67 protein-coding genes (2 of these 67 only partly in view) are annotated in these 115,343 nt (G+C 36.4%); 37 read left to right on the top strand and 30 right to left on the bottom strand.

From position 1 onward, the window contains the following. A protein-coding gene (locus tag QP953_RS18245) for a hypothetical protein (RefSeq protein WP_309552261.1) crosses the window boundary here: on the top strand, positions 1-489 show its 3' portion. Its footprint begins 603 nt before the window's first position; 489 of the gene's 1,092 nt are visible here — the last part of the coding sequence; its start codon lies off the left edge, out of view; the stop codon is at positions 487-489. Between the two features lie 64 nt (positions 490-553). Here QP953_RS18245 and QP953_RS18240 read toward each other — a convergent pair whose 3' ends face one another. After that, entirely contained in the window at positions 554-2,056 is a 1,503-nt protein-coding gene (locus tag QP953_RS18240) for a toxin-antitoxin system YwqK family antitoxin (protein WP_052594325.1), read from the bottom strand. Between the two features lie 310 nt (positions 2,057-2,366). Here QP953_RS18240 and QP953_RS18235 point away from each other — a divergent pair, with 310 nt between their 5' ends. The 4 genes from QP953_RS18235 to QP953_RS18220 all read left to right on the top strand — a co-directional run bounded on the left by QP953_RS18235 (position 2,367) and on the right by QP953_RS18220 (position 14,920). Beyond that, positions 2,367-2,879, top strand: a complete 513-nt coding sequence (locus QP953_RS18235) for an RNA 2'-phosphotransferase (RefSeq protein ID WP_309552260.1) — start codon at positions 2,367-2,369, stop codon at positions 2,877-2,879. A gap of 309 nt (positions 2,880-3,188) precedes the next feature. Continuing rightward, entirely contained in the window at positions 3,189-5,843 is a 2,655-nt protein-coding gene (locus QP953_RS18230; protein WP_309552258.1) for a TonB-dependent receptor plug domain-containing protein, read from the top strand. Between the two features lie 170 nt (positions 5,844-6,013). Continuing rightward, positions 6,014-9,709 carry a T9SS type A sorting domain-containing protein gene (locus tag QP953_RS18225; RefSeq protein WP_309552257.1) on the top strand — a complete coding sequence of 1,232 codons (3,696 nt, stop codon included), beginning with the start codon at positions 6,014-6,016 and terminating at the stop codon, positions 9,707-9,709. Between the two features lie 432 nt (positions 9,710-10,141). Continuing rightward, positions 10,142-14,920 carry a S8 family serine peptidase gene (locus QP953_RS18220; RefSeq protein ID WP_309552256.1) on the top strand — a complete coding sequence of 1,593 codons (4,779 nt, stop codon included), beginning with the start codon at positions 10,142-10,144 and terminating at the stop codon, positions 14,918-14,920. A 64-nt stretch (positions 14,921-14,984) separates the two neighbouring features. Here QP953_RS18220 and QP953_RS18215 read toward each other — a convergent pair whose 3' ends face one another. The 3 genes from QP953_RS18215 to QP953_RS18205 form a co-directional block, all read right to left on the bottom strand. Continuing rightward, complete coding sequence (locus QP953_RS18215) at positions 14,985-15,626, bottom strand: hypothetical protein (RefSeq protein ID WP_156039681.1); 642 nt, start codon at positions 15,624-15,626, stop codon at positions 14,985-14,987. A 182-nt stretch (positions 15,627-15,808) separates the two neighbouring features. Continuing rightward, a complete protein-coding gene (locus tag QP953_RS18210; RefSeq protein WP_309552255.1) occupies positions 15,809-17,950 on the bottom strand; it encodes a thioredoxin domain-containing protein in 2,142 nt (713 codons plus the stop codon). A gap of 117 nt (positions 17,951-18,067) precedes the next feature. Beyond that, positions 18,068-18,451, bottom strand: a complete 384-nt coding sequence (locus tag QP953_RS18205; RefSeq protein WP_309552253.1) for a hypothetical protein — start codon at positions 18,449-18,451, stop codon at positions 18,068-18,070. A gap of 518 nt (positions 18,452-18,969) precedes the next feature. Here QP953_RS18205 and QP953_RS18200 point away from each other — a divergent pair. From QP953_RS18200 to QP953_RS18155, 10 genes are all read left to right on the top strand, one after another. After that, a complete protein-coding gene (locus QP953_RS18200; RefSeq protein ID WP_052594310.1) occupies positions 18,970-19,479 on the top strand; it encodes a DUF1761 domain-containing protein in 510 nt (169 codons plus the stop codon). 194 nt (positions 19,480-19,673) lie between these two features. Next, positions 19,674-20,582 (top strand): hypothetical protein, encoded by a 909-nt coding sequence (locus tag QP953_RS18195; protein ID WP_052594308.1) that lies wholly within the window; start codon positions 19,674-19,676, stop codon positions 20,580-20,582. Between the two features lie 143 nt (positions 20,583-20,725). Further along, a complete protein-coding gene (locus tag QP953_RS18190; RefSeq protein ID WP_309552251.1) occupies positions 20,726-21,856 on the top strand; it encodes a metallophosphoesterase in 1,131 nt (376 codons plus the stop codon). Between the two features lie 226 nt (positions 21,857-22,082). Continuing rightward, positions 22,083-22,436, top strand: coding sequence for an HAD family hydrolase (locus QP953_RS18185; protein ID WP_309552249.1), 354 nt, complete (start codon positions 22,083-22,085; stop codon positions 22,434-22,436). Positions 22,437-22,441: 5 nt separating this feature from the next. Then, a complete protein-coding gene (locus QP953_RS18180) occupies positions 22,442-22,678 on the top strand; it encodes an NIF family HAD-type phosphatase (protein WP_309552247.1) in 237 nt (78 codons plus the stop codon). A gap of 402 nt (positions 22,679-23,080) precedes the next feature. After that, on the top strand, positions 23,081-24,268 hold the full coding sequence (locus QP953_RS18175; protein WP_063833036.1) for an LVIVD repeat-containing protein: 1,188 nt from the start codon (positions 23,081-23,083) through the stop codon (positions 24,266-24,268). A 329-nt stretch (positions 24,269-24,597) separates the two neighbouring features. Further along, on the top strand, positions 24,598-25,890 hold the full coding sequence (locus QP953_RS18170; protein ID WP_063833035.1) for an LVIVD repeat-containing protein: 1,293 nt from the start codon (positions 24,598-24,600) through the stop codon (positions 25,888-25,890). Positions 25,891-26,253: 363 nt separating this feature from the next. Beyond that, on the top strand, positions 26,254-27,036 hold the full coding sequence (locus QP953_RS18165) for a hypothetical protein (protein WP_052594301.1): 783 nt from the start codon (positions 26,254-26,256) through the stop codon (positions 27,034-27,036). A gap of 68 nt (positions 27,037-27,104) precedes the next feature. Next, positions 27,105-27,830 carry a hypothetical protein gene (locus tag QP953_RS18160; RefSeq protein WP_309552245.1) on the top strand — a complete coding sequence of 242 codons (726 nt, stop codon included), beginning with the start codon at positions 27,105-27,107 and terminating at the stop codon, positions 27,828-27,830. Positions 27,831-27,882: 52 nt separating this feature from the next. Continuing rightward, a complete protein-coding gene (locus QP953_RS18155; protein ID WP_052594297.1) occupies positions 27,883-28,641 on the top strand; it encodes a hypothetical protein in 759 nt (252 codons plus the stop codon). Between the two features lie 872 nt (positions 28,642-29,513). Here QP953_RS18155 and QP953_RS18150 read toward each other — a convergent pair. From QP953_RS18150 to QP953_RS18130, 5 genes are all read right to left on the bottom strand, one after another. Beyond that, complete coding sequence (locus QP953_RS18150) at positions 29,514-32,132, bottom strand: T9SS type A sorting domain-containing protein (RefSeq protein WP_309552243.1); 2,619 nt, start codon at positions 32,130-32,132, stop codon at positions 29,514-29,516. Positions 32,133-32,739: 607 nt separating this feature from the next. Then, positions 32,740-37,572 (bottom strand): fibronectin type III domain-containing protein, encoded by a 4,833-nt coding sequence (locus QP953_RS18145; protein WP_309552242.1) that lies wholly within the window; start codon positions 37,570-37,572, stop codon positions 32,740-32,742. 473 nt (positions 37,573-38,045) lie between these two features. Further along, positions 38,046-38,951: a glycosyltransferase family 2 protein gene (locus QP953_RS18140; protein WP_309552241.1), complete on the bottom strand. Its 906-nt coding sequence runs from the start codon at positions 38,949-38,951 to the stop codon at positions 38,046-38,048. 19 nt (positions 38,952-38,970) lie between these two features. Further along, complete coding sequence (locus QP953_RS18135; protein WP_052594289.1) at positions 38,971-40,515, bottom strand: hypothetical protein; 1,545 nt, start codon at positions 40,513-40,515, stop codon at positions 38,971-38,973. A 348-nt stretch (positions 40,516-40,863) separates the two neighbouring features. Further along, on the bottom strand, positions 40,864-41,055 hold the full coding sequence (locus QP953_RS18130; RefSeq protein ID WP_052594287.1) for a hypothetical protein: 192 nt from the start codon (positions 41,053-41,055) through the stop codon (positions 40,864-40,866). A 523-nt stretch (positions 41,056-41,578) separates the two neighbouring features. Between QP953_RS18130 and QP953_RS18125 the strand changes: the two genes are divergently transcribed. From QP953_RS18125 to QP953_RS18085, 9 genes are all read left to right on the top strand, one after another. Further along, positions 41,579-42,460 (top strand): hypothetical protein, encoded by an 882-nt coding sequence (locus QP953_RS18125; protein ID WP_309552240.1) that lies wholly within the window; start codon positions 41,579-41,581, stop codon positions 42,458-42,460. A 248-nt stretch (positions 42,461-42,708) separates the two neighbouring features. Then, positions 42,709-43,293, top strand: coding sequence for a DUF6935 domain-containing protein (locus tag QP953_RS18120; protein ID WP_052594283.1), 585 nt, complete (start codon positions 42,709-42,711; stop codon positions 43,291-43,293). Between the two features lie 73 nt (positions 43,294-43,366). Beyond that, a complete protein-coding gene (locus QP953_RS18115) occupies positions 43,367-44,038 on the top strand; it encodes an alpha/beta hydrolase (protein WP_052594280.1) in 672 nt (223 codons plus the stop codon). A gap of 14 nt (positions 44,039-44,052) precedes the next feature. Next, entirely contained in the window at positions 44,053-44,583 is a 531-nt protein-coding gene (locus QP953_RS18110) for a hypothetical protein (protein ID WP_309552238.1), read from the top strand. 348 nt (positions 44,584-44,931) lie between these two features. Further along, entirely contained in the window at positions 44,932-45,510 is a 579-nt protein-coding gene (locus QP953_RS18105; RefSeq protein WP_052594276.1) for an adenylate kinase, read from the top strand. Between the two features lie 144 nt (positions 45,511-45,654). Continuing rightward, positions 45,655-46,863 carry a glycosyltransferase gene (locus QP953_RS18100; protein WP_052594274.1) on the top strand — a complete coding sequence of 403 codons (1,209 nt, stop codon included), beginning with the start codon at positions 45,655-45,657 and terminating at the stop codon, positions 46,861-46,863. Beyond that, positions 46,829-48,061: a 3,4-dihydroxy-2-butanone-4-phosphate synthase gene (ribB, locus tag QP953_RS18095; protein WP_063833034.1), complete on the top strand. Its 1,233-nt coding sequence runs from the start codon at positions 46,829-46,831 to the stop codon at positions 48,059-48,061. Before QP953_RS18100 ends, ribB begins: the two co-directional genes overlap by 35 nt. Before the next feature lie 209 nt (positions 48,062-48,270). Then, positions 48,271-48,903, top strand: a complete 633-nt coding sequence (gene ribA, locus QP953_RS18090) for a GTP cyclohydrolase II (RefSeq protein ID WP_052594270.1) — start codon at positions 48,271-48,273, stop codon at positions 48,901-48,903. Positions 48,904-49,343: 440 nt separating this feature from the next. Beyond that, on the top strand, positions 49,344-49,817 hold the full coding sequence (locus tag QP953_RS18085; RefSeq protein ID WP_052594268.1) for an SRPBCC family protein: 474 nt from the start codon (positions 49,344-49,346) through the stop codon (positions 49,815-49,817). 84 nt (positions 49,818-49,901) lie between these two features. Here the strand turns inward: QP953_RS18085 and QP953_RS18080 are convergent, their stop codons facing one another. Further along, complete coding sequence (locus QP953_RS18080; protein WP_052594266.1) at positions 49,902-51,854, bottom strand: ABC-F family ATP-binding cassette domain-containing protein; 1,953 nt, start codon at positions 51,852-51,854, stop codon at positions 49,902-49,904. Between the two features lie 762 nt (positions 51,855-52,616). Between QP953_RS18080 and QP953_RS18075 the strand changes: the two genes are divergently transcribed. Next, entirely contained in the window at positions 52,617-54,065 is a 1,449-nt protein-coding gene (locus QP953_RS18075) for a WG repeat-containing protein (RefSeq protein ID WP_309552236.1), read from the top strand. Between the two features lie 103 nt (positions 54,066-54,168). Here QP953_RS18075 and QP953_RS18070 read toward each other — a convergent pair whose 3' ends face one another. The 3 genes from QP953_RS18070 to aspS all read right to left on the bottom strand — a co-directional run bounded on the left by QP953_RS18070 (position 54,169) and on the right by aspS (position 60,370). Next, positions 54,169-55,929: a hypothetical protein gene (locus QP953_RS18070; protein ID WP_052594261.1), complete on the bottom strand. Its 1,761-nt coding sequence runs from the start codon at positions 55,927-55,929 to the stop codon at positions 54,169-54,171. 875 nt (positions 55,930-56,804) lie between these two features. Then, a complete protein-coding gene (locus QP953_RS18065; RefSeq protein ID WP_309552234.1) occupies positions 56,805-58,298 on the bottom strand; it encodes a T9SS type A sorting domain-containing protein in 1,494 nt (497 codons plus the stop codon). Between the two features lie 299 nt (positions 58,299-58,597). After that, entirely contained in the window at positions 58,598-60,370 is a 1,773-nt protein-coding gene (aspS, locus tag QP953_RS18060; protein WP_309552232.1) for an aspartate--tRNA ligase, read from the bottom strand. Between the two features lie 348 nt (positions 60,371-60,718). Between aspS and QP953_RS18055 the strand changes: the two genes are divergently transcribed. After that, positions 60,719-61,357 carry a hypothetical protein gene (locus QP953_RS18055; RefSeq protein ID WP_309552230.1) on the top strand — a complete coding sequence of 213 codons (639 nt, stop codon included), beginning with the start codon at positions 60,719-60,721 and terminating at the stop codon, positions 61,355-61,357. A 78-nt stretch (positions 61,358-61,435) separates the two neighbouring features. Here QP953_RS18055 and QP953_RS18050 read toward each other — a convergent pair whose 3' ends face one another. After that, positions 61,436-63,103, bottom strand: coding sequence for a S8 family serine peptidase (locus QP953_RS18050; protein WP_309552228.1), 1,668 nt, complete (start codon positions 63,101-63,103; stop codon positions 61,436-61,438). A 396-nt stretch (positions 63,104-63,499) separates the two neighbouring features. Between QP953_RS18050 and QP953_RS18045 the strand changes: the two genes are divergently transcribed. Continuing rightward, complete coding sequence (locus QP953_RS18045) at positions 63,500-66,493, top strand: histidine kinase (protein WP_309552226.1); 2,994 nt, start codon at positions 63,500-63,502, stop codon at positions 66,491-66,493. A gap of 53 nt (positions 66,494-66,546) precedes the next feature. On the opposite strand, the gene QP953_RS18040 is transcribed toward QP953_RS18045, so the two are convergent. After that, positions 66,547-67,299: a LytTR family DNA-binding domain-containing protein gene (locus QP953_RS18040; protein WP_052594247.1), complete on the bottom strand. Its 753-nt coding sequence runs from the start codon at positions 67,297-67,299 to the stop codon at positions 66,547-66,549. Positions 67,300-67,577: 278 nt separating this feature from the next. Between QP953_RS18040 and QP953_RS18035 the strand changes: the two genes are divergently transcribed. Beyond that, a complete protein-coding gene (locus QP953_RS18035; RefSeq protein ID WP_309552224.1) occupies positions 67,578-69,197 on the top strand; it encodes a LamG-like jellyroll fold domain-containing protein in 1,620 nt (539 codons plus the stop codon). Between the two features lie 62 nt (positions 69,198-69,259). Here the strand turns inward: QP953_RS18035 and QP953_RS18030 are convergent, their stop codons facing one another. Then, positions 69,260-70,072: a lysophospholipid acyltransferase family protein gene (locus tag QP953_RS18030; RefSeq protein ID WP_052594243.1), complete on the bottom strand. Its 813-nt coding sequence runs from the start codon at positions 70,070-70,072 to the stop codon at positions 69,260-69,262. Positions 70,073-70,208: 136 nt separating this feature from the next. Then, a complete protein-coding gene (tcmP, locus tag QP953_RS18025) occupies positions 70,209-71,354 on the bottom strand; it encodes a three-Cys-motif partner protein TcmP (protein ID WP_309552222.1) in 1,146 nt (381 codons plus the stop codon). Positions 71,355-71,914: 560 nt separating this feature from the next. Between tcmP and QP953_RS18020 the strand changes: the two genes are divergently transcribed. Then, the gene (locus QP953_RS18020; protein ID WP_309552220.1) at positions 71,915-81,703 is read left to right on the top strand and encodes a T9SS type A sorting domain-containing protein; all 9,789 of its coding nucleotides are present in this window, start codon (positions 71,915-71,917) and stop codon (positions 81,701-81,703) included. A gap of 102 nt (positions 81,704-81,805) precedes the next feature. Here QP953_RS18020 and QP953_RS18015 read toward each other — a convergent pair whose 3' ends face one another. Next, the gene (locus QP953_RS18015; protein ID WP_309552219.1) at positions 81,806-83,374 is read right to left on the bottom strand and encodes a tail fiber domain-containing protein; all 1,569 of its coding nucleotides are present in this window, start codon (positions 83,372-83,374) and stop codon (positions 81,806-81,808) included. 207 nt (positions 83,375-83,581) lie between these two features. Here QP953_RS18015 and QP953_RS18010 point away from each other — a divergent pair, with 207 nt between their 5' ends. The 4 genes from QP953_RS18010 (at position 83,582) to QP953_RS17995 (ending at position 88,749) form a co-directional block, all read left to right on the top strand. Further along, on the top strand, positions 83,582-84,715 hold the full coding sequence (locus QP953_RS18010; protein WP_309552218.1) for an ABC transporter substrate-binding protein: 1,134 nt from the start codon (positions 83,582-83,584) through the stop codon (positions 84,713-84,715). Between the two features lie 171 nt (positions 84,716-84,886). Then, on the top strand, positions 84,887-85,849 hold the full coding sequence (locus tag QP953_RS18005; RefSeq protein WP_081909558.1) for an iron ABC transporter permease: 963 nt from the start codon (positions 84,887-84,889) through the stop codon (positions 85,847-85,849). A 98-nt stretch (positions 85,850-85,947) separates the two neighbouring features. Beyond that, positions 85,948-87,759 (top strand): apolipoprotein N-acyltransferase, encoded by a 1,812-nt coding sequence (gene lnt, locus QP953_RS18000; protein ID WP_309552216.1) that lies wholly within the window; start codon positions 85,948-85,950, stop codon positions 87,757-87,759. 231 nt (positions 87,760-87,990) lie between these two features. Then, positions 87,991-88,749: a hypothetical protein gene (locus tag QP953_RS17995; RefSeq protein WP_309552214.1), complete on the top strand. Its 759-nt coding sequence runs from the start codon at positions 87,991-87,993 to the stop codon at positions 88,747-88,749. Between the two features lie 83 nt (positions 88,750-88,832). On the opposite strand, the gene QP953_RS17990 is transcribed toward QP953_RS17995, so the two are convergent. The 4 genes from QP953_RS17990 to QP953_RS17975 all read right to left on the bottom strand — a co-directional run bounded on the left by QP953_RS17990 (position 88,833) and on the right by QP953_RS17975 (position 94,570). Beyond that, positions 88,833-90,167: a cytochrome P450 gene (locus QP953_RS17990; RefSeq protein WP_309552212.1), complete on the bottom strand. Its 1,335-nt coding sequence runs from the start codon at positions 90,165-90,167 to the stop codon at positions 88,833-88,835. Between the two features lie 140 nt (positions 90,168-90,307). Next, positions 90,308-90,841, bottom strand: a complete 534-nt coding sequence (locus tag QP953_RS17985) for a DUF255 domain-containing protein (RefSeq protein ID WP_309552211.1) — start codon at positions 90,839-90,841, stop codon at positions 90,308-90,310. Positions 90,842-90,937: 96 nt separating this feature from the next. Continuing rightward, the gene (locus QP953_RS17980; RefSeq protein WP_309552209.1) at positions 90,938-92,599 is read right to left on the bottom strand and encodes a S8 family serine peptidase; all 1,662 of its coding nucleotides are present in this window, start codon (positions 92,597-92,599) and stop codon (positions 90,938-90,940) included. Between the two features lie 321 nt (positions 92,600-92,920). Continuing rightward, on the bottom strand, positions 92,921-94,570 hold the full coding sequence (locus QP953_RS17975) for a S8 family serine peptidase (RefSeq protein WP_052597428.1): 1,650 nt from the start codon (positions 94,568-94,570) through the stop codon (positions 92,921-92,923). 366 nt (positions 94,571-94,936) lie between these two features. Between QP953_RS17975 and QP953_RS17970 the strand changes: the two genes are divergently transcribed. Continuing rightward, positions 94,937-96,553: a carboxylesterase family protein gene (locus QP953_RS17970; RefSeq protein ID WP_309552208.1), complete on the top strand. Its 1,617-nt coding sequence runs from the start codon at positions 94,937-94,939 to the stop codon at positions 96,551-96,553. On the opposite strand, the gene QP953_RS17965 is transcribed toward QP953_RS17970, so the two are convergent. The 4 genes from QP953_RS17965 to QP953_RS17950 form a co-directional block, all read right to left on the bottom strand. Beyond that, positions 96,550-97,302: a LytTR family DNA-binding domain-containing protein gene (locus QP953_RS17965; RefSeq protein WP_309552206.1), complete on the bottom strand. Its 753-nt coding sequence runs from the start codon at positions 97,300-97,302 to the stop codon at positions 96,550-96,552. The genes QP953_RS17970 and QP953_RS17965 overlap by 4 nt on opposite strands. Positions 97,303-97,345: 43 nt before the next feature. After that, positions 97,346-100,348 carry a histidine kinase gene (locus tag QP953_RS17960; RefSeq protein ID WP_309552204.1) on the bottom strand — a complete coding sequence of 1,001 codons (3,003 nt, stop codon included), beginning with the start codon at positions 100,346-100,348 and terminating at the stop codon, positions 97,346-97,348. Between the two features lie 160 nt (positions 100,349-100,508). Next, positions 100,509-101,609 carry a glycosyltransferase gene (locus QP953_RS17955; protein ID WP_309552202.1) on the bottom strand — a complete coding sequence of 367 codons (1,101 nt, stop codon included), beginning with the start codon at positions 101,607-101,609 and terminating at the stop codon, positions 100,509-100,511. A 113-nt stretch (positions 101,610-101,722) separates the two neighbouring features. Then, positions 101,723-103,399 carry a DUF4836 family protein gene (locus tag QP953_RS17950; RefSeq protein WP_309552201.1) on the bottom strand — a complete coding sequence of 559 codons (1,677 nt, stop codon included), beginning with the start codon at positions 103,397-103,399 and terminating at the stop codon, positions 101,723-101,725. Between the two features lie 644 nt (positions 103,400-104,043). Here QP953_RS17950 and QP953_RS17945 point away from each other — a divergent pair. After that, positions 104,044-105,075, top strand: coding sequence for a WG repeat-containing protein (locus QP953_RS17945; RefSeq protein WP_309552199.1), 1,032 nt, complete (start codon positions 104,044-104,046; stop codon positions 105,073-105,075). Between the two features lie 206 nt (positions 105,076-105,281). Next, the gene (locus QP953_RS17940; protein WP_052597416.1) at positions 105,282-106,490 is read left to right on the top strand and encodes an OmpA family protein; all 1,209 of its coding nucleotides are present in this window, start codon (positions 105,282-105,284) and stop codon (positions 106,488-106,490) included. A 134-nt stretch (positions 106,491-106,624) separates the two neighbouring features. Here the strand turns inward: QP953_RS17940 and QP953_RS17935 are convergent, their stop codons facing one another. From QP953_RS17935 to QP953_RS17925, 3 genes are all read right to left on the bottom strand, one after another. Further along, complete coding sequence (locus tag QP953_RS17935) at positions 106,625-108,745, bottom strand: DPP IV N-terminal domain-containing protein (RefSeq protein WP_309552197.1); 2,121 nt, start codon at positions 108,743-108,745, stop codon at positions 106,625-106,627. 301 nt (positions 108,746-109,046) lie between these two features. Then, complete coding sequence (locus QP953_RS17930; protein WP_309552196.1) at positions 109,047-109,805, bottom strand: DUF1295 domain-containing protein; 759 nt, start codon at positions 109,803-109,805, stop codon at positions 109,047-109,049. Between the two features lie 164 nt (positions 109,806-109,969). Next, entirely contained in the window at positions 109,970-113,425 is a 3,456-nt protein-coding gene (locus tag QP953_RS17925; RefSeq protein WP_309552195.1) for a pyruvate carboxylase, read from the bottom strand. Between the two features lie 596 nt (positions 113,426-114,021). On the opposite strand from QP953_RS17925, the gene QP953_RS17920 reads away from it, so the two are divergent. Continuing rightward, positions 114,022-115,188 (top strand): hypothetical protein, encoded by a 1,167-nt coding sequence (locus tag QP953_RS17920; RefSeq protein ID WP_052597408.1) that lies wholly within the window; start codon positions 114,022-114,024, stop codon positions 115,186-115,188. An 86-nt stretch (positions 115,189-115,274) separates the two neighbouring features. On the opposite strand, the gene QP953_RS17915 is transcribed toward QP953_RS17920, so the two are convergent. Next, on the bottom strand, positions 115,275-115,343 hold the 3' end of the coding sequence (locus QP953_RS17915) for a DUF2795 domain-containing protein (RefSeq protein ID WP_052597406.1). The gene runs 153 nt beyond the window's last position; 69 of the gene's 222 nt are visible here — the last part of the coding sequence; its start codon lies beyond the right edge, outside the window — the gene reads right to left on this strand; its stop codon occupies positions 115,275-115,277.

Below are 115,343 nucleotides of genomic sequence, written 5' to 3'. Positions count from 1 at the left end.
TCTTTGGAGCAGCAAGTCGTAGGTTGGGCGTATTGGGTTGGAGTAGGACAGGAAGGGACTGAAAGTTATAACAAAGAACTAAAAAAGTTTCTTCAAACTGCGGCAACAAAAATTGTTACTAAAAACATCTTAGCAGGATTAGCTCTAGGAGTTTATGCTGTTTCTGTCAATCCTCCGCAGGGAGAAAATATTCAATACGAATTGTTTGTTGAGAATAAGGGGCAAAAAACTCGGATTGCTTCAGGAGATGTAACAACTGCTTTTGGTCGAGAAACGAAGGAACTGCAAGGAAAAGTACACCTAATCTTGAATAATGATAATTTTTTGAATGGATTAAATGTTGGGTTTAAAATAGCTGCTGTTGTTGAACGACGTATTTATAGGATGGAAGGGTATCAAGAACGAAAAATTGCAGCGTTGGAACTAAAAGATATTAAAGGGCGGGTAATTCTTAGAAAACGTGAGGTGCCTGTTATTAATGCGTGGTGATTGAACCAACAAAAAAAGCCCTGTATGGTATTTGACCATGCAGGGCTTGCAAAATATTGTTGCTTTAGTTGTTTTTGATTACTTCAACGCGTTTGTTTTCTTCTTCAGGTGCTGGCTCGGATTTGGTTTCTTCGGTAGAGGTGGCTTTTGCTCCGACACCAACTTCATTACCTTTATCATCCAACATTTTTAAAAGTTTTCCTTTGTCGTAAAACATTGTCCGCATGACGTAGCCATTGTCATCGTATTCTTTCCATTCACCATCACGAGCATAGTCGCGGATATAGGTATTGGTTTCAGGATCGAAAACTTCAGTTACCTTAGGATGATAACTTCCCTCTAGTTTTAGTTTCTGATTTCTGAAAAATGCCTGATATTCGCCTGTACGGACAGCCTTTCTTCCTGTTATTTTGGTTGATTCAATACGTTTTTTAGGTTCCAAACCATAGTCCTTGTAAATATCAAAACGGCGATCCAACTCAGCAGGCTCAATGGAATAACTAGGATCTGTAATCCAAGTAGCAAAATTGTAATTCATACGATAAAAATTAGGCAATTCTACCAATTGAAAATGATACTCATAAGGAAGCTTTAAAGTGTAATAAATCGTATCGATAGTAACATCAGAAGGGTTGGGAGAAAAAACAGTGGTTCCTTTTTCTTCGATATTCCCATTATTGTAATAACGCACAAAAGGACCTGTCGGCAAACCATCTTTATAAGTCGTTTCATATTTTAATTTGCCATTATCATGGTATTGCATAAATTTGCCATTTAAAACCCCATTTTCGTAAATAGCTGCTTGATAATTTTTACGTTCTATGGTAGATTTCCAAAAACCATGACGTTTGCCATTGCGATTATAATTCCCTGTTTCTACAAACTCGCCTTTTAGGCCTTGGTTGTATTCAATCCATCGACCTATTTTTTTTCCATTGGAGTAGGTTCCAATACCAGAAAGCAGTTCTTCTGTGCCAAATTTGGGGTGATAATCAACCCGGTAGTATTCTAATTTTCCACTTTTGTTGCCGTCGTCAAAGTTAAACATCCCTTTGACGTGCATGGTTGGTTCTGGGTAGTAATCATAGGTCCAGTTACCTATTTTGATGCCATTTTGATAAAAACCATCCGTCATTTTTTTACCACTATTATAAAATACCCATTGACCATGACGAATACCAGTGCTCATTAACCCTGTTGCTAGAATTTTTCCAGTAGGACTATAATAACTACAAGTGCCATCCATCAAGCCATCCACAAAATTTGCATCTACTCTAATTTTCGTTTGTGTACTAATAAAAGTCCAAGTGCCCGTTTTTTGTCCAGCAGCATTATAGTCTCCTTTTACATCAGGCACTCCTGTATATCGACTGACGGGAGAAACATAATAAAGCCATCTTCCTTCTTTGACTCCATCGTTATAATTTCCTTCTGCATAAACCAAATCTCGGTCATCTTTATGTACCCATCGCCCAACTTTGACACCATTTTCTTTACGATTCTCTTGCGCAATCAGTTGACTAGTCAAAGCTATTAGTAGTACAACAACAAGTAGTTTGTTAATCATGTTTATATTAGATTGTGATAATTCGTGAAACTCTTTATGTAAAAATAGGGTTTTTATTTGAAAGTTAGAATATCGTTCAAAATTTAAAGTGGCTTTATCAAAATAGAACTTTAATTCGAGATTGTTCTTACTCTAGTAGAGGTCTTTCAAAGCCAAAAAATTGTACTATCTCTGCCTAACAGATGATATTACAGTCATTGTAGCTGTAGTGATTGATGGCGATTTTCTAACAAATTATTAAACTTAAACCCAACATAATATAACAATAATGAAACCGAATCATAAGAAAATTAGTAAATTCTTAAGCCTAGTGTTAAGACATAAACCTGAAATTATACAACTAAATTTAGATGAAAATGGCTGGGCTAAAACCGAAGAATTACTGCATCAATTAGCAAAACATAATAGAAAAATAAGCTTTCCTATTCTGGAAGAAGTTGTTGCTAATAATGATAAGCAACGTTTTGCTTTTAATACAGATAAAACAAAAATTCGAGCAAGCCAAGGGCATTCTATAGATATTAGTTTAGGTTATCAATCTGTTAGACCACCTCGCATATTATATCACGGTACAGCAACTCGGTTTTTAGATTCCATTCTAGAAAAAGGTCTGCTAAAAAGAAATCGACACCACGTTCACTTATCTAAAGATATACATACGGCTAGCAATGTGGGGAGCCGACACGGCAAAGTGGTTATATTGGAAATCCGAGCTAAAGAAATGCATGAGGCAGGATTTGAATTTTTTGTATCAGAAAATCAAGTCTGGTTAACGGATCATGTACCTGTTGAATATTTGTCTTTAGTAGAAACTTTGGACTAGTATTTATGCATATAAAAAAGGCGTTAGCCATCGTTTTGAGTAAAACTTACGTTTTATAGGGGGAGTAGACGAGATGTTTAAATTGTTGTTGTGTAATAACCTGCATAGTATCAGTTGCTTAGTGATTGAGATCTGTTAAAAAATAGACTTGAATACCTTATTTTTAACGAAGATTTAAAGAACTATTTTCCAATTTTAACACATAAAAAGCCTACTACATCACTAATATATTCTTAACGAAAGCCAATTTATGACAAAAAACTTTACATTTATGCATTAAGCAATTCTTTAGAAATAATCATAACCCTTATGCGTTGTATTTTTTTGTTGGCTTTTGTGACAACCCTTTTGTACACCAACTTTTCCTTTGCCCAAGACGAGCAATTGATGGGAACCATTATAGGAACGGTTCTATTAGATGATGGTACACCAGGTACTGGCGTTTTAATTTTGGTAGAAGGTACAGATATTAACACCGTAACCAGTGTAAATGGCGAATATAAATTGTTGGTGCCTGCCAACAAACGAATAAACATTAGCTATAGCTACCTTGCTTATAAAACATATAAAGAACTGGGGGTAAAAGTAGCTCCCAAAAAGCCCATAAGATTAGATGTAACATTGCTCTCGGATGCTGTTAGTGGTCCTGAGGCAATTGTGGAATCTTTCGAAAAACGAGAGATAGACGCCTTGCATGTTGAGAAAGCAGATATTGAGCGCATTCCGACCACAGATGGGAACTTAACCTCTCTTATCAAGTATTTGGCACCAGGGGTAACCGCAGGAACGGGGGGAGAGTTGACGTCTCAGTACTCTGTTCGAGGAGGAAACTACGACGAAAACTTGGTGTATGTCAATGATTTTGAAATATACCGTCCATTGTTGGTTCGATCTGGACAGCAGGAAGGGTTAATTTTTCCAAATGGAGATATGTTGGATTATTTATCGTTTTCTTCAGGAGGATTTAAAGCTCAATATGGAGATAAAATGGCTTCGGTTTTGGACGTGCATTATCGCCGCCCCTACGAGTTTGAAGCTTCTGTTGGCGGTTCTTTATTAGGAGGGAGTGTCTATGTAGGAGGTGCTGTTTATAAAGATTCTATTTCTAAACAACGAAAAGTCCCCAATCGTTTTACTTATACCTTAGGGGCTCGTTACAAAACAACTTCTTATTTGTTATCTTCTTTAGATGTCAAAGGAGAGTATGTGCCTCAATTTGTAGATATACAAGGCGATTTTATTTATGATATTAATGAAAAATGGCAAGTAGAAGCTATTGGACATTATTCTAATTCCATCTATTCTTTGATTCCTAGAGAGAGTTCTACCACAACAGGGTTATTCAACCAAGCCTTGCGCTTGACCACTTTGTTTGAAGGGCAAGAAATTTCTAATTTTGAGAATTTTACAGCGGGAACAGCGATTACCTTTTTGCCTTGGGGAGGCGGAAGAGATAAAGAAATTGATACAACAGCTACAGTAGCAACTAATCTAAAGCTAAAATTGTTGGCATCTCATTATCAATCGAATGAAAACGAACGAATTGATATTATCAACTTTTACAAATTAGACGAAATAGAAACTGGTCTGGGGGAAGATAATTTTGGAGAAGTAATTGGAACGCTGGCTTATGGTGAAACGCATCACTTTGCTCGAAATTTTTTACAAGCAAACGTAACCAATGTTCAGTTAAAAGGGACTTGGTTGTACGACCGTTACGAAAGAACAGGGATTGAGAATCATCATTGGTTGAAGTGGGGAATTGGCTACAAAAATGAAATTATCAACGATAAGTTGAAGGAATGGCGTCGATTGGACTCGTTGGGTTATACTTTGCCTGTTGATACAAACCAAGTGTATATTCCCAATTATATTCGTACTACTGTTAATTTGAATTCTCATCGTCTAAATGCCTACGTTCAAAATACATGGGAACACAAATCAATGAAGCATTTGTTTCGGATGACGGCAGGTGTACGTGCTAGTTATTGGACACTCAACAAAGAGCTAATTGTTTCTCCTCGTTTGCAGATGTATTACACGCCTAGACGTTATCAAAATTCAATTGCAGATACCACTAAGAAAACAAAAGATTTAACCTTTAAATTAGCCACAGGCTTATACTATCAATCGCCTTTCTATAGAGAGTTGCGTGACTTGAGAGGTGAGGTAAACACGGGCGTAAGGGCACAAAAATCCGTGCATGTGTTGGGAGGAATTGTCTGGGATTTTATTATGTTTAAGCGTCGTTTTAAATTTATAACAGAGGCTTATTATAAACATCAATGGGACTTGATACCATACGATATAGAAAATGTTCGCATTCGATACTATGGAGACAATTTAGCAACAGGATATGTAGCAGGATTGGATTTGAGGCTAAATGGAGAGCTGGTAGACGGTTTGGAATCTTGGATTAATCTATCATTTTTAAGAGCAAGAGAATCTTTTAATGGCGTTAATCATGGTGTCAGAACGTTGAATGGAACGACTATTGATACCACATACTTGTCTGATGCCCCCAAAGCAACCGACCAGTTGGTGATTTTTTCTATGTACTTTCAAGATGATTTTCCGAAAGCTCCTTGGGCACGACTAAATTTTGCGTTTACAGTAGGAACAGGCTTGCCATTTGGTATTCCTGAAAACAATGTACAATTTAGAAATTCTTATCGTTTTGCAGCTTATCATAGAATTGACATTGGGGCTTCTTTTGGGCTTTGGGATCGCAAGATTCATATTGACAAAAAATATGATGGAAACAAAGCACTATTTAAAAAAACGTCCAAACACGCACTAAGAGGAATTCGAGGAATTTGGGTTAGTTTTGAGGTGTTTAATCTAATGGATGTTAAAAATGTGGCTTCGAATACTTGGATTAAAGATTTTTCGAATCGCAGCTATGCTATTCCTAATGTATTAACCTCTAGACGCTTTAATGTACGATTCAAGATTGATTTTTAAAAAGTTGATAAAAGTTTTTTGATTGTTATTTAATTGGTTTATAGGTTTTTATAAAATTATTTTAATTTAATTATAGAAAGTTCTATCGATAATTGTATGTGAAGTTTTGAGTCATGTGTTTTATTTTAGATGCATAACTTATTTGAAAACCAAAAACTTCACTTACAATTATGCAAAACAATAAATTACTTTTACTCCTAATTACCTGTTTTTGGTGCGTAGGAGGAATTGTGTGGGGGCAATGTCCGAACAGCTACACAATTAACACACAAGGGCGACCGACTTGTGCAACGGCTAATAACGGCTCCATCAATGCGTCAGGTACGACCTATTATTCAGGGTCTACTTATATTTGGAATACAGGGGCGACCAATCGTTACTTATACAATCTTCCATCAGGACATTATTCTGTAACAGTAACTGACCCAACAAATTGTACCTACACAGCAACAACTTATTTAGCCCCTTCACCAACAGGCATAACCGTCAACCCTTCCTTCTCACCTTGTAATGGTATACTATATGCCAATCCATCTTGGCCTGCTAGCCATCCTTTTACTTATGTATGGAGTGATGGGAGCACACAAGAGTCTATTCAGAATCCAGCACCAGGGGTGTATACGGTGACAGTGACGGATGCGAATGGCTGTACTGGTGTTGGTACTAAAACAGTCACTACTTATCCTCCGCCAATGTCTGCTAGCCATACAACGACTCCTGCTACATGCAATGCAAATGATGGTTCTATAGATTTGACAGTAACAGGTGGAGTTGCTCCTTATACGTTTTATTGGAATGGAGTTGCTCAAGGGCAAACAGTAGAAGACCCGATTAATGTACCAGTTGGGGCGGCAGGAGTTAGTATTCGAGATGCTAATAACTGTTACTTGTATTATACCCTAAATGTTGATGGTCCTCAAATAGAAATGGAGGTTTCTAATATGAGTTGTGGCCAAATAAATGGCTCCATTACTGTAAATACTCAAAATTTGAGTAATCCAACATTTTTGTGGAGCACAGGAGCAACAACGCCAACGATCAGCAATTTATCGACTGGAGGATATAGTGTTACCGTAACCGATGGATCATGTGTATTGACAGGTAGTGGTACCATATCAGACGGAGGGAATGTTACAGCTTATATCGTAGATTCTACTCAAAACCCTTGTGTATCGGACATCTTGACTGCATATGGAAATGGTGGCGCCTCTACAGGATGGAATCCACCCTATAATGGATATACTTACTTATGGAATACAGGAGAAACAACGCCTGTTATTAATGTACAGTCAGGTGTAGCCTTGTATATTGTAACGATAACAGACGTGAATGGTTGTTCTGGTATAGATAGTCTTTGGGCAAACAGCTTGTCAAATGGGCTTAGCTTATCTTCTGTGGTGACGGATGCTACTTGTGGCAATAGCGATGGAGCAATTGATTTAACTGTATCGAATGGAACAGCTCAATCTTTTTATTGGTCTCCAACAGGAGCTACAACAGAAGACCTCACAGGCATTGCCGCAGGGTTTCATATTGTAGAAGTCAGAAACTGGTCGGGTTGTGTATATTCAGACACTATTCCAGTAGGAGAGTTTATCGAATTTTCTTCTACCAATGCTAGTTGTGGTCAAAACAATGGCTCTGCCACAGTGCATGATTATGGAATGACTAGCCCTACTTTTTCATGGAGCAATGGAGCAACAACACCTACCATTAATAATTTGTCGGCAGGAATGTATATTGTTACAGTGACCAATGGATCTTGTGTGATTATGGATACCGTAGATATTTTGGATGCGGGGCAAATTGTAGCGGGAATCACGGCAGAGTCTGCTTGTCAGCCTGATTATTTAACCGCAGCACCAACAGACGGAGCTGCGCCATATACCTACCTTTGGGGGAATGGAGCAACGGATCAAAGTATTTTGAATGTTGTTCCTGGTAATACATACGATGTTACGATTACAGATTCTAATGGATGTGCCGATGCTACTAGTTATACTGTGCCCAATCCTCCAGCAGTAACAGCAACTTATACCATTATAGATGCTACTTGTAATAATAAGAATGGTGGAATTGATTTGACCATGACAGGAGGTGCCTTACCCTATAATTATCAGTGGTCTTATGGCAATGCCAATGTAAAAGATTTGTTTGGCATTTATCCTGGACAATATTCTGTTAGCATAACTGATAATAACGGATGTGAATTAGAAATTAATAATATGGTTGTTGGAGGTCAAACGAATATAACCGTGTCAAGAACAATTACACAGCCCAATGCATCGAATACAGGTGGAGCAATTGACATTACAGTATCAGGAGTCAACAACCCAACCTTCTTATGGAGTAACGGAGCCACAACAGAGGATATTAGCAATCTATCTGCTGGATGGTATACGGTTTCTATAACAGATCCTGTAACTGGTTGCGTGTTTGATAGAGATTATCACTTATCAGTAACTAGTACCAACATTGTTATTAGAGGGTATGTATACGATGTGTCGGGTACAGGAACTTGTCAAACTGGTTTGCCTCTGCCTTATGAAATGGTTCGTCTGCAACCGTTGGGTCTAACAACGTTTACCAATGCCCAAGGTCGTTATACCTTTAATATATCAACTCCTGGTACATATACTGTCGAATATATCAACACTTCACCATTGACAACCACTGTTATTTGTCCAACGGGGGGAACAGCAACAGTAAATGCAACAGCAAGTGGTTACTTCTTTAATAATTTCTATTTAACGAATCCACCTGTTCAGGATTTGGAAGTTGACTTGTGGGATTATAGCAATGCAACGCCAGGATTTAGTTATTATACTAGAATTGACTATTGTAACAAAGGTAATATTATTATGAATGGTACCTTAGAGTACGATTACAATAGTTTGCTAGGTTTTGAATCTATTACAGGATGGGGTTCTACCTTGACTTTTCATGATATTCCTGGACATAAATTTTACTGGTCATTTAGCAACTTGAACCCAGGTGCTTGTCGTTCTGTGGATGTTAAATTTACAGTGCCTACAAATATGACATTAGGAACATTGCTACAAGGAACAGCGGATGTTTTACCATTAGTTGGAGATGCGACGCCTGCCAACAATACCGATGGATTATCAACAACAGTAGTTGGTTCTTGGGATCCGAATGACAAGCAGGTAGCTCCTTACCATAGTGGAGATGCTTGGAATGGCGGAATCATTTACACAACAGATGAAGAATTAGAATATAATATTCGTTTCCAAAATACAGGAACAGCACCAGCTCACTTTGTCATTATTCGTGATACCTTGGATGTGAATTTATTGCCAGAAACAATTCGAGATATTAAGACAAAACATAATGCAGAAGTGAGTCTAGAGAATGGCAATATACTTGTATTTACATTTAATAATATTTATTTGCCTGATTCAGCAACTGACTTTGATGCAAGTATGGGATTTGTAAAGTTCAAAATCAAGCGAATTGCAGGTCTACCAGTTGGAACACAAATAGAAAACACAGCCGCTATTTATTTTGACTATAACGAGCCTGTGATTACCAATACTCCAATCAGTATTATTGATCAATTTTCTTCTGTGGTCGATATAGATAATAAAGCATTAAAAGTAGAAACAATGCCGAATCCATTTGAGCGTGGAATTACTTTGAAATATACGTTAGAAGAAACCTCAGAGGTAACCATTCGAGTTATGAATAGTATTGGTCAGTGTGTGCATACTCATATTGTAGGTGCGAGACAAGCCGAAGGAGTATATATTGAACAGTTGAATATGGAAGATTTACCAAGTGGAATGTATTTGTTAAATGTAGAAACTAGCAAGGCGATAACGACAACTAAAATTGTGAAGCGTTAGTATAAGTTATTCATTTGCCAATAGTATTTATAGCCCCCAATCAAGCAATCCTATATGAACTTTAGTTCGTATAGGATTTGCTTTTGAATGCATTGCTTCTACTGTTCGAGAATGTTAAATTTAGATTTTGTATAATCTGATTAATGGCATCTTTATTTTGATTTTGAATTATCTTGAGAATAGTTTTTGAAGTTTTAAGTTGTTGTAATTTAGTATTTTATGTTTTTGTTTTGGGTTGGCGTACCCTGAAAAGCTACGAGTAAATGATGATAAAGTATAAATAATGTTTTTGCTGCTATTAAGTACGGAGTTTATTTTTACAGCTGAGTGCAGAATTCCAATAATAGATCCGATATTGGGTATTTGAAGAGAAGAGATCAACTGCCAACTTAAAATTGGCACTTATTATATTAATTATGTTAAACTAATCCAATGAATTACATTTTTGTTTTAATAACATTTGTCCTACTGTTGTTCAACAGCGATTTATTTGGGCAAAATAATGTTGTTAATTTTTACAAAGGCGAAAAAGAATTTGAGTCCAATATTTTGGAGTTTACTTCAAAAAAACTCAGTTCTTATGAAATTTTCCAAAATCGATTTTATCGTTTTGTACAATTTAATGAGATACCAAATGTTGCTCAACAAGAGCAAATCAGAGCAATTGGTATTCAATTGTTAGAATACATTCCTAATAAACTATATGTTGCTTCTATTCCTGTTGGAATAGATATAGCTGTATTAAAGAATCTTAATATTAGAAGTATTGTACCAATAGAAAGAACGTATAAAATAAGCCAACGATTAGAGGATGAGGATTATCCAAATTGGGCAAAAGAAGGAGAATTTGTCAAAGTCATCATTCGTTATCATCAAGATATTTCACCTTCTTTAGCAAAGGCTGAAATGAAAAGAATGGGTATCAATGTTCAACACGCAATGGACCATGCTCAAATGATTGTTGCTCAATTATTACCTCAAGAAATAGAAAAGATAGCAGGAACAGCGTTGGTCCGGTATATAGATCTTATCTCAGAACCAGGAAAGCCAGAATCAGATGTTGGGCGCCATTTGCACCGAGCGAATGCTATAGATGGTGAATTTTATGGTGCTCGAAATTATGATGGAACAGGCGTTTCCATAGCCATCAACGACGATGGATTTGTAGGACCACATATTGATTTTAAAGGACGTGCCAACCAGCAAGAAGTAGCGGGCGATTTTACGGGAAGTCACGGAGATATGGTCGCTGGTATTGCAGGAGGGGCAGGAAATTTAAATCCATTGATGCGAGGAATGGCAACGGGGTCTTATCTCCATATTCGCCAATACGATGCAGCTATGCCTGGAACAATTCCATTACACCAAGATAGTGCGGTGTTGGTTTTTTGTTCTTCTTATAGCAATGGTTGTAATGCTGGGTATACCAACACGACAGCCTTGGTTGACCAAGAAATTTACAACAATCCAACCCTAATACAAGTATTCTCCGCAGGAAATAGCAACAACCAAAATTGCGGTTATGGAGCCGGAAACCAATGGGGGAATATTACTGGCGGTCATAAAATGGGAAAGAATGTTATTGCAACGGCGAATTTAGATGCTAATGATACGATTGTCAATAGTAGCAGCCGCGGACCTGCATCAGATGGACGGATTAAGCCTGATATTGCAGCACATGGAGCAGGTCAAATGTCTACGGATCCCAACAATGTTTATTCACCAGGAGGAGGAACTTCTGCTGCTGCGCCTGGAATTACTGGCGTAATGGCTCAATTGCACCATGCGTATCGCAATTTGAATGGAGGAGCAACAGCTCCTTCTGCCTTATTAAAAGCAGCCTTGCTAAATACCGCCACTGATTTGGGGAACGATGGACCTGATTTTATATATGGTTGGGGAAAAGTAAATGGTTTGAGAGCGGTTCAATTGTTGGAAGACAACCGCTATTTGAGTGGGACATTGGTTCATGGTGACAGTAATAGTCATTCTATTAGTATTCCCGTAGGAGTACAGCGGGCTAAAATTATGGTCTATTGGGCAGATAGAGAAGCTTCGACAGCAGCAGCAACGGCATTGGTAAATGACTTGGATGCGACCGTAGTTGCTCCCAATACAGGAGTACATTTACCTTGGTTATTAAACCATACTCCAAACCCAACTACGTTAGCTTTGCCAGCTACCAAAGGAGTTGATCATTTGAATAACGTAGAAGAAATTGCAATTGATAACCCAACAGCAGGTACTTATACTTTGAAGGTAAAAGGAACGACAATTCCAATGGGGACACAAGATTACTTTGTCGTGTATGAGTTTTTGATGGAGGACATTACCGTCGTTTATCCAATGGGAGGCGAGGGGCTAATTCCTGGATCTAACAATAGGATTTATTGGGATGCTTATGGTAATTCTGGAACTTTCTTGATTGAATATACTGTAGACAACGGAAATTCATGGATAACAATTGAAGCGGCTGAACCAGGAGCAAGTCGTTTTATAGACTGGACAGTACCTACTACCGTTACAGGAGCTGCTAAAGTACGTGTTTCTAGAGCTGGAATAAGTGGTGAAAGTGTTGCTAATTTTAATATTATAGATCAAGTACCTAACTTGCGAGTTAATTTAGTTTGTCCAACAACAAATACAATTGGTCTAGTTTGGGATAGTGTCCCTGGAGCAATTGAGTACGACGTTTTTATGCTGGGAAGCCAATACATGGACTCAATCGGTACTACTACCACATTAAATTTTGATTTAACAGTTGCCGATATCAATAATGAGGCATGGTTTTCTGTACGTGCTAGAGGACAGAATGGTCTTGTTGGTTTAAGAGCCAATGCTATTTTATACGAAGGTTTTGGCGTTGATCAAGGATGTTATATCGCCTGTGGTGGCATACATGATGTTGGGATAAAACAATTTAACATGCTTGATTCTGTTTGGGGGTATTGTGATTTGAGCCCTAAAACATTGTCTGTTGAGCTCTTTAATGAAGGGTATGCTACAGAAACTACCATACCCATCTATTATCAGTTAGGAAGCAATCCTATCGTTACAGAAACATATACAGGAACATTGTCTTCGCAGAATAGTACTACTTTTTCTTTTATCAATTCAATTAACATCCCTACACCAGGCACTTACGAGTTGAAAGTATGGACAGGCTTGACGACAGATGCTAGAGACTGTAATGATACGCTTCGACAAATGATTATAGCCATAGATACATTACCATCTATTTTTCCGATAGAAGAGAATTTTGATAATGGCGTTTTTCCAGAATCTTTTGCTTATGTAATTGATGTAAATAACGATGTGACATGGGACACAATCAATGTAATCGGTGCTTCGGGTAGTGTGACTACTGTAATGAAAATGAACAATGAGTTTTTTAATTATGGTTATGAAGAGAGGAGCGATATTTTTGGTTTAAGTGCTATAGATTTGACATCAGGAATAGCAGGCGCTGCTGCTCAATTAATTTTTGATGTTTCTTACCGCCCTCAGGCTTTTGGTACCGAAGCATCTGATGACTTAAGGATTGATTATTCCATAGATTGTGGGCAGACATTTCACCAACTCTATTTCAAGGATGGTTTAGATTTAAGTACAAGTTCTTCTAGAACTCAATTTTGGATGCCTAGTAGCGCAAGTGATTGGAGGCGAGAGTATGTCGATCTAACGCCTTTGATTGGTAATGATGTTCTTTTGAGATTTGTTAATATTCCAGGGCATTTTGGAACAGGGAATGACTTGTATATAGACAATATAAATATAGAGTTTGGTACGTTGTCTCCTATAGCTGACTTTTCTTCTGATGTTGTCTATTCTTGTGATGGTCAAGTCTCATTTAAAGATGAATCAGGGAATCAACCCACGCAATGGTTGTGGAATTTTGGGGATGGAAATACATCAACACAAGCGAATCCAAGACATACTTATACCTCAGAAGGAGTTTATAGCGTCTCTTTGGAGGTTACGAATGGAGGAGGAACCAATACTGTTACGAGAAATGGATATGTAGAAGTGAAATACCCTGAAGTGCTTTCTACACAGGGGAATACCGTGTGTCAAGATGAATCAGCTCGTTTGAGAGCTTATGGAAATTGGCAGACTAACTTGCATTGGTATGATAGTGGGAATAACTTATTATATGTAGGAACAGACTTTAATACCCCATTGCTAGATACAACAACGACTTACCAAGTCAAGAGTGTTTATCAATCACCTATTATAAGAATGGGACCTACCGATCCTACGACTGTAGGAGCAACAAGTACTACTATCAATGGTGGATATGCGGCACTCAACTTTACTGCTGAAACAGATTTTTATCTAGTTTCTGTTTGGGTAGAGGCTAATAGTGCAGGTCCTCGAACAATTGAATTGTGGGATGGTTTTAATGGAAATACAGCAACCAATACTTTATTGGAATCTAAAACCATTAATTTAGTAGGTGGAGGGCAACGAGTTGCTTTAGCATTTGAAGTGCCGGCTGCTGGCAATTATAGTTTGGTAGGCGCCAATATGGATTTGGTGAGCAATACGGCGGGAGTAAGTTATCCATATACCATAACCGACGTTGTTTCTATTGTTAGTGCTTATGGTGGTGGTGCAGTTGCGCCTACAACGAACACAAGTTCTTATAACTACTTTTACGATTGGGAAATTAGATTAGATTTTTGCGAAAGTGCTCCGACAAGCGTTACCGCAGATGTAATAGCATCTTTTTCAACTTCTGTTAGTGGAAATACAGCAACTTTTTCAAGTAATCCTAATGCAAGCCTTTGGTTTTGGGTTTTTGGAGATGGTAGCATTTCTACCCAACCCAATCCCGTCCATGTTTATTCTGCTTTGGGCACTTACGAAGTGACATTAAGTATGAATATCAATGGAATTAGTTGTAGTTTTAGAGATACGGTTATTGTTACAACTATAGTGGATGTTCCTAAAATTGAGAATACAATAGGTTGGAACATACAACCAAATCCAACAACAGAAACAACGGTATTGAAGTTTAACGCTCCACTAAAAGAAGATTACCAAGTAGAAGTCGTTGGCGTAGGAGGGAATGTTTTGATCAACGAATCAATACCAGAAGGAAAAATACAAATTTCCCTTGATGTTAGTAGGTTAAATCCTGCTGTGTATTTTGTTCGATTGATTAGTAATAAAGGAATTGAAGTTAAAAAATTGCTGATACAGCACTAAATTTTTAAAGTGTATATCGTATGTTCGTTTGTTTACATACGATATACATTTGTTTTTAGCAAATTCATCCAAACACAAATTGCCCATTTTTAAGTAAGGTATAGCGATGTGTATTTATGGAGTTGGCTTTTGGTGCAACACCTTTTTTAAAGGCAGAATAAAACCGTTTAATTTGACTTTTTAAAATCAAAACTAAGTCGTCAGATTGTATAAATTCCATGTCTGAGCGGCAAGAGAAACCTAAGTTATATCCTTTGGTTTCTTGAAAATTGAAAGTAGAACTTCCAAAAACCATTTTAGAATCAATAAACTCTTGCGTATTGGGGTTATAACTAGCAATAAAAGAAGCTGCAAGAAGGTTTTTATCTTCAATAGCTTTGTAATAAAATGTAAAGGCAACCATAGCGGAGTCTTCGTGCAAGACTTGCCCATAGCTATAGGTAGCATCGGGCGTATCAATATAAGGATGCAAGGTTTGAGTCGTAAGGGCTGGTTGTATAAATTGTTGGCATAAGTCAGAAGGTATTGGTGTGCCAGATTCAACGACCTTGGTTTGTTCTATAAGGTGCGCTAAATTTTTGACAGAACCTTTTTCTTCTTTGGCTGCGGTTGGTGCAGAATCGTTAGAAGATTCAGAAGAACTACAAGATAGACCAACGGACAGCATCAATGCAAGAATAGTAATGTGATAAACAGAGATTTTCATTATGTAGGCAAAATGTGAATAAAGAAATTGATAAAAAAATTCAAAGTAACTAAAAATAATTAGAATTATTACAAAGGTACTTATTGGTATTAACGGTGCTAAAAAGACACAAAAGTATATCTTTAGATGAATAAACAAGTTGATGTGATTCTATGCCATATATTGTCGACAAGTAACCGATATTAGTTTGTCAATTGCAATTCATCAATATTCATTAATTTTAAGGCAGCCTTTGTTTGGTTGACAGGACGTTTGCATGTCCTGTTTTGACAAACATAAATTGTTGTTTCTCCAGAGATTAATTTGTCTTTTAATAAACTTAGAGAGCCTTCTTCTTTTCCTCCCATTAAGAGCACATTGGGGAGATAGTATTGATCCAACTCTTTGCGTTTGACAGAATAGTCAGCTCCCATAATAGCTACCTCATAGGGTGGTTGAATAATGGACAACATTAAATTAGCCCAATTAGAAAAGTACCCAGGGTTATCCAATACATTAGCACTAACATTAGCCAGCATTTGCTTTGCTTTTTGATCGTAATCTTTATTATGAAAGTACAAACCTAGTTGATACAAATTATTAGCCATTTCAGAGTTAGAAGCAGGAATAACATTATCTGTTACCTCCATTTTTCGGGCAACCAAATTGGCATTATAATCTGGAGTATAATTAAACATACCCGAAGCTTCGTCAAAAAAATGCTCTAAAGTATGATCAGTTAATGCTTTTGCTCGCTGCAACCACTGTTCGTCAAATGTCACTTGGTACAGTTCGATAAAAGCACTAATTAGAAAAGCATAATCATCCAAGAAACCTGTAATTGAAGCTTTTCCATCCTTGTAATTTCTGGTAATTTTATATCCCTTTTGAATGCTTTTTTGTACAAGAAAATTGGCATTTTTTAGAGCTGCTTTTAAAAATTTAGGTTCATCAAAAGCTCGATAGGCTTTTACATATCCTTTTAGCATTAGAGCATTCCACGATGTCAGAATTTTGTCGTCTAGCCCAGGACGAATGCGTTGGTTTCTAGCTTGAAGCATTTTAGAATTGAGATGGGTGATTTTTTTCTGAAAGGCCTCCTCACTCAACTGGTATCTTGCGGCAATTTGCTCGGTACTTTTTTTGCGGAATAGAATATTGGTTTTGTGTTCCCAATTGCCAGCCAAAGTAGCATTATAATAATCCATAAACAAACCTGCTTCTTTGCCTAGGATACTTTTGATTTCTTCGGCTGTCCACACATAAAATTTCCCTTCTTCCCCCTCGCTATCAGCATCTAACGAAGCATAAAAACCACCTTCGGGACTTGTCATTTCTTGGTTAATCCACTCTAAGGTTTCGTAAACGACTTTTTTATACAGTGGTTTTTTAGTTTGTTGATAGGCTTGAGCATACAATGCTACCAACTGACCATTGTCATAAAGCATTTTTTCAAAATGGGGTGCTTTCCAGATAGCATCAGTAGAGTAACGGGCAAAACCGCCCCTCAATTGGTCATAAATACCACCTAAAGCCATTTTGTCTAGTGTTGTTAACGTAGCCTCTAGGGCTTGAGAGTTGCTATCAAGCACTGCGTAACGTAGTAAGTAATTCCAAGTAGAAGGCAACGGAAATTTATTACTACTTCTATTAAAACCACCCTCTTTAAAATCAATTGTTGCTTTCCATTTTTCAAAAGAAACCGATACTTTGTCCATCGTATAAGAAGGAGGAGTTGGGTTGAGGTTGACCGCCCCCGATTGGGCAAGCCCTTCTGTAACTTGTTGAGCAGCTTCTTGCAATTTGTTTGGACTATCTTTGTAAAGGCGTATAAAGTGCTTAAGTACTTTGGTCCAATCCGATTTAGGATAGTAGGTGCCCGCAAAAAATGGTTTTCCATCTGGCAATGCAATAGCATTTAGTGGCCAACCTCCACGTTGATTGATTAGCTGACAGGCAGTCATGTAAATTTGGTCAACATCGGGACGTTCTTCTCGATCTACTTTTATACACACAAAATGATCGTTCATAAGCTGAGCAACAGTCGAATCTTCAAAACTCTCATGCTCCATAACATGACACCAATGGCAAGCAGCATAACCAATACTAATTAAAAGCATTTTATGTTCATTTTTGGCTTTTTCTAAAGCCTCGGTACCCCAAGGATACCAATTGACAGGATTGTGAGCGTGTTGCAGTAAATAAGGACTGCTTTCGTGAATCAACGCATTTGTGTATAAGGGAGGATCTTCTGAATGAGTTGCATTTTTTTTGTCAGGATGTTTTTGGGCACAACTGATGATGTTAAAACTTAGGAGAAAAAGAAGTAGGTGAATATAGTTCATTGAATGGTGCATGTTTTACGTACAATAGACCGTTAAAACACACTAGCAGCAAGTTAGCTAAATAAAGTGAGCCAGTGGCAAGTAGGGACTATTAGCTCAACTATAAAAAGAATAATATTACTTACTTTGGGCTAAGAGAGAGTGTATTATTTTAATAGTTGATTCGTGGTTAAAAATTTCTTTTAAATCGGACAACAAATCTTCCTGATCCACGCATTCATAGGTGATTTCAGGAGTATGAAAATCAAGTTCTAATGGATATAGAGTTATCTTGTGCATAATGCTAAGCAACAAATACCTGTAGTTGTTCATGTTAGGGGCAACAATGTAAAAGTGTAGGACGGTATCGCCATTAGTTTGCGTTACAGTTGAAACATCAACATGGAGTACATTTTTAGTTTTTTCATTAAGAAAATTTCCTTGTTCTAATAAAATAGCTTTGGGAGTAACAACTGGATTCATGTCAAAATCAGGCCAAAGATTTTTGTTCTCGTTTGCCATACAGTAGGTATTATTTTTAAGCAAATGCTGTATTTAAAAAACAGATTCGTGTTTTGATACTCTGAATTAATAGTTTTGATATCAAGGGTGTGTGTTTGGTTTTATGGAGCATAGTTGAATGATTACAGTAATTGACGGTTGAAGAGTGAGATAATGGTTTAATACGATTTTCTAATGGATTAGGCTATTGAAACTATGAAAATAATCATATTTTCTTCTTCAAGCAACTCTTTTTTATGTTTTGTCATTTGAAAACCTATGATCATGAGTTAATTTATACAGATAATTTTGTGAATATCGACCGTGGGCATTCTTTTTTGTTGAAATTATGGATCAAGGATGATAGGTCTAGTCCATTGGTTTAGGCTTGGAAACAAGTCAGTTAGAATGCAAGGTAGTAAATAAAAAAAAGCATAAACATTTTTGTTTTTGCCTATGAATATTTTTGTTTCTATACATAAAATGTATAACTTGCTTAAGTAAGGAATTTTATTCACTCAAATTAAAATTAATGAATTATGGGACCTAACTTTATAATTCTCCCGGCAGTTGCTTTAATCCCTCTTATCGTGGGCTTCATATGGTATAATCCTAAAGTAATGGGAAATGCTTGGATGCAAGAAACGGGGATGACAGAGGAAAAAGCACAACAAGGGAATATGTTGGTTATTTTTGGAAGTACGTATATTTTTTCTTTGTTTCTTTCGTTTGCTTTACTAGGAGCGGTTGTGCACCAATTTGGAATTTTTCAGCTATTTGCAAGCCAGGAAGGTTTTGGAGAGGCAGGCTCTGAGGTAATGAAATCATTTGAGAGCATTATGGCTATTGTTGGCGATCGGCACCTAACATTTAGCCATGGAGCTTTTCATGGTCTATTTTATGGGATTGTGGTCGCATTACCTATTTTAGGAATTAATGCCTTGTTTGAGCAAAAAACTTGGAAATATATATTTATCAATGTAGGATACTGGACACTTTCTCTAGCTTTGATGGGAGGTGTCATCGGACAATGGGGCTATAATGTATAGTTAAATAGCAATGCTAATTTTTTTTAGCTTTAAATTAGCATTGCTACTTTTTTAAAACCAAGTTTTCTATTATTAAAGGTAGAAAGCTTACATTTGATGCTATGTTACTAGCACTAAGCTAACGTTTTGTATAAAAATTAGTAAAGGACTAGTGTTTTAACGCCAGATTCTCACTCGAAAATTACGACCATCAAATGAAAATATTGATATTTCTTTTTCTTCTTCCTACTTTTATTTATGCTCAAGATGCTTATACTAGATGGATAGCAATACAAGAAGGCTCAGGAATACATTTGCTTGAAACTTGCAAAGAAAAAAGGGTGTATGGGAGTGAATCAGGAAAAAGTAGTGACTTAAAACTTCGGCAATATCAGAAATACGAACAGGGAAGATTGGTTAAAGATATGATGTACGTTGATTATCCCCAACTAATGTATAATATTGAGATCAATTACCAACAAGATGGAACCGCAACAGGAATCAATTTAGAAGATTCGAGTATTGTGACTTATGCATTTACTCCAGAACAAAAACTCCGTTATTATGTCGTAGATCGACAAAATGATATGCACGTAGTGTATACCTATGATGATGATGGAGATTTGATTCGGTGCAAAGATTGTTTAGCTCCTTTTAACAATCATGATTGGTGTGCTTATTATAATTATTTTTATAATGATAAAAAACAACTTATTAAAACGGCATCGCATAATCTGGAAAAGGGAGCAGCTGTAACAACCAAAGTAGTGTTTGAAACAGATTCTCTAGTCTACAAAAACAATCGTTTAACTACTCGTTGGACAATTAACGCTGCTGGAGAAGAAATAAAAAAAGCGACATATACTTATAATAAAAAAGGTCTTCTAGTCGAAGAGTACTCCACTCAATTAGCCCCTTATCAAAATCCAAGAAGCTATTTAAAAACGTATGTTTATCACTGCAATGGTCAATTGAGGAAAGTAGAGGAAGTTTACTATACCAATAAGCATATCAATGGAAAACAAGTTTCTAAGTATAATAATAAAGGGCAAAAAATACGGCAAGAGTCTTATAAGGGAACGGATAATCGAACCAAATTGTATTTGATTAAATATAAAAGGTAAAGAAAATAAGCATTGGTAAATAACTAAAACGGCAGACTTTGTTTTTAGTCATAGGGTAGATTTTATATATTTATAAGATATAGTTGTGTAGTAGGTTATCATACTTGCACTTCGGTATTTTTTCTAATTAAAAAAGTTGTCCTATGAAAAACGTACTCTATTTATGTTTATTAGCTTGTATAATAAGTTGCAATCAAGTAGACAATCCAACTGAAAACCGTGTGGTCGCACCAACAGAGACAAAGGAAGATACATTGTCAACAACCATTGTTTCTAGTTTTGTATTTGTAGGGTGCAATCGAGTAAACCGTTCAGATGAAAAAAATCCCAATGCCACGGATGCGTCAACCGCAAATTTAGCCGCTTTGCAACGAATTTATGATGATATTTTAGAATTAGAACATCAACCAGACTTATTCTTTTTTTTGGGAGACTTAGTTCTAGGCGAATCGACAACAGAAAAGCTAGACAATCAATTGGAAGCTTGGGTTCAGCTGTTTAAGGATACTACATTTAGTAAAATTAGTGAATCAGGTATTGAACTGGTTGCAGTACCTGGCAACCATGAAATGTTAACGTATGCCGATCATGGAGATCCTGAACACGATGAGTGGCCTTTGAAAGGAGCAACAGAGTTATGGATGAAGCATATGAGCCCATTTATACCACTGGATTGTGAGCATGTAACAGGAACGGATAGCATCAATAATCAAGCAACCTTCTCTTTTGTTCGAAATAATTTAGGTTTTGTTGTCATGAATACCGACACCTATAATGCTCCAACTGAGCAAGCTCCATATGGTTTAGAGGGGATGATTCCATTAGATTGGATAGAAAAAAAGATAAAGGCACTCCAAGCAGATCCTACCATTGAACATGTTTTTGTTTTAGGTCACAAGCCTTATTATGTTGATGGCAAACCGCAAACAGGACACAAAGGATTTCCAGATGGACCTAAATTATGGCCTTTGTTATATCAATCGCGTGTGGTTGCGATGTTATCTGCTCATGTACATGATTATAATAGAGAACAACCCAATGGAGATGGAACTTATCAAATTATTGCTGGCAATGGTGGGAGCCCAGGACCAGCTCAATTTTTTGGTTATACCATCATTAATGTCTTAAGTGATGGTACTTTGGAGTTAGAATCGAGGGGATTTAATGTAGGAGAGCCTTATTATAAAGCTGTTCCAGAGCATCCTATGTTGGTACGAGATAGTACAATTCTTACTTGGGATAAAAATAAGAATCCTTATCAATTAAATCAATAAGAGTTGTTTTTAGTTAGAGGGGGTGAAAGTTGTATTAAAGTGAACTTAAGAAGGAAGCAATCTGTTTTCTAAAGGTTCAAAGGAACGATATCAGAATGATTAACCTAGTAATTTTAGCGATTGGCGTAATGTAAATAATCGCCTTGATAGGAAATTGCTTGAGAAACTTCTCAAAGTACTATTGATCTGTTTATAAGCTTGATCAAATTGAAACACACTTGTCAACATGGAGGCTAGAAATAAAAACAAAACCTTATTAATATTAGATTTAGATGAAACCTTAATTCATGCTAGAGAAACACCTTTAGAGCGTAAAGAAGCATTTAAAGCATTCCATTTCTATGTTTATTTGCGTCCTTATTTGAATGATTTTTTGAAGCAGATTAGAGATGATTTTTTAATAGCAGTTTGGTCATCTGCTTCGGAGGATTATGTGCAAAAAATCGTTGATCATATTTTTCCTAAAGATTATCCTTTGGAGTTTGTTTGGGGGCGGAAGCGGTGTGTCTACCGATCAAAACGATTTTCCAAAGATTATGGTCGATATTTGTCGGATTATGAAACGCCTTTTTTTATCTAAAACCGTTGCAAAAAGTAAAGCGGCAGGGCTTTAGATTGGAGCGTATATTGATTGTAGATGACTCTCCAGAAAAAGTACAAAATAGTTATGGGAATGCAATTTATCCAACTGAATACACAGGCAATAGTGAAGATGATGAACTCTTGCATCTAGCTACTTATTTGCAAACATTAAAAAACAAAACAAATGTTAGAACAATCGAAAAAAGAGGCTGGAAAACAGAAGTGCAGCAAGGGCTTTAGTGTTAAAGTCTGTAAAAAGGAAACTTTTAGTAGGTAGATAGAGTTGTACTGTTAATCTAAAAGCTCTACTTTGTAAGTGTTTTTGTAGTTTGATCTTCTAACAACTTAAAAAAGATGAAGTTAGCAAAAAATGTTAATAGAATATCTTAAGTAAAAGAGAATCCTTTTGGATAAAAATGCGTATATTTATAGTATGGTTTGTACACAAAACTATTTTTGAGAGCATAAAAGGCAATTCTTCAAAAGATTAACTAACTATTCAATAAAAGAAAGCTATACTCAATAGTAGTGTTTGTTAAAAATCACTGAAGAAAAAATAAATCAAGCTTTAATCATCATATTAGCTTGTATTAAAATAAACAAAATTTTGTTTACTAACAAATAATAAAACTCAGCATGAACATGAATAGAATGTTTATATTTGGAGCAGCATTGATTGCAAGTTCCTTATTAATTGGTTGCAATGACACCAATTCAGAAGATACACTAAGTTATCAATCATCGGCAGAGATGCGTGAGCAATCTATTGAATTGCAATCTGCTCAAAAATTGACCAACCCCGGCAAAATTTATGTCAAAGATGATATGATTTTGATTAATGAAATGGGTAAAGGGATTCATATGGTTTATAATGAAAATCCAGCAGAACCTAAAAAAGTTGGTTTTATTAAAATTCCTGGTAATATTGACGTAGCTGTAAAAGGAGATGTAATTTATGCTGATAATTACATGGACTTAGTTGCTTTAAATACCAAAACTGGTGAAATTAAACGTGTAAAAAATGCTTTTAAAGTATTTGAAAAACAACGTAGAGAACAGCTTTTGGCGATGAACAATGGAGTAGAGCCAATGAGTGGAATGAGAGCAACTCAATTTCAAGCAGTCTCTAATGGAACACCATCAAGCGCTGGAAACCCAGTAGGTACTGGGGGGTCTATGGCGCGTTTTACAATTGTTGATAACAATTTGTATGTTTTGGATGGCAACAATATGGTTGTCTACGATATTACAACGGTTGACAATCCTAAGAAAGTGAACGAAATTGCAATGGATTTTAATGTAGAAACGATTTTCCCACATGAAGGTCAATTGTTTATTGGTGGAACAGAAGGAATGTATATTTATGACAATTCTGATCCTTCGGCTCCTCGCTTCTTGAGTAAGTTTGAGCATGCTGTAGCTTGTGATCCTGTTGTTGTTGCTGGCAACCATGCTTATGTAACTTTGCGTAGTGGAGGTCCTTGTGATCGTGCGATTAATCAGTTGGATGTTGTAGATATTTCTGACATTAAAAACCCAACTTTGGTGAAAAATTTCCAAATGCACAACCCACATGGATTGAGTGTTCAAGAAAATACATTGTATTTGTGTGATGGAAACCAAGGATTAAAAGTGTATGATGTGACAGATAAAACTAATATCTTGGACAATTTGAAAGATGCGGATAGAAATATTCGCAAAGCATACGATGTTATTCCAAATCCTGACAATGGCACTCTTATCGTTGTTGGCAAAGATGGAATCTTCCAATATGATGCAATGGATCCAAGCAATATAGAACGTATTAGCGAAATTACAATAGAAGCTTAAGATAGCAACTGTTTGTGTAATTTGTTGTTAAATAGTAAATTATGAAAACCTTGTGGCAATAGCTGCAAGGTTTTTTTTATTTATATAAAGAAAAATAAGAAAAAAAGGAGGGTAGTCTTTTTTTCATACGGTTAAGTAAATGATGTTAGAGTTATGTTAGATTTTAACAAAATTTTTATGTTAAAATTTAATATTTAGTAAGCAGATATTCCTTGAGTTCCGTTTGTTAGGACGAACCAAATATTGAAGTTACTGAATTATTTTTAGGAAGATGCACCCAATTTTACTTTATAATTTATTTTCATAACCACACAAAACTTAGTTAAATTATGTACAAAAGAAATGTGTTTTTTGCAGCAGTAGCGATGCTATTTTTAATGGCTAGCTGCGTCAAGGACGACTGCACCAGAGTTATGACATACACTAAACATACACCAGTGTATAAAACTTTGGAAGAAATTCGTGTCGATCCGACCGTAGAACCTGCAAGAGATTTAAAGAATCCTGGAAAAATTTATCTATATGGTAATTTAATTCTGATTAATGAAAAAGGAGAAGGTGTTCATGTCATTGATAATGCCAATCCAAGTTCTCCCAACAAGTTGGCTTTTATTTCTATTCCTGGTAATATAGATATTGCTATGAGTGGAAATACATTGTATGCTGACAACTACATTGATTTATTGGCAATTGATGTGTCTAATATTCAAAATGCTCGTTTGAAAAAGCGTGTGCCGAATGCTTTTCCAGATTATGGAACAGACCCAGAATTGGGGATATTGGTAGCATACAACAGCGAAGAAGTAACAGAAGAAGTTCGTTGTGATGATCATAGTACTATGCAAGGAAATCAATGGGGAGGTATGCAAAATATTGATATGATGGCTAATAATGGAGTCAACAATGCAGGTGTATCGGCTAATGTAGGTGGTGCTGGTCGTGAAGCAATTGGTATTGGTGGGTCGATGGCACGTTTTGGCATCAATGGACAGCATTTGTATGTTGTAGACAACCAAGATATGCATATTTTTGATATTTCTAATTCAGAAGATCCTACTCGTGTAAATCAAGTAACAGTAGGAATGGGTTGGGGTATCGAAACAATTTTCCCTTACCAAGACAAATTGTTTATTGGTAGCAACACAGGAATGTTTATTTATGACAACAGCAATCCACAAAATCCAACTTACCTAAGCGAGTTTATACATGCAGATGTTTGTGATCCTGTTTTTGTTGACGGAAATTTTGCTTATGTAACATTGCGTAGTGGAACAAATTGCCAAGGCTTTAGCAACCAATTGGACGTAGTAGATATTACGAATATCACCAATCCAACACTTGTTAGTTCAACAAACATGCACAATCCTCATGGCTTGACCGTAAATGATGATAAATTGTATTTGTGCGATGGTTCTGATGGATTGAAGGTATTTGATGTTGCTGATAAAAATGCTATTGGGCAAAATCAATTGTTCCATGATAATTCATTCCCAGCATATGACGCTATCACAATTCCTAGAGCAAACGCAGTTATGGTGATTGGAAAAGATGGTTTCTATCAATACAATACAGCGAATCCAGCATCTTTAGAATTGCTTAGTCACATTCCTGTTAACAAATAGATAGATTGTTAAGAGGTTGCTAATAGTTTGCAAAGAAACTAAGACCTAATTTTACTTTCTGTTGGATGCAACAAACCAATTTAGTGACATTTCTATTAATGGCGCCAATTGCACTTATACAGAAAAATGGTCTTGCGCTATAGATAATAATTTTGTAAGCTATTATAAAACTTTACTTCGTGGAAACCACGTAAGAGCAGCGCAACTAATTAAAAGCGTAGCACGTACGAAGTAAATTGATGTAAAGGTACTTTGTGTTTTTTTGTAAAAAAAATACAAAGTATTAATAAAATATATCGACATATATTTAACAGGTAGAGCCGTTTTATCTACCTGTTAATTTTTAAATCAAAACTTGAATAAATGAACTACAAAAAGTTAATCTGCTCTTTATTAAGTGTTGTTGTTTTAGTATGTTTGACAACTGTCAATACTTGGGCACAAGAGGCAAAAGAAGATGTTGTTTACATGGAAAATGGGAGTGTCATAAGAGGTCAAGTAATAGAATACGACCCTAATGGTAATATCAAGATTGAAATTTATGGAGGAAGTGTCTTGGTCTACAAGAGCTCAGAAGTAGTTAAGATAGAAAAAGAGACGGCAAAAATTGTATTAGAAGTAAAGAAAAAGAAACGACCTAATCATAAAGTGCCCAATACAGGGATTTATGGAACCGTAGCAGTAGGAACACTAGGAGGATTAAGTGATTGGGGAGAACCGACTCCTGGGATTAGCTTGAAAGGAGCTGTTGGGTGGTATTTTCATCGGTTGCTTGGTGTCGGTGGAGGTGTTGGAATGATGAATTTAGGAGGTCCAACTTTTGTCCCTGTTTTTGCCAATATTCGAGGAAATTTTATGAAGTCTACGGCTAGTTTATTTTACGATATTAATGTCGGATATGGAATTGGTGTTGTTAATCCTTTGGCTTCAAATGGCTTGGGGAGAATGGAAGCTGCAGAAGGGGGCTTATATCTCAGACCTTCTATTGGAGTTCGTTTACCTTCTACTAGACAAACGCACGTATTTTTAGATTTCGGATATGTGATACAATTCTCAAGTGCTCAATATCGCGATTGGAATAATAATTCAATTTTTGAGAAAAGAACCATCTATAGACCTTCTCTTCGTGTTGGTGTTACATTCTAAGTTGTTTTATTAAAACATCATTAAGCTCGCAGCAAGCTACTATTATTCAGACCATAAAAATAAGATGAATGATTTATAGAATATATATAGTTATAGCATTGATGTTTTTAACATCAACTGTAATAGGGCAGGAAATTAGAGAAGATGTTGTTCATTTAAAAGATGGAACAATTATACAAGGTGAAATCGTCCATTATGATCCCAAAGACAAAATTAAGATAAAAATAAGAGGGGGAAGCCTAATTGTTTACAAGAGCTCAGAAGTTACTAAAATTGAAAAAACGAAGCTCAAAAGAGCGTATCAGACAGATAATAGCGAACGTCCTTTGCATTTAAAAGAAACAGGTTGGTATCACTCCATTGCATTCGGGACGACTTTTAAGGTGTATGCTAGAGGTAGTGTTGGCATTTGGAATTTGCCTTTTGGGGCGATGGTAGATTATACATGGGGGCATCAATTTAATCGCTATTTTGGTGTTGGGACTAGTGTTGGGTTGCTTGTTCCTAGTTTTGAAGCTTTTGCCCCCATTTGTGTTAATTTAAGAGGCTATTTCCTAAAAACTTCTACTAATGTATTTTATAATATGAATGTAGGCTATGGTGTTAGTTTGAATGGATTGACTACTGTAGGGACTAGAAAAGGTGGGCTGCATGTGCATCCATCAATAGGAGTACGGTTTGCTTCTACCAGAAAAGGGCATGCTACATTAAGCTTAGGCTATATGATACAAATGGGTGGAGTCCATGAGTACAGTGTCTACGCGCTTACAACTAAGGTAGGTGTTACTTTTTAAGCCTCCAAAACTCCAGTAATGATTCTCAGGTAAAACACAAATAATACAATACATGAAAGATAAAATTTTTATTAGTTTGTTACTAATCTGCCTAAGTTTTGGCGCTGTTTTAGGGCAAACTACTACAGAAGATGTCGTTTACTTTAAAGATGGCTCAATACTTCGAGGTCAAATTTTGGAATATACTCCTAAAAGTGAGATTAAAATACAGGTAAGAGGAGGAAGTATACTAGTGTATCCAAGCTCAACGATTTTAAAAATAGAAAAAGAAAAAAGTACGAATGAAGTTCAGCCTGTTGAAAAACCTAGAACATTGCACGTGCCCCAAAGTAGGGGATGGTATCATTCTTTTGCAGGGAGCAATGTGATTCCAGCACCTTTTACAGGACCAGGTTTTTTTAGTGTGTTTAATTTATTAGGGTTTAAATTAGAATATTCCGTCGGGTACAAGTTTCATAAACTGTTTGGAGTAGGACTTCATATTGGGTTCTTAGCAGCAGGAGCAGATGGCACGGTACCGATCTGCGCTAATTTTAGAGGCTATTTGATGGAAAAATCGGTGAGTCCTTATTACGACATGAATATTGGCTATGGATTATCTTTAAATTCATTATCTGGAATAAATGGAAATGGGAGTACAAGTGGAGGGTTACATCTTCATCCTGCAATTGGAGTTCGTTTTCCTTCCACTCGAAAAGGACATACAACATTAGATCTAGGTTATTTAATACAAATGGGTAGAACAACTGGTTTTGGAGGAGAGCGGACGACATTATTTGCTCTAACATTAAGGGTTGGAGCTACCTTTTAGAAAGGGATTCACTTTTTTCAAAAAAAAGAAAAAATAATAAGATTGATAGTCAGTTTGTTGCAAGTTGCCTTGAATTTATTTCTAGAAAAAGCTTGTGAAAACTAAAAAAGCGTTTTATATTTGCATCGGAGTTGGAGGTACATGGCAAGCTCCCATTAAATCCCCCAGGTGTTAACGCAAGCAAGGGTAGGTGGTCGTAGCAGCTGGTGTATCTCTGCTCTTTTTTTATGAAGGAGTCAATAGCAATTTATTGTTATTGACTCCTTTTTTTTGGTAATTGTAAATTGGTTATTTTTAATAAAACGATCGAAAGGAATCGTATCATAAAAATAGTTTTTAGTGGAAGCACAAGAAATTTTGGACAATGACTTAATGTACTTCTTGATCATAAAAGACAGTCGTAAGTAACGAAAATTATTGAGAGGGAATTTTAATACAACCTTTTTGCTTGATTATTAATGATTAATTAAAACTAAGCTAAAAAAAGTTTAATTTATTTCATTAAAAAGTTTGTGAAACCCAAAAAGCATTCTATATTTGCAACCAGAGTTGGAGATGCATGGCAAGCTCCCATTAAATCCCCCAGGTGTTAACGCAAGCAAGGGTAGGTGGTTGTAGCAGCTGGTGTGTTTCTGCTCTTTTTTTATGAAGGAGTCAATAGCAATTTATTGTTATTGACTCCTTTTTTTCTGGGCACGACATCAAAAAAGCCCATCTAGAGTTTTATATCCAGATAGGCTAGTATTAGTTGTTTTTCCTAAGCGACCACTTCGTTTAAAAAACGATATAAACGTGCTTTTGTCTTTTGGTAACTACGCTTACGAGCTCACGACCTAACGATCACAAAGTAGCACGGTAGGCAACTACTATTATTACTTAGTAACAATTAATTTTTTTGTTAACTGATCAGAACCTATACTAAAGGTAACCATATAAACTCCTGTAGGCAACTGAGCAGTTTCTAATTCAAATTTACTGTTTTGCGTTTGATTAAACTGATGAGTCATTAAAACTTGACCTGTTACCGTTGCAATTTGAATTTGTACATCCATTTGTTCATTTAAATTTAAATCAACAAAGACGTTTCCACTCGTTGGATTTGGATACATACTCAAATTAGCATCATCATCAATGGTCGTAACATCTAGAGCTATCGCTTTGAAAGAAACAACATCAGAACATCCATTAGCATCTGTGACAACTACATAATAAACATTTCCAGGTGTTAAACCTGTCGCCATTGCAGTCGTTTGATTACCAGTAGAAGCATCCCATTGATAGCTATATGGAGCGACTCCTCCAGTTGCATTGGCTAGAGCAGTTCCATTTCCATTATCAGTGACAGAAGCAAGTATGGCTGTTGCAGGTTCATTTAAGGTAACGGTGCTTGTTAATTCGCATCCATTAGCATCAGTAACACTAACGGTGTATGTTCCAGCAGCAACATTTGCCAATTGATTGGTCATTGCTCCATTGCTCCACATATAAGTATAGCCAGGGACTCCTCCGTTAGGAGTTGCAACAGCAGCTCCACTGTTATCACCATTACAATTTAAATCTGTTCCAGAACTAGTTAGAGTCATAGCAGGAGGGTCAACTAACGTTAGTGATGCTACTGTAGAGCAACCTATGGAGTCGGTTACGGTTAGTGTATACATTCCTGCTGATAAACCTGTTGCAGTAGCTGTTGTTTGGCTACCCGCAGAAGCATCCCATTGATAGGTGTAAGCTCCAATTCCATTATTTCCTACAGCTTCAATTTCACCATTGGAAGCGCCAGCACAACCTACAGGACTTGTCATAGTTGCATTAACACCAGTATAGGACATTCCAGTTGTTACAATTAGAGTGTCATCAGAACTTGTCTGATCGGGAGCAAAATGGGTGTAGGCTGTAATCATCGCATTAGGTCCTGCTGGACCAACTCCTCCCAAAGATAAAGGAATAGAATCAGATCCATTGGGTGCCAATACAGGAATAACACCATTAGCAATCACTGTTCCATTAGACTCGACTGTCCACGGCACATCAGTTTCTGGATTACCTGATTTATTGGAAACAACCAATGTTACATTAACCGCAGCATTACAATAAAGGGATTGAACGCCCAATAGGGTATCTGCTGATACATTAGGGGCCTCTTTAACTTCTATGTCATCGATTAGAATGTCGTTATAGAAAGCTGTTCCTGGCGAATTTTCAGCAATCGTAAAACGAATTTGGATAGGACCTGTTATGGTTAAGTTTTGTAAACCAGCGATAATGTGATTCCATCCATTTCCTTGATCTGAGTTAATGGTACTTACGATATTCCAAGCAGCACCATCGTATACTTCAACTGTTAAGGTGTTATAAGAGTTATCAGTAGGATTGTGAGAAAATACCCAATAAGAAAGTAGTGGAACAGTAAGACCACTCACATCAATTGGAGGGCTCTCCAAAGTACTAATTTGGTTAGGACCACTGGGAGAAGAACCATCAATCCACGCATAGTTACCGCCATTTCCAGTATGATCTCCTGCATTTGCGGCAGCATATCCTGCGCTTGTTGAATAACGCCACGGCTCTGAACCTGATTCGTTCCAGCAGTTTGGAGTGCTGTTGCCTGTAAAACTTTCAGACCATGGAGCAACAGCTGTAGCGCAAAGCGTTGTGAAATTAATAGGCCCCACCCATCGACTAGTATCACCAGGAGCACAAATAGAGCGTACATACAAATCAAATGTTGTACTAGGAGATAAGCCAGTCTGACTGTATGGGTTGGTAGAAGTAAAAACTACTGTCCCTGCCGTAGTTCCTTGGGTAAATCCTTGAGGACCAAATTCTACTTGCCAGTCAGTTGCTGTACCATTTTCAACCCATGAAAAATCGGCACTAGTAGCCGTAATGTTGTTGACAGCTAAGTTACTTGGTTTAGGGCACGTTGGCAATTCCATTACCTCTACATCATCTAACAAGAGGTCGTTGTTAAAGTCATTGCTAGCTCCACCAGATTCGCCCCGAAAACGAAACTGAAGATCATTGCCACCATTAAATGTAAAACTAGACATATTAAAGCCATATTCGTCCCAACCAAAAGGAGTGTTGCCTTGAAAAGTATTGACAAGTACCCAAGACGAGCCGTTCCATGCTTCTAGATAGACAAAATTGAAGGGACTCAAGGAGCCAGAATAATGGCTTTCGTAATAAAACTGTAAATAAGGAGTTGTTAAGGTAGAAACATCAATAACAGGACTTTGTAAAACGACTCCTGCATCTGTTCCTGAAAAATCAATCCATGCATAATTACCACCATTATTAGTATGGTCGGTGATACTAGAGACGTCATATCCAGCATTCGTGCTGAATAGCCAGCCTGGTCCTGCTGTAGCTGTGTTGGTCCATCCACTTGGGGTCGAAGTGCCATTGAATGTTTCTAGCAAAACGGTTTGGGCTCTTGTAAACGAGCATGCTACAAAAAATAGCACACAAGTTGTAAAAAAAACTTTCATAAGGTACGTATTTTAATTAAATGAATATTGTTTTGAGGTAGACAATTTTAATTAAGTCTCCATTCATGAAAATGTATTATAAGGGTAGAGGGGGCATTCATTTAATGGAAAGATAAAGTTTTATTGGCAGGATTTTAAATTGATTTGCTAGTTATTTTATTTTGAGGTATAAAAAGTTAGTTTTTTGACAAAAAGAAGCATTTTGTACTTTGTATATGTATAGTTGTAAACTTTTGTTTTGTTTTGGTTAAATAAAAAGACCATGCCCTCTTAGAGAGAACACAGCCTTTATTTGTCATTTTAAACTAACTAAATGATTGTTTAAGAACCATTAATCTTTTAGAGAGTAATTCTATACTAATTATAGAATGAACCAAATAAATGAGTAGCTCAGGGGAGTATAGACGTATTTAGTTCTACTTTTTTAGATGGCACAATTGTCAATTCTTTATGAATGGCAAGTTGATTATTAATATTTGTAATGTTAATTTGAACATCTGTCTATGCACAACTGCACAATTGTATGTTTCTTTTTGCTTACCAAACAAAAGGGCTGTATCTTCCTAAAGAAAATACAACCCTTGTTAGTTATTTTGAACTAGTCAAATTATTGTTTGCTAACAATTAATTTTCTAGTAATTGATTCAGTACCAATAGTGAACTGAACCATATAAACACCTGAAGATAGTATAGATGTATTTAACTCTACTTTTTCAGATTGTACATTGGTCAATTCTTTGTTGATAACAAGTTGACCAATAGCGTTCGTAACATTAATTTGAACATCTGTATTTTTAACCAATTCCAATTCTACGAATACATTTGCATTAGTAGGATTAGGGAATAAGCTCAAGTTGGCAACATTAGCAATGTTCGTTAGACTGTTAATATTAACAACAATAGAAGCTGTATCTGTACAACCATTCGCATCTGTCACGGTTACGACATAAGTGCCGTTGTGAATTAAAGCAGTTGCTGTATCTGTTGTTTGGTTGTTAGCAGCAGCATCCCATAAGAAGGTGTATCCAGGAGTTCCTCCTGTAGCAGTAGCATAAGCACTACCATCTCCGTTATCGGTAATTGTTACATCAAGAGCAGTAGGCTCAGAAACAGTAGCTGTAAGCATTTCCATACAACCATTTGCATCCGTTACAGTTACAGTATAAGCACCAGCAGGAAGGTTCATGATGGTATCAGAAGCAGCTCCATTTGACCAAGCAAAAGCATAAGCAGGAGTACCACCTGTTGCCATAACAATAGCCATACCAGTAGAATCACCGTTACACAATACATTATCAACAGTATCTGTTAACATAATTGCAGTAGCTTCAGAAACAGTAGCCGTAAGCATTTCCATACAGCCATTCGCATCTGTTACGGTTACAGTATAAGTACCAGCAGGAAGGTTCATGATGGTATCAGAAGTAGCTCCGTTTGACCAAGCAAAAGAGTAAGCAGGAGTGCCACCTGTTGCCATAACAATAGCCATACCAGTAGAATCACCGTTACACAATACATTATCAACAGTATCTGTCAACATGATTGCAGTAGGTTCTGTCAAAGTAACCATAGCAGTATCTGTACAACCTACAGAGTCCATTACAACAACTGTATGCATGCCAGCAGGAAGATTCATCAAGGTATCTGTAGTAAGGTTTGCATCTGAGTTCCACATGTAACCATATGCTCCAATTCCATTTGATCCCATAGCAGCTACAACACCAGTAGAATCACCATTACAAGTGATGTCTGTTACGATATTAGCAGCAGCAGCAGTATTAGAAACATATACCATCATCGAAAGCATATCATTGCTTGTATTGGCATCACCTGTCAATGAAGTCATCGCAACAATATTGGCGGCGCCTGTAGCAGCAGGGAAAGGACCAACTGTAATTGTATCAGATGCGAATCCTGCTAACAATGAAATAGTTCCGCCACCCAATGGAGTACCATTCGCTGTAATGGTGTAAGGTACGTTTGTTGCGTCTGTATTACTCATATTTGTAATAATAACAGAACCTGAGATAGTACCTGCATTACAATAGATAGAATCTAAGTTGTAGAACGATGCTACGGCTACATCCAATGGCATTGGACAAGAGTTTGCTGCACCTGGGCTAGCCAAAACAACATTACCGTTAATTGTAACACCTGTACTTGTTATACAAGCATTCCAGTTAGCTGCATCAGCATTGTCAGCAGCAGTATCACACAAGATCAGAGATGCTCCACCTCCGTCAGGCATTCCCGCACCAGAACCTGCTGGCCAAGGTGCTGAATCATCATAACGTACAGAATCGACCACCATGCCAATTGGGTTTCTGATAATAACAGCTTCGCCACCATTAGACAAACCACCTGAACTAGCAATACCATCAGCAGGCATTCCGTATACAGTATTAAATGCAGAAGCATTTACACCAACAACATAGTACCCCCCCGCAGGTAAGCTAACGTTAGGGAAGGTATAAGCAATTCCAGATAAGGTATAACCACCTAAGTTAGCAGCAGTTGTACCATTGTTGTAAATTTCAACAAATTCTAAAGAGTCTGTGCCACTTTCTGGTGGATTGTACATGATTTCTGTGATGACAAGGTTTGTTGGAGGGCACATAACTGTATTGGATACATTCAAGTTGTAAACCCCTTGATTGCTAGTATACCCCTCTACCATAATGTAGATTGTGTCACCAGGATTAATAGAAGATGAGTTGGTTACATCAATTGCTAAGTGAGAATTTCCACCAGTACCACATGCTGCTGAATTATCGTCGTTAAAGAAGATTTGTGTACTAGCATCGCTAGCAAATACACGAAGGTAAGTATCAAAACTAGAACCACACAAAGAGATGGTTAAAGAATCGGTGCAAGGTTCTACAACATATTGATACCAAACATCTGCACTTGCATTGTTACTAGTATTCATATAACAAGAATCTGTATTACCTGTTGTAGAATAAGGAAGACTTCCAATAGAAATGGCATCACTAGATACATCTCCAGTAAGAACTGCACATGGCGTTCTGAAGTTGAAAGGACCCACCCAAAGACTAGAGTCACCAGCGCCACAAACAGATCGTACATAAAAATCGTAAGGGCTATCAGAGTTTAGACCTGTTATATTAGTAGGGTTAGTGGTGGTCATCATAGTAACACCAGCACCAGCAGCTGTACCTGGCGCACCATAGCTAATTTGCCAGTTGGTAGCCGAACCATTTTCTGTCCACCCCAAATCAGCAGAAGTAGCTGTGATGTTGTTGGCAGTTAGTAAACTAGGTGCAGGACAGGTAGGTGGCATTCTGAGTTCAAAGTTATTAATAATTGCATAATAATCTTCAGGGTCATTAGTTGCTCCTTCAGAAGCCCAAATACCAAATAAATTAGATGTACCAGTGTAACTACTCAAGTCAATGATAACATCATTAGGAGAGAATGTAAATGGATTGGCAGCGTTCCAAGTATAAAGGGAAGTCCACGTAGTACCTCCATCTGTTGAAATGACGACTTGAACAGTATCATCAGATCCCATACCATTAAAAGCAGTTGTTGGGCTATAATCAGTAGCATTAGCATTAATCACAAGTTCCCAATTACCAGTAGATAGATCAAACTCTGGAGATAACAACCAATCAAATGTGAAGTCGGAATAGAGGTTGACACGAGCAGAAGAACCAGATTGATTCCATGCACCTGATCCTGTTGTTCCAAGACCCGTATTAGGAGAACCTCCATCTACTTCCTCCCAGCATGCAGGCAAAAAAGTTGAAAAATCTGTAGAATAAGCAGGGGTAAAGACACCACAAGGTGTTACAAAATTAAAAGGACCTACCCACATGCTAGTATCGCCAGCACCACAAATAGATCGTACATAAAAATCATAAGGACTATTGGAGTTTAAGCCTGTTACATTGACAGGGTTAGTGTTGGTCATCATAGTAACACCAGCACCAGCACCCGAACCAGGTGCACCATAGCTAATTTGCCAGTTGGTGGCTGTTCCGTTTTCTGTCCACCCCAAATCAGCAGAAGTAGCTGTGATATTGTTAGCAGTTAAAGAGGCAGGTATTAAACAGGTAGGTGCATTGCGGAAGGCAACATCATCAATCAAAATATCGTTGTGATAAGTGAACCCACCAGCAGAGTTGTCTCCAGTAACTGTAAAACGAACTTGAACGTTACCAGTAACTGTAAACGTAGTTAGATCCGTTGTGAATTCTACCCAAGTAGTACCTAAGTTGGCTTGAATGGAATCAACAACAGTCCAGTTAGCACCATCATAAAATTCAACAATCAATTTGTTTTGAGCAGCATCTGTAACATTATTACTAAAGACCCAATAGCTTAATTGAGCATTGGTAAGTGGGGCGATATCAACCATAGGAGACATCAAGGTACTTACTTCTCCGTTGGTATTATCAGAACCATCCATACCAATGAATGTTCCACCACCTCCAAGGCTATGATCAGGAACATTATCTGCACCATAATCTGCAAAACCTGTTGGGTTTGTGACATTACTTCCATATTCCCAGTTAGTGGCACCCATTTGAGTCCAACAAGCAGGTAGAGCATTGGTGGCAAAAGGTTGTGAATAAGGAGCCGTAAGAGCAGCACAAGGTGTTACAAAATTAAAAGGACCTACCCAAAGGCTAGAGTCACCAGCCCCACAAACAGATCGTACATAAAAATCATAAGGACTATTAGGATTTAAACCTGTTACATTAGTAGGGTTGGTAGTGGTCATCATAGTAACGCCAGCGCCAGCAGCTGTACCAGGCGCACCATAGCTAATTTGCCAGTTGGTGGCTGTTCCGTTTTCTGTCCACCCCAAATCAGCAGAAGTAGCTGTGAGGTTGTTGGCAGTGAGTGCGGATGGAACAGGGCAAGTAATGGTGACACCACCAGAAATTACAATGCTAAAGTCAGCAACAGACCCCCAAAGATATGATCCGCAAGGATTAAGAGGAGGAGTGACAGATGATCCTTCTTGCTGCATCACACGCATGCGAGTTGTTCCGTTGAAGGCACTGTTAGGAACTGTAAATGAAAATACACTCGTATCTGTAGGGGAACCTGTCCACGTTCCTATAGATTCTGCTGGGTCAAAAGCATCGTTTTGGTTCCAATCAATCCAAACTTCACCAGCACCAGCATAGGGAGTCGAACCACAAGTGCCAAAGACAACAGTTAGGTTGTAACTGCTGCCTGCTGTTACAGAAGCACTTTGTGTTGCTGTGAGGTCTTCCACTCTTGTAGCAGCACAAACTTTTTGATAAGTGATCGTTGTTCCTGCATCACCAGTCAAACCTATACTATCAACACTAGAGTCTCCCGCACTGGAAGGTCCAACGTTGGTGGTGCAATATTGAGCAGATGTTGTGGTCGCACTCAACATTATCAAATAAAAAGATAAAAAATATATTAGATTTTTTTTCATACTAATAAGTTAAATTAGTTAAATAATGTTAGAAATTTATAAATTTTTAGGTAGCCCTAAGTTAAGAACTTCCAACTACAAGTTCAAACCCATATCATTAATATGACAAAAAAAAGGTAAGAAAGGAAGTTCTTTTGAATAGCTTTATTTTGATAATTAAAATATTATGTTTGTTTATTTTAAGTATTGAGAGTGTATTGATATTTACTTTTTGAAAAAAAAATGACAGCAAATGCCAGTATATAAATACAATTTAAGTGCATTTTATAATGTTCAAGAAGGGCACTATATTTTTGTTTTTTTGAGCCAAATTATGATCATAGCATGGGCCGTCTTATTTGTTTAGAATATTTATACAAATAGGATAAAACTTTGCAATCAGTATTATAATAACTATTAAGAACAAATAGTTATCAGGTTGATTGGCGAACAAAACTCAAGATACGTTGAGGTGATTATTTTATAAATTGGAGTTAACGACTATGCTTGGAATGTTTTTTAGTCCAGTGGATTAAATACCCAAGTTTATAGAAGTCAAATAGTAGTAATTGGGGGTGGTGAGAAAAGAGGTTCTTTGTTATAAGGTTTTTTGATAAAAAATATATTACTATAATAAGGTTATGTAAATATAATCTTTTTGTTTGTATAAAAAAACGAAGTAGTCTAATTTCTTTTTCTACAGAATATTTAGAGTGTAAAGTATGTAGGTTTTGGATAGCAAGTTCGCTTTTTTTTAGAAAAACGAAATTTAATTCTAAGCCGATATGCTCTAGTGGGTTGTCTAAGTGTCGAATTGGGATTTTTCTGTCTCGCAACTCTAATCCAAATAAAGTATCTTCATGACCATATTGTGTTAGGGTCTCATCAAAACGAATGGATTTAAAGATGCTTTTGGGAATCAAGAAATTATTAGTCATAAAAGACTGGTAGGCGTTTTTTTGTCTGGTTTTGGCAGAACTTTGCTCTCTATGAATGCCATAATACCAATGGAAGTAAAGTACGGCATCTTGTGGCGCTTGAGGTTGGTAACAACGTCCGCCATACAAAAGGCGATTGGGATGGAGGTGCTCTACATAATTTGATAGATAAGTTGGCTCAACAGGCATAGAATCACAGTCCATAAAAAGTAAGTATGGATATTGAGCTAGAGAAGCTAGATAATTGCGAATTTTGGAACGCCCGAAGTTGTTTGGGAGTACTCGATAATGAACGTTAGGAAGTGCTTGAATAGACTGATTTAAGTCAATATATGCTCGGTCAGAAGCATCTTCTACACATAAAATCTCAAAAGGAATTGTCAGCAAAACCCCTTGCTGATGCAATTGGTGTATTAATTTTCGGACATCAAAATTATAAACAGGAATTAGGATAGATAGCATGTAGCTTGTGTTTATAAAATTACAAGGTTAATCCTCCTTCTAGAATAATTTCGGACATACTTTTTTCCTGGATTTTACTTTCAATCCAAACAACCAAATCAAAGTTTGGCAAAAAGTTGCGTTCAAATTTATCCGTTCGAACTTCCTGCAATTCCTGTTTTAAGGACTTAAAAGATTCCATGATTTCTTCATTGGTCAACATCCGAAGGTATTTTTTCAGATATTTAAAAATGATTTTTTCACTCTTGTATAATAACTTCCGTTTATACATCATTCGATAGGTGTTGAGTAGCAATGATTCTAACAACTGATAATTACCCAATTCAAAGTGAATTAGTAAGTTAATAATCATGGCTCCCGAATAGATGTATTGGTGTTGTTTTAATACTTTGTTGGCAAACACTTGTTCGATGCTGAAGCTTGCTTCTTGTGGCATTTGGTTACACAAGTAAATAGATGTTTGGACATAATCAATAACCAATCGTCTAAAATCGCCTACTTGCTCATAAATAGCAAGAATTTCGTCATGATTGTTTGTTTGGTATTGTAAAGCTTCTTGGTATTGATAAGAAAGTAAATAGTACTCTAATTTAAATTCAATGATACGTTCCTTGACTTTAACAATGAGATGTGCATTGTTTTTGACATGATCATGTCCTAGTAAGTCCACCATTTTTTGACAATTGAACCAAGCTTTATCAAACAATAGAGCTTCTAATTGCAAGAACATTAAATTATTAAGGTTGGAAATGTATTCCTCGATTCTATTCTTAGGAATAGATTTTAATTGTTCTAATTCATCAACAAATTCTTGCCAATATTCAGAGGCGCGAACATAATCGCCTTCGTATCGGCAAATAAAACCATTTAAGAAACGATACATATCCAACGCACTTTTTGATTTGGCTAAGGATGAATCTTTTAATAAAGGGTGTTCTTTTAACGCTTGAATTTGCGCCATTTCAGCCTCACTTCTGACAGCTTGTTTTTTGTGGGTAATAAAGAGTGTTTTTAGTTGCAAATACTGATAAGTAAGGTCTGTTTTGTAACGTTCTAACAAATCGTACTCTTCCTCTAATTCACGATCTAAATAATTCTTAATTTTTGTCAAATCTCGCTGATTCATAAACGAATTTGCTTGCCCAGATAAGCCTATTATTGCAAGAGGAAAAAGCTCTGACTTCGTTGCGCTTTGTATCGCTTTGTCATTGAGAACATCAGCTTGTTTGTACAATCCCTTTTTTTGTAAAATTTCAGATTGATAAATCAATTGATTGATTTTTTGATAATCAGAATTTTTTAAATGGTATAAATACAGCGCTTTTAGAATGAGATTGTAGAGACGGTTTTTGGCAACATGGAAGTTTTTGGCAGGAATTTTATCCTCAAAATCCTTTCGGATTTTATCTTCATTGTATTGCTGTTGTCGGTCAAAAGCGTCAAAAAGAGCAAGTTGATTTTCTGTCCCTTTGCTTGTAAATGCTTTAGCAACTAGTTTTATGTATCGTTTTTCGGATTGATTGAGAGAACTAATAAGTTGATATAAATCGTCAGAGAACTTCATACAAGAACAATGAATGAGGATGAATGAGTATAAAAGAATCGTACGTATACTTTCTTTTCTTTTTAGACACAATTAACAAGGGTATCTAAAGCATGTTCAATAAATAAGATAAAAATATACAAATAAAGCCTTGTATGAACATGATGTCTTTAGTTATATAATACCACTATTGCAAATGTATGCAATTTTGAATTGAACACTAAACTTTTCTGTTATGAATTGCAATTTATAGAACATTCAAAAAGAATAAATGTTTTTTGTTGCTGTTTAGCTTTAACCGCCTAGTATACAAAAAGAGAGGAAATAGATCATCTATTTCCTCTCTAACTAAGTTGTGCTATTTAGTACTTAACGACGGTTTAAAATACTTTTACAAAACGTCATATTAAGCTGTAGTTTTCGTCCTGACGAATGTTCTTTGGGGGTGTTGATATTATTTCTAGCATCCAAAGCTTTATTTACCCAGGAGTTAACTTGAACAGGATTGTTTCTATTGGGGTGTTGAGACACACTGAGGTCAATCCGTATTTCTTTTTTCATAGAGGTTATTTTATCAATAGTTCATTCAAAACAAGCTAAAGTGACTTGTGTATAAATTGGTTCGCCAATTATTATTTTATAGCAATAATTCTATAATTCTTGTAAGTGGTATCTACTTAAATGAAGATCGTTACTATTACTTGGGGGAATAGATAACCATCTAATCTACTAAAAAAGATGCAATTTTCAAAGAAATAGTTGTACGCTTTTAATCTATGGTCGAAATAAGGACTAAGAACCCCTAAAAAACTTGAAGGTGAGGACAAAAAATGGCTTTTATTAGCTAGTAGCAATTGAAAAATAAGGAATGAAACCGGTGGTCAATCTCTAGTATTTTTTTTGTCTCTAGATAAAATCTTATTTTCTTGTATATTTGTCCCAAATTTTGAACTAAAAGATTATTTGATTTTGGTGTTGTCTATTGGTTATAAGTTGCTTGTATCTGTTAGCGATAATGACCATAGACAAAACAAAGTTGATTCAACTGTATTGTTGGAAATATAAGAAGTATAAAATACTAGATATGGGATTAGAAAGAAAAACATTTATACGAGCATTTGATACTAAAGAAATACTTTTTTTGAGAATATTCGTTTTCTGTTTGTTCTTAGGAAGAGGTTGGCAAGGATTATTTTGGGACTTGCCTCTTCGGACATTTTTTTGGGATCAATCTTTATTAGAAGGAATTGTTACCAGTCTGACAGGAGATACTTGGCAGAATTATGTGACGAATAAAAGTTTTAATGTTGATCAATTTATTGATGGACTTGGTGTGGGGATTGGCATTTTCTGGATGTTATGTGCTGTTGCCGTTCTTTTTTTGAAAGAAACTTGGAAGTTAGGAAAATGGTTGCTCTATCTTGCTTCTTTTTCTTTTGCACTTTTGGCTTTATTATACTTCAAAGATAAGTTTTGGCAAGTAGGGCAATTTTTTGAATACGCTACTCAAATAACAGCACCCTTAATTTTAGTACACGTGCTTTATGGAGGACAAAATACACCTTTGTTTAGAACGACACTCAAAGTAATCATTGCTACAACTTTTATTTGTCATGGATTGTATGCTTATGCTTACTATCCACAACCAGGAGTTTGGATACAATGGTGTATGGATATCTTATTTTTTAAGAATGACGAAGCTGCTAGCCAATTTTTGATCATCATGGGCGCTCTTGATTTTCTTGCGGCAATATTATTATTTATTCCCTTCAAATGGACCTTTTCTATCGCAGTTTGGTATTGTATTATTTGGGGCTTCTTGACTTCTTTGGCGCGTTTGGTTGGAAATTTTTACATAGACATATTTTGGGTATCATTGCACCAACATGCGTACGAAACATTATACCGTTTGGTACATGGAGGAATTCCGTTGCTTTTGTGGTGGAGCACAAAGAAAGAAATATAAGTATTTCAGAATAAGATATTTATTGGTGCTATTTTTGTTTTTAATGTTTATTATTCATTAACTTTATTTGCCAATATTTTAATAAGAGGTCGTTAAAGTTAGGAAACTTAAGTTGAAGACGAATTGCTATAAATATAGATAAGCAAGTATTTATAGTAAGCATTCTTAAGTAGCTAATAACCAATGTACGACTTGAGTCGCTTATTATTTAGATTAGGCATTTAAATACTTGCATTAAACTACAAAAAATGAAAACCTTTTTTCTTATCACAATGAGCATGATTCTGTTTGCTCAAAATATATCCGCACAAAAGACAATTGAAGCTGCAAAAGTCCCTAGTACTATAGAGGAATTTTTAACATTTAGAAACCGAGTTGCTCAAAGTCCTGAAGGGGGAGCAGTTGTATTTGCTATGGCATTGATGATGTATACCAATAACAAGGAAGTTGGTTTAAAAGCTCTAACAATAGCCTTGGATCGTACTCAGTTGTCAGAAGGAGATATATACAAAGGGTTTCAGCCCCAAAATAGTATCAATTACCATTTGACCAATTTACTTAGAAAGCCTTATATTGCTCGTTCATATGTATTAGAGACAAGTCCCCAAAATGGGTATAAACTCCCTTCTAAATTATCATTTAAATTAACAAGAAACCCTTATAGCGAACAATCTAATGGAGATGTCAAGGTCTTTATTAAGTGTACTGGGGCATCCACTCCAAGACCTATCGCCCTGAGAAAAAATAATAAAGGAATTTGGAAGGCTGTTAATTACAGTAGCCTTTTTGTAGGAACACAACCTCCTGCGAGTATGGTTGATGACGGTTTGTAAATTATTAGCAGTCTATGAATTATCTTTGTTACTCTTTTAGTTGCTTTTAAGCTGGTTGATGAAATTATCCTAAATGGCAAAAGTTTATTTAATTCCTGGTCTGGGAAATGATGAAAGAATTTTTTCTAGGTTGGTTCCTTTGTTGTTGGAAAAAGATGTTTATTGTTTGGAATATTTGGAGCCAATAAGTCGAATAGAATCTATTGAGGATTATGCTCAGCGATTGGTCGATAGTATTGGGGAGGTAGAAGAACCTCCTATTTTGATTGGTATGTCTTTAGGAGGAACTGTAGCGACAGAAATGGCAAAGAGAATGCCTTATAAAAAATTGATCTTAATCTCATCTTTTAAGCATCAGACAGAAGTACCTTTTTTATTCAAAATAGCTCGAATATTGCCTTTGTATCGGTTCTTCCCTGCATGGTGTATTCGTTTAATATTGCCATTTTTAGCTTGGATTTTGGGCATTTGCACCAAAGAAGATAGTCAACTTATAAAATTAATGCTACAAGCTCGATCAGCTAACCATTTTTCTTGGGGAAGAGAGGCCATTGTTCATTGGGAAAATAAGGTATATCCACCGAATTGTATTCATATTAATGGAACGAAGGATCATCTTTTTAAGAAAGCCAATCAACGAGCAACGCACTTGATAATAGGAGGGACGCACAATATGGTATTGGATCGATCCGAGGAGATTGCTGCAATTATTAATCAAGCAACTGGAGAGTTAATTAATTCATAAATACTTAAATAAAAATGAACTACGCTACAAAATCACTCTTTTTGATATTATTCTGTTTCGTTATAAATGCTTGCGGTAGTCCTTCCGTCCCTAGTTCAGATCAGGCGGATAAATTCTGTGAAAAAGTCATGCTGAGAATGAGTTTATGTCGTCAAGTCTATCAAACTTTTACTAATTTGATTCCAGAAAAACATGATATTGCTAGCAATATTGGTGTAAATAGTGCTTACGATGTGATGATAAAGACTTTTGATGAAGAATTAGAAACATTAGAAAAAATAAAAATTTGGAAAAGCACAGAGGAGCACAATGCCTATGCTCAACAAATAAAAGATGCTGCCAAACAAGTTTTGGATGTTTATCAAGAAGGAGGACAAAATGAAATCCTAGAAGCTAAAAAGATGATTAATGCTGGAGCAACCGTCCACTCTTCATCAGTGGTAGATTTATTGGTCGGTTTTGAATCAAAACTCAATGCAGCCTATGGCAAGTTTGGAGAAGAACAAGAAAAGTTTGCTGAAAAATATGGAATCATACTTTATTAGTATGGTTGACTCTTATTCCTTGCGAATGACAAAACCGAGAAAAAAATAAATGGGGCGTGCGTCTCGCACAAACAAAAAGCACTGTGTTATCGTGTTCTTTATTTTGTTTGCTAAAAGGGGCTACAATTTCTTGTAGAACTAGCATTTAAAATATAAAATTCGTACCTTTGCAGCGTGTTAAGGATTCAACCTTATTGATGTGCAGATTGGTAAATTGCTAGTTTAAAAGTTAAAAGGTTGATTGTTAAGTAAAATCATTCGCAATTAAATAAGGATGCATTAGTGATTGTCTATTCTTACAAACACAAATCGTTGTACAATTAATCATCAATCAAATCATAAGAAAATATGTTAAATCTAATTCTTTTTGGCCCTCCGGGTAGTGGTAAAGGTACCCAAGCAGCTAAATTGGTAGACAAATATAACTTGGTGCACATCTCAACAGGGGATTTGTTTCGAAGAGAGAAAAAAAGCAATAGCCCAATTTGGCAAGAGGTTCAAAGCTATATCGATAAAGGAGAGCTTGCTCCAGATTCCATCACTTTTCGTCTTTTGAAGGCAGAAATGGACAAAACACCAGATGCAGTAGGATATATCTTTGATGGTTTTCCTCGTAATGTCAATCAAGCAGAGTCTTTGGATGCCTTTTTGGCAGAGGAAGGTACAGAAGTAAGCTTGTTGGTGGAGCTAATTGTTGCAGACGAAGAGGTGATTCAGCGTATTACAGGACGTGGTAAAATAGAAGGAAGAAAAGACGATCAAGATCCTAAAACGGTACAAAACCGAATTAATATCTACAAAAGTCAGACATCACCCGTTGCTAACCATTATGAGAAAGTGAATAAAACGAAGCGTATTGATGGAGTTGGTACAATCGAAGAAATATTTGAACGCATTTGCAGTGTTTTGGATGCTGTTACTGTTTAATTTTTAGTAAGGCATTTGAACTCAACTACTTTTACAATTTTTGACTAAGAGCCAGTGTTAGATGAGATATTGAGTTGTTAGCAGTTGCATAAGTCAAAAACGAACGGTTCAAATGCCTTATTGTTTAAGCGTTATAGATTTTATATGTTAATAGGTGCCATCATCTTCTGGCTCTGTGTGTATTGTTTGTTTCACTCCTATGTGTTGTATCCAATCATACTAAAAATTGTCGCTTCCTCAAAAGCTAACAATCAAGAAATCTATGCGCCTACAGAATCTCTTCCTTATGTTTCTTTTGTTATGTCTTTGTACAACGAAGAATCTGTCATTGAAGAGAAATTAGCTACGCTAGCTAATAGTGACTACCCAAAAGAGAAGCTTCGTATTTTTATTGGCTCAGATTGTTCATCCGATAAAACCAATGAATTGGTTGCTGCCTTTGTGAACAAAAATCCTTCCTTCCATTTCTTCCCATTTACAGAACGTAGAGGAAAACCAAGCGTTATCAATGATGTTATCCATAAGGCTCAAATGGCTTGCCCGAATGAGAACGAACACATTTTGATTATCTCAGATGCCAATGTAATGTTAGAGCCATTTACGATTTACGAATTGGTAAAACATTTTAAGAATTCGGATATTGGTTTGGTAGATTCTAATATACAAAATCCAACGTCCAAAAAATTAGGAGAAGAAGGGATTGCCGCTTCCGAAAAAAACTATATTTCTAGAGAGGTGTATATCAAAAATTTAGAAGGGAGAGCTTGGGGACGAACAATGGGACCTCTGGGAGGATGTTATGCCATTCGAGCCAGTTTGTTCGAGCCTGTTCCACCTAATTTTTTGGTGGATGATTTTTACATTGCAATGAAAGTTTTTGAAAAAGGAGGCTTGGCAATTAATGATTTGGGAGCCATTTGTTACGAAGCAGTTCCCAATGATATGAGCGAAGAGTTTCGAAGAAAAACGCGCATATCAGCAGGCAATTTTGCTAACTTAGCTGTATTTAAGCACCTACTTTGGCCACCAGGATCCATGAGTTTTGCTTTCTTGTCACACAAAGTATTACGATGGTATGGTCCCTTTTTTATTCTGGCTTCTTATCTTTGTTTGGCAATATTAGCATTTGTATACAAGAACCAATTCTATTTATGTTTGTTCTTAATGGAGACATTTGGTTTATTTGGAATCCCCTTGTTAGATTGGGGCTTCAAAAAAATAAATCTTAACGTAGTTATTATACGATATATAACCTATTTTAATGCGATGAATTTGGCATTATTTAATGGATTTTTTAAATATTTAAAAGGAGTTCAAAATGGTATCTGGCAACCCACAAAACGAGACGCCTAAGCGCAAGCTTGACACGATAGAAGATGCTTTGGAAGACATCAAAGCTGGTAAAGTAATCATTGTTGTAGACGATGAGGATAGAGAGAATGAAGGTGATTTTATCTGCGCGGCGGAGCTAATAACTCCATCTATTGTTAATTTTATGGCAACGCATGGTCGTGGCTTAATATGTACGCCACTAACAGCAAAACGCTGTGATGAACTAGAGTTGCGCCCAATGCAACAACAAAATACGGCGGTACACGAAACGGCTTTTACAATTTCGATTGACTTGCTTAATTATGGCTGTTCTACGGGTATTTCTGCTTATGATAGAGCAACTGGAATTCAGAAGCTAACAGATCCTAAAACCGTTTCTAGTGATTATGCTCGTCCTGGACATATTTTCCCTTTGATTGCAAAAGATGGTGGTGTATTGCGTAGAGCAGGACACACCGAAGCTGCTGTTGATTTAGCACGATTAGCTGGTCTAAAACCTGCGGGGGTTTTGGTAGAAATCTTAAATGAAGATGGTTCGATGGCTCGCTTACCAGATTTATTTAAAATTGCGGATAAGCACAATTTAAAAATTATTTCTATCGAGGATTTGATTAAATATCGCCTAGATAAGGAAACACTAATTGAAGAAGTTGTTCGTTTGACTGCCCCAACGGAATACGGTGAATTTGATGTGATTGGTTTTGAAGATAAAACAACTGAGAAAAACTTGTTTGCACTAACAAAAGGTTCTTGGAAAAAAGACGAGCCGATTTTAGTAAGAGTACATTCTTCTTTTACAACGACAGATATTTTTGGCGCATTGATGGGAGATTCAGGATCTCAACTACATGCTGCTATGAAACAAGTAAATGAAGAAGGTAAAGGTGTTGTTTTGTATATTGAACAAGATGGTGGTGGTGTTGATTTGATGAATAAACTAAAAGCGTATAAAAAATTCCAAGAGGAAGGACTAAGCATTACGGAATCAAACAGTAGATTAAGAGCGCCAATGGATCAGAGAGATTATGGTATTGGAGCACAAGTTTTGAGAAAATTAGGCGTTAGTAAATTAAGATTATTGACAAATAATCCTAAAAAACGTATAGGTCTGATTGGATATGGATTGGAAATCGTAGAAAATGTTCCTTTGGAAGTAGAGGGCAAACTAAATAATGTGCCTGACGATGAGCGCATCATCTACGAAACTGGACCTAAGTAATCATATTGTCATAAAAAGGAAAAAAGATTGTCTGATGCAATCTTTTTTCCTTTTTATAAAACATCTTTTGCTTTATGTTGTTAGGGTGTAACTTATTTAAAGTTGGATAAAGTAGCTTCTTTTTAAAGCTTTAATAGGGGAGTCGTAATTGTAAAGCGACTAAATTTAGAATCCCTTTAATTATATTTTTAGACGAACAAACAAGCAAGATGAATAAAGGTAGAATTCAAGATACAAAAATGGAGGTAGAAGAAGTTGTTAGAATTAATATGCCAACAGAATATGGAACATTTGAGTTGGTTGCATTTGATGATAAATTAGCAAAAAAAACACTTTTTGCTTTGACAAAAGGTAGTTGGGAAGCAGAGGAGCCAATTTTGGTAAGGGTACATTCTTCGTGTATTACAGGCGATATTATTGGTTCCTTGCGTTGCGATTGCGGTCCTCAATTACAAGCTGCTATGAAAAAAGTAGAAGCCGTAGGCAAAGGAGTTATTATTTATGTGGAGCAAGAGGGACGAGGAATTGGTTTTTTGAGTAAAATGAAAGCCTATAAATTGCAGGAAGAAGGCTTAGATACGGTAGAAGCGAATCTAAATCTAGGATTTGAAGCGGATCAGCGTGAATACAAATCTGTAACACAAGCTTTGCAGTTGCTAAACGTTCAAAAAATTCGATTGATGTCTAATAATCCTTTAAAGCAAAAGGAATTGGAAAAACATGGTTTGGAGGTCGTAGAGAACGTAACTTTGGAAATAGAAGCTAATGAGCACAACAATTTTTATCTCAAAACTAAGCGAGATAAAATGGGGCATATCTTATTTCAACATGGCTTGAAGTAAGTACCTAAGCATAATTTCATATTAGAGCGCGAGTGTGGGGTATTTATTCCCTGTTCGTGCTTTTTTATTGTCTTATCTACTCAACATAATTGTTATGGGGTTGTTTTAAATAATACTTAGCTGCACTATTATTGGAATATTGTTTCGGTCGTGAATTTGGAAACTCAATTTGTGGTCGTAGATTTTTTTGATAAGTAAGTGGGCATAAAAAATTATAGCTAAAAAATAGCTTTATTTTTAGTGCTAGTCGAAGAGGAAAAGTACAGCTTTACCTGCGGTGCTACTGCGTGGTAGCGAGCTAAAGCAAATTTTTCTGATGAAGAGTAGTGCAAAAAAGAAGGTTGTTTAGCTGCGCTGCTACTTCGTGGTTTATAGAATTTTTTCTGAACGATTACTTAATTCTAGCTATATTATTCCAAAAACTAAAACAATCAATTACAATGTCAACCTATACCTTACAGAGAACACAACAACTACCCATTTCCTTAGAAAAAGCTTGGGATTTTTTTTCTAGCCCTAAAAATTTAAAAGCAATTACACCCGATTACATGGGATTTAATATTCTGTCAGGTGCAGATAAGCGAACTTATCCTGGGCAGATTATAGAGTATACAGTAAAGCCAGTATTGGGCATTCCTATGTATTGGATGACTGAAATCACACAGGTTCGAGAATTAGAGTTTTTTATTGACGAACAGCGTGTGGGACCCTACGCCATGTGGCACCATCAGCATTTTTTTAAAAGAATTGAGGGAGGGGTGGAAATGGAAGATATTGTACATTATCGACTGCCTTTAGGTCCCTTGGGGAATATTGCGCATGCTTTGTTTGTAAAGCGGCAATTGGAAGGAATTTTTGATTATCGTTTTAAGACATTAGAAAAAAAGTGGGGAACAATCCATCATCCCAGATAATAAGATCAAACGTATTTCTTGCAAAAAGAAAGATAAAACCCCAATCTAAGTTGAAAGATTTAGATTGGGGTTTAAATTAAGCTCCTAAGCTTCGTTCTCCAATTCTTCTAATTCTAATTCCGCAGCTTCCCATTTTTCCATTGTCTCAGCGAGTTTAACTTTAGTTGCTTCATATTTAGCAACAGCGGTATCGTATTCTACGGTTCCAAAAATAGACATATCAGCCATAGTCGCTTCATATTTTTTCAAATCTTCTTCTAAGCGATTAATTTTACGTTCTGCATTTTGGACATCTTTTTTCAGTTGTTTTAAGCGTTGATGATACTCTTTGCCTTCCAACTTAGGTTTTTTGATTGTCTTGTTGCTGGTTGTATTGGTTTTGTCAACTTCGTTTTTACCTGCTTTTCCTAAACTTACTTCTCTAAAAGTATCTAAGGCACGTTTTTCTAAGAAATATTTGACATCTCCCAAATAAGGTTTTAGTTTTTTATTATTAAACTCAATAACTTTATCGGTTAAACCTTCTAAGAAATCTCGATCATGGGATACTATAATTAACGTCCCATCATAACGCATAATGGCATCTTTTAAAACATCTTTAGAACGAATATCCAAGTGATTGGTCGGCTCATCAAGTACCAATAAATTAATCGGACGTAGCATCATACAAGCCAACGCCAATCTAGCGCGCTCACCTCCAGAAAGAACCGATACTTTTTTGTCGACATCTTCGCCAGAAAATAAAAAAGACCCCAAGATATTGCGCAATTTAGTTCGCATTTCAAAAGGAGCATTTTGATCAATGGTTTCCAGAACGGTTAGTTTAGGATCGAGTGTTTCAGCTTGATTTTGAGCATAATACCCAACTGCTACATTATACCCCAGTTCTGCTGTTCCTTCTGCTTGGATTTGCCCCAAGATAATTTTAGAAAGTGTTGATTTTCCCTCACCATTCTTACCAACAAAAGCAATACGCTCACCACGAATGATTTCCAAATTAACGGCATCTAAAATGTTGCGTTCACCATAGTTTTTGGTAACATCTTTTACTTTTACAACAACTTCGCCAGAGCGAGGAGAGGGAGGAAAGGTTAATTTCATTTTGGCACTATTAACACTATCCAATTCTATTCTTTCCATTCGATTCAGTTCCTTCATAAGAGACTGAGCCATTTTTGCTTTATTGGCTTTCGCACGGAAACGATCAATCAATTGCTCTTTTCTAGCAATTTCTTTTTGTTGGTTTTCAAAAGCATTTTGTTGTAATTCTCTGCGCTCTTTTTGGAGAATTAGATACTTAGAGTAATTGGCTTTATAGTCGTAAGTTTTTCCTAAGTCTATTTCTATGGTTCGCTTGGTAACGTTATCTAAGAATGTTTTATCATGCGAAATAACAACAACAGCACCTTCATAGGTTTCTAAGAATTGTTCTAGCCAAATGATAGATTCAATATCTAAGTGATTGGTCGGCTCATCCAAAAGCAAATAGTCTGGACGTTGTAGCAACATTTTAGTTAGCTCAATTCTCATCTGCCAACCACCACTAAACTCATCTGTTAAACGGTTAAAATCGGTTGGCATAAAACCCAATCCCATAAGAATTTTCTCTGCATCAACTTGAATTGTTTTTCCACCCATGACACGATAACGCTCATTCAACTCATCCAATTCATTAAATAAATTCAGATAAGATTCACTTTCATAATCTGTACGAGTTTCAATTTGATGATTGACCTGATCAATATCAGCCTCCAACTGTTGTACCTCTGCTAAGATACTTAAGGTTTCTTCTAGAACAGTTTTTCCTTTCGGTAAACTCATATCTTGATGTAGAAATCCAATGGTTGTACCATTCGGGCGAACTACATTTCCTTCATGAGGAGTAACATCTCCAGCCATGATTTTTAATAATGTTGATTTACCAGCACCATTAAGACCTACTAGTCCCACTCGATCGTTATCATTGATAGCCAAAGAAATTCTATCAAGAACAGTTCGATCACCATATTTTATAAAAACATTATTTATACCAAGCATATTGTTATATTAGTAGTTCGTTGATTTTTTACTAAAAAGATAAAAAAGCACATTTATATTAGTTTACTTCGTGAGCGCTGCGCTTTTAGTTAGCTGCGCTGCTACTTCGTGGTACTTCGTGAGTGCTGCGCAGTTGATAATCAAAATTTTGACACAAAATACAATGAGTTTTTAACTTGTTAATTATCAATCTAATAAAGTTTAGCTTCGCTGCTACTACGTGGTTTTAACGAACTGTTGTTACATCAAATTGAATAGAAAAAATAAAGATCAAGTTAAGTAACGATAAAAAAGCATCTTTCGATTTGCCGAATCTTTTGCCCTATTTTTAGCTAAAGTTTTGGGCACGTAATCCATTACATTTTGCAACTTTAACTAAAAATGGAACCAAAATCTTACTGCAAATTTTTGAAAACTTATTTTTGAACGTTACTAAATTGGCAAAGATTTATAAAACTACTTTGTATGTTGTAGCCCAAACTTGGGGCAAAGATAATAGATTCTTATTAAAACAAAGGGTAAATTCTTTTTTAATCAAAAGGTATTGTTTCGTTAATACTTACCTGTGGTGCTGCCAGGTAGTAATAAGACAGCCAACTACTAATTTTATATAAGAAGCTTCTTCCTAACAAAATCTTTCTTAAATTGCTTAAAAGTTTGTAGGACAAATGCCCTTTTGAAGTTATTGCGAATAAACATTTTGACGTTCAGCTTGACAACCAATACTAGAGAATCGTTTAATGACTACTAATTAAAACTATAATGAATAACACACCACAACAAACACAATATTATCCTGCTATAATTCCTTTTCGCCAAGGAGAGAAATGGGGGTATTGCACTAGAGACAAAGATTTTATTATCACTCCCCAGTACGATCAAGCGGCGCCTTTTGTAGGAACAATCGCTAGGGTTATGTTAGGCGATAAATATGGATTGATAGATAAAACAGGAAGTATTGTTGTTCCAATTGTTTGTGATTTTATTGGTAATGAGTATGACCACTCCTTGTTGAATGAGGATAATTCTTGCACGATTATAAAAGATGAAAAATATGGATTAGTCTCTACAGATGGCGTGATATGGGCAGAAATGATTTATAATTCTGAGGAAGAAGCATTTCATGCTGCTGCTGAACGGGGCTGGAAAGGTGGAATTGTGAAGGATGATTTTCCTGAAATCGAGGCAACTGTTTTGAACCAAATCCATGCTGTAAAGAAAATTCAAAAGGGAATTCTTCGCTTTCGGCAAAATGATAAATGGGGCTTAATGACGGAGAAAGGAGTACTGTTGTTAACGCCTACTTATGATGAAATAGAGGATTTAGAAAACGACTATTGGCCTTTTCGAGAAGGGGACAAATGGGGCTTGTTAGACCTTGAAGGAAATATAGTTCTACCTGCTCAGTATGATGCCGCCAGAGGCTTTTCGAATGGTCAAGCTGCTTGCCAAAAGGACGGACTTTGGGGAGCTGTAAATCTTTCAGGACATTGGATATTTGAACCTCAATTTACAGAATTAGGAGAGTTCAAAGAAGGTTTATCTGCGGCTCAAAAAAATGGCTTGTATGGCTTTGTTGATGAATATGGTGCTGTACAGATAGATTTTCAATATCCTTATGTGTTGGATTTTAGTCATGGGGTTTGTGCGGTTTTGGAGGAAAAAGAGATTTATTTTATTAATGATACGGGAACTATCGTTAGCGAGCGTTACAGGGCACTGTTTGGTCCCAATGAAGATTTGTGGATGCATGTAATGAAGGGAGATAAGTGGGGGATTGTACAAGCCAATCATTCTTTTGTCTTACCCATTCAATACGATTTGCCAAAAGCAATGGGGCAGGTGTTAAATGAAATTAAGAATGGCATGATTCCAATCAAGAAAGGAGCCTTGTTAGGCTTTGCCAATTTGGAAGGCAAGGAAGTTGTTCCTCCTCAATATGTGATTGTTGACCCTTTTTGTGAAAGACGATCGCTGGTTGCGACGTTGGATCCTAAATTAAATGGAGATAAAACCCCTAGTTCTATAGAAGAAACGGGTTCTTTATCAGGCGTTTTTAATTATGGTTTTATTAATGAAGAAGGTCGAGAGGTGATTCCAAGGAAATACATTTTGGCACATCGTTTCAAATATGGCTTAGCATTTGTCAAAAATGAGAACTTTCAAGTAGGCTACATCACTTATGATGGAACAGAGTATTTTGAAGATTAATAGAAATTGTTGTTCTTACTAAGAGGGTAGAATAAGTAGGTCAAAGGTCAGAGACTAGGAGTATATGAACAAACCTTTAGCCTCCAACCTTCGACCTATTTACCTAAACATATTCCATATAGATTTCGCAATCTTCTGGAAGCAACTCTTCTAAACGGTTTTTATATATTTTTTTGAAACCGTGGTGATCGTGAAACATTCTACTTTCATAAAAATGTATCTTCTTTAGATTTTTTAAATTACCCCACGAATCGGGGATTTCAAATATAGTGGCATCATTGTCATAAACAGTCTGTAAACAACTATTAAATTTTAATTCTTCCAAAGTGGGTAAGAAACCAATTTCCTTAGGAATCTCAGTAAAAATATTATCACTAAGACTAAGAATACGGAGCTTCCTTAATCGAACAACATCTTTAGGAAGTTTTTTTAGTTGATTATACCGCAAGTGCAATACCTCTAAGTCAGGATAGTTACTCAATAGATTATCAATATTATTTAACGTATTATGAGATAAATCCAAATAAGTTAGCTTTTTCCAATTTTTAATCATTGTAGGGATATGCGCCAAGCGATTGCTAGACAAGTCCGCCGTTTTAATATCCTTAAACTTTTCCAAAGGAGAAAATAAATCGTCAATAGCTTCTTGGTTTCGCAAAGCCGACTTCTTATACGTATTAGAAGTACTACTAGCATAGTGCTCAATTCCAAGAAAACAAGCGCTAAAATTGATGTGCTCAATATCGTAATCTTTAATTTCTATCGGAAACTGAACCAAAATAGTTGATTTTAAATCAAGCAACTTTTTTTCTGGAACGTAAAATTGTTCTTCGATAATTTGCTTGATAAGTTTGCTATCTTGACTGTGTTGAAACAAATAGAGTACGCCTTCACTCTTACCGTTTGTTCGATAAGCATATTCTGCTAAAGCCAAAGGCGTTAAATCGAGCCCTTTTCCGTCTTTGCTTCTCAAAACAGTGAAATTAGGATAATCCCTCAAATCCAAAACCAAACCTTGAGAAGAGCCTGAATTGTCATTACAAGCAATAATTGTCTGGATGTTTTTAAGTTGATTAATCTCTGGCGGAACAACAATACCTTCTCCCAATAGCAAGTGGTTGAGATCCATGATATTTAGGTGTTCCAACTGTTTTAGTTTGCAAATGACCATTGGAAACTCTACAAATTTATTGTTAGAAATATCCAAATGTTTTAGCTTAGGCAAGAGAACAATAGCTTCGTTCAGTTTGTCCAATTTATTACTAGAGACATTTAAGATCTCTAGATTTTGAAAAAGTTTAATTTTGGTTGGTATTGTCTTGATTTTATTACTGCTTAAGTCAATTTCCGTTAACTCTTTGAAGCTGTATAATTCACTAGGAAAGGCAGTCAAAGCGCAGTCATTAATCTTAAAGACCGTACCTGTAATAAATGTACTTAGTAGTTCTTTTTTAAGCTTGGTAGGTAGGCGATCTAGCAGGTATTTTAGCCCGACACCATATTTGTGATACATGGCCAGTGCCATTTTCATTCCATCCAATGCTCCTTTACTCATTTTTACATAGGCATCAATATTTTTTTTAATGGTTTGTTCTGTAGGAACAACTTGCCCCTTTTGAATAAGGCGTCGATCGCTGTTCATAATCTCAGAAATAAAATTAAATTTTTGTTGGTGTAAAAACTCAGCTGCTTTTCGTTTTAAAGCTTCATTTTCCGATAACTTGAAGACAACGAAAGCTTCTGTTAAAAGCTCTTTTGGAAAATTCTGGGCATCCAGAATTTCAAAAGCAATTTGTGTATTATTATCGTCAGTACTCAAAAGTAAAGACGATAAATTCTTTAACTCTTCAGAAGTTAATTGCATACTAAAATTGTTTCCTTAATGATAAACATGAGCTTATTTCTCTGCAACGTGTGCTTCTCCTCCACACGACAAAACCTTTGTCAGCTACAACTAAAACTTCAGTTTTGTACGAAAACACAAAGTCAAAACCATGTCCCAAAAATTTTTGTCTATCTCTCTTTTTTGAACTATGTGTAATTGATTGATTTTTAGTTCAAAATAGAGCTGTTCATATACCGGTATTAGAATTTGTCAAATTTAAAGCCAAGCTATTGACAGCAATTTTGAGAGCAAAAAATGAAGAGAAAATTAGGAGATGGATGTTGTTTTGTTAACATTTGGAAAGCATAGAACTTCTAGCCTATAGAAGGAAAGTTTTGAACAACTTTTGAATTGCGAAATTGTTAAAACTAAAGGAGTAGTATTAGTGATTTTAAAATATACTTTTAATATAAAAAAAATAATTAAGTTAGTTTAAATCAATTATTTATAAAGGATTTTAGAAGTTATTTTTTATTATTTATAATTAGTCTTAATATTGATAGTCTAAAAAAATACAACCTATTTGGGCATTGGTTATTTGAGGTGTAAGTATAAGTTTCGTATAATGAGGCGTTTGTGGCTATACGAAATAGGCGTTTTTAAGACTTATTAAATATATCTTAAAATTATTGAGGAAAAATGGCAAAGAGCGATTTTGGATATAATTGGCACAATTACTCTATAACGTAGAGTGAAAAATATCTCTTTGAGACAATTAAAAATCCCATTAAGCAATTGCCCAATGGGATTTTTATAAAATGAATGATGTAGAGGATCAATAGTTAGCTTTACTGCTACTGCGTGGTTTCAACGACCACGAAGTAGCAGTAAAGCTAACTACTAGAGGATGTGTTCTACCTAAAAATAAGCTTACCAGTATAAGAGTGGGCTATGTCTTCGTTCTGAATTTTATAAAAGTAAATGCCATTGGGCAAATCCAATTTTTGTAATACAATAGAACGGCTAGTTATTGAGTTAGATCGGAGCATTTTTCCTGTAGTATCGTATAACTCTAGACTCCAATTCTTATATTGAGAAAAGTTTTGAATTTCGATTGTTACTTTATCAGAAGCGGGAACAGGATACACTAGGATATCATTAGAGGACGCTGCTAGTTTAGAGGTAGATGTATTAACTGTACAATCAATATTTAGGGGAGTGCCCCAAGTCGTACCACTTTTAGAGAAGTAGACCAATTCATATTTTTGTACCCCCAAAACAGTTCCATAATTAACAAAGTATCCGCCACCAAGCCCTTCGATATAGGTGTGATAGGTGGCAAAAGAACCAATTAGTTCTGACCAACAATTGGGACCAACTCGATAGTATTGTTTGTCTACTCGCTTCGATCTTCTATTGGTTGGAGGATCTATTAAGAAAGTTGAATAACTCATAGAATCTGAGCGTATTTCATTAGAAAGCTGATTTAGGTAGGTATGTTCAGAAAGGATAATCGTTTCAACAATGGTATCGACCGTTATGGTGGTGTCTGGCGTAGCACTCATGCTTTGGCTATGATAACGATTTTGGCAACGAGCCATCGTATAAGTTAACGTATCTTGATTGTTTGAAACAACTTTGTCTAAGACAACTTTACGAATATTTTTATAGTTATATTCCCAAGGTGCAGAAGAACTCTGGTAGTAGTCTTTTATGTGAAAAATATCGCCAATATCATAATTAAAAATATCACTAGCTGTTACATTGACAGTACCCAAGTCAGGTGCACTACTTCCTACTAAATGATAACTGTTTGTATCAAGTGGAAAATTGGGCATGGCATAAAAGCTAACTAAACCATAGTTCTTAGAAAATTTAATTTCTTTTTGGTTAAAAGGGTTATTAATATTGTTATTGGAACTATTTTTTACTTGAAGTTGAATGGTTTTAACGCTGTCCATTGTTCCCAAAATGGAGCTATTAACAACACCAACCACCTTGGCTTCAATATAATCTTGATTGGGGAAGGTGTAGAGCCGCCATGTATCGTTGGTGTTCGCCATTGTTTTTATTAGAATACTGTCGTTGTGGCGATTAAAAAACAAATAATCTCCATTGGGATAAGCTAAAATTTGGTGCCCGACCCAAGATGAGTCGTGTACCATAATTTGGCAAGACCCTGTGTAAGAAGTTTGGGTTAGTACTTGGTGATTTCGATAAAAGGTATGATTGCCCAAGTTATTGGTAGAGTCAATTCGAATTGATTCTATGGTTGTAAGACTACCAATATTGTAGTTGTTCACATGCCTGAAGTGTTTCTCCTGAGTGGGGGATATCAAGGCATAGTTTTGAGCATAGGCATGTTTGAAGGTTACTAAAATTAGTAAAAATAGGAATGTTTTTTTCATTTTAATTTAGCTTTAGATATTACAATAGTTGGTTAAAACCATGTAGTAACAGTATTAAAAATAACAATAAAAATTATTCAGTTTCTAACATGTTATTAGTACTATCCTTTGGAATTTTGATAGCCCCAATTACATGTTTCTGAAAATGATTATGTGGGGATTTTTAGCTAGAATTAAAATGAACTCTCCTATAAATATAAGTTATTTTTTAGTATGATTCAAGTCCTTTAACTTTTTAAAGAGAATAAAAAAAACCTATCAAGCCAACTTGATAGGTTTAAAAAAAAATATTAATTTTATTAAGCTTCTGTTTGCTCTTTCAACAAAGCAATCCCTAGCTCATCTAGTTGTGTTTCGTCAATGGTAGCAGGTGCGTCAATCATAACATCACGCCCTTGATTGTTTTTAGGGAAAGCAATAAAGTCACGAATAGAACCTGCGCCTTTCATAATGGAACAAAGTCGGTCAAAACCAAAGGCAATTCCACCGTGAGGAGGGGCACCATATTCGAATGCTCCCATCAAGAAACCAAATTGTTCTTCTGCTTCTGCCTCTGTAAAGCCTAGTAATTTAAAGTTTTTGGCTTGCAACTCTCGATCAAAAATACGAATAGAACCACCACCTATTTCCCAGCCATTAATAACCAAGTCATAAGCATCAGCACGCAAAGCTTTCATCGTATCATGATCTCCAGTCAACATGCGTTCGATATCGTTCTTTTTAGGAGAGGTGAAAGGATGGTGCATAGCGTGAAAACGTTCTGAGTCTTCGTCCCATTCCAACAAAGGAAAATCAACAACCCACAGAGGATTGAAACCACCCGAACGCAATCCCATACGATCACCCATTTCTAAACGCAGGCTATTTAACTGATCTCGAACTTTGTCCGTTTCACCTGAAAGAATTAAAAGCATATCACCCTTTTGAGCACCTGCTTTTTCTAACCAACTCATCAGTTGCGCATCGGTGTAAAATTTACCAACAGATGATTTAATGGAGCCATCTAAGTTATATTTTACATAGACCAAACCTTTGGCGCCAATTTGTGGGCGTTGCATCCATTCCGTTAGCTTCTTTATGTCTTTGTTAGAATACTGGTCAGCTTGTCCTCTAGCACAAATACCAACTACCAATTCTGCACTGTCAAATACAGGGAAACCATGACCTTGAGCGACATCATTAAACTCAACAAATTCCATCCCAAAACGTGTATCTGGTTTATCAGAACCATAGCGTTTTAGTGCTTCATCATAGGTCATGCGAGGGAAGGTTGGCAGGTCAACTCCTAAACATTCTTTGAACAAGTATTTGGTCAAGCCCTCAAAGGTTTGTAAAATTTCTTCTTGGGTGACAAAAGACATTTCGCAATCAATTTGTGTAAATTCTGGTTGGCGATCCGCTCGCAAGTCTTCGTCACGAAAACATTTGACCAATTGAAAGTATTTGTCAAAACCAGAAACCATCAATAACTGCTTGAAGGTTTGAGGCGATTGTGGCAAGGCATAAAATTGCCCTTTGTTCATACGGCTAGGAACAACAAAATCTCTAGCACCTTCTGGAGTACTTTTGATCAATACAGGTGTTTCTACCTCAATAAATCCATTATCAGATAAGTATTTACGTGTCTCAATAGCCACTTTTGATCTAAAGAACAAGTTTTCTTGAACAGGGCGACGACGCAAATCCAAGTAACGGTATTTCATACGAATTTCTTCTCCACCGTCTGTTTCTTCATCGATTGTAAATGGAGGTGTCAATGATTCGTTTAATACTTCTAATTTTTCTACTAGAATTTCAATCTCACCAGTAGGAATTTTAGGATTCTTGTTTGAACGCTCTGCTACCTCACCTTCTATACGCAAAACATATTCACGACCCAATTTTTTGGCATCATTATATAACTCTTCGTTAGTTTGTGTGTTAAATACCAATTGTGTAATACCATAACGATCTCGTAAGTCGATGAATGTCATGGATCCATAATCACGATTTTTGTTCAACCAGCCAGATAGCGTCACCTTTTGACCAACATGCTCTATGCGGAGTGCGCCACAATTGTGCGTTCTATACATTGTTTGTTATTTGTTGTATTAATTTTTATTGTTTTAGTATAACTAAGATACTAGCAATACTTCATGATATTTATTTTTTTGTTTTTGTGATAACCCAAAAACACGAAGTACTCTATATTTAAGTAGTCAACTTCAAATTAGTAACTCTTTAATCAATATAAATTTGATTGTGAGACTTGCGAAAGTAACGATTTGTTTGGAGCAAACCAAAATTCTAATTAGAATCCTTGTTCCAAAAGGAAGACAAAAAACTAAAAAATAAATCGACTGTAGCTATTTTGTGAACGATTTTATAAAGTTTTGATGTTGGTAGGGTAAGAAACTTGTATTGAAGTTAAAATAAAAAGCATGAATAAAGAGCGAGAATTTAATGCGATTGGAGATATTTTATACCAAGAGTTGTTAACATGGGGATTGGACCCCAACAGCATGGTCATAGAAGATAAAAAGTCGGAATTATTGGACCGTAAAATAATAACTGGAGAAAGGGCGTCGATTGCTTTTAAGGTTATTTTAGAACTTAAAAAAGAGCTTAATGGAGCTCTTTATAATGAAAACCCTCTAAACCAAGAAGCCGATTTTCCACATATGTATATTTGGAAAATAAGGTTTTTCTACTTTCTAAAAAACACAAACAACATCAAATTAACATTAGAGAAAGCTACGTTGGGACAGAAAATAAGTCGTCTTTTTGGAGGGGCTAAAACAAGAGTATACCATAAAGAATTTGATAAAACGTTTACCCTTTGGTGCAATCATCGTTATGCTTATGCAGATATATTGAGTTTACCGATTCAAGAAAAAATGCTAGCCCAAATTAATTATTGTTCGTTATATACTGTTCTAAAAGATCGGATACGTTATGAGACTACGTTGGATCCCTTATGGTTTAGAAAAAGCAAAAACTACTTTATGGAGCTTTTTGAAATTGGTTTCTTGCTAGCTCAAAATATTGAAAACTGGGAAGTTCCTATTGAACACGAATGATTGTATTAGTGCTAAATAAATCATCTCGTTGAACGCATGCTTCAACGAGATGATTTAATATTCTATTAGCGTGAAGAATTATTTAGTAATCAAAATACGCTGTACAAAGCCGTCCAATTCAATCGTTACAAAATAAACACCATCAGGAAGATCTTTCCAGTTTGGAACAGTTTGATACCAAAGTAGTTTGTCAAATTTTGTCTTAAAAATAGTAGTTTCTTGATGTAGTAACTTGCCTACGGTATTGTGTAAGCTAACCTGTGCTTTATAAGCACTGACATTCGACATAAAAATATCTAAGTGATCTTTTACATTAGTAAGATGATAATAATAGGCTTGTTTGGGTTGCAGCTCAACCACAGATTTTCGAAGACTTTTGTAAGCTGCCCAAAAGTCAGGTACTCCATAGCCATAAGCGTTATCTGGCTTATCTTTGTAATGTCCATGTTCTTCTAGGGTATGAATAATTTCCATGTTGTTGTGTTCTGGAAATGCTTGCCATAAGGAGCTGACCATACCTGCCATAATAGGAGCAGAAAAGGAGGTTCCATTGCTATAGCTAGTATCGTAACGTTTTTTAGCTGCTACCACAGCAATGGCGCCTCTTGCTACGACATTGGGTTTGATAATAGGTTTTTCTTCAAAACCATAGGAACTAAACTTAGCATGATAGCCGTCTCTGTCAACGGCACCAACAGTTAACACGCTGTCTGCGTCCCCAGGAACGGTAATGTGTTTCCATTTGTCATTTCCCTCATTACCAGCACTAGTTACTACCAACATGCCTTTTTGAGCTGCAAAACTTGCCGCTTTAGTCATAGCAGATGTTTTACCATCAATATCTACATAACCATAGTCCATGTCATTATCATCAAAATCATAATATCCCAAGGAAGAATTGACGACATCAACACCCAGCTGGTCGGCACGTTCTATTGCTGCCACCCAGTTGTATTCTTCGATCCAATATTCTCCTTTTACATCTTCGGTTTTAAAAAGGTAGTATTTTGCTTTGGGAGCTGTTCCGACAAAAAGATAGGGCATATTGGCAGCCATACAAGAAGCAACATTTCTACCATGACTCGAAGACTCAAAAACATAATCATCTCCCTCTACAAAATCGTGTGTGCCTAGTATTTGCTGATTGACAAAGAGGCTATCAAAACCAGGTGTTTCAGGCATGCCCTCAAAGCCCCCATCCATGATCGCAATATGCATTTCTTGCCCTTCATAACCCATTTTGTGCAAATATTCCCCTTTGAGCATATTGATTTGGTTTTTGCCCATACCATAATAATTGCTTTTGGTTTTGTAGGAATCTTTGTATTCTCTTTGCCCAATAGATTTGGGTGGTTGAGGTTCCCTTTTATAACCGATAGGAAAAACCTCCTTTACAAATTCAAAGCTTTTTAAATCTTCGACATCTGTACTAGCCGATTCTGTGATAACTGCGACGCCATTGAGCCATTTTGACGTAGCATGAATCTTGAAGCCTTTGATTAGAATAGGTTCTAGGTATTGAGGATTGACAGGTAAGTCTGATTCATCAATAGCAATGCCAAAGCGATTTCTTCTCTCTATTGCCCTGGCAGACAAATATTCTTGAGGGTGAAAAATACTATATGGATTGTTTTTTTTATCTTTAAAACTAACCCAATAAATGTTGTATTTACGTTGTGCTTCCGTTTCTGCTTGAAATAAAAAAGTAAATAGAATTAGAAATAAAATATTTGTACAAATATTCATATACTTTGTGTTAATAATATTTTGTAATGACTGGCGTTGGATGGTTCTAATTGGTTTTTAACGGGGCAAATGTGTGTTAAAGGTATTGTTTTGATAATTAATTGAATATGTTTTAGTAGTGCTGCTTGGTTTTATTAGATGAACTCATTTTTTTTGTAAAAAGAAGATTTATTATTCGATGCAAGCCTGAACAGCTAATTCTAAAATACTAAACTCAAAGTAACTATTCAAATAGGAAGCCTCAAAAAAAATAAAAGTCAGATGAATAGCTGCTTTTTTTAGACCAGAAGTCTACTGTAACGTCTAGATATGAAATCAATAATTTGTTATAGAGTATGCATGCTCATTTTATGGGGGGCTTGTACTACTTTATCGTCAGCTCTTGAAGGCCAATCTATGTACACGTTTAACTATACTTTTGAAGATGGTCTCCCATCAGATGAAGTGTACTGGATCAAAGAAGCAAGCAATGGTCTGCTTTGGGTAGGATGTGATAAAGGTTTGGTTAGTTTTGATGGAGTTGCGTTTAAAAAGTATAAAGTGCCAGAGGCAAGAAATAGGTCTATTACAGCGATTTATGAGGACTCCAACCAAACTATTTGGTGTCATAATTTTGCTGGACAAATTTACTATATTCAACAAGAAAAACTTCACTTATTAGATATATGGGAACAAAAAAGAGGTGGTAGAGTCATTCAAGATTTGGTTTTGGAAGAAGACGTATTAAAAATTGAATCTAAATCAGAAACTTGGCTGTATGATATTAAAAAAAGAACGTTGAAAAAATCGGAGGGGATTTATTACTTTTTGAACAATCACGAAAAGATTTTTTTGCATGGATTAAAAGGTCCTTATTACAAAGAAAAAGAACAAACAATACCTTTTGAATGTCCAGAATGTTTTTATGTGTCAGCAAGTACAACAACTCCTAGAAGGTATCCTAAGTTTTCTTTTGTGAAAAACGAGACTTTAGAACTGATTTATGTCAATAAATATATGGATAAAAACTGGACTAGTTCCAACGGATCATTTCTAAAAGATGGAGTAAAAATTCCGTTTGTTTATGCTGTAGAAGGTAAAGCTGTGAAAGCCATTCACTTTCCACCTATCTTAGAGCAATATGGAATGAACTTGATTATCAATAAAATAAAAATTGTTGATGAACATACGCTCTATTTGGCTACTTCGGAAGGGTTGTTTATTTGGAATATATTAACGAATACTGTACAGCACTTTTTTAAGGGGAAAATACTAAGCGATTCTTTTTTTGACCAAGAAGGAAATCTTTGGATTGGATCATTAGAAAAAGGTTTGTTTTTTGTCCCTCAATTGGGATTGCGGATTTATAGTAAGCTATCGGAGGAAAAAACAATTTATCAAATTGAGGCGGATCATCACGGAAATTTATTGTTAGGCTACGACGATGGAAGTATTGTTTATTGGGATCCTATTCGCAGTAAAATTTTGTTCAATTATTCGTTTCCAATTAACAAGAGAATTCAGTTTATTATTTACAACGATAAAAAAAATGAGTATTGGATAGCCGCAGAACTGGCAACTCATATTTTTAACCCTTCGAAACAAGAATTTAAATCAACAAAATTTGCAGGATCGGCCGTATATGACATGACTTTTGATCCCTTGGGGAATGTAATTGTTGCAATGGGGCATGGTGCGATTTTATATGCTGCCGATACCAATAATTTAGGAAGTGTTCACTTGCCTTTAAGTTGGAAAAATACAGAAACGTGGCAAAAATATAAAACTCGAAAACAATCAAAATACAATCATTATTATCTAACAAAAGGTTCTACACGAACCTATTCTACCTTGTTTCAGGGGCATCCTGAGTATACAATTTGGGTAGGGACTACAACAGGGTTAAGGTATTATGAGAATGGGATTCAGTATGATGTCAAAGATAACAATGGAAAGGATATTATAGCAACTTACATGGAAGCATTGAATGATACTACTTTCTGGGTAGGAACTCTAAAAGATGGTATGTATTGTATTCAAAATAAGAAAGTTATTAAACATGTGAAAATTGACGGAATAGAGACTTACAATGAAATACAAAAGCTAAAAATTAAAGATAGTATTTTATGGGTTGTAAGCGAGAGTGGTATTCTTCAGTATAATCTAGTGTCTGATTCGCTTAAAATTTGGGACAAAGGAAATAATTTGCCTTCTTGGAACGTACTGGATATCGCTTTTGTCAAAGATACGATCTATATAGCGACTAGAAAAGGGTTGGTTTCAATGCCTGTCAACTTAAAAGCAAGAGGCAAACAAACGGTTCTGAAGATGACTCAAATTATGATCAACGACTCTATTTATCCACTCAACAATCATTATGACTTGCCTTATGATCAAAATACACTCAAACTGCAATTTAGAGGAATTTCTTTCCGAAGCCAAAATGATTTTCGGTACGAATACCGCTTGCTAGGCGTGGAAAAAGGCTGGAATAATGTCTCTAGTGCGGGCAATAGAGTGAATTATCCTGATCTAAACCCTGGGAACTACACTTTTCAAGCCGTTTTTGTGAAAGCAGATGGCACACGTTCCAAACCAATTAATGTCCTCTTTCACATTAGAACACCACTTTATATGAAAGGGTGGTTTATTGCTGTTATAATACTTTTAGTGATTGCGATCATTAGTTGGATTTATAAAATTCAGATTAATAAAATAAAAGCTCAAAATAAGGAAAAACTAGAGCGTTCTCGTTTGGAAAGGGACATTCGAATTTCTGAACTAAAAGCACTAAAAGCACAGTTGAATCCACATTTTATGTTCAATGCTTTAAATTCCATTCAGGACTACATTATTCGAAATGAACGTGAGTTGGCAAGTGATTATTTGGGAATGTTCTCTGATTTGATGCGTCTATATCTAAATCATAGCCAAGAAGGGCAACTCTCTCTAAAAGAAGAAGTTGATTCTCTTCAACTTTACCTAGAATTGGAAGCTGTTAGGATGGAGGAAGATTTTAGTTACTCCATCAGGTTTGCTGACACTATAGATAGTTATAACATCGAAATTCCAACGATGCTGGTACAGCCTTATGTTGAGAATGCTATTAAGCATGGTTTATTTCGAAAGAAGGGCGCTAAGCAACTTGAAATAGTTTTTGAGCAAGATAGCACCAACTCTATTTTAGCTATTATTCGAGACAATGGCATTGGTCGAGCTGCGGCAGCTCGGTATACCAAGCAAAGAATGAATCGGCACAAATCTTTTGCTACGGTCGCCAATAACTCTAGGTTAGAACTGCTGAATTATGGGCAACCCAACTCTATCAAAGCTAAAATTATTGATTTGGTTGATGATAATGGAGAGCCACTAGGAACAGAAGTTCGGATAAGTATTCCTATAAAAATGTAGTTGATTTGTTGGTACACAATGAAATATTACAACAATGTGGTTAGAGTTCAAACTTAAGTCATTCGATTGATGATCTCCAAAAAAGGTTCTTTTTTATCTCTAGAAAGTGGTGTTTCTATATTTTTTTCTAACAAAATGCTATGACCATCTTTTTTGATGTATTGTCGTACAAAGCGAATGTTGATTAAAAAGGAACGATGTGTTCGATAAAAATGCTCGTTGTGGCTCAACATTTCTACAAAATACTTTAAAGGTTTGGAAATAATTTGAGTGCCACTAGAATTAGTATGCAATTTTGTATACATGCCATCAGCTTCCATGCAAATAATATCCTCGATGTCTACAAACAAAATTCCAGAAGAGACAGGAACGGCAATTTTTTTGAAAGCATTGTCTTGGATGGACTCTTTCAAAGTAGTCAGTTGTTGGGCAATAGTATTGTATTGAGATCTTTGTTCTATTTTATTTAAAGCATTTTTAATCTGTTTGGGGCGAATGGGTTTTAACAAATAGTCTACGGCATTAACCTCAAATGCTTTAATAGCATATTCGCTATAAGCTGTTGTGAAAATTAGATGAAACGTCATTTCATGAGCGTCTAAAAAATCTCCAATTTCGATTCCTAAATAGTCAGGCATTTCGATATCTAAAAAAACAAGGTTTGGTTTAGAGGTTCTAATCAGTTGGACGCCGTCCATCAAGCTGGCGGCTTCTTCAATATGTGTAATTTGAGGGCAATAATCTGTTAGAATGGTCGATAAGAGATGTCTTGCTTTTGACTCATCGTCAATAATGACTGCTTTCATAATGTGGGTTGATGAATGATTTGGTTGGGAAATCAAAAATAATAAAAAGGCCTCTTTTTTTTTATTTTAAAGATTAGTTTTTCCCATTTAACTTAAAAAGAGTGCAATTCAGAAGTTGAAATTTACAATTCAGCAATTGACAAATTAATCTCAAGTAGGATGCCTTAAATTTGTAAAAGAATCCACTCAACTAACAATGATTAATTAACACAAAGCTCTACAGAAAAGAATAATAACTACCATGTAGTAACTTATTTAGAGTTCAAAATTAAATTTACATGAAAAAAGCGTTCCTAACAACCTATTTTGTAGTCATGTCTATTCTTGCGTTTGCACAAACAGCAACTTCTTCGTACTCCTTTACAGGCAATGCCAATGACAATATAGGAAATAATGATGGTACGGTCTATGGGGCTGTACTGACCGAAGATCGTTTTGGTAATCCCAATGCTGCCTATCAATTTGATGGTATAGACGATTATATTGATTTTGGAGATTCGTCAGAATTTAGATTCAATGGCAGTTACACCCTGTCTACTTGGGTGTATATAGAGGATACCTTAGGACAAAATATTGGGACTATTTTAGTTAAAAGAAATCCGAATAGTCCATATAATCAATACAATCTATCTGTTACATCAGATATACAATTTGGAGGAAATGGAAATACAATTAAATTTTTGCACAAAGGAGACATTATGCCTGTTTCTAGAATTTTGTCTTCGCCTAATTTAACAGTAGGCTGGCATCACTTAGCAGTGGTTCATAATGCAGTTGATCAAGTATTAAAAATGTATTTTGACAATGTTTTAATTTCAACAACAAGTTATAGCAATTCAAATGAACAGGTGTTGGAAGTGTCTGGTCGACCATTCGAAATTGGAGGTAATATAGTTTCTAACAATCATTTTAAAGGAAAAATAGATGATGTGAGCATTTATCGAGATACATTATCGGCTACTGCTATCTCTGATTTGTATTACCAAATTGATACAACAAGTTGTTTAGTAGCTCAATATACTTTTGATAACAATAGTGCCGAGGATCAGAAGGGCAATCGAGATGCTGTTTTGGATGGGGCAACGTTTGGGAATGATAGATATGGAAATTCAAACAATGCTCTGAAAATAGCAGGTGTAGGGTCAGATCAAGCGACTTATATCCCACATCCAATAATTAACCCAAACAATGATTTTAGCATTTCTTATTGGGTCAATGTTGATTCATTCAATACCTCTCAAAATTTTCAATACTTTGTTACCTCAAGACATACAGCAACAGGCGCAGAACAAGGTGGGGTTGATATGGGAGTGAATGGATCGGGAGAATTTGTTTGCGTTTTGCGCACCTCCTCAACATCCATTGCTACTGTAAATTCTTCTGCGCAAACAACCAGTGAATGGCATCATGTTGTAGCTGTTAGAGCTAATGACACACTCAAATTGTATGTTGACAATGTTTTGGTAGGAACTGATGCAATAAGTAATACGAATATGAATTTTCCTAGTTTTTGGACATTAGGTTCTATTTACAATCCTGGTCCAATAATTTACCGTGAATTAAGTGGTCGTTTGGATGATGTCCGTTTTTATTGTAGAGGATTAAGTGCTGCAGAAATCACAACCTTGTATCCACTTTCAACTAGTCATACAATTCCCAAAACTTCTATTGCTTGTAAAATATATCCCAATCCAGTACAAGATGTCGTTAATATTGAGTTAGAAGAAAGGTGGAATGGTCAAGTGCAAATCATCAATGTAAGTGGACAAATATTGTATCAAGAGGATATAAATGAAACAAGTCACTCAATAGATGGTAGAAACCTACAAACAGGGATTTATTTTGTTCGATTGTTGAATAAGGAAGGACAAGTAATAACTCGAAAATTTGTTAAGTAGGTAGGAAAAATAAAAATCCATGAGATAACCAGCAGCTTTTTCTTCTAGAGAAAGCTGTTTTGTTATCTACTGTGTTTCCATCTTCTATGAGACCAGAGCCATAATTCAGGACATTTGATGATCGCAGCTTCTAATTTTTGAGCGTACATAGTCGTTAATTCTTCAGGAGTGTAGTTTCGAGGAGTTTCTGTAATGACTGATATTGTCATGGTGTAGTAGCCTCTTTTGATTCGTTCAAAATCTATGAAAAGCAAAGGGATATCATAGTTAAAAGCATAAGATGCTGGTCCTTTTAAAAAGGGAGTGTCCTGATTTAAAAAAGAAAGCCAGTGAGCTCGCTTAGGGTTGCTAGGAGATTGGTCAGCAATCAAAACAAAAGTTGCGACTTGATCTTGATAAGCTTTGAATGCTCTCGGAGCTTTGGGGCTAGACCAAAAATACGTATTGTACAAACTACGGGAAGCCTTGACGTACTGATCAATATAAGAATTTTTAATAGGAGCGTAGAGAATAACAACATCAGAACTAGTATGAGTAGAGGCAATCATTCCACCCCATTCCCAGTTGCCATAGTGCCCTCCAACAATAATAGCAGATTTGCCTTTGTCAATGATTTGTTGAGGCAATTCTGGCGTCATAAATTGTTGCCGCTTTTGCAATTCCTCCATAGAAAGTGTAAACCCTTTAAGTCCTTCTAGGAGTATGTCAAAAAGATGACGGTAAAACTTTTTCTCAATTAGAATGCGTTCAGCGGTCGTTTTTTGTGGAAAGGCATTGGCTAAATTTTGCCGAACAACCTTTTTTCGATAACCAATTATTTTGTACACAATCCAATAAGTCACGTCAGACAATCGATACAAAAACCAAAATGGCATCCATTTGAAAAGAAGTACTAAAAAACGAAAAGCTATGTAAACTAGGTAGTTGATGGATACAGCATATTAATAGAGTGAACAGGTAGGTTTTAGAATAACACGAAGGTAAATAGAAATCATGTAGATTAACAAAAAACTACTTGTTAAAAGAGACAAAAATACTATCATTAAGCCCCGAATCATTTAGAGGTCGCATTCGCTGACGTTTTCGAGTTACTGTAATTTTATTTTTACGTTCCAAATTTAATAAGGCATCAATATAGTTTTTTTTGACCAAGGCTTTTCCTGAATGATGGTTCTCATAAATATCAATAATTTGAAGTGTTTGTGATTTGTAGGTGCGTAATAAATCTTGTTCTAGATTAAACATAGAACCAAAAAGCGTTTGGCTTGTAATTTTTCTTTGAGGACCGTTGTTGGGATTAAATTCCAAATTGCCAATACCATCTTCTATAATTTGGCTCTCTATCCGAAATATTTCTCTCATGAGACTATGGTTGTCCTTGTTTTTAGTAAGAAAAAATAAAAAGTGGCTTGTTTTGTTTTTAGTATTGTAAAACTTGTAGCGAAGTGGAGACATCCAATCTGAGGATGTAATGGTGTCTAAGCATTGTTCAAATGCATTCAAAATTAATCGTTCTTTTTGGTGGGGAGCAGGTTTATCCTTGAATGCTATTTGCAATTGATCTGCCTGTCTTTGCCCAAACATTTGGAGTAGAGCAGTCTCTTTCTTTTTTTTATGAATAGATTTATATATTGCTTGATAATCTAGCAACAGCAAACAATCCGCATTGCCATGTTGCACTAAGTTTTGGACTAAATTCCAGTTCACCCCTTCGTAGTTCCACAAGTCAATTAAGGCTAATGTTGGAAGTGTTTTGATGCTAGAAAGGCTTCCTAACACGCTATCGTCCACCTCTGAAAAATTCAGAAAAGGAGGAAACGTGAAGGTTTCAATCAGATTAATTTGTGTAATGGATTCTGTAATTGCGGCTATTTTTTCTTCTTGTTTGTCATTGATTATGACTGATAACATCTCTCTAGTAAGTCGATTTTTAGCAGCTAATGTTAAGACTTGAGTAACGATGGATGTTGTTGTTGGATCATTGTTATCAATACCCCATCCTGCCGCAAAGTCAACAAAGGCAAATTTTTCTTCTAAGTTTTCCTGTTTAATGGTAGCAACTAATTGTTTTGACCATTTTGAGAAATACTTTAAGACAATATTTGAACGCACCTCATGTTCATTCTTAGGATTAGTATGATAAATAGATGTTGCCATAGTATAATAATGTATTGCTAGTATCGAAAAGAATAAAGCAGTGAAACATACTGCCAATTGTGGGTTAGGTTGTGTGTAGACACAACACCTAGATTGTAATTTTTAAAAATTTTCTGAACGATTACATTAAAACAAAAATATGCATTTTTTTGTTTTTGTAATAAAAAATACCTTTGTTTTTTGCTTGTGTAGCTAATAATTGTTCAAAAAATAGAATCTCTTGCTTTCCAAAGAGCGGTTGCAGAAGATTCTGAAAGCAGGTTTTGATTGTTGTTGATAGGAAAAGGAAGGCTTAGGCTGGTAGAGATTTAGTGTAAATCTAAAATTTAGGCTGGATTTTTAGAAATAAATGCTCTATCTTTGCCCAAAAGATAGACAGAAGATAAATTCTAAAAAAAATTTTGAGTCTTAGTAAATAATACTTTGTTGATTAGCTCTGCTTAGTTGGCTATACATCTCTTAGATGGCATTTATTTCATGAATGTAGTTGATTATTAACGTAAGTGACCAAAAAATTAGAAGTATAATTTAACCTATTTTACCTACCACAAACAAACACAATGTTACAATTTTACAAACTTTGGAGCATATTCATAGTCTGCTTCATCTTATCAACGGTCTCGTCTGCACAGACCATCACTATTGTTGACCCCAATGGCGGCGAGGTTTTGCACACTTGTCAGCAATACACAATATCTTGGAATACATCAGGAACGCTCTCTGATTATTACGATATTGATTATTCTTTGGATGGAGGAACAATTTGGGCTTCTGTAACAACGAATTACCTTTCTACCAATGGTCTTTTTACTTGGACGGTACCACCTGTACAATCAAGCACCTGTTTAATTCGAGTGAAGGATGCACAGAGTGGAGGTATTGTCGATCAAAGCGATGCTTTTTTTACGATTAATACGCCTGTTACAGTGTTGGCTCCGAACGGGGGAGAGACACTAAAAGGAGGAGATGTACATACCATTACTTGGAATGCAATAGGTACATCCAATACTTATGATTTGTACTATTCGACAAATGGAGGAGCAACTTGGAGTACCATTGTAGTAAATTATGCAACAGGTTCTGCGACTTATAACTGGACGGTACCCAACATTCCTTCTTCCAATTGCTTAGTTCGTGTCAGAGACCATGTGACTACTTGTATGTTGGATGAAAGTGATGCGCCTTTTACCATTACACCAGATGACCCGATACTTTTGAGTCCCAATGGGGGAGAAAACTTGTTTCCTGGCTGTACTAGAACTATAACTTGGAATCCTGCAACGTTTTATTCAAATGTATATTTGGAATACAGTACAGATAATGGTGTGTCATGGACGACAATCACAAGTAATACGAGCAATGATGGTAGTCATTCTTGGATAGTTCCTACTCAAATTTCGACAACATGTTTAATTCGAGCAAGCAATGTAGCAAATACGACAATCTTAGACATTAGCGATGCAACATTTAACATAGTAGCGCCGATACGAGTAACGGCATCAAATGGAGGGGATACCTTATATGGTTGCAGTCGTTATACAATTCGTTGGACAAAACCGAACTCGTGTATCAGCAGATTTAGGCTTTATTATTCTACAAATAATGGAACGACTTGGTTAGCGATAAACAGCATTGTATCTAATTCGGGCAGTGGGACAAGTCAAGGATTCAATTGGACAGTACCGAATGGCGTGACGAGTAATCAAGCTTTGTTTAAAGTAGAAGATTATTATGATAATAGTGTCTATGATGTATCGGATGCAAATTTTGTGATATTGCCGAGCAATGATATGACGATAACGAGTCCGAATGGCGGTGAGGTTTTAGCCGCACAAGGCAGTCACTTGATTACTTGGACGAGCTTGCCAAGTGCTTCGGGACAATACAATTTACAATATTCTACGAATGGAGGTGGTAGTTGGACAACGATCGTGAGCAACATAACAGGCAATGCGTATAACTGGACGATACCAAATACTCCTTCAACAAGCTGCAAGATAAGAATAGTAGATTATACAAACACTTGCAAATATGATGATTCTGATGGGAACTTTACCATAACGCCTTTAAATCCAGAGTTAACGGCACCAAATGGAGGAGAGATATTATATCCAGATTGTAATTATCGAATTGAGTGGAACACAACGACCTTTTATTCCAATGTACGTTTGGAGTATTCTTCAGACAATGGTTTGACGTGGAATGTGATAACAACAAGCACGAGCAACGACGGACGCCACGATTGGTTGACACCTTCGGGACCTTTGGGAACAACGTATTTAGTACGGATAGCTGGAACAAATAATTTGAGTTTGGTAGACACGAGTGCCAGTAATTTTTCTTTGGTAGCGCCGATACGAGTAACGGCATCAAATGGAGGGGATACCTTATATGGTTGCAGTCGTTATACAATTCGTTGGACAAAACCGAACTCGTGTATCAGCAGATTTAGGCTTTATTATTCTACGAATAATGGAACAACTTGGTTAGCGATAAACAGCATTGTATCTAATTCGGGTAGTGGGACAAGTCAAGGATTCAATTGGACGGTACCGAATGGCGTGACGAGTAATCAAGCTTTATTTAAAGTAGAAGATTATTATGATAATAGTGTCTATGATATATCAGATGCAAATTTTGTGATATTGCCGAGCAATGATATGACGATAACGAGTCCGAATGGCGGTGAGGTTTTAGCCGCACAAGGCAGCCATTTGATTACTTGGACGAGCTTGCCAAGTGCTTCGGGACAATACAATTTACAATATTCTACGAATGGAGGTGGCAGTTGGACAACGATCGTGAGCAACATAACAGGCAATGCGTATAACTGGACGATACCAAATACTCCTTCAACAAGCTGCAAGATAAGAATAGTAGATTATACAAACACTTGCAAATATGATGATTCTGATGGGAACTTTACCATAACGCCTTTAAATCCAGAATTAACGGCACCAAACGGAGGAGAGATATTGTATCCAGATTGTAATTATCGAATTGAGTGGAACACAACGACCTTTTATTCCAATGTGCGTTTGGAGTATTCTTCAGACAATGGTTTGACATGGAATGTGATAACAACAAGCACGAGCAACGATGGACGCCACGATTGGTTGACACCGCCGGGACCTTTGGGAACAACGTATTTAGTACGGATAGCTGGAACAAATAATTTGAGTTTGGCAGACACGAGTGCCAGTAATTTTTCTTTGGTAGCGCCGATACGAGTAACGGCATCAAATGGAGGGGATACCTTATATGGTTGCAGTCGTTATACAATTCGTTGGACAAAACCGAACTCGTGCATCAGCAGATTTAGGCTTTATTATTCTACGAATAATGGAACGACTTGGTTAGCGATAAACAGCATTGTATCTAATTCGGGCAGTGGGACAAGTCAAGGATTCAATTGGACAGTACCGAATGGCGTGACGAGTAATCAAGCTTTGTTTAAAGTAGAAGATTATTATGATAATAGTGTCTATGATATATCAGATGCAAATTTTGTGATATTGCCGAGCAATGATATGACGATAACGAGTCCGAATGGCGGTGAGGTTTTAGCCGCAGAAGGCAGCCATTTGATTACTTGGACGAGCTTGCCAAGTGCTTCGGGACAATACAATTTACAATATTCTACGAATGGAGGTGGTAGTTGGACAACGATCGTGAGCAACATAACAGGCAATGCGTATAACTGGACGATACCAAATACTCCTTCAACAAGCTGCAAGATAAGAATAGTAGATTATACAAACACTTGCAAATATGATGATTCTGATGGGAACTTTACCATAACGCCTTTAAATCCAGAGTTAACGGCACCAAATGGAGGAGAGATATTGTATCCAGATTGTAATTATCGAATTGAGTGGAACACAACGACCTTTTATTCTAATGTACGTTTGGAGTATTCTTCAGACAATGGTTTGACATGGAATGTGATAACAACAAGCACGAGCAACGACGGACGCCACGATTGGTTGACACCGTCGGGACCTTTGGGAACAACGTATTTAGTACGGATAGCCGGAACAAATAATTTGAGTTTGGCAGACACGAGTGCCAGTAATTTTTCTTTGGTAGCGCCGATACGAGTAACGGCATCAAATGGAGGTGATACCTTATATGGTTGCAGTCGTTATACAATTCGTTGGACAAAACCGAACTCTTGTATCAGCAGATTTAGGCTTTATTATTCTACGAATAATGGAACGACTTGGTTAGCGATAAACAGCATTGTATCTAATTCGGGCAGTGGGACAAGTCAAGGATTCAATTGGACAGTACCGAATGGCGTGACGAGTAATCAAGCTTTGTTTAAAGTAGAAGATTATTATGATAATAGTGTCTATGATATATCGGATGCGAATTTTGTGATATTGCCGAGCAATGATATGACGATAACGAGTCCGAATGGCGGTGAGGTTTTAGCCGCACAAGGCAGTCATTTGATTACTTGGACGAGCTTGCCAAGTGCTTCGGGACAATACAATTTACAATATTCTACGAATGGAGGTGGCAGTTGGACAACGATCGTGAGCAACATAACAGGCAATGCGTATAACTGGACGATACCAAATACTCCTTCAACAAGTTGCAAGATAAGAATAGTAGATTATACGAATACCTGTAAATATGATGATTCTGATGGGAACTTTACCATAACGCCTTTAAATCCAGAGTTAACGGCACCAAACGGAGGAGAGATATTGTATCCAGATTGTAATTATCGAATTGAGTGGAACACAACGACCTTTTATTCTAATGTACGTTTGGAATATTCTTCAGACAATGGTTTGACATGGAATGTGATAACAACAAGCACGAGCAATGATGGACGCCACGATTGGTTGACACCGTCGGGACCTTTGGGAACAACGTATTTAGTACGGATAGCTGGAACAAATAATTTGAGTTTGGCAGACACGAGTGCCAGTAATTTTTCTTTGGTAGCGCCGATACGAGTAACGGCATCAAATGGAGGTGATACCTTATATGGTTGCAGTCGTTATACAATTCGTTGGACAAAACCGAACTCTTGTATCAGCAGATTTAGGCTTTATTATTCTACGAATAATGGAACGACTTGGTTAGCGATAAACAGCATTGTATCTAATTCGGGCAGTGGGACAAGTCAAGGATTCAATTGGACAGTACCGAATGGCGTGACGAGTAATCAAGCTTTATTTAAAGTAGAAGATTATTATGATAATAGTGTCTATGATATATCGGATGCAAATTTTGTGATATTGCCGAGCAATGATATGACGATAACGAGTCCGAATGGCGGCGAGGTAATACAAGGTTTGACCAGCCATACTATTACTTGGAGTACGACTCCCGCAGCTTCGGGACAATACAATTTACAATATTCTACGAATGGAGGTGGTAATTGGACGACGATAGCAACTAATATTACAGGGAATGCCTATACTTGGACGGCACCTAATATCCCATCAGCAAATTATAAAATACGTGTTGTTGATTATAATAATACTTGTAAGTACGATGATTCGGATGCCTCTTTTGAAGTGACTCCCGCAACTCCAATAATGACAGCTCCTAATGGAGGAGAAGTGTGGTATGCAGGAACCTCGCAAACCATACGATGGAATCCTACTACTTATTATTCAAATGTGCGCATAGATTACTCTACAGATAATGGTTTATCTTGGAATACAATAACCACTAATACCTCAAATGATGGAACGCACTCTTGGACAATCCCCAATGTTGCTTCTACTGTTTGTTTGGTTCGAGTGAGTAATACAGCTAATGTTTTGATTAATGATGTGAGTGATGCTGTCTTTCAGATTAAACCAGCTGTTACCGTATTGACTCCTAATGGAGATAATGGCATAAATAGTTGGGGCGGATGTACCGTAACTTCTATTACCTTTGATCATTCACCAGCATATAATCGTTGGAGAATTTTATACTCTCTAGATGGTGGAAACTCTTGGACAACGATTGTTAACAATTGGTACCAAACTAGTAATCCTGCAACCTATAATTGGACGATTCCTAACACTTCTTCGTCACAAGTATTGGTAAAAGTAGAGCCATATTACAATACAAGTTATTTTGATCAGAGTGATGCAACCTTTACCGTAGATAAACCAGTGACTATTATTCAACCCAATTTTGGAGGAATTATGCAAGTTGGTTCTGTTTATAATATCGAGTGGTCTTCAGATGGAATTTCAAATCTATATGACATCTTCTTTTCAGACGATGGAGGTAGTACATGGTCTACAGTTGTTTTAGGATATAATACTTCTAATAATACCTACCCATGGACAGTGCCTAATGCACCTTCTAGCAATTGTTTGATTAGAATTCGTGATAATATAGATAACTGTAAAGAAGATGTAAGTGACATTCCATTTATCATTAGTAGTAATACACCTGCTTTAACTGTTTTGTCTCCTAATGGAGGGGATACCTTGTATGGATGTAATAGTTATAACATAACATGGACAGAGCCTTCTCCTAACGGTACTTACGATTTGGCTTATACAACAGATGGTGGTAATTCTTGGAACGACATTGTATTAGGATACAACACCACAACATTGTCATATAACTGGACAACACCCAATATTAGTTCATCCAATGTATTGGTTCGTGTAAAGGCAAGTTCGACAGCTATTTATGATTTAAGTGATGCGTTGTTTACAATTATACCAAGCAGTATATCCGTATTAACAGCTGATACAATGGTTTGTGGCGGTTCGCCAGTCCAATTAAACGCAACAGGGGCAGCTACTTTTTCTTGGACACCAACGACAGGATTGTCTAATCCTACTATTGCAAATCCAATAGCAACTCCTTCTAGTACTACTACATACATCGTTCAGTCGGGTAGTGGAAATTGTGTCTTGGTGGATTCTATTACAATAACAACTTCGTCAGTAGGAAGTGTACCCGTAGATGTAACAATATCTGCAACGCCATCCAATACAATTTGTAGTGGAACAATGGTTAATTTTACGGCAACACCAACGAATGGGGGAACGGCTCCAGATTATCAGTGGCAAGTAAATGGAGTAAATGTAGGGACGAATAGTGCTAGTTATTCTAATGCAAGCTTAAATGATAATGATGTTGTAGCTGTTGTTTTAACTTCTAATCAAGCGTGTATTACAAATAATCCAGATACATCGGCAGCAATTGTAATGGATGTGTCCGTTTCTTCTACACCTTCTGTCTCTGTGCAAACAATGCCAGCAACAACGGTTTGTAGTGGAACAATGGTAAGCTTTACAGCAACGCCTACAAATGGAGGGGCAAACCCCAATTACCAATGGCAAGTAAATGGAGTAAATGTAGGAACGAATAGCAATATTTATAGTTCTAATGGATTGCTTGATGGGGATGTAGTACAGGTAATTATGACATCCAATTCAGCTTGTGCTATAGGTGGTCCTGTTAATAGTTCTCCTGTAACAATGACGATCAATACGGTACCAATGCAGCCTTCTACAATTGTTGGTAGTACATCAGTTTGTGAAAATACTGCCCAGACGTTTTCAGTTAATCCTATTGCAGGAGCTAATAGCTACACATGGTCTTTGCCTAATGGTTGGACAGGAACAAGCACGACTCCAAGTATCAATACAGTGGTAGGAAATGCTGGTGGTCTTGTGAGTGTACAAGCAACGAATGGTTGTGGGAATAGTCCAACTCAAAGTGTTAATACTGTGGTCAATACAACACCAATAGTAGCTGCAACAGCAACTAATACAATTGTTTGTGCTGGAGAACCAGTAACTTTTGCAGGAACAGGAGCTAGTAATTATGTGTGGGATAATGGTATAACTAATGGTGCTACGATTAATCCAACACTTAGTGCGACGTACAGTGTGACAGGAACAGATGCCAATGGCTGTAGCAATACCGATCAAGTAACAGTTTTGGTTAATGCTTTGCCTAACGTGGTCGCTAACGCATCTGCAATAACCATTTGCTCTAACGAATCTGTTACCTTAACAGGAACAGGTGCTAATACCTATACATGGAGTAACAATGTAACGAATAATGTTGCATTTAGTCCAACTACAACGACTACTTATAATGTAATAGGAACAGATGTTAATGGTTGTACGAATACCGATCAAGTAACGATTTCCGTTAATGCAAGACCAAACGTTTCAGCAGGAGCAGATCAAACTGTTTGTGAAAACACGATGGTAACCTTATCAGGAAGTGGCGCACAAACGTATGTGTGGAATAATGGAATTAGTGATAATGTTGCTTTTGCAGCGACTAGCACGGCAACATATATGGTGACAGGAACAGATGCGAACGGTTGTACCAATGTTGATACAGTAACGATAATGGTGACACCAGCTCCAACAGTTTTAGCGAATGCCAGTTCAATGTCAATTTGCCAAGGAGACTCGGTAACTTTGACGGGAAGTGGTGCGATGAGTTATACTTGGAATTTTGGAGTAACAGATGGTGTTGCATTTAGCCCTTCAAATACATTGACGTATAGTGTGACGGGAACAGATGTTAATGGTTGTACCAATACCGATCAAATTACAATAACAGTAAATGCTTTGCCAACTGTGGCAGCGAATGCAAGTACATTCTCTATTTGTGAAGGCGAGTTGGTAACCTTAACAGGAAGTGGTGCCGCAACTTACACTTGGGATCATGGAGTGTTGAATGGAAATCCTTTAAGCCCAGCAAGTACAACGACCTATAGTGTGACAGGGACGGATGTTAATGGTTGTAATAATACCGACCAAGTAACGATTTCTGTTAATGCAAGACCAAACGTTTCAGCAGGAGCAGACCAAACTGTTTGTGAAAACACGATGGTAACCTTATCAGGAAGTGGCGCACAAACGTATGTGTGGAATAATGGAGTTAGTGATAATGTTGCTTTTGCAGCGACTAACACGGCAACATATATGGTAACAGGAACAGATGCGAATGGTTGTACCAATGTTGATACAGTAGCGATAATGGTGACACCAGCTCCAACAGTTTTAGCGAATGCCAGTTCAATGTCAATTTGCCAAGGAGACTCGGTAACTTTGGCGGGAAGTGGTGCGATGAGTTATGCTTGGAATTTTGGAGTAACAGATGGTGTTGCATTTAGCCCTTCAAATACATTGACGTATAGTGTGACGGGAACAGATGTTAATGGTTGTACCAATACCGATCAAATTACAATAACAGTAAATGCTTTGCCAACTGTGGCGGCGAATGCAAGCACATTCTCTATTTGTGAAAGTGGAATGGTAACCTTAACAGGAAGTGGTGCCGCAACTTACACTTGGGAGCATGGAGTGTTGAATGGAAATCCTGTAAGCCCAGTAAGTACAACGACCTATAGTGTGACAGGGACGGATGTTAATGGTTGTAATAATACCGATCAAGTAACGATAGTGGTTAATGCACGACCCAATGTATCGGCTAATTCTGATACAACTGTTTGTGAGAATAGTTTATTGACATTAAGTGGAATAGGAGCTCAAACGTATACTTGGAATAATGGAGTGACGAATAATGTTCCATTTACTGCAACTAACAATACTATTTACAAGGTTATCGGAACGGATGCAAATGGTTGTACCGATACAGCAGAAGTAATCGTTACGGTTAATCCTGCTCCTGCAATTAATGCAGGAAGTGATCAAGTAATTTGCGATGGGGCATCCGTGATTTTAGCAGGAAGTGGTGCAACGACTTACATTTGGAATAACGGGATAACGGATAATACGCCATTTGTACCAACAACTACTACTACTTATATTGTAACAGGAGTAGATCTGAACAATTGTAGCAGCGTAGATTCTGTCGTTGTTACTGTAAATCCTAATCCAGTTGTCAATATTACGCAGCAACAAGATGAAATTGTGGGCAACGATGGTTTCATTAATCTATCTGTAACAGGAGGCTTGCCACCATTTACGTTTGATTGGAATAATGACGGAATTGGAGATTTTGATGATACAGAAGATTTGAATAATCTTGTGGTAGGATACTATGCGGTAGTTGTTCAAGACGTGAACGGTTGTATCGATTCTTTGCATACGAATATTGGTAGTGTTGTTCCTGTCGATAAAGCAGAAGATGAAGGGATTAAACTGGCTATTTTCCCTAATCCTAGTTATGGGAAATTCACCATTGCAATTAATAAGGCTCAATCTGAGGCAATTCAATTGACGATTTTTGATATGAGTGGCAAATGGGTGAAATCTTTGGAATTAAAAGCTTTTGAAACAGAGGTGCAAATTGATTTAGACAGCATCAGTGCAGGAGCTTATTATATTCGTATGAATGGTGCTAAATACACAACGGTAAAACGATTTACCATTATTAAGTAAGAAGATATAATAAAAACTTATTAGTTGTGAAAATAAGAGGGGAGATGCTCTATCGAGTATCTCCCCATTTTATAAATGATAATTAGATCAATTTTACAAAAGTTACTGTTTAGACGTTAGTTCTTGAGTAATTGTTTCTAGTGCTTTAATACGTTCATTTTGCTCTTTGATAATACCTTGTTGCTCCTTAATCGCTTGAGTTAAAATAGGAATAATACGAGTGTAATCCATTACCACAAAATCTTCTACAACTGCTTGTTGTTCTTGTTGTGCCCCCATCTCTACACAAGCATTGGTCACGAGTTGTTTTTCTCGAACTATTTCGGGGAGAACACTTTGAACTTCTTGTGCAACAAAGCCATATTCCATTTCTGTATTTAATCCCATATTAGGATATTTCTCAAAATTAAAATTATAAGTCACTGGATTTAATTGATTAACAATATCTAATGCTTTTTGGATAGGTTGGATGTTTTTCTTTGTTTTTCGGTCAGAAACGGCACCCATAAAACCCGTATAGCCTAAATCATTATAAAAAACGCCACCCCAGCCAACAACACCACCTGTATTTTGCCTAGAACCATAAACTCCAACACCATCACGTCCGTTGGCAACACCCCGAACGCCAATAGCTCTATGAGTCAAGCTGTTGTTAATTGCCAAACCAAAAACTCCAGAAGGTATAAAGGCTGTACCGCTATAATTGGTAATTCCTTCTATGCCATTATAAGGATTTGCAGTATTATTGTCATGACCAGAAATAGCGACACCATCAATACCAGAATTATCAAAAGAAGCCATTGCATTAGCACCAACATTAATCCCTCCATTGGTCATTTGAAGCATGCTAGAGGGGGCATTGGTTTGAATCCCAATTTCGTTGGTTCCTGCATCAATGAAGAACATATTGGTCTGTAAGTCTGATTCTATGCGAATATCGGCATTGGCATTCCCTTGTTCATTAAAAACAGTAACACCATTTCCATGAATTCTATGATTCATAGCATTGTTTTCGTATAAATCAATTACTCCATCATCTGCCGAATCATAAATTCGAACTAAAATATCGCCACCATTAACTGCGCCATCTCTGAGAAAAAGATCATCTGAGAAATAAGAGTCACCAGTGACATTAAATCTACCAGCATTAGCAATACTTCCTACTGCTGTGCGTCCATTGTCTAAAACAGAAAAGCGATTGACTCCATTGTCCGCAATATGAAAATCACCTGTATTGGTTAAGTCATGCGTTAAATTAAAGAGGTCATGGCTAATCGTCGTACCTTGAATTAAGGTTCCTCCCAAACGAATATCATTAGGATGTGTTGTTAACCCATTTATAGCGACAGCATTTAATGTAACATCCCCTGCAGCTCCTCCTCCAACTAAACCGTCACCAGCTGTAACACTGGTAATGTCGCCAGATGCCGCAGGAATGGCTTGCGTACTGAGTACACCATTCGCATCTGCCACTACCATGCGAGTACCAACGCCAGATAGGGAGGTGATTCTAGCATCTCCTACAACGTGTAATTTGTTGGTTGGACTAGGGGTGCCAATACCAACATTTTGAGCATAGCTATGATTAAGCGAAAGGAAGCAACAACCTGTGATAAAAAAGAGTTGCTGCGTACTTTTAGTAAACTGTTTTCTTTTGTCAAATTGTAGCATAGAATAGAGGTTTGAAAGTTAAAGAATACAAATGAGATTTGTTTGACAATTTTTAAAATGGGGTAGTAAGAGGTAACGGTAAGACTACTAGTTACTTAAGTTACGAAAAAAAAACTATAATAGCTGCTTTATTTTGAAGGAAACTTAGGATTAGGATGAAAAGCTTAGCGTTTTTTGTATTTTTGCGCGACAAAAAAAAATCATGCTATGCCTATTTATTTCTTACTCTTTTTTTGTTGGATAGTAATTGCTTGCAATAACGAAACAAAGGTGTCGAATAGCAATGTTGTTGAAAAAGAAAGAACAATATTAGAACTCGACCATGCTAAAAATTTCACCATTGAAAAAGAAGGTACTTATACCATTTTGACTATTACAAAAGCTTGGAAGAATGCCCAAGAGGAGTTTCAGTATGTTCTATATCCTAGAGAAGAACAAGCACCAACCAACTATCCTAATGCGGTTACTATTCCAGTACCTGTGGAGCGGATTATTTGTACAAGTACTATAGATGTGGCTTTCTTAGATTTTTTGGAGGCTACCGATAAGATTGTTGCCATGTCCAATGGGGCTTATGTTTATAATAAAAATGTTCAGACAGCTCTAAAAGAAGGACGTGTGATGGATATTGGGGGCAGCAATACGATTGATTATGAAAAGGCCTTGACAAGCAATGCAGATGTTGCTATGGTATATAGCATAGGTGATCAGGCTTCTTATAAGAAATTTAATGAGATGGGAATACCTGCGGTGTTGCTGTCTGATTTTATGGAGAAAACACCCTTGGGTAGGGCAGAGTGGGCAGTGTTTGTGGCTTGTTTGTTGGGAAAAGAGAACGAGGCATTGAGAAAGTGTAGCCAAATTGCGGCAAAGTATCAACAACTGCAAGAACGGGCGACTCGGCATAACAGAAAGCCTACTGTTTTGACAGGGGCTGTTTACAAAGGCACTTGGTATGTTGCGGGGGGCAAAAGTTTTATGGCAACCTTTATTCAAGATGCTGGGGGGCGTTATTTGTGGGAAGAAGATAATAGTTTGAGTGGTGTGCCACTTGATTTTGAAGCGGTATATGCCAAGGCTTTGGAGGCAGATTACTGGATTAATATGTCTAGTTGGACGAATAAAGACGACTTAGTTGACTCGGAATCCAAATACCAAGATTTTAAAGCCTTTCAAGAAGGGCAACTATACAATTATTATAAAAGAGGCACGGCACAGGGTGGTTCTGATATTTTTGAATCCGCTATTGTAAACCCTCACTTAGTTTTAAAAGATTTGATCCATATTTTTCATGACGAGCAAGTAGAGGAAGATAGTTTGTACTATTATCAGGAACTCTAAAAAGTTACTCAATAGGATTGATTTTATTAAACTTCATTGTATACGTGCGAATTTAATAGAGCACCTTTAGTTAACCAGCTAAACAAGAAGTAAGAACTATTAAAAACTTTAGCGTAATTGTCTATTGGAACTAAAATAAGCATACTTATTGTCCTGCTAATTGCATTGTTTATGCTGAATTTAGCATGGGGCTCTGTTGTTATTCCCTTGGATCGCATACTAGATGCTTTGTTAGGAAATGCAAGTATTAAGAGTGATGCTACTATTGTTTGGAGCTTTAGAATGCCTAAAATAATGGCTGCAATATTTAGCGGGGCTAGTTTGGGGGTTAGCGGTTTGTTAATGCAAACGTTTTTTAGAAATCCTATTGCAGGTCCTTTTGTATTGGGGATTAGTTCTGGGGCTTCTTTAGGAGTGGCTTTATTTATCTTAGCATCAGGATGGTTGTCTTCCTTTGCATTTTTTGCTTTTTGGGGAACTAGCAATTGGATGTTGATTTTGATGGCAATGCTAGGGGCAGGGCTTGTGCTCTTTTTGTTGATGTTAATTTCTTGGCGCATTTCCGATATTAATACCTTGTTAATTTTGGGATTAATGTTTGGTAGTGCTACCAGTGCGATTGTATCTTTGTTGCAGTATTTTAGTAGTCAACAAGCGTTGCAGCAGTTTGTATTGTGGTCAATGGGAAGTTTGACAGGAGTAACTTGGGAAGAATTGACATTATTAGCTCCAATTTGTGCTCTATTTATACTATTGACATTTGGTTTGAGTAAAACATTAGATGCTCTGTTGTTGGGAGATCAGTATGCTTTGAGTATGGGCGTAAATGTTCGTCGAGCACAACAACAAATTATTGTAGTGACCGCTGTTTTGGCAGGAGGGATAACGGCTTTTTGCGGTCCCATTGCTTTTGTTGGGATAGCCGTTCCTCATTTAGCTCGGATGTTTTTTCAAACACATCGACATTTTGTATTGTTATTAGGAACCATTCTATTGGGGATGATAACCTTATTGTTGTGCCAATTTATAGCACAGTTGCCAGGAAGCGATCAGATGTTGCCAATCAATGTAGTAACGTCTTTTTTGGGAGCTCCAATGGTTATTTATATTGTTTTATCACGAAGAAGTATTTAGTTCTAAGGAATAGTCCGTTTAAATTCTTTTCTATTAGATGATTTGTATTAAGAGATTGGAATTATAAGGAGGTTTTGGTAGAATAAAAAAATAAGAGAATGAAAAAAGAAATGCAAATAAGGTTGGTTGTTGGGACAATTTGCCTATTGATTGCTGTTTATGTAGGGTGTGATTTACGAACGTTGTATCGTCAAGATCAACTTTGGGGACAACGAGTACTTTGGTTTTGGTTGTGTGTTTGGGGAAGTATTTTAGCCTTCTTGGGACAATATATTACCACATTACCACAAAGAAACAAACTATTGGGAGCGAGTATACTTTCTGGTGTCCTACTTGCGGGAGGTTTTATGCCCATGCCTACTTTTTTTCTTATGTTTATAGGATTCATACCTTTGCTTTGGGCAGAAGATATTGTCTCTAAAGAGCGGTCAACCACCTCCAAATGGACCATTTTTAAATTGGCATTTAATACATTTCTTATTTGGAACCTATTAACGACTTGGTGGATTCAAAACAGTTCTTTTATAGCTGGTATGTTGGGGAATACATTGAATGCTGTTTTTATGACCATCCCTTTTATTTTTTATCATGTAACAAAAAAAAATATGGGGCAACGTGCGGCGAATTTAGGTTTTCTGAGCTTTTGGATGACCTTTGAAATAGGGCATTTAACTTGGGATATTTCGTGGCCTTGGTTAACCTTGGGGAATAGTTTTGCACACTTGCCTAGCTTAGTACAATGGTACGAATTTACGGGGGTTTTTGGAGGTTCTTTGTGGATATTGGGAATTAATATTTGGATTGCAGATGGTTTGTTTAAGTATTGGTCTCAAGAACAGCCTTCTGGTTCTTTGGCAGCTGTTTTCATCAAACCAAGCATTGCTTTTATTGTTCCAATTCTTGTTTCTCTAGCTATTTATTATAGTTATGACGTGACGACCGAGAAAGCTGTTGAAGTGGTTAGTGTACAGCCTAATTTTGAACCACATTATCAAAAGTTTAGTATTCCTCAAGAACAGCAGTTGACACGTTTTATGGAATTGACAGAAACTGCTGTAACCGATCGAACTGCTTATGTTTTATTTCCAGAAACTTCTTTTAGAGGTATAGAAGCTAATAAACTAGAAGAAAGTCAGTTAATTAAAACACTTCGTGCATTTACAGGAGCGCATCCTAAGTTGAATTTAATTACGGGATTAAGCACCTATATTCGTTACAAAGAAGGAGAGCCTAGACCAGATAACGTTTATACGTACTGTAATTCAACGCAAACACAATGTCAGTATAGAGATGCACACAACGCAGCCATACAGTTGAACAGTCAAACGAAAGAAATTCCTTATTATAAAAAATCAAAGTTAGTTCCTGGTGCTGAGAGCATGCCTTATATTGGTAATATTCCTTTTTTCAAAGGCTTAATTCTTGATTTGGGAGGAGCACCAGGCTTGAGTTTGGGTATTCAGGACAAACGAGCCGTATTTACTTCTAGTCAAGGCGCCGTAGCCCCTTTAATTTGTTATGAATCTATTTATGGCGACTATGTAACAGATTATATCAAAGAAGGCGCAGAAGCATTATTTGTAATTACCAACGACGGTTGGTGGGATAACAGCAATGGGCATCGCCAACATTTGTATTTATCTTCTTTAAGAGCGATTGAAAATCGCCGTTATGTCGTTCGCTCTGCCAATACGGGCGTTTCTTGTTTTATCAATAGTAGAGGCGATATTTATCATCCAACGAATTATGATGAAGCTATTGCCATTCGAGATGACATCTATTTAAACGATAAAGTAACCTTTTATACATTGTATGGCGACTTGATTGGTCGAATTTCCATTTTAGTATCTATTTGGTTGTTGGTTTCTATGTTGGCCAATGGTTTGAGGGGAGAGAAGCACAGTACCTAGTGAGAGAAAATTTAAAATTTTAGAATTCTCAAAACTATTCTATCAGTTATTAGTTATATAAGAATATTAGTTGGAGCCCTAAATTAGTCGTCCTAATTTAGGGCTTGTAAGTATGGAATCAGAGTAGTTTAAAATTTATATTCTTCAAAGTAGGAACAAAATCAAGTATTTGTAGCTTGAAGGTAGAATTTAAATAGATTCTCAAAATAATTATCAAAATACACATCAATTATGCTTAAAAAAATTGGAAAGGGCTTGTTAAAAGGGCTTGGAATTATCTTACTTTTATTAGTAGTTGCTTTTGTGGTGCTGTATCTGGTTTACAATGAACCTCTTCCAGAGGGTAAACAAGGTCCAGAGGCAGAAGCTCTAGCGCAAAAAATGCTAACAGCAGTAAATGCAGAGGCTTGGGATCAAACGAATTATATAGAATGGACGTTCTTGGGGATGCACGAATACATTTGGGACAAAAAACGCCATTTGGTAGAAGTTCGTTGGAATGACAATCGAGTATTGTTAAATCCTAATACTATGAAGGGGAAAATTTATGAAGATGGAAAGGAACAACCAGACGATCAAGAGACCTTAGAGACGGCTTATTCGTATTTTATAAATGATGCTTTTTGGATGAATGGCTTTGTTCAAATTCGCAACGGAAATCCAGAATTAAGAACGGTGGATTTAGAAGATGGATCGCAAGGTTTGTTGGTGACTTATCCAACAGGAGGCGTGACTCCTGGCGATTCTTATTTATGGCTTCTGGATGAGACGGGGCTACCAAAAGCATGGAAAATGTGGGTAGGAATCTTACCAATTGGTGGTTTAAAGGTAACTTGGGAAAATTGGGAAACATTCTCTACTGGAGCAAAGGTAGCAAAAAATCATAATGCGGGTATAGCTGATGTAGAATTGACAGGCGTAAGAGCCTACCAAACCTACCAAGAAGGAGGGTATGAAGAAGATATTTTTGCACCAATTTTAGGTTTGTAAAAGAATCTTTGGGGTATAAGGATAGTTTCTAGATATTACTATGCTGCTCAACAAATAGCAGTATCTAGAAACTATAATTTTTATCATCGACTACGGATGTCCATCAGAATCCCATTTTTAGGTCGTAAGGTGATTAGCGGTTCGGGGACTACTTCAGGTGCATTAGGGGCAAGAGATAAGTTGAACTGTTGCAATAACAATGTTAGCACAACTTTCATTTCCATCATAGCAAAACTATTGCCAATGCACATCCGTTGCCCTGCCCCAAAAGGAATATAAGCATATTTGTGCCGCTTTTTCTTCTGGTTGCTTTCAAAACGTTCTGGTTCAAAAGCAGTGGGGTTTTCCCAATAATCGGGGTGGCGATGTAGCATATATACATCTAAAATTAATCGAGTATCTTTTTTGAATAGATACCCATCCATAGTTGTTTCATGGGCAACTTTTCGTACGATAGTCCAAGCAGGAGGATACAAACGCATGGATTCTTCCAAGACCATTTGTGTGTAGGTGAGTTCCTTCAAGTTTTGGAATGTTGGTGGTTTGTCTTGCAACACCGTATCAATTTCTTGCTGTAAGATTTTTAGTTTATCAGGATGCTGCGTTAGTAGATAAAAAGTCCACGACAAAGCGTTGGCTGTTGTTTCGTGCCCTGCTACAAAGATAGTGATCGATTCATCTTTTAACTGTTGATTGCTCATTTTTTCTCCCGTATCTTCATCCTCTGCATTCATCAGCATACTCAACAAATCATTGTGAGTACTAGGGTTTTCTTGCCTATCTTTAATAATATTTAAAATTAAGCTACTACTATAAGCACGAGCTTTTCTATAAGCACGATTTTTGGAGGTAGGAACCCAAAACGGAGGCTTAAAAGGTGTCATGATTCGCTCTGCCAAGTACTCATTTTCTATCGTAACTGCTTGCTGAATTTTTGAATAATCGGTTTTTAATTCAGTACCAAACAAACATTTGGTGACAATATCAAGTGTCAAAAAATTCATTTCATCCGTTAACTGAACCTGTGTTTTCTCTTTCCAAGAGGCGACTATTTTTTGCGTAGAAGCAATCATAATGTCCAACAATTTTTTCATGCTTTCTCTATGAAAAGCAGGCTGGGCAATACGGCGTTGTTTTTTCCAAAAATCACCTTCACTAGTCAATAAACCATTCCCTAAAGAATACTTTAATATTTTATAATCATCGCTCTTGGCATAATCCTTTTTGTTAGAGACCATTATCTCTTGAATGTGCTTAGGGTTTGCAGTCACATAGATTGTGTATAGGTTGGAGTTGACATTGTAAATATCACCGTATTCTGCAAAGGTATTAACAAAAAAAGCTAGAGGATCATTTAGAACAACTAAAGAATTTCTAAAAAACCAATGATCGGCAGGAATGAGCGGAACTTCTTTCATGATAATAGGTGTTTGTTGCGTTGTAAAAAAACTCCTTTAAGATACGCTATTTCGTTTGATTTTGCAAGGAGAGGTTGGCGTGATGTATGCCCAATTCAAGTAAGTTTTAAAAGGACTCTTACTTCTAGAAGAGTAGTTGCTCAACGCATCGATGATTGATGGAGGTTTTTCTTTGCTTTTTCTAGATTTTGAATTAGAACTTGAGGATCTTTTCCAAAATACCCAAATGGTGGTATTAGAAGATTACCATTAGGACTTAAAAGTACATAAAGTGGTTGAGTTGATTTTTTAAAGAGTGTCCGTTCAATTGCAGTATTAACAGCGCCTAAGGTTTTAAATTTTAAAATTTGTTGTTGAGCAAGCGAATCAAAATTTATTGTTTGAATGAATTGTTGCAAGGTTTTTTGATCCAATGAAGTTTTGTCATCAGTATATAAATCGATTGATATAAAATCTTGATTAAGTAGTCTTTTTACAGCTTTATTCGTAATAATATGATGTTCAAAGCTATTGTAACCTATACAGCTCCAACATGTAAAATGAAGAAATATAGGTTTGTTATTTTGATGAGCAGATTGTACACCTTGTAAATAGTTGTTATAAGGTGCGTATGTTATGTCTGGTTGGCAACCTAGTTGACAAAAGCAGAATAGTGCAAAAATAATCCTTCTCATTATTGGTAATATAAAAGCTAGAAATAAAATTAGGTTATTGAGCATCACTCAACAACCTAATTTCTAATATTTTGACACCCGATGGGATTCAACGTTTTACTCCTTAATCATTTCAAGCCAATAAGGGTAAGCGTCAATTTCTAGTTTTATCATATAAACTCCCGCAGGATAATTTTCTAAATCAGGAATGCGAACTTCTTTGATTTCTCTACCTTTGGTAGTCGTGGTATAAGTAAATTGTTCTGCCATTAATTTATTATAAATACTTATTTTTAATACAGCAGGCTTTCGTTGTTCAATAAACAGATGCAACTCATCATCAATAGGTTTGGGAGTGTAGTATAGTTCCCCTTTGTGATCAACAACAATACTTGCTTTTAACATTGTAAGATAAGCAAAAAAGAAATTAGGAATTCCATACCCCAAAGAAGAATCTGGTTGATTAGATATACTACCACTTAGGCGAATAGCATCTTTGATTTCTTCGCTTGTTTTGTCGGGGTGCGCTTGTTTGAGAGAGGCAACCATACCTGCCATAACGGGAGAAGAAAAGGAAGTACCATTGGTTCTTGTGATGTCATATTTGTTTAGATTGGCAACAACCGTATAACGTCCTTGTGCTGCTACATCTGGTTTGATTCTGCCATCGGGAGTAGGTCCCCAAGAGCTAAAGCTGGCTCTAGTCCCATTGGGGCGAACAGCAGCGACACTCAAAACGCCTTCGGCATCGGCAGGGGTTCCGATATAGTGCCAATTACCATCGCCTTCGTTACCAGCACTATTGACAATCAAAATTCCTTTGGAAGCACCAATGTTAGCGCCTCGACTAGAAAGGGCTGTCTTTCCATCCAATTGATGGTATTTATAGGACATGGTCGTATCGTTGAAGCCCGTATAACCCAAGGAAGAATTAACGACATCAACTCCTATGCTATCTGCGTGTTCTAGGGCAGCTACCCAGTTGAATTCTTCTGTTCTAAATTCTCCTCGAACATCTTCGGTTTTAAACAAGTAATAAGAAGCATCAGGAGCTGTGCCTACAATCAAGTGTGGTGCTTTAGACCCCATACAAGCGAGGACATTGGTGCCATGCGAACTACTTTCGTAAACAAAATCGTCTCCTTCTACAAAATCGTGTGTTCCCAATAAACGATTATTAGTGTAAATACTATCAAAAACAGGCATTCGATAAACATCCAAAAAGCCACCATCAAAGATAGCAACATGGATGCCTTTTCCTGTATATCCGTATCCGTGCAACACGTCACCGCCTAGCATCTTAATTTGGTTATCTGCTTGACCATAATAGTCTATTTCATGTTTAGAAGCATCTACAGAAGGTTTGTTTTTTTTCATATTAGGTTTGGTAACCTTTCTAAATTTGCCCAAGGGTTTAACCGATTTGACAAAAGGTAACTCATTAATTTGCTTTAATAAGTTCTTATCTTTGGTATAAATCGCAATAGAATTAAGCCACTTTGATTTTGCGTGTAGAGGAGCTCCTAAGCCGATGACTTGTTTGATGTAATCAGGAGTGATGGGCAAGTCATTTTCTTCAATGGGAATCCCCATTGTGATCCTACGTTGGATAGCTCTAGCAGATAAAAAATCTTGAGGACGAAAAATACTGTAGGGAGTATTATTTTTGTCCGTAAATTCAACCCAATGTAAGGTATGATTATGATGGTTGTAATCCTCTTTTTGGGCTTGGATAGGATGAATTAGAAATAAAAAAAATAGTATCGTTAATGCTTTCATTCTAATGGTTTATGACAATTAATTGGAAAGTAATCGTTCAAAAATAAGCCCATTTTTTGTTCTTATTTTTTCTGACCTCTTACTTATGAAGAACTAATGATAAACAACAAGTTCACAAATTTTGAATAACTTCTGCTCGAATCTACTAAATATTGTAGAATAAATTCGAAATAAGGATAAATAGAATCGACCAACTTAAAAAGTCTTGTAGACTAGAAAACAGCCGAAGGAAAGTAATCGTTCAGAAAAAATGACAGAAAACCTCATAACAACTTGTTGGAGCTGAATGAGACCTATACTAAGATTTGTTTGATCACACAATTAATGAACCAGTTCTACCCAGTGTGTTTTGCCCCACAACTTGATTTGCAACGCATAAACTCCTTGACCATAGTTTTTGAATTCTTTGAGTGATATTTTATTAATTATATTGGCTTGAAGTTCTTCTTTTCGATGATGTAATTGTTTGCCCCAAATATTATACAAAGTTAATTCAATAGGAGTTTTTTGAGCATTTTCTACGTAGACATGTACATTATTATTGACAATCCTTTTGGGGTGATCCAGAAGACCCGATTGATGTATAAAAATACTAGAATCCGATAGGGTTAAGTAGGCTTGAAGAAAATTGGGAATACCTTTTCCCAAAGAAGAGTCCGCATGTAATAAATGTGCGCTATTGACTATGGCACTTTTTAGCTTTTTATTGGATACGGTAGGAAAGGCTTGTTTTAACGTTGCCACCATTCCAGTCAAGACAGGACAGGCATAAGAAGTGCCATCACCATATCCTACATCATAAGTAATCATAGAAGCATAGGCAGTGCCTTCTCCTAATGCAGCTACATCGGGTTTGATGCGCCCATCGTAGGTCGGTCCCCAAGAACTAAATGTTGCTCTACTGCTATCTCGTTGAACAGCCGCAACTGTTAGCACTTCCACGGCATCGGCAGGGGCAGCCAAGTAATGCCAATCTTTATGACCATCATTACCAGCGGCATTGACAATCAAAATGCCTTTGGCACTAGCAATGTTCGCACCTTGGGTAATTAAGGTGCTTTTTCCATCCAAATCTTTGTATTGATAAGACATAGAGGCATCCCTAAAACGAGTATATCCCATTGATGAATTGACAATATCTATTCCAACACTATCGGCATGTTCTAAAGCAAGCACCCAGTAAAATTCTTCCGCTCTAAATTCTCCTCGAATATCTTCTGTTTTAAATAAATAATAATAAGCATCAGGAGCCGTACCAATCATCAAATAAGGTTGCTTAGCTGCCATAATTGATAGGACATTGGTGCCATGAGTACTGCTTTCATAGACAAAGTCATCGCCTTCAACAAAGTCATGGGTACCTAAAATTCGGTCATCTAAGAATAGGCTATCAAACACAGTCATTCTATACGCATTTCTAAAGCCACCATCAACAACACCAACATGTACTTCTTTTCCTGTGAAGCCCAATTGATGAAGCTTTTCACCTCCAAGCATTTCAAGTTGGGTTTTAGCTAAACCATAGGGACTTACTTGATGTTTTGAGCTATCTATAGCAGGTCTTTTATGGTAAATTTTTGCTTTTTTTGCTTTTCGAAACTTGCCAAGAGGTTGAATAGATTTTACAAAGGGGAGGGCTTCAATTTGTTTGAGAATACTTTTACTTTCTGTATGAATCGCAAGCGCATTAAACCACTTGGATTTTCCTTGGATAGGAGCCAATGCTTCTATTGTTTTAATATATGACATAGAGATAGGAATATCCAGCATATCAATGGAAACACCTTGGGTCGCACGTCGTTCTAAAGCTCTAGGACTTAAATATTCTTGCGGAGAGAAAAGGCTAAATGGACTATTCTTTTTGTCTGTTAGTTTTACTAAATGCAAGTCATAGAGATGCTTGTCTGTATCAGATTGTGCAAATGTAAACGTACTTACAACCAATAAGAAAAAACAATGAAGGGTATTCATACGAATGGTTTTCTTCAAAAAATAGGACAAATAATAAAAAGGTTTTAAGTAAACTAACTTTTTTTTGCCAAAAGTATTATATTTCTTAGCTTTTTATCTCCAATAGCCCACTTAAACCACGTTAGTCACATCAGAATTAGCCAATTAGTAGATTTATTTTAACGGTGTTGGGTCGTTTTATTTCCCATTTAAAAACCAACAAGTTAGAGTGAATAATGTCTTATGACTTCGTGGAAGAATATTTAAATAGTACTCAGAATTACCAAGAGTTAGTTATGCTTGTACCTTCATAACAAAAGGAGGAACAATGAACGATTACATAACATTACTTTGGGAAAATTTGCAGCGTATCAAAATTAATAAACTATGTTAAGAATTGTACTCCTATTGTTGGTGTTAAGTAGTTGTGGAATGGACTTGTCTGCTCAGTGTGGTACCCGTTACAAAAGCCGTTATTTTAATACTATTCAAGTATTTAGAAATGTGAAATACAGTTTGAATGCGCCAGCTTTAATTGGAGCAACTCTAACGACCGAAACAACTTTTAACAAAGACTTAGTGATGGATGTTTTTACTCCTCCAGTAACAGATACTGTAAGCAAACGCCCTGTTGTTATTTTGGCACATGGGGGAGGATTTATTAATGTTGCTTTTATGGGGGGAACTGTTTTGGTTGGAACGATGCAAAACGAAGATGTGCAAGCATTGGCAGATACTTTGGCACATTGGGGATTTGTAACAGCAAGCATTGAGTATCGTTTGGGGTTTAATATTGCCAGCCCATCGAGTTTAAAAAGAGCTGTTTGGAGAGGGGCACAAGATATGAGTGCTGCCGTACGATTTTTTCGTAAAAATGCAGCATGGTTCAACATTGATCCCAATAAAGTTTTTGTAGGAGGAAGCAGTGCAGGAGCATTTTGTGCGATTCATAGCACCTTTGTGGATTATACCGAACGCTTACCAGAGAGCTATGAATTAGTACCTATTTTTAAAAAAGACTTAGGACCTTTACATAGTCGCCCAGTTGTCGAATTAACTAGTTTTAATCCTTTTAATGGTTCATCAGTTTTGGCAGATGATGTGGATTCTATTCCTCAAGGAATCGCAGCTTATTGGGGGGCTATAGCCGATTTAAGTTGGATGGCACATGGTAATAATAAAGCTCCTATGGTTATGTTTCATGGAACCAATGATTTGATTGTTGATTATAAGTGTGCCAAGCCTTTTTCAGGTGTAGTTTTGACAGCGCCCAATACCTGTGGTACCTATATGATGGATTCGGTGATGAATACGTTTAACCTTCCACATCAAACTTACTTTGCGCAAGGAGAGGGACACGAATATTGGGGGGCTTTAAATGGAGACTGGCTGCCTTCAGGACCAAATGCACATTGGCAGAGTATTATAGACAAGACAGCGGATTATTTTTATGATTTAATGCGTCCTACACCTCCTGTATTAAGTGGACCAGATACCGTATTGCCTGCAACGAATTATACTTATACAGTTGCCAATCCTCATCCAGACCATCGTTATTGTTGGGAAGTAACTGGGGGCGTTATTGTTTCACCTGTTACAGATGCTGCAACAATAGATGTCGAGTTTTATAATGGAGGGAGCCAAGGTTTTGTACAAGTTAGTGCAATTGACGCTTCGAAAGTGGCTAGTGAAAAAGCTTTGAAATTTAGCGCAATTACAACAAGTATCAACACCAATAAAGTACTTGTTCCCAAGCTTGGAATTCAATTACAACCCAACCCCGCTTATCAGTCGTGTCGTGTTCACATTCGTAGTCCTAAAAATGAGGCAGCAACCATTCGTTTAGTCAATGCGCTAGGACAGGAAGTATACACGCATTTTATACCGTTATCAATAGGAAACACAACTGAAGTTTTAAACATACAAGATTTGCCTCAAGGAGTATATAGAGTCGTTGTTACCACAAAGAAACACCGAATTATGGAGACGCTAGTAATACGCTAAGGTATAAAAAAGTGCTCTAACAAACTATCTCGCTTGGCAGAGGAAATAGTTATCTGAGTATCATCGTCCATGATTAATATAGGACTCTTTCCTCGAATAAATTTCTTTACATATTTGGGATTAATGATATGAGAGCGATGCACCCTTTTGAAATTGTATTCTTCTAATATTGTCGTATATTCCCCCAAGTTTCGAGATGTCCAAATTGGTTCTTGGTCTTTGATAATGAATAGCGTATAGCTTTTGTCCGATTGGCAACGGATAATATTGTCGATGGGTACAAAGATATAACCATCAGAGCAAGCCAATGCAATTTTTTGATGGTTTGGGGTTTGCGCATTTTTATCTACTAGACTGTAATTTTCTTTTGTCGTAGGCAAGGGGCGGACTTGGTTTCTAAAACGATCCAAACTTTCCATTAATTCTTCCAAATTAATTGGCTTCATCAAATAATCCAATGCCGCCAATTTTAGTGCTTGAATGGCGTATTGACTAAAAGCAGTTGTAAAAATGACTTTGAAATTAATTTCATCAAAATACTTATACAAACTAAATCCGCTTTCTTTGGGCATAGCGATATCTAGAAAGACGAGTTGAGGTTGGTGTTTTTTTATCATTTCTACACCTTCATGGACATTGCCAGCTTCTGCTAAAACTTTTACGCCATCGCAATAGTCTTCTAGCATAGATTTTAATAGCTTTCTAGTATTTACTTCATCTTCGACAATTACACAAGTTATAACTTTCACGAAATGTTATTTTATTGAGTTAAAAAGAGAAATTCATTGGTGGTTACTGAAAATCAGAAAAAAGATAATCCGTAATGGGAATCCAAAGCTCCGTTCTAGTTCCTGAAGATTGATTTTTAATATTTGTTAAATCACTTATTTTGTAAGTTGTTTTTTTTGCTGTTGTTCCATGAGTTCGGTTGAGCATAGTTAAGCGATCTTGTGTAACAAAGCTACTACTTTTTTGGGTAGTGTCGTTATCCTTCCATGCATTATAAGTATCGGCTAGTTCCAGACCGACCCCATCATCTTCTACGGTACATTTTATATAGTTGTCTTCTAATTCTAGTTTGATGAGTAAATGCCCATCTGCTTCTTTATGTAAAAAACCATGTTTGAAACTATTCTCAACGATAGGTTGTATCAGTAAGGGAGGAATGTGCAGCCCTTCTTCTTCAAAAAGAGGGTCTATGTCAAATTGTACCGTAACATCATATTTTAATCGAATTTTTTCAAGGTCAATGTAGAGCTTTAAAAAATCAATTTCATCTTTTATGGGAATACTTTTTTCATTGGAATAATTAAAAATTAATCGCATTAATTTAGCAAACTTAGCATGATATATTAAGGCTGTTTTGGAGTCTTTGTACATCCAGAAGCTTTGTATGGTACTCATTGCATTAAAAATAAAATGAGGATTCATTTGTGCTTGAAGCGCTTGCATTTTAAGCTGCATAATTAAATTTTGAGTGGCTTGTTTTCGCTGAAGGAACTGATAACGAAGTCGCACTAAACCAATAACAATTGACAAAGTAATAAAACCAATAATCGTTTTAAACCACCAAGTTTCCCAATAAGGTGCTTGAATGCAGAACGATACACCTGCTGGAGTTTTGCTCAGGACACCATCTTCATTCCTAGCGCGGACTTCAAAGGTATATTGTCCTGCATTAAGACTAGGAAAGCGAACAAAATTAGTACTACTAGTTTGCGAAATCCAAGTAGTATCAAGCCCCAAGAGCCTATATTCATAGGTATAGGTGTTCCTGCTTTTTAGTGCTAAAGCTTGGAAGGTAAATTGAATGTTATTTTTCTCATAAGGAAGTGTTGTAAATTTGTTGAAAGCAAGACTACTATCGTTTACATTCCATTGGGTAATCCTAATTAATGGAGCTGTTTTATTCATAGAAGGCGTATTAACATCAAAAGCAATCAAACCTTTGCTAGAAGTTGCCCAAACTTTTTTATTGGCAATTTCTATGCGATCTATATTGTTGGTTAACAAACCATCCAATTGATTGTACAGCTCTATTTTTTTAGTATTAGGCTGTATTTTAACAATTCCAAGGTTGGTTCCAACCCAAATATATGGATAGTCAGCAGCAATTGTTTTGCAGTTATTACTTGGTAGCCCATCGTCTACTGTAAAATGATAAATTTCTTTTTTATTTTTAATACCATATAGACCTTGATTGGGAGTGCCCACCCATAGAATACTATCTTGAGCTTGGCGAATGGTAATAGGTGTGATAGCCTTTCCTTCTTTAGATAAAACCGAATAGGGAACAGCATCTTGCCAATAAAATAAACTATCGTTGATTCCTGTCCAAAAACGGGAGGTGTCTGCTATGTCTGTAGATAAAGCTGTTATACGTTTACTGGCTATAAAACCTTGGAGTTTTCCTTCATCACAAATAGTCTTATCTACATGATACTTGAGTGGTTTGTTAAAAACATCTTTAGTAGGTCTTTTGTTATCTAGAGGATAGGTTATTAAAGCAAGAAAGGTACCTACAATAAGTTGATTTTTTTTATAAATTATAGAATGATGACCTATGCCGTGACAACTCGATTTTATGCTTTGATCAGATAGAGATAATATATAATTATTGGCAGAATTGAACAATATTTGGTTGCGGATAGTGTCACATAGAATATTGGTAGTAGGATACATATCTACAGGAGGATACAAGGTGAATTCCAAAGATTTTGTATTGAGTTTTGATATACGACCGTGTGTTCCAAGGAATAAATCTTCTTTTTTCTTAGCTAAAGCACCAATTTTAGAGTCGGGCAAAACGGAGTTTTTAGAATCAAAAAAAGTCATTTTTAAAGATGGAATGATCAAGACTCCATGACCTAGTGTGCCTAACCAAATATTGCCGTCACGGTCAACAAGTGTTGCACTGATTTGTTCTTTTTTTAAGAATAGGCCTTGATGTTTCCAACGTTTGGTATACTTGTCTTGCAATAACACAACAATTCCTTTTTGTGTACCAATTAGAATGGTACCTTTGTTACTATAAATTGTAGCTATTCCCTCATAGCTTGCAATTAAAGCATGGTTTCTAAGTTTAGAAACGGAATCAATATGATCAATATACACTTTGGTAGTCGTAGCAATTAAAGCAGAATCATTTTCAAGCCCTATGATAATAATATGTCTGTTTGAGCTAGAAAGACTAGGAATAACCCCTTTGGAATAAAAGGCTTCTTTTTTTCGTAGCCATAACTCATTGTTACAATCAATATAAAGTAGAGAAGAATCATTAACTTGGTCTCTAGAAAAAAAGCCAATGCTGCATCGTAGATTATGGTTGCTTTGGAATTTACCTATTTTCCATTGTTGACTTTTGAAGTGGTACGTGTAGAAATTGACGGAGGAAAGAATCTGCAAATATTCTTTTGTCAATGAATATTCAAAATAAGTATTTAGTTTGATGGAATCTGGAATGGGGAAGATTTGAGCGGTATTGTTAGAGTCAATAAAAAACAACTGTCCTGCAAAGTTCTTATACCAAATAGTTCCTCTAGAATCTTCTTGAATAGAAGCTGCCGACGTGCGTTTTTGATCTTCAGAGGTATATGTAATAATTTCTTTTCCATCGTATCGGCAAAGACCTCCATCTGTTGCAATCCACATATAGCCTTTGGAATCTTGGTATAAACCGTAGATCTCCATATTAGGAAGACCATCGTCGTCTGTCAATTTCCAATGGTAGGGATCTTGTGCATTAACGAAAGTATAGAAAAAAAGTAGCAGGATTATGTAGGCATATGTTCTCATTACAATCGAATATAACAATTTTTTTGCTGTTAATCTCTCAATTATTCAAAAGAAATTGGATGTTGATCAGCCTTTATACATAAGACAGGACTACGGTGCTACTTCGTATTACTTATTTACAATAGTTAGCTTCGCTCACGAAGTGATCAACGAACTACTATTATTTAAAAACTTGTTTATAAAAAGCCTCCAGTTTTACAGCTTCTTTTTCCCAAACAAATACTTCGCGTGCTTTTAAACAGTTGGCTTGTAAGGTTTGATAAGCTTCAGGTTGCTCAATAATTTTTTTGATGCTGCTAACGATAGTTTCAGGGGTCAAATCATCCAATAAAAGACCCACAGGATGTTCTTCGATAATCATGGCATATTCAGGAAAGTTCATATTTAAAGAAGGTTTTAGGGCTTGAATGTAATCAAAGAATTTATTAGCTAAAGAATAATAATAATTAAGCCCTTTATTTTGTAGCAAATTAACTCCTAAGTGCGCTTTTAGAGTAACTGCTTTAAGTTCATGAGGCTGTATATAGCCCAAGAATTTGACTTGACGCTCTAACCCTAATGTTTGAACTAATTGACGAAGTTCTTGAGAACGATCTCCTTCACCTGCCAACCAAAACTCAACCTCTGGTAACTGTTGTAAGGCAGCAATCATTTCTTCTAAGCCACGTCCATCGTTTAAAACACCTTGATAAAGTAGAATAAAAGGCGTTTGAAAAGATAATTGCTCAATAGGTTTGGTCTGCTGAAAAGGAACGTTTCTGATAACTTCAAAAGAAGTATGGTAACGTTTTTGAAAGACTTCTTGCAAGCTTTGACAAACCGTATAAGCGTGTGTTAACTTAGGAATAGTGTGTTGGGCAACCCATTCCCAAATTCGTTTTGTCGTCGGTCTTTGGACTACTTCTGGTACTTCTGTAAAATACTCATGAGCATCATAAATACAAATTTTCCTTTTTATGCGACTGCTGTAAAAGCCTGCCAAAATCGTATCCAAATCAATGCTACAAACAGCATCAAAACGATGCCACATCAAAAAGAAAAACAGTCGAATATTATATTCTAAATAAAAAAACTTACCTCGCTCAAAAAAACAGTTCAAACGTTTTTGTTGGAATGCTTGTTGGCGCAATGGTTTTGAGTTGGGACGCTGGCGACCAATCAGCCAAACATTGTAGCCTACATTTGCGAGACTTGTACAGATGCGAATCATACGCTGGTCGTAAGTTAAGTCATTGGTAACCGTAAAATATATTTTCTTCATTAAGAGGTTGGATATACTAAATTTGGATAAAGAAGAAAGCCCCATCAAAAGCAAAAGAGCCATTTTGAAGGCACAAAATGACTCTTTTTTATTAAATATCGTAATTCTTAATACTAAGTATTTTCTAGAACCTCTTCAGTAGTATTTTCCAAATCATCAAAGTCATCTTCAAAGTCTTTGAATTCATCTTCTAGTTGTTTTTTCATTTCTGCCTCAATTTTTTCTTTATCTTGGTACATCTTATCAAGTGATTCGATCAAGCTTTTTAAGCTATTTTTATTGGCATCTTTCAAAATGGTTTTAGCCATAATCTCGTTGCCTTTTCCAATCATTTTTACGGTACTTACATTTTGGTATTCGCTCATCATTTTAGACAAGCTCAAGCTATTAGGATCCATTGGCAAGTAATTGGCAATAACATCGTAGTTTTGGTTGATAAGATTGTAATCAAGGAACATACCTACCCATCCTGATTGCAATTCATTGACAACTTTATTGTTGGTGCCAGCAATCGCTTTGTCTAAGTGTGCATTTGAGTTAGATACTAAAATGACATCGTCTTTGACAATCGCAAAAAACTGCATAGGAGTAGCATCTGGGTCCATGATACTTTGTTGTCCTGTGAAAATGTACTTGTCTCCATCTTTGGATACCATAGAACCTACTTTAGTCAACAAACTATCCATAAATGCCTTGTTTTTTAGCCCAACGGCTAATAAAACAGCAGGATCGTTGTCTTGAGCTGTTGGGGCATAAACATTAACAGCCATATCTCCTGTAATGCCGTTTTTGATTTGACCTAAATCTAGCCCTACAAATTTTAAATAGTTGTCTACGAACTGATCTAGCCCACGTTTTGCCATGAAATTTAAAACGCCATCTACACTGATACCAAATGTCATGGAAGCGGCTGCATTTTCGGCAGGGAGGTAGCTAGCATAATCAACGGCTAGTTTATTAGGGAAAACATCACCTAGTTCTTGAACTAAAACCTCGCTAAAATCAAAATAAGTACCAGCATCCATTTCACCCTTTTTGAAGTCGTAGAAGAAAGACATATAGTTTCCTTTTAAGCCTTCTTCTGGTATTTGAGCCATGGCAAGTCCTCCTTTGATAGATCTTCCTGTTTCAGGATTTTTGAGCATTGCCTCAACGATAGGGTCTGCGCTCATCCAAAACATAATGTCTTTGCTCTCTTTTAGGTGTTTTTTAAAGTTAGCGTTCGAGTGAATATTTTCACTACTAGGGTTGAGCATATTCTTAATCTTTTCATCATCATTGAAGCTAGTAAAAGCTAAAAGATGTTCGCTTTGAATCAAAAATGCATCGTTATCTAAAGCAGTAATCGTATAGCCATCCTTAGCTTCTGGTTGAGCCTCTTTTTCCTCTTTGAGTGCTATTTGAACAGCAGCATCCATTTTTGCTTTGTCTGATACTGGCAACATAAAAGCAGCTTCAAATGATTTTTCTGACATGTTCTCTGGGACAGAAAAATAAACTCCCATATTACCTGCCATATTAATTCCTGCTGCTTCTGGATCTTCCAAAAACGGAACCATTTCTGGTGATTCTTCTTTCGCTTTTTGAATAAAATCTTTAAAGAAAGAGGTTTGCTTTAGGCTAGCATAATCTGCCTTTTTCATTAATTGTTTGGTGTTCATTAAAAAAACACCTGTAGCATTGGCAGGAATAGCGTTGGAAACATCAGCAGAGCCTTTAACACTAGGACCTCCACAAGATCCAAGCACAAAGAGAATGGATGCTGTTAAGAATACAGCAAGAAGTTTCATTGTTTTTAACATTGGTGGTTATGATTTTTTGGTTAGATGAAGCGGGATATTACCCCCTGAAATATATAGTATTTTAAGTGTTCTTTGAAATTGCTCAAATTTAAAGGTGTTTTTGGGCAACTTCTTGTATTGCGATTTGTGTTTTTTCACAAAAATAGCCATTTTGCGTTTGATATAGATTGTGACGTAGGGTTGAGGTTCAAATGAAAAACAACCAAAATGTTTTGGAAGTTCAAAGATGCTCAATCGATAACCAGCTTGGTATGTCTGTTTTGTAAAGTGATGTATATAAGGAGAGGGAAGTAAACATTTAATTGTAATGAATTTTCATTTCGAAATGGTTATATATTTATAGTTATAAGTATTAGTATTGATTATAAATAACATTAGATACACATACTTTACATTAACATTTTTTATTCTAAAATGATTCACAATTTAGGTATTATTTTTTAGTAGTCCGCTAATTTTTTGCTTTTTTAAGAAAAAATGAAAAACAAGTGCATTGGATTGGGGTAGGATCATTATTATTGTTTGAATAACCTCATTATTAATAACTTGTTTCTAGTTAAGGTTTTGGTTGCTAGAAGGTTAAGTTTTTTTGAGAAGCTATTGTATTTTTTAATTTTTAAAACAATAATTTAATGAAGTCGAACTATTTTTTGATTTATATAGTTGCTTTTTTTCTTACGTGGGGATGTACTTCTGAGACAGCTAATAAGGGAGGGGCAAATGGTAGCAATGGAGAAGGTCCAATTACACACCAATTGGATACCGCAGTTGGTTATTGTTTTCAATTATTCGAAGAAAACTTGATAGAAGCAGTAGAAATTGGAATAGATGGAAATAAAATAACAGGAGAAGGGCGTCGAGTTTACCCTAGCATACAAGCAACTTATTATCTACGGTTTGAGGGTATATTGAATGGAAATTCGGCTGAAATGGAAATTTATGCGACTAATGCTAGAGACAGCAAAAAAACGTTGAATCATCGAGAAACTTGGGAGATAGGGGAAGAAGTATTAAAGGTCAAAAATAGAAAAATAGAAAATGTTGAAGGGGATTACACTTTTTATCGTGTTGCTTGTCAAACTCAACGAAATGAAGACTCTACGCTATACGATAGTTTTGATGGTTTTAATGAGGATGGTTATGCTGTGGTTTCTAAAAATGGTAAATATGGCGTGCTTAATAAAAATAATGAATTGACTGTACCATTGTTTTATCGTGATTTAGGGGTTATTAGCGAAGGGACAGTCATATTTTTTGATGAACATATCGGCATGTATGGCTTGCTGGATGCAACAAATGGAGAAATGTTAGTTGAGCCGAAATATCTTGAAATGATGCGTTTTAGCGAAGGGCTAGCGGCCTTTCTAACAGAAGAAGGAAAATGGGGATTCATGAATAGAGATTTGGAAGTAGTGATTAAACCTCAGTTTTTTAATGTTAATTTCTTCAAACCAGATCCCTACCGAAAGGCATTTAACGAAGGTTTGGCAAATGTAGAAACAGAACCAGGAATTTGGAACTATATTGACAAAACTGGAGATGTGGTTATAGCAGGCGACTTTTTTCATACGAAGCCTTTTGAAAATGGAGAAGCTTCTGTTTATAAAGATAATAAATGGTATTTTATAAATAAAGGAGGAAAGTGTGTTAAAAATTGTGACTAATATTGTATCTTAAAAAGGGTTAATTTGTGGCAATATATTTTAGTTATTGATATTTGAATATATATTTGTCTTGTAAATAGGCAAGTAATTTGCAGTATTTACTACGATTGGTATTGCCAATAACAGTCTACTAACAGAAAGGTAAATTAGTCGAATGTTAGGTCAAAAATGTACTCTAAACTGATTTTAAACACATAAATTTAAGTATGAAAAAAATCATTTTACTCTTTGCTTTTTTAGCGTTGCATACTACAGAAACAACAGCGCAACCACCTGAAGGACACGATGAAAATCTAGTGCCTAATCCTGATTTTGAGGCTTTAATTGGTCGAAGACCAGAATCGGATGTTGATGGCTCAGGTATTTTTCGTTATAATATGGTGGCTTGGAAAAGTCCAACAATGACGACACCAGATGTTAAAATTGGGCTTCCGTCTGATATTAAACGAGCCAAACGGGATGGGATTGATTTGGATAAGCCTCATTCTGGATACAAAATGGTTGCTATTCTAACTCACAATCCAGAGTCAGAGAGAGACGATACGTATAGAGAATATATACAAGTCAAGTTGAAGAAGCCATTGATCAAAGGTCAAGAATATTATTGTGAATTTTGGGTTTGTAGAGCTAGATTAGCTCGTTACGTCTCTAATAATATAGGGGTTGCTTTATCGCCTACTAGATTGAGCGAAGAAGGTTGGAAGCCATTGACAAACATTGTCCCAGATTATAACTATGATGAATTGATTAATCCTAAAAAAAGAGAATGGCAGCGCATTTCATTTACCTTTATTTCACCCAACCGCTCAGAATATTTGTGTATTGGAAATTTCTTTAACAACGAAAAAACTAAGATGGTAGAGGTAGAAGATCCAATACAGGCTACAGTAGACGAAAAAGCATTTAATAATGCTTATTATTTGATTGATGATGTTATGCTTTGTGCGACTAGTATTCCTGAGCCTGAACCAGAGCCCGAACCAGAACCAGTTGCTCCACCTCCTGCTGTTGGTGCAGTGATCAAACTGGATCGAGTGTTTTTTGAAACGGCAAAATGGGCATTGTTGCCTGAGTCTCATGAGCAATTGGATGAGTTGGTTAGTTTAATGAATGAATACCCCTCTATGGAAATTGAAATTCATGGGCATACAGATAGTAGAGGAGACAATGATTACAATCAAAATTTGTCTGAAAATAGAACAAAGTCCGTTTATGAATATTTGGTTGATCAAGGAATTGATGCTTCAAGAATGCAATACATAGGATATGGAGAAAGCAAACCAATTGCTAACAATAAATATGCAGATGGTCGCCAACTAAATCGTCGAGTAGAATTTGTTGTGACACATATTGATGCCGAAAATACGGTGATAGAACACAGTAATGAAGTTACTCCTTATACTGATAATGATTAGTATTTGAGTCTTAGCATTCTGTCAAGTAAATTTCTTTCATTTTTAGAATGCTTAGCTATTATCTTAAAAATGCTGAATTTGAGAATTCTCAAGTTCAGCATTTTTTATTCAAAGCAAAAGAGTAGGGAAAAAAACTACTCCTCGAAAAAAGCACGTTTCCAGAAGCTTTCTTTTAATTTTCTAGCGTGTTTGCCCTTTGGACCACCCCAGCCATGTCGTTCGTTGGGATAGAACATCATTTCAAATTCCTTGCCTGCGTCTTGCATTTTATCAATCAACTGAATGCTATTTTGAACATGGACATTATCGTCCATCAATCCATGCGTAATCAGTAATTTTCCCTTATATTTGTCAACATGACTTAACACAGACCCTTGTTGGTAACCTTTTTCATTTTGTTGGTAAGTGTCCATATAACGCTCGGTGTAAACATTGTCATACAATTGCCAATCCATAACAGATAAATTGGCAATGCCATGTGTAAAATAATCTGCACCATAAGTTAGTGCCAATGCAGACAAATACCCACCATAACTACTGCCTGTAATACCCATGCGATTAGTATCTACAAAAGGCTGTTTTTTGAGCCAATTCACAACAGCAAAATAATCTTCCATTTCCCACTTTCCTAAATTTCGATGCATGTAGTCCAATCCCTTTTTTCCAAATTTACCAGAACCTCGATGAGCGACAGAAACAACAATAATTCCCATATCGGTTAGGTTATTTCCATTCCATCCCCTCCATGCATCCTTAATGCCACCAGCATCAGGACCACCATAAATTCTAAAAACAACAGGATATTTTTTCTTTTTATCAAAATTACTAGGCAATGTCCAAACGACAGGTAGGTCAAATTTTCCATCTGTTGATGGCACCCGAAATAATTCCATTTTATGATGCAAAGTAGGATCAAATTCAGGTGTTTGTGATTGGACAATGGTTCTAATTTCCTTGCCATTGATATCGTATAAAACTCTAGATGGCGCTTTGGAAATACTGCTATAACGATCTACAAAGTAGCTTTGTTGAGGAGATAGCATTGCAATGTGTTCGCCTTTTCCTTTAGTAAGTTGTTTTAGGTTAGAACCATCCAAATTAACAGAGAATAAATGCATGTCGGTATTAATCGTACCTGTTCCTTCAAAGTAGACAATCTGCTTTGCTTCATCTACTTTTTTTATACTATTAATCCGCCACGGAACATCTGTAATTGTTGTCTTTAATTTTCCATTCAAATCATAATAATAGAGATTATACCAATCGTTTTGGTACGACCTAAGAATAAAACCACTGTTGTCTTCTAGCATATAAATATCTTTAAAGAAATCAACCCATGTAGGGCGACTTTCTTCGTAAATTCTTTTGGTAGAACCATTTTGGGGATTGGCTAGCAAGAGTTCAATCTTATTTTGATCACGAGGCATTTTTTGAAAAAGCAATTGTTTAGAATCTTTGGTCCAAAATGGCCAAGCGATGTATTGGTCTATATTTTTATCAGTATCTACCCAAACTGTTTTGTTGGTTGTTATATTGCAAATGCCTAGAGCAACAAGTGGGTTGGGGTCTCCAACTTTGGGATAGTGCATTGTTTCCAATTCTCCATGAACGCCTGTAGACCGATAAATTGGAAAAACAGGAACAGGGCTATCATCAAATCTTAAATAAGCAATTTGTTTGCTGTCTGGCGACCACCAAAAAGCCTTGTAATAAGAGCTACGACCTAAAATTTCTTCATAATAGACCCAAGATGCCCAGCCATTGTAGACCTTATCCGAACCATCTGTTGTTAATGGCGTTTCTTTGCCCGATTCTAAATGAAGTGTATATAAATTACCTTTTCTAGTAAAGGCGATGTATGCATTATTGGGAGAGAAAGTTGGGTTTTCTTCCAAATCCTCATGTTTCGTCAGCTGGCGAACTTCTCCTGTGGCTTTCTCAAAGAGGTACAAATTGTTATCTTTGGTTAGAATGACTTGTTTAAAATCTTTAGTATGTGGAGCTCTCCAAGATAGTTGAAATTCTTTTGGAATTTTTTTTTGAACTTCTTTTCTTGGGCTATTGGCTTCATAAGGGCTGGTAGATCCTGTTTTTGCATTTACTTTTAGTAGAACTATTTTTTTAGCATCTTTTTCGTCTGCTCTACGTTCTAAATAATGTTGATCATCCAACCACCCCATAAATCCCAAGCGCCAATTTTGTGCTTGAAGAATAGTAGCAATTAGAATTAGACCAATGGTGAATGTTTGTCTCATAATCGTGCAATGTGTTAATAGAATGTGTTTGATATAGTTGGTTTTTACTATTACCAATGTGTCAATAGTTCGTTGAAACCACGGAGTAGCAGCGCAGCTAACTAAAAGCGCAGCGCTCACGAAGTAAACTTTATTAGTTTATTGCATGAGTGCTTCGCAGTTGATAATTAATAAGTTACACCTTTGTTGTGTTTTGTGTTAAAATTTTGATTATCAAGCTAGTATAAATGTGTTTTTTTATCTTTTGGGTAAAGAGTAAAAAATCAACAAACTACTAATGTGTATAAAATGCCAACAAAGTCTACCAAAGAAAAGGCAAAACAGCTTTTCGATTTTCAGGATAATTTTCAAATTTATTGTGGTACCATTTGTGATGCGCTATGGCTCTAGGAGATAAATTAGCAAAAGTCCATAAAGCAAAAGATAGAGCAGGTAAAGACCAAACCATAATGGCAAAACCTATCCATTCAATGATTTCTCCCAATAAATTGGGGCAAGAAACATACTTAAACAAGCCACCTTGAGGAATTTTATACCCTGTTTCTCCTGGTTTGCGAAGGTTGAGTAAAATATTATCAGACTGAATATTGATGAACATTCCTATCAAAAAGAGCATGATACCAATCCAGAAAATAGGAGAACTTAACCATGTTTCAGGATACAAGTTTCCGTAATTGCCCAAAAAGTAACCATTGATAAAGCCATTTATAATATTAAAAAAAATAGCAGAACCCATAATCATGACAGGCATTTTCTTATTATGATCTCTTTGTCGTAGGGGGTAGATTATCGTTCGATTAAGATAGTGTAATATCCATAAACTCCAAAAAATTAAAGTAACTTTATTTGGTGCTGTACTACCTGTAAAGAAAAAATAACTGAATAGAAGAGGGGATGGCAACTCCATTAAAAACCAGCCTAATCGAGCATTAATACTAGGTCCCCAATTTTCGGATGTGTGCCGCCCAAATGGAGCGGTGACAAAAAATAAAGAAAGAAAAGTAAGGGAAGCCAATGCTATCCAGCCGTATACAATACCATAAAAAAGTGTCGTTGTCATATTGAGGGAAGATATGTGAATATTGAAAGGAAAAAATAATTAAAATAGAAGAGGTGTAGCTCAAAGCTACACCTCTATGGAGTTACTAAAGTAAAACTTTTTTTATTATAAACAATGTGGATTATATCATTAGACTATTCTAAAGTCAGTAGTTAACTTATTGCTTATTCTAATTCAATAATTAAATCGTCTTGTCCAACCATTGTTTTTTCTGTTAAGTGTATTTTTTTGATAACTCCCGAAACAGGAGAAGTAATGGTGCTTTCCATTTTCATGGCTTCAATGATAAACAAAGGTGTATTAGGAGTTACATTATCTCCTTCCTGTACCAAAATTTGTGACAAACTTCCTTGTAAAGGCGCACCAATTTGGCGTTCTCCACTTGCTTTTTGATGCAGCACTTTTTCTGTTTTAATCGTTTGATCTTTGATTTTGACAGAGCGAGTTTGACCATTGAGTTCAAAGGTTACATTGCGCATTCCTTCTTCATCTGGTGCCGAGGAACCGATGTATCGAATTAAAATATTTTTACCATTATCAATTTCTACAATCGTCTCTTCATTTTGTTTCAAACCATAAAAGAAAGGTAGTGTTGGTAAATGTTGGACGGCGTTAAATTTCTCGTGATGTTCATAAAAATCTCTAAATACTTTTGGATAGAGTTTGTAAGAAATAAAATCTAACTCATCACAGAATGTACTAAATTCTTCTTGAAATGCCTTGAACTCTTTTTCAAAGTCAATGGGAGCTAAATGCGCATTAGGACGTTCGACAAAAGGTTGCTCCTCTTTTAAAACGATTTTTTGCAATTCTGAAGGAAAGCCACCGTGCGGTTGTCCCAAATTTCCTCTAAATAGTGCTTTAACACTATCGGGGAAATCAATGGTTGTTCCTTTGGTAAGGATATCGTTTTCAGTATAATTGTTGGCAGTCATAAACATTGCCATATCTCCAACAACTTTTGAGGATGGAGTAACTTTAACTAAATCACCGAATAAGCGATTGACAACTCCGTAGTTGTGTTTAATCGTTTCAAATTGATCCTCTAGACCTAAACCTCTTGCCTGTGGACGTAAGTTAGAGTACTGTCCGCCAGGAATTTCATGTTGATAAACTTCCGCTGTTCCTGCTTTTAGTTCGGACTCAAATGGATAGTAGAATTCTCGAACAGCTTCCCAATAGTTGGAAAATGAATTTAAGGATTGGACATCTAAGTCAGAAGCACGTTCATGAAACTGGAGCATACTGGCAATAGAGTTGAAGTTAGGCTGAGATGTTAGTCCAGAGACAGCACTTAGGGCAACATCCACAACATCAACACCCGCTTCAATCGCTTTTAAGTAAGTAGCAGATTGAATAGACGAAGTATCATGCGTATGTAAGTGAATGGGCAAATCAACGGCTTCTTTAAGCCCTGTGATCAATTGTTCTGCAGCATAAGGTTGTAATAAACCTGCCATATCTTTGATACAAAGCAAGTGAGCACCCTCATCTTCTAACTGACGCGCTAAATCAAGGTAGTATTGCAAGGTATATTTTGTTTTGTTAGGATTGTTAATATCCCCCGTGTAACAAATACAAGCCTCTGCCAAAGAGTTGGTTCGTTCTCGGATGGTTCGAATGCTCACTTTCATAGCTTCTACCCAGTTCAAGGAATCAAAAACTCTAAAAATATCAATACCTGTTTCAGCAGCTTTTTCTATAAACTTTTCTACCAGATTGTCAGGATATGCCGTATACCCAACGGCATTAGAACCACGCAGTAACATTTGCAACAATGTATTGGGCATTGCCTTTCTCAACAATTTCAAACGTTCCCAAGGACACTCTTTTAAAAATCGCAAAGCAACATCAAAGGTAGCACCGCCCCAAACTTCCATAGAAAAGATATTGGGGTTGTTTTTGGCAAACGATTCAGCCACTTTAATCATATCATGGGTACGGACACGAGTTGCCAACAAGGATTGATGCGCATCTCTGAAAGTAGTGTCTGTAAACTGAATGGATTTTTCTTGTTTTAACCAATCTACAAAACCTGCTCGACCAAGTTCATTGAGCTTGTCTTTGGTTCCTTTTGGGAAGTCGCTCATTTTATCAAACGCAGGAACAATTGGTTTGCGAAATGTTTTATTCGCATCAACATATTTAACATCTGGATTCCCGTTAATAATAACGTCACCCAAATACGATAACATTTTAGTACCTCTATCCAAACGTCGTTTGGATGATTGCATTAGTTGAGGGTTCGAATCAATAAAGGTAACGGTTGCTTTTCCCGCTTGAAATGTCTCGTCTGTTAATAAGTTAAGAAGAAACGGAATATTGGTTTTAACGCCACGAATTCTATATTCTCTTAATGCTCTATGCAAGCGACCAGATGCTCCTTTGAGGGTGCGCCCCCAAGCGGTAACTTTAACAAGCATGCTGTCAAAAAAAGGTGAAATCTTGGCGCCAGTATAAGCAGAACCAGCATCTAGACGAATCCCAAAGCCAGCAGCACTGCGATAAGCAATTAGTTGACCATAATCTGGTTTAAATCCTTCGGTAGGGTCTTCAGTTGTAATTCTACATTGAATTGCATACCCCATATGACTGACACTTTGTTGGCTCAGAATATAAATCTGTGGATGGGATAGTGGGTAACCCATTGCAATCAAAATCTGAGAACGAACAATATCAATGCCTGTGATTTGCTCGGTAATGGTATGCTCTACTTGAATTCTAGGGTTGACTTCTATAAAGTAAATGTTTTCATCTTTATCAACCAAAAATTCAACAGTTCCAGCATTACTATAGTTGACATGTTTGGCAATACGCAACGAATATTCGTATAAGGCGTCTTTGGTGTTTTGACCTAGAGTGGCAGATGGAGCTACTTCTACTACTTTTTGAAAACGACGTTGCAAAGAACAGTCTCTTTCAAAAAGATGCACCATATTGCCATAGTTGTCGGCTAAAATTTGAACCTCAATATGTTTGGGCGCGTCAATATATTTTTCTAAAAAAACGGTATCGTCTCCAAAGGCTGTTTTGGCTTCTCCTTTAGCTTCTGAATAGGCTTTAGGAAGGTCTGATTCTTGGCGGACGACACGCATACCACGACCACCTCCACCTGAGGCAGCTTTTACCATAATCGGATAACCAATGCGAGCAGCCTCTTCTAAGGCAATTTCTACGCTGGTTAATGGAATTTGACTGTCTTCAATTAACGGAACTTCTAGCTTTCGTGCAATTTCTTTGGCATCTACTTTATCTCCCAATTGTTGCATGGCAGAAGGGGATGGACCAACAAAGACAATTCCTTCTTCTTGACAGCGTTGAGCAAAGCGAACATTTTCTGACAAAAAACCATATCCAGGGTGGATGGCTTCCACCGCATTTTCTTTAGCTATTCGAATGATTTCTTCAATATCCAAATAAGGCTTTAGTGGTTCGTCATCTTTGCCCACTTGGTAGGCTTCATCAGCTTTGTAACGATGTAGAGAATAACGATCTTCGTGCGTATAAATAGCAACAGTAGTGAGTTCTAGTTCGGAGGCAGCACGAAGTACCCGTACAGCAATTTCTCCTCGGTTGGCAACCATTAATTTTTGGAAACGGTTGTGTTTTTGCGTTTTCATCGCGTTTTTAAATTTGAGATTAGAAGAATACTAAATTGAAAACCTATATATAACATTCTTTGATAGCTTACAACAAATAAAAAATCCAATTCCAACAAACAGGCTTGGAAAATTAGAACGTGTTGCAGTGCCTAAGAACATGATTTTTTAAGTAGTAGTGGGGTATTTTTAGATTCTAACCTTTGAACATTTAAAAGCTAAATGTTCAACTATTGGATTGTCGCAAAGTAATTGTAATCTGAGGAGAAAAGCAAGCTTTTAAGAAGCAAATTTGGAATTTTATTTTAGACTTAAACTATATGTAGTTTAATAGTTTTGCTATTCTGATTTAGAAACCTTTTTTTAGAATATTATATGGCTTTTGTAGATTGCTTTGTTTTACAATCCCTTGCAAAAGGGAGAGCTATTTTTGTGTTGATTTAGGACAATTTTCATTTTTCAAATGAAGGGGGTGGATCGTTCAAATAATTTGATAAGAATCGTAGTTTATTTTATAAAGGAGATATTGTTTTATAATAATTTGCAGACAGACTTATTGAAAAATAAGCCTATATTTAGTTGTAAGTTTCGTTTCCATACACACCTAAATTAAAAATATGAATACTATAAAAACTCTACTAACAATCTATTTTTTGTTTTACCTTTCCAATCTTTTTGCGATTGATGGATTGTTATTGGTAACAACAGATTATACATTTCAAGATAAATGGTATAAAACGGTTAGTACTACTATTCCCCAAATAATGACCACAAAAACAGTTTTTAAAGGGCAAAATACATTTATTGCTGTTGTTGCTGGAGATTTTGGATTAGACGAGAATGGAAAAGTTAATGCCGTCTATGATATTGTTATCACAACGCCAAAAAGAAAAGAATTTTTAAAAGAAACGGACTTGCCTATTCTGTCTGACAAAAAAATAAATCCTAAATACCTCCAAATGGGAGATGCTATTCTTAAAGTTGCATTTGGAGAGAAAGATTTATTTGGAAAATATAAGGTTAAAATAAAAATAAGAGATTTAGTATCAGGTAAATCTAAGGTTTTGAAATCAGAGCTTGTTGTACAACAACTGCCAGCTTATGATGCTTTTAAGGTAAAGGGGGAAGAAGGATTTAATAAATGGATGCAAGGTTATTATAGAGATCAACGACCTGAAGCAGCTATCGCCCATTATATCTATTATGCTAAGAGCGAAATGTCGGAAAACGAGAATTCTTTTTTGCCTGTTTTTTCAGCAATGCTAGAGATTGTTAATCACAATAAATTTTTGCTGCATCAAATTCTAAATGCCTATCAAAAAGAGGATGAGAATACACGGTTTCATTTAATTTACTTATTGTACTATAGTGACTTAGAAGCAGAGGAATTTTTAGAAAACTTAAAAGGAATTGAATCCGAAGCTTATGTAGAACTACAGAAATCTGCTTTACCGAATCCCTACGATGTTATTATTAACCCCGCACAATTGGATATGTTGTGGTGTGAGTTTATGTTTAGTGGAAGTTACAAATCAATATTACGTTTGATTCAAACCCTGGACTATGTAAAATACGAAGGAGGGATAGAAGCCTATGGTGAATCTGAACAGACAGAAGAAGATAAAACGAATCTAATTAACGACGCAATATATGATGCTTTGGTTTGGTCTTTTACTAGTAACTGTGAGCAACATCCGCTAGTTAAGAAATATGCCTTATGGGCATTAGAGAACGAACCGCTTTCGGTTGCACAAAAAGAAGAATTAAGCAAAATATTAAACTAGTGTTATAAAAAGTTAGTAGACTAATGACAAAAAGAGCGCTGAATTATTTAATTCAGCGCTCTTCCTATTGTTAGTATTTTCAGATCTTAATACTCGTCTTCTGGGAAGAAGAAATCTGATTTTGTTGGAAAGTCAGCCCAAATATCTTCAATGCC

Origin of the sequence: Aureispira sp. CCB-E, from assembly GCF_031326345.1 — a bacterium.
GTDB lineage: Bacteria > Bacteroidota > Bacteroidia > Chitinophagales > Saprospiraceae > Aureispira.
This window is presented reverse-complemented; position numbering and strand designations above follow the sequence as displayed.

Coding starts and splice junctions, on each gene's coding strand:
- QP953_RS18240 (WP_052594325.1), bottom strand. CDS start 2,056: ATGATTAACAAACTACTTGTTGTTGTACTACTAATAGCTTTGACTAGT.
- QP953_RS18230 (WP_309552258.1), top strand. CDS start 3,189: ATGCGTTGTATTTTTTTGTTGGCTTTTGTGACAACCCTTTTGTACACC.
- QP953_RS18225 (WP_309552257.1), top strand. CDS start 6,014: ATGCAAAACAATAAATTACTTTTACTCCTAATTACCTGTTTTTGGTGC.
- QP953_RS18220 (WP_309552256.1), top strand. CDS start 10,142: ATGAATTACATTTTTGTTTTAATAACATTTGTCCTACTGTTGTTCAAC.
- QP953_RS18215 (WP_156039681.1), bottom strand. CDS start 15,626: ATGAAAATCTCTGTTTATCACATTACTATTCTTGCATTGATGCTGTCC.
- QP953_RS18210 (WP_309552255.1), bottom strand. CDS start 17,950: ATGAACTATATTCACCTACTTCTTTTTCTCCTAAGTTTTAACATCATC.
- QP953_RS18205 (WP_309552253.1), bottom strand. CDS start 18,451: ATGGCAAACGAGAACAAAAATCTTTGGCCTGATTTTGACATGAATCCA.
- QP953_RS18200 (WP_052594310.1), top strand. CDS start 18,970: ATGGGACCTAACTTTATAATTCTCCCGGCAGTTGCTTTAATCCCTCTT.
- QP953_RS18195 (WP_052594308.1), top strand. CDS start 19,674: ATGAAAATATTGATATTTCTTTTTCTTCTTCCTACTTTTATTTATGCT.
- QP953_RS18190 (WP_309552251.1), top strand. CDS start 20,726: ATGAAAAACGTACTCTATTTATGTTTATTAGCTTGTATAATAAGTTGC.
- QP953_RS18185 (WP_309552249.1), top strand. CDS start 22,083: ATGGAGGCTAGAAATAAAAACAAAACCTTATTAATATTAGATTTAGAT.
- QP953_RS18175 (WP_063833036.1), top strand. CDS start 23,081: ATGAATAGAATGTTTATATTTGGAGCAGCATTGATTGCAAGTTCCTTA.
- QP953_RS18170 (WP_063833035.1), top strand. CDS start 24,598: ATGTACAAAAGAAATGTGTTTTTTGCAGCAGTAGCGATGCTATTTTTA.
- QP953_RS18165 (WP_052594301.1), top strand. CDS start 26,254: ATGAACTACAAAAAGTTAATCTGCTCTTTATTAAGTGTTGTTGTTTTA.
- QP953_RS18160 (WP_309552245.1), top strand. CDS start 27,105: ATGATTTATAGAATATATATAGTTATAGCATTGATGTTTTTAACATCA.
- QP953_RS18155 (WP_052594297.1), top strand. CDS start 27,883: ATGAAAGATAAAATTTTTATTAGTTTGTTACTAATCTGCCTAAGTTTT.
- QP953_RS18150 (WP_309552243.1), bottom strand. CDS start 32,132: ATGAAAGTTTTTTTTACAACTTGTGTGCTATTTTTTGTAGCATGCTCG.
- QP953_RS18145 (WP_309552242.1), bottom strand. CDS start 37,572: ATGAAAAAAAATCTAATATATTTTTTATCTTTTTATTTGATAATGTTG.
- QP953_RS18140 (WP_309552241.1), bottom strand. CDS start 38,951: ATGCTATCTATCCTAATTCCTGTTTATAATTTTGATGTCCGAAAATTA.
- QP953_RS18135 (WP_052594289.1), bottom strand. CDS start 40,515: ATGAAGTTCTCTGACGATTTATATCAACTTATTAGTTCTCTCAATCAA.
- QP953_RS18130 (WP_052594287.1), bottom strand. CDS start 41,055: ATGAAAAAAGAAATACGGATTGACCTCAGTGTGTCTCAACACCCCAAT.
- QP953_RS18125 (WP_309552240.1), top strand. CDS start 41,579: ATGGGATTAGAAAGAAAAACATTTATACGAGCATTTGATACTAAAGAA.
- QP953_RS18120 (WP_052594283.1), top strand. CDS start 42,709: ATGAAAACCTTTTTTCTTATCACAATGAGCATGATTCTGTTTGCTCAA.
- QP953_RS18115 (WP_052594280.1), top strand. CDS start 43,367: ATGGCAAAAGTTTATTTAATTCCTGGTCTGGGAAATGATGAAAGAATT.
- QP953_RS18110 (WP_309552238.1), top strand. CDS start 44,053: ATGAACTACGCTACAAAATCACTCTTTTTGATATTATTCTGTTTCGTT.
- QP953_RS18105 (WP_052594276.1), top strand. CDS start 44,932: ATGTTAAATCTAATTCTTTTTGGCCCTCCGGGTAGTGGTAAAGGTACC.
- QP953_RS18100 (WP_052594274.1), top strand. CDS start 45,655: ATGTTAATAGGTGCCATCATCTTCTGGCTCTGTGTGTATTGTTTGTTT.
- ribB (WP_063833034.1), top strand. CDS start 46,829: ATGGTATCTGGCAACCCACAAAACGAGACGCCTAAGCGCAAGCTTGAC.
- ribA (WP_052594270.1), top strand. CDS start 48,271: ATGAATAAAGGTAGAATTCAAGATACAAAAATGGAGGTAGAAGAAGTT.
- QP953_RS18085 (WP_052594268.1), top strand. CDS start 49,344: ATGTCAACCTATACCTTACAGAGAACACAACAACTACCCATTTCCTTA.
- QP953_RS18080 (WP_052594266.1), bottom strand. CDS start 51,854: ATGCTTGGTATAAATAATGTTTTTATAAAATATGGTGATCGAACTGTT.
- QP953_RS18075 (WP_309552236.1), top strand. CDS start 52,617: ATGAATAACACACCACAACAAACACAATATTATCCTGCTATAATTCCT.
- QP953_RS18070 (WP_052594261.1), bottom strand. CDS start 55,929: ATGCAATTAACTTCTGAAGAGTTAAAGAATTTATCGTCTTTACTTTTG.
- QP953_RS18065 (WP_309552234.1), bottom strand. CDS start 58,298: ATGAAAAAAACATTCCTATTTTTACTAATTTTAGTAACCTTCAAACAT.
- aspS (WP_309552232.1), bottom strand. CDS start 60,370: ATGTATAGAACGCACAATTGTGGCGCACTCCGCATAGAGCATGTTGGT.
- QP953_RS18055 (WP_309552230.1), top strand. CDS start 60,719: ATGAATAAAGAGCGAGAATTTAATGCGATTGGAGATATTTTATACCAA.
- QP953_RS18050 (WP_309552228.1), bottom strand. CDS start 63,103: ATGAATATTTGTACAAATATTTTATTTCTAATTCTATTTACTTTTTTA.
- QP953_RS18045 (WP_309552226.1), top strand. CDS start 63,500: ATGTACACGTTTAACTATACTTTTGAAGATGGTCTCCCATCAGATGAA.
- QP953_RS18040 (WP_052594247.1), bottom strand. CDS start 67,299: ATGAAAGCAGTCATTATTGACGATGAGTCAAAAGCAAGACATCTCTTA.
- QP953_RS18035 (WP_309552224.1), top strand. CDS start 67,578: ATGAAAAAAGCGTTCCTAACAACCTATTTTGTAGTCATGTCTATTCTT.
- QP953_RS18030 (WP_052594243.1), bottom strand. CDS start 70,072: ATGCCATTTTGGTTTTTGTATCGATTGTCTGACGTGACTTATTGGATT.
- tcmP (WP_309552222.1), bottom strand. CDS start 71,354: ATGGCAACATCTATTTATCATACTAATCCTAAGAATGAACATGAGGTG.
- QP953_RS18020 (WP_309552220.1), top strand. CDS start 71,915: ATGTTACAATTTTACAAACTTTGGAGCATATTCATAGTCTGCTTCATC.
- QP953_RS18015 (WP_309552219.1), bottom strand. CDS start 83,374: ATGCTACAATTTGACAAAAGAAAACAGTTTACTAAAAGTACGCAGCAA.
- QP953_RS18010 (WP_309552218.1), top strand. CDS start 83,582: ATGCCTATTTATTTCTTACTCTTTTTTTGTTGGATAGTAATTGCTTGC.
- QP953_RS18005 (WP_081909558.1), top strand. CDS start 84,887: ATGCTGAATTTAGCATGGGGCTCTGTTGTTATTCCCTTGGATCGCATA.
- lnt (WP_309552216.1), top strand. CDS start 85,948: ATGAAAAAAGAAATGCAAATAAGGTTGGTTGTTGGGACAATTTGCCTA.
- QP953_RS17995 (WP_309552214.1), top strand. CDS start 87,991: ATGCTTAAAAAAATTGGAAAGGGCTTGTTAAAAGGGCTTGGAATTATC.
- QP953_RS17990 (WP_309552212.1), bottom strand. CDS start 90,167: ATGAAAGAAGTTCCGCTCATTCCTGCCGATCATTGGTTTTTTAGAAAT.
- QP953_RS17985 (WP_309552211.1), bottom strand. CDS start 90,841: ATGAGAAGGATTATTTTTGCACTATTCTGCTTTTGTCAACTAGGTTGC.
- QP953_RS17980 (WP_309552209.1), bottom strand. CDS start 92,599: ATGAAAGCATTAACGATACTATTTTTTTTATTTCTAATTCATCCTATC.
- QP953_RS17975 (WP_052597428.1), bottom strand. CDS start 94,570: ATGAATACCCTTCATTGTTTTTTCTTATTGGTTGTAAGTACGTTTACA.
- QP953_RS17970 (WP_309552208.1), top strand. CDS start 94,937: ATGTTAAGAATTGTACTCCTATTGTTGGTGTTAAGTAGTTGTGGAATG.
- QP953_RS17960 (WP_309552204.1), bottom strand. CDS start 100,348: ATGAGAACATATGCCTACATAATCCTGCTACTTTTTTTCTATACTTTC.
- QP953_RS17955 (WP_309552202.1), bottom strand. CDS start 101,609: ATGAAGAAAATATATTTTACGGTTACCAATGACTTAACTTACGACCAG.
- QP953_RS17950 (WP_309552201.1), bottom strand. CDS start 103,399: ATGAAACTTCTTGCTGTATTCTTAACAGCATCCATTCTCTTTGTGCTT.
- QP953_RS17945 (WP_309552199.1), top strand. CDS start 104,044: ATGAAGTCGAACTATTTTTTGATTTATATAGTTGCTTTTTTTCTTACG.
- QP953_RS17940 (WP_052597416.1), top strand. CDS start 105,282: ATGAAAAAAATCATTTTACTCTTTGCTTTTTTAGCGTTGCATACTACA.
- QP953_RS17935 (WP_309552197.1), bottom strand. CDS start 108,745: ATGAGACAAACATTCACCATTGGTCTAATTCTAATTGCTACTATTCTT.
- QP953_RS17930 (WP_309552196.1), bottom strand. CDS start 109,805: ATGACAACGACACTTTTTTATGGTATTGTATACGGCTGGATAGCATTG.
- QP953_RS17925 (WP_309552195.1), bottom strand. CDS start 113,425: ATGAAAACGCAAAAACACAACCGTTTCCAAAAATTAATGGTTGCCAAC.
- QP953_RS17920 (WP_052597408.1), top strand. CDS start 114,022: ATGAATACTATAAAAACTCTACTAACAATCTATTTTTTGTTTTACCTT.